This window comes from Ralstonia mojiangensis, assembly GCF_023955645.1.
Classification (GTDB): domain Bacteria; phylum Pseudomonadota; class Gammaproteobacteria; order Burkholderiales; family Burkholderiaceae; genus Ralstonia; species Ralstonia mojiangensis.
On record NZ_JAMXHU010000001.1, the window covers coordinates 1,299,545 to 1,384,065 of the forward strand.

The 84,521-nt window shown below is 64.1% G+C and carries 73 protein-coding genes (1 of these 73 cut by a window edge); 43 read left to right on the forward strand and 30 right to left on the reverse strand.

The genetic code is table 11. The features are described from left to right. From NG898_RS06320 to NG898_RS06335, 4 genes are all read left to right on the forward strand, one after another. A protein-coding gene (locus tag NG898_RS06320) for a winged helix DNA-binding protein (protein WP_004626997.1) crosses the window boundary here: on the forward strand, positions 1–205 show its end. The gene continues 365 nt to the left of window position 1, outside the view; 205 of the gene's 570 nt are visible here — the last part of the coding sequence; its start codon lies beyond the left edge, outside the window; its stop codon occupies positions 203–205. A 148-nt stretch (positions 206–353) separates the two neighbouring features. After that, positions 354–4,454: a phosphoribosylformylglycinamidine synthase gene (gene purL, locus NG898_RS06325; RefSeq protein ID WP_252691534.1), complete on the forward strand. Its 4,101-nt coding sequence runs from the start codon at positions 354–356 to the stop codon at positions 4,452–4,454. A 300-nt stretch (positions 4,455–4,754) separates the two neighbouring features. Beyond that, on the forward strand, positions 4,755–8,852 hold the full coding sequence (locus NG898_RS06330; protein ID WP_252691535.1) for an autotransporter domain-containing protein: 4,098 nt from the start codon (positions 4,755–4,757) through the stop codon (positions 8,850–8,852). 200 nt (positions 8,853–9,052) lie between these two features. Further along, positions 9,053–9,946, forward strand: coding sequence for a transporter substrate-binding domain-containing protein (locus tag NG898_RS06335; RefSeq protein WP_252691536.1), 894 nt, complete (start codon positions 9,053–9,055; stop codon positions 9,944–9,946). Between the two features lie 9 nt (positions 9,947–9,955). Here NG898_RS06335 and NG898_RS06340 read toward each other — a convergent pair whose 3' ends face one another. Both NG898_RS06340 and NG898_RS06345 read right to left on the reverse strand, forming a co-directional pair. Further along, positions 9,956–11,194 (reverse strand): serine hydrolase domain-containing protein, encoded by a 1,239-nt coding sequence (locus NG898_RS06340; RefSeq protein WP_252691537.1) that lies wholly within the window; start codon positions 11,192–11,194, stop codon positions 9,956–9,958. A gap of 69 nt (positions 11,195–11,263) precedes the next feature. Further along, positions 11,264–12,190: a LysR family transcriptional regulator gene (locus NG898_RS06345; RefSeq protein ID WP_252691538.1), complete on the reverse strand. Its 927-nt coding sequence runs from the start codon at positions 12,188–12,190 to the stop codon at positions 11,264–11,266. A 131-nt stretch (positions 12,191–12,321) separates the two neighbouring features. Here NG898_RS06345 and NG898_RS06350 point away from each other — a divergent pair, with 131 nt between their 5' ends. Continuing rightward, positions 12,322–13,086 carry an SDR family NAD(P)-dependent oxidoreductase gene (locus tag NG898_RS06350; RefSeq protein WP_252691539.1) on the forward strand — a complete coding sequence of 255 codons (765 nt, stop codon included), beginning with the start codon at positions 12,322–12,324 and terminating at the stop codon, positions 13,084–13,086. A gap of 950 nt (positions 13,087–14,036) precedes the next feature. Here NG898_RS06350 and NG898_RS06355 read toward each other — a convergent pair. The 6 genes from NG898_RS06355 to NG898_RS06380 form a co-directional block, all read right to left on the reverse strand. After that, positions 14,037–14,873 carry an ABC transporter permease gene (locus NG898_RS06355; RefSeq protein WP_252691540.1) on the reverse strand — a complete coding sequence of 279 codons (837 nt, stop codon included), beginning with the start codon at positions 14,871–14,873 and terminating at the stop codon, positions 14,037–14,039. A 15-nt stretch (positions 14,874–14,888) separates the two neighbouring features. Further along, the gene (locus NG898_RS06360; RefSeq protein WP_252691541.1) at positions 14,889–16,157 is read right to left on the reverse strand and encodes an ABC transporter permease; all 1,269 of its coding nucleotides are present in this window, start codon (positions 16,155–16,157) and stop codon (positions 14,889–14,891) included. A gap of 103 nt (positions 16,158–16,260) precedes the next feature. Next, positions 16,261–17,301, reverse strand: a complete 1,041-nt coding sequence (locus NG898_RS06365) for an ABC transporter substrate-binding protein (protein ID WP_045206297.1) — start codon at positions 17,299–17,301, stop codon at positions 16,261–16,263. A gap of 71 nt (positions 17,302–17,372) precedes the next feature. Continuing rightward, positions 17,373–18,461, reverse strand: a complete 1,089-nt coding sequence (locus NG898_RS06370; RefSeq protein WP_252691542.1) for an ABC transporter ATP-binding protein — start codon at positions 18,459–18,461, stop codon at positions 17,373–17,375. 521 nt (positions 18,462–18,982) lie between these two features. Next, entirely contained in the window at positions 18,983–20,401 is a 1,419-nt protein-coding gene (locus NG898_RS06375; RefSeq protein ID WP_252691543.1) for a sensor histidine kinase, read from the reverse strand. After that, a complete protein-coding gene (locus tag NG898_RS06380; RefSeq protein ID WP_252691544.1) occupies positions 20,398–21,090 on the reverse strand; it encodes a response regulator in 693 nt (230 codons plus the stop codon). The genes NG898_RS06375 and NG898_RS06380 overlap by 4 nt, the downstream gene beginning before the upstream one ends. A 207-nt stretch (positions 21,091–21,297) precedes the next feature. Here NG898_RS06380 and NG898_RS06385 point away from each other — a divergent pair, with 207 nt between their 5' ends. Further along, positions 21,298–22,371, forward strand: coding sequence for a porin (locus NG898_RS06385; RefSeq protein ID WP_252691545.1), 1,074 nt, complete (start codon positions 21,298–21,300; stop codon positions 22,369–22,371). A gap of 84 nt (positions 22,372–22,455) precedes the next feature. On the opposite strand, the gene NG898_RS06390 is transcribed toward NG898_RS06385, so the two are convergent. From NG898_RS06390 to NG898_RS06430, 9 genes are all read right to left on the reverse strand, one after another. Continuing rightward, positions 22,456–23,556 carry a J domain-containing protein gene (locus NG898_RS06390; protein WP_252691546.1) on the reverse strand — a complete coding sequence of 367 codons (1,101 nt, stop codon included), beginning with the start codon at positions 23,554–23,556 and terminating at the stop codon, positions 22,456–22,458. A 97-nt stretch (positions 23,557–23,653) separates the two neighbouring features. Then, positions 23,654–24,448: an ABC transporter ATP-binding protein gene (locus tag NG898_RS06395; RefSeq protein ID WP_252691547.1), complete on the reverse strand. Its 795-nt coding sequence runs from the start codon at positions 24,446–24,448 to the stop codon at positions 23,654–23,656. A gap of 1 nt (position 24,449) precedes the next feature. Then, positions 24,450–25,358, reverse strand: a complete 909-nt coding sequence (locus tag NG898_RS06400) for an ABC transporter permease (protein WP_252691548.1) — start codon at positions 25,356–25,358, stop codon at positions 24,450–24,452. 176 nt (positions 25,359–25,534) lie between these two features. After that, complete coding sequence (locus NG898_RS06405) at positions 25,535–26,515, reverse strand: ABC transporter substrate-binding protein (RefSeq protein ID WP_252691549.1); 981 nt, start codon at positions 26,513–26,515, stop codon at positions 25,535–25,537. Between the two features lie 290 nt (positions 26,516–26,805). After that, positions 26,806–27,603: a peptidylprolyl isomerase gene (locus NG898_RS06410; RefSeq protein WP_092970296.1), complete on the reverse strand. Its 798-nt coding sequence runs from the start codon at positions 27,601–27,603 to the stop codon at positions 26,806–26,808. A gap of 42 nt (positions 27,604–27,645) precedes the next feature. Beyond that, positions 27,646–27,918, reverse strand: a complete 273-nt coding sequence (locus NG898_RS06415; RefSeq protein ID WP_065855099.1) for a BolA family protein — start codon at positions 27,916–27,918, stop codon at positions 27,646–27,648. Then, positions 27,918–28,490, reverse strand: a complete 573-nt coding sequence (locus NG898_RS06420; RefSeq protein ID WP_092970298.1) for a septation protein A — start codon at positions 28,488–28,490, stop codon at positions 27,918–27,920. Before NG898_RS06420 ends, NG898_RS06415 begins: the two co-directional genes overlap by 1 nt. Positions 28,491–28,524: 34 nt before the next feature. Continuing rightward, positions 28,525–28,911: a peptide-methionine (R)-S-oxide reductase MsrB gene (gene msrB, locus NG898_RS06425; RefSeq protein WP_092970300.1), complete on the reverse strand. Its 387-nt coding sequence runs from the start codon at positions 28,909–28,911 to the stop codon at positions 28,525–28,527. A gap of 159 nt (positions 28,912–29,070) precedes the next feature. Further along, positions 29,071–30,660, reverse strand: coding sequence for a protein adenylyltransferase SelO (locus NG898_RS06430; RefSeq protein ID WP_252691550.1), 1,590 nt, complete (start codon positions 30,658–30,660; stop codon positions 29,071–29,073). A gap of 344 nt (positions 30,661–31,004) precedes the next feature. On the opposite strand from NG898_RS06430, the gene NG898_RS06435 reads away from it, so the two are divergent. The 6 genes from NG898_RS06435 to NG898_RS06460 all read left to right on the forward strand — a co-directional run bounded on the left by NG898_RS06435 (position 31,005) and on the right by NG898_RS06460 (position 38,021). Next, on the forward strand, positions 31,005–32,633 hold the full coding sequence (locus NG898_RS06435) for a 3-(methylthio)propionyl-CoA ligase (protein ID WP_092970302.1): 1,629 nt from the start codon (positions 31,005–31,007) through the stop codon (positions 32,631–32,633). Positions 32,634–32,851: 218 nt separating this feature from the next. Beyond that, positions 32,852–34,108 carry a branched-chain amino acid ABC transporter substrate-binding protein gene (locus tag NG898_RS06440; protein ID WP_252691551.1) on the forward strand — a complete coding sequence of 419 codons (1,257 nt, stop codon included), beginning with the start codon at positions 32,852–32,854 and terminating at the stop codon, positions 34,106–34,108. Between the two features lie 126 nt (positions 34,109–34,234). Then, positions 34,235–35,182, forward strand: coding sequence for a branched-chain amino acid ABC transporter permease (locus tag NG898_RS06445; protein ID WP_252691552.1), 948 nt, complete (start codon positions 34,235–34,237; stop codon positions 35,180–35,182). Beyond that, positions 35,183–36,517, forward strand: a complete 1,335-nt coding sequence (locus NG898_RS06450; protein ID WP_252691553.1) for a branched-chain amino acid ABC transporter permease — start codon at positions 35,183–35,185, stop codon at positions 36,515–36,517. Continuing rightward, positions 36,514–37,302, forward strand: coding sequence for an ABC transporter ATP-binding protein (locus tag NG898_RS06455; RefSeq protein WP_027681415.1), 789 nt, complete (start codon positions 36,514–36,516; stop codon positions 37,300–37,302). Before NG898_RS06450 ends, NG898_RS06455 begins: the two co-directional genes overlap by 4 nt. Then, positions 37,302–38,021 carry an ABC transporter ATP-binding protein gene (locus NG898_RS06460; RefSeq protein WP_012435575.1) on the forward strand — a complete coding sequence of 240 codons (720 nt, stop codon included), beginning with the start codon at positions 37,302–37,304 and terminating at the stop codon, positions 38,019–38,021. Before NG898_RS06455 ends, NG898_RS06460 begins: the two co-directional genes overlap by 1 nt. Positions 38,022–38,089: 68 nt before the next feature. On the opposite strand, the gene NG898_RS06465 is transcribed toward NG898_RS06460, so the two are convergent. Both NG898_RS06465 and NG898_RS06470 read right to left on the reverse strand, forming a co-directional pair. Next, complete coding sequence (locus NG898_RS06465) at positions 38,090–39,616, reverse strand: amino acid permease (RefSeq protein WP_252691554.1); 1,527 nt, start codon at positions 39,614–39,616, stop codon at positions 38,090–38,092. A 78-nt stretch (positions 39,617–39,694) separates the two neighbouring features. Continuing rightward, positions 39,695–41,230, reverse strand: coding sequence for an amino acid permease (locus NG898_RS06470; RefSeq protein ID WP_252691555.1), 1,536 nt, complete (start codon positions 41,228–41,230; stop codon positions 39,695–39,697). A 360-nt stretch (positions 41,231–41,590) separates the two neighbouring features. Between NG898_RS06470 and NG898_RS06475 the strand changes: the two genes are divergently transcribed. The 12 genes from NG898_RS06475 (at position 41,591) to NG898_RS06530 (ending at position 55,453) form a co-directional block, all read left to right on the forward strand. Continuing rightward, positions 41,591–43,672, forward strand: a complete 2,082-nt coding sequence (locus tag NG898_RS06475) for a 3-hydroxyacyl-CoA dehydrogenase NAD-binding domain-containing protein (RefSeq protein ID WP_252691556.1) — start codon at positions 41,591–41,593, stop codon at positions 43,670–43,672. 44 nt (positions 43,673–43,716) lie between these two features. Further along, complete coding sequence (pncA, locus tag NG898_RS06480; RefSeq protein ID WP_092970311.1) at positions 43,717–44,349, forward strand: bifunctional nicotinamidase/pyrazinamidase; 633 nt, start codon at positions 43,717–43,719, stop codon at positions 44,347–44,349. A 60-nt stretch (positions 44,350–44,409) separates the two neighbouring features. Next, positions 44,410–45,588 (forward strand): acetyl-CoA C-acyltransferase, encoded by a 1,179-nt coding sequence (locus NG898_RS06485; RefSeq protein ID WP_252691557.1) that lies wholly within the window; start codon positions 44,410–44,412, stop codon positions 45,586–45,588. Positions 45,589–45,903: 315 nt separating this feature from the next. Then, positions 45,904–47,772, forward strand: a complete 1,869-nt coding sequence (locus tag NG898_RS06490) for an acyl-CoA dehydrogenase (RefSeq protein WP_252691558.1) — start codon at positions 45,904–45,906, stop codon at positions 47,770–47,772. A gap of 38 nt (positions 47,773–47,810) precedes the next feature. Further along, positions 47,811–48,593 carry an SDR family oxidoreductase gene (locus NG898_RS06495; protein WP_252691559.1) on the forward strand — a complete coding sequence of 261 codons (783 nt, stop codon included), beginning with the start codon at positions 47,811–47,813 and terminating at the stop codon, positions 48,591–48,593. A 32-nt stretch (positions 48,594–48,625) separates the two neighbouring features. After that, positions 48,626–49,060 (forward strand): PaaI family thioesterase, encoded by a 435-nt coding sequence (locus tag NG898_RS06500; protein WP_027681422.1) that lies wholly within the window; start codon positions 48,626–48,628, stop codon positions 49,058–49,060. An 82-nt stretch (positions 49,061–49,142) separates the two neighbouring features. Next, positions 49,143–50,546, forward strand: a complete 1,404-nt coding sequence (locus NG898_RS06505) for a serine hydrolase domain-containing protein (protein WP_252691560.1) — start codon at positions 49,143–49,145, stop codon at positions 50,544–50,546. Positions 50,547–50,590: 44 nt separating this feature from the next. Continuing rightward, a complete protein-coding gene (locus NG898_RS06510; RefSeq protein WP_252691561.1) occupies positions 50,591–51,601 on the forward strand; it encodes an NADP-dependent oxidoreductase in 1,011 nt (336 codons plus the stop codon). A gap of 97 nt (positions 51,602–51,698) precedes the next feature. Then, positions 51,699–52,547, forward strand: coding sequence for a class II aldolase/adducin family protein (locus NG898_RS06515; protein ID WP_252691562.1), 849 nt, complete (start codon positions 51,699–51,701; stop codon positions 52,545–52,547). 27 nt (positions 52,548–52,574) lie between these two features. Further along, positions 52,575–53,531 (forward strand): glutathione S-transferase family protein, encoded by a 957-nt coding sequence (locus NG898_RS06520; protein WP_092970323.1) that lies wholly within the window; start codon positions 52,575–52,577, stop codon positions 53,529–53,531. A gap of 56 nt (positions 53,532–53,587) precedes the next feature. Next, a complete protein-coding gene (locus NG898_RS06525) occupies positions 53,588–54,490 on the forward strand; it encodes an SDR family oxidoreductase (protein ID WP_252691563.1) in 903 nt (300 codons plus the stop codon). 36 nt (positions 54,491–54,526) lie between these two features. Next, positions 54,527–55,453 (forward strand): alpha/beta fold hydrolase, encoded by a 927-nt coding sequence (locus tag NG898_RS06530; protein WP_252691564.1) that lies wholly within the window; start codon positions 54,527–54,529, stop codon positions 55,451–55,453. Positions 55,454–55,466: 13 nt separating this feature from the next. Here the strand turns inward: NG898_RS06530 and NG898_RS06535 are convergent, their stop codons facing one another. Next, positions 55,467–56,615, reverse strand: coding sequence for an iron-containing alcohol dehydrogenase (locus NG898_RS06535; RefSeq protein ID WP_252691565.1), 1,149 nt, complete (start codon positions 56,613–56,615; stop codon positions 55,467–55,469). Positions 56,616–56,724: 109 nt separating this feature from the next. On the opposite strand from NG898_RS06535, the gene NG898_RS06540 reads away from it, so the two are divergent. Genes NG898_RS06540 through NG898_RS06550 form a run of 3 tightly spaced genes read left to right on the forward strand, consistent with a single transcriptional unit; the run spans position 56,725 to position 58,627 of the window. Further along, a complete protein-coding gene (locus tag NG898_RS06540) occupies positions 56,725–57,705 on the forward strand; it encodes an alpha/beta hydrolase (protein ID WP_252691566.1) in 981 nt (326 codons plus the stop codon). 22 nt (positions 57,706–57,727) lie between these two features. After that, positions 57,728–58,165, forward strand: coding sequence for an acyl-CoA thioesterase (locus NG898_RS06545; protein WP_252691567.1), 438 nt, complete (start codon positions 57,728–57,730; stop codon positions 58,163–58,165). Between the two features lie 9 nt (positions 58,166–58,174). Further along, the gene (locus tag NG898_RS06550) at positions 58,175–58,627 is read left to right on the forward strand and encodes a GNAT family N-acetyltransferase (protein WP_252691568.1); all 453 of its coding nucleotides are present in this window, start codon (positions 58,175–58,177) and stop codon (positions 58,625–58,627) included. On the opposite strand, the gene NG898_RS06555 is transcribed toward NG898_RS06550, so the two are convergent. Beyond that, complete coding sequence (locus NG898_RS06555; protein WP_252691569.1) at positions 58,617–59,522, reverse strand: LysR family transcriptional regulator; 906 nt, start codon at positions 59,520–59,522, stop codon at positions 58,617–58,619. The two genes, NG898_RS06550 and NG898_RS06555, sit on opposite strands and share 11 nt — an antisense overlap. Before the next feature lie 100 nt (positions 59,523–59,622). Between NG898_RS06555 and NG898_RS06560 the strand changes: the two genes are divergently transcribed. Further along, entirely contained in the window at positions 59,623–60,531 is a 909-nt protein-coding gene (locus tag NG898_RS06560; RefSeq protein ID WP_252691570.1) for a sterol desaturase family protein, read from the forward strand. 12 nt (positions 60,532–60,543) lie between these two features. On the opposite strand, the gene NG898_RS06565 is transcribed toward NG898_RS06560, so the two are convergent. From NG898_RS06565 to ygfZ, 3 genes are all read right to left on the reverse strand, one after another. Then, positions 60,544–61,359 carry an NRDE family protein gene (locus tag NG898_RS06565; protein ID WP_092970337.1) on the reverse strand — a complete coding sequence of 272 codons (816 nt, stop codon included), beginning with the start codon at positions 61,357–61,359 and terminating at the stop codon, positions 60,544–60,546. A 128-nt stretch (positions 61,360–61,487) separates the two neighbouring features. Continuing rightward, positions 61,488–61,778 carry a DUF4936 family protein gene (locus tag NG898_RS06570; RefSeq protein WP_045206335.1) on the reverse strand — a complete coding sequence of 97 codons (291 nt, stop codon included), beginning with the start codon at positions 61,776–61,778 and terminating at the stop codon, positions 61,488–61,490. 14 nt (positions 61,779–61,792) lie between these two features. After that, entirely contained in the window at positions 61,793–62,833 is a 1,041-nt protein-coding gene (ygfZ, locus tag NG898_RS06575) for a CAF17-like 4Fe-4S cluster assembly/insertion protein YgfZ (RefSeq protein WP_252691571.1), read from the reverse strand. Positions 62,834–62,966: 133 nt separating this feature from the next. Between ygfZ and mltG the strand changes: the two genes are divergently transcribed. The 6 genes from mltG to NG898_RS06605 all read left to right on the forward strand — a co-directional run bounded on the left by mltG (position 62,967) and on the right by NG898_RS06605 (position 67,827). Further along, complete coding sequence (gene mltG / locus NG898_RS06580) at positions 62,967–63,965, forward strand: endolytic transglycosylase MltG (RefSeq protein WP_252691572.1); 999 nt, start codon at positions 62,967–62,969, stop codon at positions 63,963–63,965. Continuing rightward, a complete protein-coding gene (gene tmk, locus NG898_RS06585) occupies positions 63,962–64,579 on the forward strand; it encodes a dTMP kinase (RefSeq protein ID WP_252691573.1) in 618 nt (205 codons plus the stop codon). The genes mltG and tmk overlap by 4 nt, the downstream gene beginning before the upstream one ends. Before the next feature lie 81 nt (positions 64,580–64,660). After that, a complete protein-coding gene (locus NG898_RS06590; protein WP_252691574.1) occupies positions 64,661–65,671 on the forward strand; it encodes a DNA polymerase III subunit delta' in 1,011 nt (336 codons plus the stop codon). Between the two features lie 42 nt (positions 65,672–65,713). Next, positions 65,714–66,133, forward strand: a complete 420-nt coding sequence (locus NG898_RS06595) for a PilZ domain-containing protein (protein WP_024975666.1) — start codon at positions 65,714–65,716, stop codon at positions 66,131–66,133. A gap of 52 nt (positions 66,134–66,185) precedes the next feature. Continuing rightward, the gene (locus tag NG898_RS06600; RefSeq protein ID WP_252691575.1) at positions 66,186–66,989 is read left to right on the forward strand and encodes a TatD family hydrolase; all 804 of its coding nucleotides are present in this window, start codon (positions 66,186–66,188) and stop codon (positions 66,987–66,989) included. Beyond that, a complete protein-coding gene (locus NG898_RS06605) occupies positions 66,973–67,827 on the forward strand; it encodes an ankyrin repeat domain-containing protein (protein WP_252691576.1) in 855 nt (284 codons plus the stop codon). The genes NG898_RS06600 and NG898_RS06605 overlap by 17 nt, the downstream gene beginning before the upstream one ends. 52 nt (positions 67,828–67,879) lie before the next feature. Here NG898_RS06605 and egtB read toward each other — a convergent pair whose 3' ends face one another. Next, complete coding sequence (egtB, locus tag NG898_RS06610; RefSeq protein WP_252691577.1) at positions 67,880–69,178, reverse strand: ergothioneine biosynthesis protein EgtB; 1,299 nt, start codon at positions 69,176–69,178, stop codon at positions 67,880–67,882. A 240-nt stretch (positions 69,179–69,418) separates the two neighbouring features. On the opposite strand from egtB, the gene NG898_RS06615 reads away from it, so the two are divergent. The 6 genes from NG898_RS06615 to NG898_RS06640 are packed head-to-tail and all read left to right on the forward strand — an operon-like array spanning position 69,419 to position 75,077. Further along, positions 69,419–70,489, forward strand: coding sequence for a LacI family DNA-binding transcriptional regulator (locus NG898_RS06615; RefSeq protein ID WP_252691578.1), 1,071 nt, complete (start codon positions 69,419–69,421; stop codon positions 70,487–70,489). Further along, positions 70,486–71,517 carry an ABC transporter substrate-binding protein gene (locus NG898_RS06620; protein ID WP_252691579.1) on the forward strand — a complete coding sequence of 344 codons (1,032 nt, stop codon included), beginning with the start codon at positions 70,486–70,488 and terminating at the stop codon, positions 71,515–71,517. The genes NG898_RS06615 and NG898_RS06620 overlap by 4 nt, the downstream gene beginning before the upstream one ends. A 2-nt stretch (positions 71,518–71,519) precedes the next feature. Next, positions 71,520–72,371, forward strand: a complete 852-nt coding sequence (locus NG898_RS06625) for an ABC transporter permease (RefSeq protein WP_252691580.1) — start codon at positions 71,520–71,522, stop codon at positions 72,369–72,371. Beyond that, the gene (locus NG898_RS06630; protein ID WP_252691581.1) at positions 72,368–73,162 is read left to right on the forward strand and encodes an ABC transporter permease; all 795 of its coding nucleotides are present in this window, start codon (positions 72,368–72,370) and stop codon (positions 73,160–73,162) included. The genes NG898_RS06625 and NG898_RS06630 overlap by 4 nt, the downstream gene beginning before the upstream one ends. After that, on the forward strand, positions 73,162–74,223 hold the full coding sequence (locus NG898_RS06635; RefSeq protein WP_252691582.1) for an ABC transporter ATP-binding protein: 1,062 nt from the start codon (positions 73,162–73,164) through the stop codon (positions 74,221–74,223). The genes NG898_RS06630 and NG898_RS06635 overlap by 1 nt, the downstream gene beginning before the upstream one ends. Before the next feature lie 5 nt (positions 74,224–74,228). Next, the gene (locus NG898_RS06640; RefSeq protein WP_252691626.1) at positions 74,229–75,077 is read left to right on the forward strand and encodes a phosphodiesterase; all 849 of its coding nucleotides are present in this window, start codon (positions 74,229–74,231) and stop codon (positions 75,075–75,077) included. Here NG898_RS06640 and NG898_RS06645 read toward each other — a convergent pair. After that, positions 75,074–75,757 carry an FMN-dependent NADH-azoreductase gene (locus NG898_RS06645; RefSeq protein WP_252691583.1) on the reverse strand — a complete coding sequence of 228 codons (684 nt, stop codon included), beginning with the start codon at positions 75,755–75,757 and terminating at the stop codon, positions 75,074–75,076. The genes NG898_RS06640 and NG898_RS06645 overlap by 4 nt on opposite strands. A gap of 142 nt (positions 75,758–75,899) precedes the next feature. On the opposite strand from NG898_RS06645, the gene NG898_RS06650 reads away from it, so the two are divergent. After that, positions 75,900–76,829: a LysR substrate-binding domain-containing protein gene (locus NG898_RS06650; protein ID WP_252691584.1), complete on the forward strand. Its 930-nt coding sequence runs from the start codon at positions 75,900–75,902 to the stop codon at positions 76,827–76,829. Here the strand turns inward: NG898_RS06650 and NG898_RS06655 are convergent. From NG898_RS06655 to NG898_RS06665, 3 genes are read right to left on the reverse strand one after another with little or no spacing between them, the layout of a single operon-like run. Then, the gene (locus NG898_RS06655; protein WP_252691585.1) at positions 76,818–78,302 is read right to left on the reverse strand and encodes an amidase; all 1,485 of its coding nucleotides are present in this window, start codon (positions 78,300–78,302) and stop codon (positions 76,818–76,820) included. The genes NG898_RS06650 and NG898_RS06655 overlap by 12 nt on opposite strands. Positions 78,303–78,322: 20 nt before the next feature. Beyond that, positions 78,323–79,534 (reverse strand): M20 aminoacylase family protein, encoded by a 1,212-nt coding sequence (locus NG898_RS06660; RefSeq protein ID WP_252691586.1) that lies wholly within the window; start codon positions 79,532–79,534, stop codon positions 78,323–78,325. 35 nt (positions 79,535–79,569) lie between these two features. After that, positions 79,570–80,871 carry an MFS transporter gene (locus NG898_RS06665; RefSeq protein ID WP_252691587.1) on the reverse strand — a complete coding sequence of 434 codons (1,302 nt, stop codon included), beginning with the start codon at positions 80,869–80,871 and terminating at the stop codon, positions 79,570–79,572. A 233-nt stretch (positions 80,872–81,104) separates the two neighbouring features. Here NG898_RS06665 and NG898_RS06670 point away from each other — a divergent pair, with 233 nt between their 5' ends. Next, positions 81,105–82,022: a LysR family transcriptional regulator gene (locus NG898_RS06670; RefSeq protein WP_252691627.1), complete on the forward strand. Its 918-nt coding sequence runs from the start codon at positions 81,105–81,107 to the stop codon at positions 82,020–82,022. Positions 82,023–82,025: 3 nt separating this feature from the next. On the opposite strand, the gene NG898_RS06675 is transcribed toward NG898_RS06670, so the two are convergent. Beyond that, positions 82,026–83,045: an AraC family transcriptional regulator gene (locus tag NG898_RS06675; RefSeq protein ID WP_252691588.1), complete on the reverse strand. Its 1,020-nt coding sequence runs from the start codon at positions 83,043–83,045 to the stop codon at positions 82,026–82,028. Between the two features lie 73 nt (positions 83,046–83,118). On the opposite strand from NG898_RS06675, the gene NG898_RS06680 reads away from it, so the two are divergent. Continuing rightward, positions 83,119–84,330 (forward strand): MFS transporter, encoded by a 1,212-nt coding sequence (locus tag NG898_RS06680; protein ID WP_252691589.1) that lies wholly within the window; start codon positions 83,119–83,121, stop codon positions 84,328–84,330. The last annotated feature ends 191 nt before the right edge of the window (positions 84,331–84,521 follow it).

An 84,521-nucleotide genomic window follows, 5' to 3' on the forward strand; every position in this document is an offset into this window, starting at 1 on the left:
GCGCAACGGCAAGGAAGTTACCTACACCACCACCGAAGCCGGCGAAAAGGCCTGCGCCCGCTACCGCGAGATCCGCGAGCAGTGCCTGACCAGCAATATTTCGCCCAGCGGCGAGGAAAATGCCGAGATTGGCGAGTTGGCGCGCCTGCTGCGAGTGCTGACGGGCCTGTACGAGCAGGCAGCACGGTCCGCCACGTCGCTGTAAAACGGGCGTTTGCAGTCGGTTGCAGCCGAGGCAGCGCCATTTTCGGCCGATTTGAGGGTCGGTAACATCGGCAGGGCAAGGTACAATAGCGGTTTTCCCGCGCACGCCGGGAAACCCCTCCTTCCAGCTACTGCCTGCCTTGCCCACCATGGCGCATTTCTCGTGCTTTCCCGGCGCTCTCGCGCTGTCCGCCTTCCGCCAGCAACGCCTGCTTTCCACCCTCAAGCGCATCGATCCGGACATCGATGCCGTCAGTGCCCAATACCTGCATTTCGTGGCCGCCGACACGCCGCTGTCGGCCGATGAATCGGCCCGTGTGCAAGCGCTGCTGACCTACGGTTCACCCGCTCCGGCCGATGTCGAGGGCGACCGCTTTGTGGTCATCCCGCGCTTCGGCACGATTTCGCCGTGGGCCAGCAAGGCGACCGAAATCGCCCGCCACTGCGCGCTGCCGCAAATCCATCGCATCGAGCGCGGCGTGGAATTCACCGTCACGTGCAAGAAGGGCCTCATCCGCAGCCTGACCGGTGCTGCCAAGCACCTGGACGACGCCACCCGCGCCGCCGTCGCTGAGCACCTGCACGACCGCATGACCGAAACCGTCATCGACTCGCGCGAAGCCGGCTACGGTCTGTTCGACGTGTTGCCCGCCAAGGCGTTGCGCTTTGTCGATATCGCCGGTGGCCAGGATGCTGGTCGTCGTGCCTTGGAAGCCGCCAACGTCGAGATGGGCCTGGCCCTGTCCGACGATGAAATCGACTACCTGGTCGACGCCTACCGCAAGCTCGAACGCAACCCGACCGACGTCGAGCTGATGATGTTCGCGCAGGCCAATAGCGAACACTGCCGCCACAAGATCTTCAACGCCGACTGGACCATCGACGGCGAGACGCAAGACAAGTCGCTCTTCGCGATGATCCGCAACACGCACCAGCTCGCGCCGCAGGGCACGATCGTCGCGTATTCGGACAACGCTGCCGTGATGGAAGGCGGCATGGCCGAGCGCTGGTTCGCGCATGCGGGCACCGAGGGCGACACAGGCGTGCCGCAATATGGCCGCCGCGAAGCCCTCACGCACACGCTGATGAAGGTGGAGACGCACAATCACCCGACGGCCATTTCGCCGTTCCCGGGGGCGTCCACTGGCGCGGGCGGTGAAATCCGCGACGAGGGCGCGACGGGCCGCGGCGCCAAGCCCAAGGCTGGCCTGACAGGTTTTACCGTGTCGAACCTGCTGCTGCCGGAAGCCGTGCAATCGTGGGAAAACGCGCGCGATACCGCGCAGCCCGTGGCGCACCGCAATCCGAATGAAGCTGCACCCGGCCCCGTCGGCAAACCGGACCGCATCGCCTCGCCGCTGCAGATCATGATCGAAGGCCCGATCGGCGGCGCCGCCTTCAACAACGAATTCGGCCGGCCCAACCTCGGCGGCTACTTCCGCGTCTACGAGCAGAACGTCGGCGGCACCGTGCGCGGCTATCACAAGCCGATCATGATTGCCGGCGGCATCGGCAATATCGACGCCGGCCACACGCACAAGCACGGCCTGCCGGCCGGTACGCTGCTGATCCAGCTCGGCGGCCCCGGCATGCGCATCGGCATGGGCGGCGGCGCTGCCAGCTCGATGGCCACCGGCACCAATACCGCTGATCTGGACTTCGATTCCGTCCAGCGCGGCAATCCCGAAATGCAGCGTCGCGCGCAGGAAGTCATCAACGCGTGCTGGGCGCTGGGCGAAGACAACCCGATCCTGTCGATCCACGACGTGGGCGCGGGCGGCATTTCCAACGCCTTCCCTGAAATCGTCGACGGCGCCGAAAAGGGCGCGCGCTTCGACCTGCGCCAGGTGCATCTGGAGGAATCCGGTCTCAGCCCGGCGGAAATCTGGTGCAACGAGTCGCAAGAGCGCTACACGCTGGCGATTGCCCCCGGCGATTTCCCGCGCTTCCAGGCCATGTGCGAGCGCGAGCGCGCGCCGTTTTCGGTGGTCGGGTTCGCCACGGATGAACAGCAACTGCAAGTCGTCGACGGCGACACTGCACCCGACGTCGCCGAGCACTTCCCCGTCAACATGCCGATGGACGTGCTGCTCGGCAAGCCGCCGCGCATGCACCGTGACGTGCACCGCGTCGCGCAGGAGTTCCCGGAAGTCGATGTCACCGGCCTGGATCTGGAAGTCGTTGCGCGCGACGTGTTGCGCCACCCGACCGTTGCCAGCAAGTCGTTCCTCATCACCATTGGCGACCGCACCGTTGGCGGCCTGAACACGCGCGACCAGATGGTCGGCCCGTGGCAGGTGCCAGTGGCCGACGTGGCCGTCACCACGCTGGACTACAAAGGCTACGCCGGCGAGGCGATGACCATGGGCGAGCGCACGCCGCTGGCCGTCATCAACGCACCCGCGTCGGGTCGCATGGCCATCGGCGAATCCATCACGAACATCGCCGCCGCGCCGATCGACTCGCTCACGCAACTGAAGCTGTCGGCCAACTGGATGGCCGCCTGCGGCGTGAACGGTGAAGACGCCCGCTTGTACGACACCGTCAAGGCCGTCGGCATGGAGCTGTGCCCGTCGCTGGGCATCAGCATTCCGGTGGGCAAGGACTCGTTGTCGATGCGCACCAAGTGGGAAGACGAAGGCGCAGCAAAGGAAGTCGTCGCGCCGGTCTCGCTCATCGTCTCGGCCTTTGCGCCGGTGACGGACGTGCGCAAGACGCTCACGCCGCAGCTCAAGCAAGTTGAATCGACCAACGCGCCGGCAGACACCACGCTGATCCTGATCGACCTGGGCCGCGGCAAGAACCGCATGGGCGGCAGCATTCTGGCGCAGGTCACGGAGCAGGTCGGCAACAGCGTGCCCGACGTGGACGACGCCGAAGACCTCAAGCGCTTCTTTGCGGCCATCCAGCAACTGAATGCCGGCGGCTCGCTGCTCGCCTATCACGACCGCTCGGACGGCGGCCTGTGGGCGACCGTCTGCGAAATGGCGTTTGCGGGCCACTGCGGTGTGTCGATCAACGTCGACATGCTCACGCTGGACGACGCAGCCGACCATGGCGACGCCAAGAACTGGGCGCAGCAAGTCTCCGGCCGCCGTGCCGACCTGACGCTGCGTGCGCTGTTTGCCGAAGAACTCGGTGCCGTCATCCAGGTGCCGCTGGCGCAGCGCGACGCTGTGTTCGCGGTGCTGCGCGAGCACGGCCTGGCCGGCTGCAGCCACGTGATCGGCGCGCCCAACGCCAATGACCACATCGAAATCTGGCGCGATGCCAAGAAGGTGTTCAGCGCGTCGCGCATCGAACTGCAGCGCACCTGGACGGACGTCTCCTGGCGTATCGCCAGCCTGCGCGACAACCCCGAGTGCACGCAGAGCGAATACGACCGCATCCTCGACGCTGAAGACCCGGGCATCTCGCCCAAGCTCACGTTTGATATTGCGGAAGACGTGGCCGCGCCGTTCATCGCCACGGGCGCTCGCCCGCGCATGGCCATCCTGCGCGAGCAGGGCGTGAACTCGCAGATCGAAATGGCCTACGCGATGGACAAGGCCGGCTTCGACACTTACGACGTCCACATGAGCGATCTGCTGGCAGGCCGCACCACGCTCGCCGGCTTCAAGGGGTTCGTTGCCTGCGGCGGCTTCAGCTACGGCGACGTGCTGGGCGCGGGTGAAGGCTGGGCGAAGACGATCCTCTTCAACAGCATGCTGGCCGAGCAGTTTGCGGCGTTCTTCAACCGCGCCGATTCGATCGCGCTGGGCGTGTGCAACGGTTGCCAGATGATGGCGAACCTTGCACCGATCATCCCGGGCGCCGGCGCATGGCCCAAGTTCACGCGCAACCAGTCGGAGCAATACGAAGGCCGTCTGGTGACCGTGCAGGTCGAAGCGTCTCCGTCGATTTTCTACGCGGGCATGGAAGGCAGCCGCATTCCCATCGTCGTTGCGCACGGCGAAGGCTATGCCGACTTCTCGCAGCAGGGCGACATCGGCAAGGTGGCCGTTGGCCTGCGCTACGTCGACAACCGCGGCGAAGTCACGCAGACGTATCCGCTCAACCCGAACGGCTCGCCGCAGGGCATTGCTTCGGTGACGACGCATGATGGCCGTTTCACCGCCCTGATGCCGCATCCGGAACGCGTGTTCCGCGCCGTGCAAATGAGCTGGCATCCGAAGGAGTGGGAAGCCGCTGGCGACGGCAGCAGCCCGTGGATGCGGATGTTCCGCAACGCTCGGAAGTGGATGGCGTAAGCAGTCCGCTGCGCAGCAAAAAGAAACGCGCCGGGGCGACTCGGTGCGTTTTTTTTTCGCTTTCCCTCGGCGTGACAGGCCTGCACAGCCACCAAGCAACCCTGACCGATAGCCCGGGCAATATTTCCCAGGCAAGTGTTATATTTCGCGCGCATGCGCCCCGGCCCATGAGCCGAAAACGCAGTACCCACCGCCGGCGCGCCAGAGAACGACAACACAAAAAACGGGTCACCCGCGCCACGGTCTTGCCTCTCAAAGGCCAGCGCTCGACCCATGGATCTATGCAACGAGGGGATCGACATGAACCGGGTCTATCGGCTGGTCTGGAGCCGCTGCCTGCGCGCTCCGCAAGTGGTGTCCGAATGTACAAAGGCGTCGCACGGGGGCGTTGACGCCGGCAACGACACGACACATGCGCGTCGGCGAGCATCCATCATTTCAATCAGCGTATCGCTTGGGCTGGCCGGTGCGGCGCTCCCAGGCTGGGCCGCGACCTGCTCGCCCAGCACGATCGCAAACTGCAGCGCGGCCGGCGGCGCCGGCATCCCGAACCGCAGCGGCAATGGGGGCAGCGGCAACGGCGGTGGCGGCGGTTCGTCCGGGCTGGGCAACGGTGGCGCAACCGTGCAGATTCCTGGCGGTGCAACGTCAGGTGGGACTGGCGGCACCGGGGCCCTGAACGACAGCAACCAAAACGGCCCCGGCGGAGCGCCGGCAGTGGTGCTCGCTGGCGATGCGGTGGTCAATACGAACGTACAGGGCGGGTCGGGCCAAGCGTTCGACGGATTCAATTTCGCTGGCGGTGCCGGTGGCGGCGGCGCCGGCGTGTACTCCACGGGCACCAGCCTCACGGTCAACAACGGGATGACCGTGCAGGGCGGCGCCGGCGGAAATGGCGGTGCCGGCACATCGGGGCCGGCCTCTAACGGCGGCGGTGGCGGCGGTGGCGGCGCTGCCTTGGCGATGGTGACGCCGGCTGCCGACGTGAACAACCAAGGCACGCTGGTCGGGGGTAATGGCGGTAACGGAGGGGGCGGCGGAAACCCGGGCGGCGGCGGTGGCGGCGGCGATGGGCTGCTGACCTTGGGTTCCGGCACTCAGGTGACCAACATCGGGACGATCGTGGGCGGTGTAGGCGGCGCCGCCGGTGGCGGCGGCAGCACGGCCGGTACCAGTGGCGCGGGCGTCAATCTGGCTGCCGGGTTCAACGTCCTCACCAACGTCGGCACGATTACCGGAGGTGCGGGCAACGGCGGTGCCGCGGGCTTGGGTGTCATTGCCAATGGCGCGGTCATCGTCAATGGCGGCACCATCAGCGGCGGGTTGTTCAGCGACGGCGTAACGCGGGCGGCTGCCATCCAGTTCAACGGGACGAACAACACGCTGCAACTCGTTACGGGTTCCAACATCGTCGGCAACCTCGATGTGGCAGCGGGGGCGGCGGCCAAGATCACGGCTGGCAGTGCAGGCCTCTCGCTGTCGAACAACGTCACGCTGGGCGACGCCACGTCGCGTGTCACGCTCGATTCGACCACGACGAACCTCGTGGTGTCAGGCGTGATATCGGGCGCGGGCAGCGTGGACGTCACCGGCAGTCGAACGATCACGCTGACGGGCGACAACACGTACACGGGCGCGACCACCATCACCACCGGCACGCTGCAGATCGGCAACGGCGGCACCACGGGCTCGGTGGCGGGCAATATCGTCAACAACGGCACACTGGCCTTCAACCGCGGCGATGCGATGACGTACGCCGGCACCATCAGCGGCACGGGCAATCTGGTGCAGTCAGGGTCTGGCACGCTGACCATCTCCGGCACGGCGGGCTATGCCGGCAGTACCACCATCAACGCGGGCACGCTCGCGTTGTCGGGCGCCGGCAACATTGCCGCTTCGAGCGGCGTGGTGAACAACGGCACCTTCGATATCTCTGGGACGACCTCGGGCGCCACCATCAACGCATTGACGGGCACGGGCGCTGTCGCCCTGGGTGGCCAGACCCTTACGCTGGCCAACGCAGCCGGCACGTTCAGCGGCGTCATCGGCGGCGCAGGCGGGCTCACTGTGGCGGGTGGCACGCAAACGCTGTCGAGCACAAACGTCTTTACCGGTGCAACGACCATCAACGCGGGCACGCTGGCGCTATCGGGTGCAGGCAGCATTGCAACCTCCGGTGGGGTGGTCAACAACGGCACGTTTGATATTTCTGGGACGACCTCCGGCGCCACCATCAGCACCCTGACAGGCACGGGCGCCGTCGCCCTGGGTGGCCAGACGCTGACATTGGCGAATGCGGCCGGGACGTTCAGCGGTGCAATCGGCGGTACGGGCGGCCTCACTGTCAGCGGTGGCACGCAAACGCTGTCGGGCGCGAACGGCTTTACCGGCGCAACCACCATCAACGCCGGCACGCTCGCGTTGTCGGGCGCCGGCAGCATTTCGGCGTCCTCGGGCGTGCTCAACAACGGCACGTTCGATATCTCCGGGACGACCTCCGGCGCCACCATCAACGCACTGGCAGGCTCGGGCGTGGTGGCTCTGGGCAGCCGGACGCTCAACTTGGCGAATGCCTCCGGCACGTTCAGCGGCGCCATCGGTGGTACGGGCGGCCTCACGCTGGATGGCGGCACGCAAACGCTGTCCGGCGTGAACACCTATAGCGGGGCAACGACCATCAACGCTGGCACGCTGGCGTTGACGGGCGCCGGCCGCCTGGCTTCGGCTACGAGCGTCACGCTCACGGGAGCCAGTTCGACACTCGATCTGTCCGCAGGGGCCAACCAGACGGTCACGCATCTCTCCGGCGTCGCTGGTAGTCGCGTGGTGCTGAACGGCAGCGCGCTGACGCTGGCTGACGACTCGTCCCAAACCTTCACGGGCAGCCTGAGCGGCAATGGGTCGTTGATCAAGCAGGGCACGGGCACGCTCACGCTCAACGGCGTCAGCAGCGGCTTCTCGGGGTCGACCACGGTAGCGGGCGGCACCCTGGCGGTTGGCGATGCGGCAAACGCCAGTGCGGTGCTGGGCGGCAATGTCTTGGTGAACGCGCTGGGCACGCTGCGCGGCCACGGCACGGTTTCGGGCGACGTGAGCAGCAGCGGTGTGGTCGCGCCGGGCGGCTCCATCGGCACGCTCTCGGTGGGCGGCAACTACACGCAAGGTTCGAGCGGGACGCTCGCCATCGAGGTTAGCCCGACGGAGGCTTCGCAACTGCGCGTGGGCGGTGCCGCGGCGCTCGGCGGGTCGCTGGCCATCGTGTTCGATCCTGGCACCTATACCGCCCGCCGCTACACCGTGCTGAGCGCCGGCAGCGGCGTGACGGGCCGCTTTGCAAACGTCAGCACGGCAACGGCAGGCGCCAACCTCGGTACGTTGCAGACCTCGGTGGACTACGGAACGAATGCGGTCGATCTGCTCCTCGCAGAAGCGACGACACCCGGCACCCCAGGGAGCCCGACCGTGGTGGCGCCGACCAAGACCTCCATCTACACGGCGCTTGGCACGACGGCGCTACTGCAGGCGCAAGGCGCTAACGCCGCGCTGCTCGGCCGGGTGTCCGGGCCGCAAGACGCGCTTGGCGGCTCCAACAACGTATGGGCTACGGCCAGCGGTTCCAGCACGAAGGTGGGCGGCACAGCCAGCGCGCCGGGCTTCCTCACGCATGCCTACGGGTTCCTCGCAGGAGCGGAGGGCCGCCTTGGGGCAGCCACCCTCGGCGCGGCGGGCGGCTACACGCACACTACGCTCGGCGAAGACACCACCGGCGCGTCGGGCGGTATCGACACGCTGCGTGTGGCGCTTTACGGGGCGCAACCGATGGGTGCCGTCAACCTGTCGGCCACGGTGGGCTACGGGCTTGATTTCTTCTCGCAGAAGCGGCCGTTCGGCAGCGTGGGTACGGCCGAAGGCAATCATCTGGCGCATGAATTCACTGCCGCCACGCAAGTCAGCCTGCCGATGGAAGCGGGCGGCATCCGGCTCTCTCCACATGTGGGCCTCCGATATGCGTACGTACGCGGCAGCGGTTTCGGCGAGGACGGTGCCAACGGCCAGAACCTGCAAGTCGGCCCGGACAGCGCACGCAGTCTCCAGCCGTATATGGGCGTCACGCTCGACAAGGCCTTCGGCGATGTGCGGCCGGTCAACGTGCAGCTTCGCGTGGGCTACGCTCACGAGCTGATGAACGCCGGCCGCGTGGTCCAGGTCCAGAGCCAGGACGGCACCGTGTTCGCGGCCCCCGGCACCGACCTGCCGCGTTCGTTCCTGACAACCGGGGCGAGCATCACGCTCCAGGCAGCCAAGGCAACCACGGTGTCCCTGGGCGTGGATGCCACCATCAACACGAGCCACGTGTCTGCGCAGTCTGCGTACGTGCGGGTCAATCACAAGTTCTGACGGAGCAGGGCGTGCCGATGCGCACGCTGCGCTGATCGACGAATAACGCGCCGGGGCAACTCGGCGCGTTTTTTTTCTTTTGCGTGCTGAGCCAGGCGTGTTGGGCATGTTGACTTGCATCAATGGCAAGAATGGCATGGCGTCTAGATTCCGTAGAGAGGGGCTGTAGCAGAGCGCGGGACGCATCCACGGAGACGCACATGAACACGATACGCACACTCGCTTCCACGCTCGTCGTGGCGGGCCTGACGGTAACTGCGCAGGGCATCCAGGCGCAGACGCTGGAAAAGATCGCTGCGGCAGACAAGATCACGGTGGGTTATCGCGAAGCGGCGGTTCCGTTCAGCTACTTGCTGGCCCCGAACAAGGCGGTCGGGTTTTCCGTCGACCTGACGCAAGCCATCGTCGACGATGTGCGTGCCCGGCTGAAGAAGCCGTCTCTGCAGGTCGACGCGATTCCCGTTACCGGCACGAATCGGATTCCGTTGCTCGTCAACGGCACCTACGACCTCGAATGCGGATCGACGACCAACACCAGCGCGCGCGGCAAGGAGGTGGCCTTCTCCGTCAACTTCTTCTACGCAGGAACGCGCCTGTTGACCAAGCGCGATTCGGGCATCAAGAACTACACGGACTTGGCGAACAAGACCGTCGCCAGCACAGCCGGCAGCACGAACGAAAAGGTGCTCAAGAAATTTGCCGTCGACCACAACATCGACGTCCAGATCATCGCCGGCAAGGACTATGCAGACGGGCTGAAGCTGGTCGAAACTGGCCGTGCATCGGCATTGGCGCTCGATGACGTGCTGCTGTATGGCCTGCGCGCCAACTCCGCGAATCCGGCGGCGCTCGAAGTCGTGGCGGAAACCCTGCAGGTCGAGCCGTATGCCTGCATGGTCCGCAAGGACGACCCCGCCTTCAAGCGGCTCGTCGATGCCACCATCAAACGCCTCATGAAATCCGGCGAGTTCACCGCGCTATACAAGAAATGGTTCGAGTCGCCCATCCCGCCGGCCGGTGCAAACCTCGACATGCCGATGAGCGATGCGCTGCGCGCCAATCTGAAAAAGCGCAGCGATAAGCCGGCGCTATGAGCGCACTCGCTATCGACCAAACTGTTCGATGACACCACGCCACAGCGCCTCGCGCTCTGCGCCCAGGTGCGCGCCGCTCGCATCGCCGGCCGCGTCCTGGCCCACTGCAAGATGGACCATGGTGAGCCTGGATTGCGGGTCCACGTAGATTGCCTGTCCGTGGATGCCGAGCAGCACGAACCGCCGCGCTTGTCCTGGCAGAAGCCAGACCTGGAAGCCGTAACCGTAGTAGCGGCTGCCGTGATACGTCATCTGCCCCGGGCGAAACGCGTCGGGCTGGTGCGATGCGTCGGTCATGTCGAGCAGGAACGCGCGCGGCACGACTTGCTGGCCTTGCACCACGCCATCGTTGGCCAGCATGGACCCGAGGCGCGCGTAGTCCCGCGCCGTCGCATTGAAGCCGCCTTGTGCAAACGCCGATCCGTCGGATTGGCGCACGAGGTAGGTCGCCTTGCCCTCGGCGCCCATCGGCTTCCATAGCTTGTTGTCAACGAAGTCGCACAGGCTGCGGTGCGTCGCCGCCCGCAGCACGAGCGCCAACACTTCGGTTTGCGCGCCTGCATAGTTGAAGCGCGTGCCCGGTGCGTCGGTGCGCTCGTTGACTTGGGCCGCTGCCGCGAGCACGCCTTGTTTGGCTGCCGTCTTGAGGAAGCGTGCCCGGTCGTCGGTCGGGGTGTAGTCCTCGACGTACTTCGCACCGGAGGCCATGCGCAGCAGATCGACGATGCGCGTTCCACCGTACAGCGTGCCTGCGAGCTCGGGCACGTATTGGTCCACACGGTCATCCAGCGAGCGCAGGCTTCCGTCCTCCAGCGCCTTGCCGATTGCCAGTGCAACCAGCGTCTTGGCCATCGAGTTGGACAGCATGCGCATGTCTTGCGTGCGGTCGTAGCCGTAATGCTCAGCCAGGATGATGCCGTCCTGAACGATCAGCACAGCGGTCGCGCGCTGATGCTCCATGTAGTCGGCCAGCGTGTAGTCATGGTTGCGGAAGCGATACCGGACATCCGCCTCTTTTTCTGCGATCTTGAGCTGCACCGGTTTGTCGGCCGGCGCCAGTTCGCAAGACGGCGAGATGCGGTCCATGCCGCTGAAGGCCCCCACGATGTACGGCGCCTCGTGGATGCGCGCCGCGCTTGGCGCAAGCGGATAGCCTTGCGCCTTGCCGAGTCGATCTTCATCGGGAGAGGCGACGGCGACGCTGCAAGCGAGCAGCGCGAACGTTGCGCAATGTCTGAGAGCTTTCATGACCGGGGCAGGGGTGAAGTTGCTGGCGGCGGCAAGCCGTGAGACTACACCGGCCGCATGGCGCAGCGCCTACGAATTCGATGCCAGTGGTTCCAGATACGGCCCCAGCAACTCGCTCATCCAGTTCATAAAGACCTGTACCCGAACCGGCAGGTTTCGCCGGTTCGGATACACCAGCGACACCGGCATCGGCGGTGGCCGAAAATCGGGCATCACCTCGACGAGCGTGCCGTCCGCAATCGCGGACGACAGCCCCGCGTACACCGGTGCCTGGATCATCCCCAGCCCCGCGCGGCACGCAGCGTCGTAGCTCTCGGCCGAGCTGACCGTCACCGCGCCTTTCATCGGCCGGAACGCGGAGCGGCCATCCACGGTGTATTCCCACCCGGGCGACTTCGTTCCAAGCGTCTGCACGTAATGCACGATGCGATGGTGGTCGAGGTCGTCGAGCGTTTTCGGCATGCCATAGCGCGCGATGTAACTGGGGCTGGCGCAGTTGACCTGATGCAACTGGCCGAGCGGGCGTGCGATGAGGCTGCTGTCGGTCAGGGTGCCGATGCGCAGAACGCAGTCGAAACCTTCGCGCACTGGGTCGACGCGGCGGTCGGTGCTGGAGAGTTCGATTTCCAGCTCGGGGTGCGCATCGAGCAGCGCGGGCAGGGCGGGGATGACGATGCGGCGCGCGACCCCGACGGGCATGTCGACGCGCAACCGGCCGCGCAGCGCCTGCGGGCTCTGGCGGAACATCGTCTGCAGCTCGTCCATGTCGGCCAGCAGGTCCTGGCAGCGCTCGTAAAAGGTCTGGCCGTCTTGCGTGAGCTGTACCTTGCGGGTGGTCCGGTGCAGCAGCCGCGTGCCGAGCATCGTTTCCAACTGCTGCACCGCCACCGAGGCGGCCGGCTTGGGAATGCTCAGCGCTTCTGCCGCACGCGTGAAGCTGGCAAGTTCAGCCACGCGCACAAAAATCTGCATGGCTTCGAGTCGGTTGGTGGACATAGCGGGCGGATGGATTGTTATTTGTGGGCAAACACAGCGATAGGATAAGCGAGATTTATTCTTTATTTATCGCCCAATACCATGCTCTCACGGTGTTCGACACCCATCCCAAACCCAACCGGAGAGCAAACATGATGCAGACCCACACCCCCATCGCGATCGTCACCGGCGGCAGCCGCGGCCTTGGCAAGAACATGGTGCAGAAGCTGGCCCAGCGCGGCACCGACGTCATCTTTACGTACCGCAGCAACCGTGCTGAAGCCGATGCCCTCGTCGCGGAACTGACTGCCCAGGGCCGCCGCGTCGCCGCCTTGCAGCTCGACGCCGGCAAGATCGCCACGTTCCCCGCCTTTGCTGATGCCGTGCGCGGTGTGCTGGCGCAGTGGAAGGCCGAGCGCTTCGACTTCCTGGTCAACAACGCTGGCGTTGGCGTGCATGCCGCAGTGGCTGAAACCACCGAAGCCCAGTTCGACGAACTGATGAACGTGCACTTCAAAGGCGTGTTCTTCCTCACGCAGATCCTGCTGCCGCTCATGGCGGACGGTGGACGCATCGTGAATATCTCGTCGGGGCTGGCGCGCTTTGCGCTGCCGGGCTACGGCACGTATGCGGCGATGAAGGGCGCGGTGGAGGTGCTGACGCGCTATCTGGCGAAGGAACTCGGGCCGCGCGGCATTGCCGTGAACGTGGTGGCGCCGGGCGCAATCGAGACGGACTTTGGCGGCGGTGCAGTGCGCGACAACGCCAATCTGAATGCGATGGTGGCTTCCAATACGGCGCTGGGGCGCGCTGGTGTGCCGGACGACATCGGCGGCGTGGTGGCCTCGCTGCTGTCGCCGGATAACCGCTGGATCAACGCCCAGCGCATTGAGGCATCGGGCGGGATGTTCCTGTAAGCGGCGCGCCTCCCCGCGCATGGGGTTCAGAACGCCAACTGTGGAGTTCTGAACCCCATTCGTCGAGCTCCGAGCTCCATGCGTCGAGCTCTGAGCTCCATTCGCCGAGCTCCGAGCTCCATTCGCCGAGCTCCGAGCTCCATTCGCCGAGCTCCGAGCTCCATTCGCCGAGCTCCGAGCTTCATTCGCCGAGCTCCGAGCTTCATTCGCCGAGCTCCGAGCTCCATTCGTCGAGCTCTGAGCTCCGTCCGTCGAGCTCTGAGCTCCATCCGTCGAGCTCTGAGCTCGGGGCGCCGCGCAAAAAGCTCCGCGTGTTGAGTTCGGAATTGGGAGCTTGGGGGCTTGATGCTTGACGCGGCGGTTCATCGCCTGTTTCACCCCCTGCCGGGGGCGACTCACTTTCTTTGTCTTGCCAAAGAAAGTAAGCAAAGAAAGGCGCGCCCGAGATGGCGACTTCCCCTTGGATTTTTGTAACCGGGCGGAGACGGGGAAAACTCGCTGCGCTCAGACAGTTCCCCGTCTTTTTTCCGTCCGCTTACAAAAATCCAAGGCGCCATCAAGGGCAGGAAAGTCAAAGGCCACACCGACGGTGTGCCGGCCTAGGTGGCACTTATTTTTGCTGTTGTTGCTCGCTTTGCTTCGCGTTGTGTTGCTGGTTTCTGCTGCGCTGGTGCTTGATGGTTTGGCCTTTCCCTGCCCTATGCGGCGCCTTGAATTTCTGTTGCAAGGAGGAAAAAGGAAGGGAAACTGTTTGAGCGCAGCGAGTTTTTCCCTTCCCCTCCTTGCGACATAAATTCAAGGAATCTTTCGCCGCATCGGGCGCGCCTTTCTTTGCTTACTTTCTTTGGCAAGACAAAGAAAGTGAGTCAGCCCCGGCAGGGGATGAAACAAGGGATGGACCGCAAGAAACAACCCAACCCAAAAGCCCAAACAACCAAACCCAAAAACCTTTACGCCACCGCCTTAGCCGCAGCCCGCCCCCGCAACCACTCAAACGTCAGCAGCAGACACGTCGAGAACACAATCAAGATCGTCGCCAGCGCCGCAATCGTCGGCGAGATGTTCTCGCGAATACCCGTGAACATCTGACGCGGCAGCGTGACCTGATCCGCCCCCGCCAGGAAGAGCGTCACCACCACCTCATCAAACGACGTAGCAAAGGCAAACAGCGCCCCCGAAATCACGCCCGGTGCAATGACGGGCAGGGTGATGCGGAAGAACGTCATGACCGGGTTGGCACCCAGCGACAGGCTCGCCCGCACGAGGTTGTGATTGAAGCCCTGCAGCGTCGCCAGCACCGTCGTCACCACAAACGGCACCCCCAGCGCCGCATGCGCGAGGATCAGCCCGATATACGTGTTGGCCAGGCCCAGCGGCGCGAAGAACAGGTACATGCCCACGCCTACGACCACCACGGGCACGATCATCGGGGACACCAGCACGGCCATGAGCAGGCCCTTGCCGCGGAAGTCCGCCTTGTTCAGCCCGATGGCGGCCAGCGTGCCCAGCACCGTTGCCACGATCGTGGCTGCAGGCGCAACGATGAAGCTGTTCTTGGCGGCCATACGCCATTCATCCGACGTGACGAGGTTCTGATACCAGCGCAGCGAGTAGCTCGGAATTGGGTACGAGAGGAACGTGCTCGACGAGAACGACAGCGGCACGATCACCAGCACCGGCAGCACGAGGTACAGCAGCGTCAGCACGGCCAGGCCGCGCAGCGAGAAGTACCAGATGCGTTCAATGAGCGAGGTGTGCGGGGCAAACATCGGTTTGGCGAGTTTCATGGTCGATGTTCTCCGTTAGCCGACACGAACCTTGGGCCGCGTAAAGCGGCCGTACACCGCGTACAGCACGAGTGTGGCCAGCAGGAGCAAGGCGCCCAGCGCGCAGGCCATGCCCCAGTTGATGGTGACGTTGGTGAAGTAGGCCACGTAGTAGCTGACCATCTGATCGTTCGGGCCGCCCAGCAGCGCGGGGGTGATGTAGTAACCGAGTGCAAGGATGAACACCAGCAGCGCACCGGCGCCGATGCCCGGATACGTCTGCGGCACATACACGCGCCAGAACGCGGCAAACGGATGGCTGCCCAGCGACACCGCCGCGCGCTGGTACGTGGGCGGGATCGACTTCATCACGCTGTACAGCGGCAGGATCATGAACGGCAGCAGGATGTGCGTCATCGAGATGTACACACCCACGCGGTTGAACAGCAGCGCAAGCGGCTCCTTGATGATGCCGAGGTCCATCAGGCCGTGGTTGATGAGGCCTTCGGTCTGCAGCAGCACGATCCACGCCGCCACGCGCACGAGGATGGACGTCCAGAACGGGATCAGCACCATCACCATGACCAGATTGGCACGGCGCTCCGGCAGCGAGGCGATCCAGTACGACAGCGGATAGCCGAGCAGCAGTGCGAACAAGGTGACCATCGCGCTGATGACGAACGTGCGGATGAACACCGTCACGTAGATCTGCTCGTCGGGGTCGGTTGCTTCGATATGGCCGAAGGCATCTTGCCGGTGGTCCAGCGCGGCCAGCAGGTAGAACGGCGACGTGCGGCTGCTGTTCTTGGCGATGGCCTGCCAGTACGTGACATCGCCCCAGCGCTCGTCGACCTCGAGGAGCTTGGCACGGGTCTGGCCGGGCGTCAGCGCGAATGGCTTGCCGTTGTCATCGGCCAGCGGCATGGCGCGCGCCGTCTTGGCGACCAGCGAGCGGAAGCCTGGAATTTCAGTGTTGAGGCGGCGGGCCAGTGCGCCCATCGCTTCACCTTCGCTCACGATCGTGAGGTCTGCGGCAAGCGCGGCATAGGCGGCGTCGGCCGGCGGGCTCTTGCGGTCCCAGTCTTTCAGGGCGATGCCCGTCTTGGGCAGCGCATCGGCCACCTCGGGGTTCTGCACGGCGCGCGTGAGCAGGGCGCCGATCGGCACGACAAAGATGAGCAGCAGGAAGATGGCGAGCGGCGCCACCAGCGCCAGCGCCATGGCACGCCTGCGCGCCTCAGCGCTCTTCAATTCGCGTTTGAGTTTGGCCGTCGAATCAGGAACCGATTCAGCCGCGATCGTCATGGTGTTCAATGCTGCCTCGCCATCGCTACGGGAATTCGTCCGGCGGATGCCTTGCCATAGGGCGACGGCATCCGCGCGGGCACTGCGTTACACCGCTATGCGGTTACTTCGACGCCCACGAGGCGAAGCGCTGTTCCAGCTCGTCACCGTGGTCGGTCCAGAACTGCAGGTTCTGCAGCACGGCGTTCTTGGCGTTCTCCGGCGAGTTCGGCATGTTGGCCTGAGTCTTCGCGTCCAGCGCCTTGATGGCCGCTACGTTGGCCGGGCCATACGCGATGTGCTTGGCGTACTCCTGCTGCGGCTTCTGCGACAGCGTGTAGGCGATGTACTGCTCGGCCAGCGCCTTGTTGGGCGTGCCCTTGGGGATGGCCCAGTAGTCCAGGTCGTAGATGCTGCCGTTCCAGACCACCTTCAGGTTCTTGCCTTCGCGCTGGGCGGCGTCGATGCGGCCATTGAACGCGGTGGACATCACCACGTCACCCGCCACCAGGAACTGCGGCGGCTGCGCGCCAGCTTCCCACCACTGGATGTTCGCCTTGAGCTGGTCGAGCTTCTTGAACGCGCGGTTCTGGCCGTCCTTGGTGGCCAGCACCTTGTAGACGTCCTTGACGGGCACGCCGTCGGCCATCAATGCGAATTCCAGATTGCCGCGGGCACCCTTGCGCATGCCGCGCTTGCCAGGGAATTTCTTCACGTCCCAGAAATCGGCCCAGCCGGTGGGGGCGGTCTTGAGCTTGTCGGCGTTGTACGCCATCGCGGTCGACCACACGAAGAAGCCCACGCCGCAGGTGCTCGGCGATTCGGGGATCAGATCGGTCTTCTTGGCGATCTTGCTCCAGTCGAGCTTCTCGAACAGGCCTTCATCGCAGCCGCGGCCGATGTCGCCCGATTCGACTTCCACCACGTCCCAGTTGACGTGCTTGGCTTCGACCATGGCCTTGATCTTGGCCTGCTCGCCGTTGTACTCGACCACGGTGACCTTGTTGCCGGTCTGTGCCTCGAACGGCTTGTTGAAGGCGGCCTTCTGCGCGTCACCGTTGGCGCCGCCGAAGTTGACGACGGTGATTTCCGCAGCGTGCGCGCCGAATGCAATGGCGAACGCGCCGGCAAGCATGCTCAAACGCGTCTTTGCGATGTGTTTCATTCCTGGCTCCTCTTATTGGCGTGTGGGTACAACGTGTGGTCGTGGCATGCGGGCAGGGCTGCCCGCGTGCGTCATGCAAAAACGCGCAGGTGTTCCGGTGCGAACTCAAGCTGGATCGGTGCGCCCGGCGCGAAGCCTTCGAGCGCGCGCGTGCCCAGCGGCACCTTCACGAAACATTCGGGCTGATCGGGCAGGGCGCAGCGCATGCGCACGTGGTCGCCAAAGTAGACGAGGCCGCGTGTCTGGCCCTGCAACGCATTGCCGGCAGCGGAGGCGCCCTCGGCCAGGCGCATGCGCTCGGGCCGGATGCAGCCGGTGGCGGTGGCCCCCACATTGGCGCCGGCGATATTGCGGCCCATGATGCGGGCGCCGTCGTTGAGCTGCAGTTCGCAGTAGTCGCCTTCGACGCGGGTGACGGTGCCGCGCAGCGTGTTGCTGTCGCCAATGAAGTTGGCGACGAACTCGTTGCAGGGGCGTTCGTAGAGGCTGTCCACCGTGTCGAGCTGCTGCACGATGCCCTTGTCGAACACGGCCACGCGGTCGGACATGGTGAGTGCCTCGCCCTGGTCGTGCGTCACGTAGACAAACGTCACACCGAGCTTTTCGTGCAGGGATTTCAGCTCGTACTGCATGTGCTCACGCAGTTGCTTGTCGAGTGCGCCCAGCGGTTCGTCCATCAGCACGAGCTTGGGCTCGAACACCAGCGCGCGCGCCAGTGCAATGCGCTGCTGCTGGCCGCCCGAGAGCTGCGCCGGGTAGCGCTTGGCAAAGCCTTCCATGCGGACCATCTGCAGGGCCTTGTGCACGCGGTCTGCACGCTCGCTGGCGGAGATCTTGCGCACCGTCAGCGGGTATTCCACGTTCTGCGCCACCGTCAGGTGCGGAAACAGCGCGTAGTTCTGGAACACCATGCCGATGTTGCGCTTGTGCGGCGGCACGTTGTTGAGCAGGGCGCCTTCGAGGCGGATCTCACCGCCGGTCGGGAATTCGAACCCGGCCAGCATCATCAGGCACGTGGTCTTGCCCGAGCCGGAGGGGCCGAGCAGGGTCAGGAACTCACCCTGGTAGATGTCCAGGTCCAGATGCTTGACCACGAGGGTCTCGCCGTCATACGTCTTACGTACACCGCGAAAGCTGACGATCACGTCGTCGGTCTTCATTGCTGCTTCCTCCATACCATGTCGGTCATCGGGCCTGAGCGCTGTCGGCTGCAGGTGGCATTCGCTGGCTTACGCTGGTGCCGCCCGTCCTGCCGTTCTCCGATCCGTTCGGGTCGGTCAACATGCCGTGTTGTGACGAATTGTTGATGGACTATAGCGGCTCATTGTTCTGCAAAGTGGACCCAATCCTGGTTATTTGATGGAGCCATTTTTGACAGCCCCGCAGGCACGAGCCCTGGGCGTGCAGGCCTGTGGCACCACAATAGGGAAAACCCCGGATGCCTTGCCCGAGCAAGCTCGGCGGTCAATCGTGCGGTGATGGCGACGTGTTTGAGTTTAGGTCGTATGCCAGCCCATATGCGGCGGGCATAACAGAGCGCGGATGGAACCAATTTCGGCGAAACCGCGAGCCGGTCACGGTGCGTGGAAATGGTGCGCCGCGGCGTCACGCAAACGGTGCACGGCGTTGGGGGAAGTGAGCGAGCCGTGCGAAGACAATGTTGTCGTGCAGCAACCTGCGTTCAGGCGGCCGGCTCTTCAGCCAATGCCAACGCCAGGTAGACGCTTACGGTCAGCCCTCCACCGGGCGTTTCCGACAGCGCGACCGTGCCGCCATGCAGGCGAGCGATCTCGCGAACGATCGCCAGACCCAGACCGCTGCCCTCGTGGCCCTCCGACGCCGCACCGCGATAGAAGCGGCCGAAGACTGCATCACGCTCCGGCACGGCAATGCCGGGGCCATCGTCTTCCACTTGCAGCACGGCTTGCTCACCGAACATCGCCATCGCCTGACGCTTGACCCGCAGCGTGACGCGCGCGCCGTTTCCGGCGTAGAGGATGGCGTTGTCGAGCAGGTTGCTGATCAGCTCTTGCAGCCATTGCGGCTCGCTCGCCACCGTGACGGGTTCGCCTTCAAAGCCGAGATCGACGCCGGATTTGCGCGCGACGGGCGCCAGTTCCAGCGCGACATCGCTGGCCAGTGTGTCGAGGCGTAGCGGCTGGAGTTGCGGGGCATAGCCGCTGTCGGTCTCCAGGCGGGAGAGCGACAGCAGTTGCTGCACGCCTCGCGCGGCCTGGCGCACGGTGCCGTGCAAGGGCTCAAGATGGCGGCGGATGCGTTCTCCATCTGGCTCGCGCAGGGCGAGTTCGGATTGCGCCTGGATCACGGCCAGCGGGGTCTTCAATTGATGTGCGGCATCGGCAAAGAAGCGCTTGCGGGCTTGCACCATGCGCAGCAGGCGCGCCACATACTGATTGATGGCCTCGACCAGCGGAGCGACTTCTGCCGGCAAGCCCTGCTGCGGAAGCGGGGCAAGCTCATCGGTGCCGCGGCCGGCAACGGTTTCGCTCAGTTGGCGCAGCGGTCGCAAGCCGCGCCGCACACCTAGCCAGACGATGCCCACCGCCAGCACCACCAGCAGCACCTCCTGCTGCAATGAGCCGGCCAGAATCTCGTGCGCCAGCGCTTCGCGCGGCTCCAGCGTTTCACCCACCAGCAGCCAGATGATCTGCGTCTCGGCCGACTGTGCGTCGCGCACCGGCAGCGGCTGCGCGGCCATGCGCACTTGCATGCCGCGAAACAGCGTGTCGTAGAAGACAGTGCGATACGGCGCGGGGCGCCGTCCGCCAGGCATGGGCAAATCGTCGTAGCCGGTGAGCGTGCTGCCGCCGGTATCGACAATCCGGTAGAAGATGCTGCTGCCCGTTTCCGATTCGAGAATGTCCAGTGCGAGATAGGGCAGATCAATGGCGAACTGCTTGTTGCGCAGGCGTACGCCCTCGCGCATGGCTTTGAGCGACGCTTCGAGCGTACGGTCGAACGCGGCGTTTGCAGCCGTCATGGCCCGCGCATACGTGAGCCAGGCGTCGAGCGCAAGCAGCCCCATCAGCGGTAGCAGCAGCCAGAACGAAAGCTGCCGGCGCAGGGTAAGCGGGCTCATCGGCCTGTGTTCTCCGGCGTGCCGGGCGTGGCTTCCAGCAGATACCCGAGCCCGCGCAGCATGACGATGGCCACGCCGCTGCCGTCGAGTTTCTTGCGCAGGCGATGCACGTAGATCTCGATGGCATCGGCATTGACGGATTCGTTGATGCTGAAGATTTTTTCCGAGATGGCGGCTTTGTTGACGGCGCGGCCATCGCGCAGCATCAGCACTTCCAGCACGGCGCGCTCGCGGCCGGTGAGGGCGAGCAGTTCGCCATGAAGCGTGAAGGCGCCGCTGATGCCGTCGTAGAGCAGCGGGCCGCATTGCAGCTGCGTGCTCTCGTGGCCGTGGCTGCGCCGGATAAGCGCTCGGGCGCGGGCTTCGACTTCGGTCAGGTCGAACGGTTTCGCAAGGTAATCGTCAGCCCCCAGGTTCAGGCCGCGCACGCGCTCTTCCACGGCGCCATGTGCAGTCAGGATCATCACCGGCAGCGGGTTCTTGCGGGCGCGCAGGCGGCGCAGCACTTCCAGTCCGTCCAGGCGCGGCAGGCCAATGTCGAGAATGGCGAGCGCGTAGTCCTGCGTGGTGAGCAGCAAGTCGGCTGCGTGGCCGTCATGCACGCAATCGACGGTGAAGCCGGCCTGGCCCAGGGCTTCTTCCAGCGTGCTGGCCAGCTTCAGGTTGTCTTCCACCAACAGGATGCGCATATCGGACGTCTCTCAATCAGCCGCAGAGGGATACAGACATCGCCGCATGTTTTGAAGCTAGGGAAACCCCCGAGAACGTCGCGACACACTGCGCCAATTTCCCGTCAATCGAAAGTGAACTGAAAGTGCGCCCCTCATACGATCCGTCCCGCCCAAAGCCCCTGTGACTGGGGCTCTTGCGCAAGGACAACGAATAAGGGAGACCTGATGAACAAGACTTCGATGGCGCTGGCAGTGGTTGCGCTTGCCACCGCCACCACGGCCGGTACTGCCGCCGCTCAATCCTCCAACGTGACCCTGTACGGGATCATGGATTCGGGTATCGAGTATGTGAACCACGCCGGCCCGAACGGCGGCAGCGCCACGCGCCTCGTCTCGGGCGGCAAGAACACGTCGCGCTGGGGCATGCGCGGCACCGAAGACCTGGGCGGCGGCCTGAAGGCCGTGTTCAACCTGGAAAGCGGCATCGCCATCGACACCGGCAAGCTCGACACCGACAACACGCTGTTCGACCGCCGCGCCGTGGTCGGCCTGGCAGGCGGGTTCGGGCAAGTGGTGGCAGGCCGCACGTTCACCACCACGTACGACTTCATGCTGCCGTACGACCCGATGGGCTACGCGCCGAACTACTCGTGGGCGACGTCGTCCACGGCCACGGGCGACCGCAAGGATGGCCTGTTCTCGCGCGCTTCCAACGCCGTGCGCTATGACGGCACCTTTGGTGGCCTGAAGCTGGGTGCCACCGTGGGCTTTGGCGAGGCAGCCGGCAACTTCAAGAGCAGCTCCAAGTACGACCTGGGCGTCGGCTACAGCGTGGGCGGCTTCTCGGCAGCCGTCACGTGGGATCGCCAGAACGGCGCAGGCACGAGCACCACGCCGGCAGATACGACCGATTACATCCAGGGCATTCACGCCGGTGCCAGCTACGACTTCGGCGCACTGAAGCTGTTTGCGGGCTATCGCAACTACAAGCGCGCGTTCACCACGGCCACCGCCAGCCTGCGCAGCGATATGTATTGGGCGGGCGCAAGCTACGACGTGACGCCGGCCTTCACGCTGTACGGCGCGGTGTACAAGCAGAACATCAAGGATGGTACGGATGCCGATCCGATCCTGTTCTCTGTGCGCGGCCAGTACGCACTGTCCAAGCGCACCACGGCGTACCTGTCTGCCGGTTATGCCAAGGCCAAGAACGGCCAGAACGTAAGCCTGTCGCGCGACGTGATCGGCTACGCCAGCAACCAGGTTGGCGTGACGATGGGCTTGCAACACCGCTTCTGATCGGCCGGTCGACCGATCGCTGTAAAGAACACGGGCATCTTCGGGTGCCCGTTTTGTTGGATCGGCGCGCTGTTCAGCAGGCCATCAGTCGAGTGCCGGGCGGGATTTCAGCATCCGCCGCACGTCTTTGAAATCGTCGAAGGCGGCAAGGTCCTGCTCGATGTTGCGGACATGGTGGCGGAGCGCAGCGATGTCGATATCGAGCTTTTGCAAGACGGCGTCCGGCGGCAGTGCCCCGAACTGCTGATACCCGTACGTGTACCGAAACGTCGTCTCGACACGATGGATTTGCCGGTCGAGCTCGCGCACCTGGTCTTTCAGGATCTGGTTGTAATGCGTCAGCCGCGCTTCGCTGATGTGGTTGATTGAGCGTTGATCGATGTGTTCAAGCTCAAGCTGCAACTCCAGCAGTTGCAGCAGGTTGTTCTTGTCGTACGCCTCGTTGACTCGCTGCATGAGGCGTGTCTTCCGCTCTCGCTCCTGCGGATCGCTCTCTCGGTCAGGGTGCAGGGCGCTGGCGAGCTTGCGATAGACCTCGCGGATGGACAGGCTGATCTTCGCCTGTTCGTCTTCTTCCCGTGCTTCTGCGGCAAGTTGCTTGGGAGATTTCTGCCGGGCGGCCCGGCGCGCTTCACGCTTGCTCGCGGCGGCAGCCTTTTTCTCGGCCCGTTGCTCGATGTGCGCGCGGGCGCGTTGCAGCAGCGCTTCCTCTGAATGGTCATCCGTGTCGTCGCCCAGGTCGACCCCGAGCGCTGCTTCCAGCCGCGACTTCATCTCTGCGGCTTGCAGTGCGACTTCGCGGTCGAAGTCTGTGCCGCTGTATTTGTTGTAGAGCGCCTTGAGGCTGGCGTCTTCATCAATCAGATCGCGCGCCAGATCGACGATGAGCGCGGATATCTTGCGGCGCTCGGCTTTGGTAAAGCCGTCGTGCTCATAGACCTGGTCGAGGCTGCGCACAAGGCGGATCTGCAGCTCGGCGCGGGTTCGTTCCAGCGGCAGGAACTCGCTGGCATATCGGCGCTGGAACTGAACGGTGGCCGCCTCCCAGTCGGCCAGCCGCTTACGCCGATTCTCAATTTGCTTGATCAGCGCGTTGAATGCTTTCTGGCCCTTCGACAGCGTTGGCGAGTCATCCGCGTGCTGATTGGGCGTAATGCTGATGGCTGGGCGGTGTGCCTTGGTCATGGAGCGGAAATGTCGCGGGCTCCGCTAAGGGAGCCCGGTCTGTGTGATGTGGCGGCGGTGACGGCCCTGAGCGTCGGGGTGACGCCCAGGAACGGGATCAACCTAGCAACAGCGCGTCGTCGTCCACCTTGGCGCCGCGCGTTTCCTCGAACTTCTGCAGCAAGTGCGGCACGTCCAGGCCGCGGCGTTCCTCGCCTTGCACATCGAGGATCACGTTGCCCTGATGCAGCATCACCGTGCGATCGCCGTAGTCGAGCGCCTGGCGCATGGAGTGCGTCACCATCATCGTCGTCAGCTTGCTCTCCGAGACGATCTTGGCGGTCAGCTCCAGCACGAAGGCGGCCGTTTTCGGGTCCAGCGCGGCAGTGTGCTCATCCAGCAGCAGGATGCGCGACGGCTGCAGCGATGCCATCAGCAGACTCACGGCCTGGCGCTGGCCGCCGGAGAGCAGGCCGATGCGATCGGTCAGGCGGTTTTCCAGGCCGAGATCCAGCCGGCGCAGTTGCTCGCGGAAGATCTCGCGCCACTTGCGATTGGTCGCAAACTTGAAACCACGACGGTGCCCGCGGCACATGGCCAGCGACATGTTCTCTTCGATGGTCAGGTTTTCGCAGGTCCCGGCCATCGGGTCCTGGAACACGCGGGCGACCTTGTCGGCGCGTTGCCACGCGGTCTTGCGTGTGACGTCTTCACCGTCGATGGTGATGCGGCCGGAATCGACCAGTTGGTCGCCGCTGATGGAGTTCAGGAACATCGACTTGCCGGCCCCGTTGGAGCCGATCACAGCCACGAACTGGCCCGCCGGAATGTCCAGCGACAGGCCGCGCAGCGCGCGCGTCTCGATGGGCGTGCCGGGGTTGAAGGTGAGGGTGAGTCCTTGTGCGCTCAGCATGTCAGTTCCCCTTGGTAGCGGTCTTGGCGAACTTGCCGAACACCTTGCGGCGCACACCGGGCAGCACGAGGGCGATCACCACCAGCGCGGCGGTCACCATGTTCAGATCCTGCGCCTGCAGGCCGATGAAATCGCTGTTGAGTGCCAGGGCGATGAAGAAGCGATACAGGATCGCGCCAACCACCACGGCCAGCGTGGTCAGCACCAGGCGGCGTGCCGGCAGCACGGTCTCGCCGATGATGACGGCGGCCAGGCCGATGACGATGGTGCCGATACCCATCGACACATCGGCGCCGCCCTGCGTTTGCGCGTACAGCGCGCCAGCGAGGGCCACCAGTGCATTGGACAGCGCCATGCCGGCCAGCGTGGCAGCGCCCGTGGCAACCCCCTGGGAGCGTGCCATGCGCGGGTTGGCACCCGTGGCGCGCAGCGACAAGCCGATCTGCGTCGAGAAGAACCAGTCCACCAGCAGCTTGACGATCACCACGACCACGCCCAGCAGCACGGGGCGGAACACGTAGTCGGGCATCCATTCGGGCTGCAGCAGCGAGAAGATCGTCGGTTCGGAGATCAGCGGCACGTTCGGCTTGCCCATGATGCGCAGGTTGACCGAGTACAGCGCGATCATCATCAGGATACTGGCGAGCAGATCCATGATTTTCAGGCGCACGTTGAGCCAGCCTGTGATGAAGCCGGCAGCGGCGCCGGCCAGCGTGCCACCCAGCGTCGACATGAACGGATCGTGCCCGCTGGCGATGAGCGTGGCCGCCACGGCGCCGCCCATCGGGAAGCTGCCGTCAACAGTGAGGTCAGGGAAGTTAAGGATGCGGAAGGAGATCAGCACCCCGAGCGCCACGAGACTGAAGATCAGACCGATCTCCAGGGCGCCGAGCAATGAAAACAGTGACATGACAGAGTAGGGCGCGGTGGTTGGGCACCGGCCTGTATGCAATGAACGGGGGACGCTTGTGGGTAGCAGCGTAAGCGCCCGGCCATTATGCGGCGGATAGCCGCTGTGGGGCTCGGGCAGCCAGACCCGCGCCAGGACGGCTCCGCCAGGCGGAGGCCGATCCGGCGCCTTACGAGTTACTTGATGACTTCCTTGGCGTCTTTCAGCAGATCCGCCGACAGGGTCGCGCCTTGCTTCTTGGCCGCGCCTTCGTTCACGAACAGCTCCAGGTCGGTGCTGCCGGCCGAAGCAATCGCGCCCGGCTTCTCACCCTTCAGGATGCGGGCGACGACCTTGCCGGTCTGCTGGCCCAGCTTGTAGTAATTGATGCCCAGCGCAGCGATGGCGCCACGCTTCACGCTGTCAGTGTCGCCAGCCACCAGCGGGATCTTCGCTTCGTTGGCCACCTTCACCAGCGATTCGTACGCCGACACCACGTTGTTGTCGGTGTTCGTGTAAATCACGTCGACCTTGCCGATCAGGTTCTTGGCAGCCGGGGCGATGTCCACGGTACGCGGTGCGGCCGATTCGACCAGCGTCATGCCTTGCGCCGACAGCAGTTTCTTCAGCTCAGTGACGACCACGACCGAGTTGGCTTCGCCCGGGTTGTAGACCATGCCGACACGCTTGGCATTCGGCACCACACGCTTGATCAGGGCGATCTGCTTGTCCAGCGGGAGCTTGTCGGACACGCCGGTCACGTTGGTGCCGGTCGGTTCCCAGCTCTTGACCAGTTGTGCGGCCACCGGATCGGTCACGCCCGAATACACGACGGGGATCGACTTGGTGGCAGCCACAACCGCCTGCGCCGACGGCGTGGCGATGGCGATGATGGCGTCCGGCTTGTCACCAATGAACTTGCGGGCGATCTGTGCGGCGGTGGCCGTGCTGCCTTGTGCGCTCTGGTATTCCCACTTCAGGTTCTTGCCTGCGTCAAAGCCTTCGGCCTTGAGCTGTTCCTTGGCGCCGTCGCGGATGGCGTCGAGCGCCGGGTGCTCAACGATGGCGAGCACTTCAACCGACTTCGTGGCCTGGGCCAGCGCCGGTGCGGCTTGCAGCAGAGCCATCGGAATGGCAGCAAGCGCGGCAAGGCGGAAGGCGTGCTTGAACATGGACATAAGGATCTCCTGTTTCCTTTTGGGTGGTTTCGCTCTGGCAGCGAGCGGGATGTGCCCGCGCCGGCGTGGTTGGTTTTTCAGACTCTCTTGATTCTTGGGCGCACCGAAGCAGTGCAATGCCGGCGCACGTGGGCGCACATTATGGGACAAATCGCAATGCTTTTCAGCAAACACTTCAAAAGAACTTGAGGGGTGCAGGAGGGGCATTCCGGTTGCGTGCGATGCAACGCGGCCATCAAATCAAAAAGGGGCACGCGGCCCCTTTTTTCACTGCCCCAACGGGCTGCTGCTTACTGGATCTTCGCTTTTTCGCGCAGGTCTTTCAGCATCGCCTGGAACTTGCTGCGTTGCCAGTTCTGGTCGCCCATCATCATTTCGAGCAGTTGCGGCTTGACGTCTTCGTACGACGGGATCTTCGCGTCGCGCGTGTCGTCCAGGCGAATCACGTGCCAGCCGAATTGCGTCTTGACCGGCGTCTGGGTGATCTGGCCCTTCTTCAGGCCGGTAAGAGCTGCCGAGAATTCCGGAACGTAGGTGCCCGGGTTCGCCCAGTCCAGATCGCCGCCGTTGGCGCCCGATCCCTTGTCCTTCGATTGCGCCTTGGCGATGTCTTCAAACTTGGCGCCAGCCTTCAGCTTGGCAATGATGGCCTTCGCGTCGGCTTCCTTGTCCACCAGGATGTGGTGAGCGTGATACTCCTTGCCGTTGCCGAACTGGGCCTTGATCTTGTCGTACTGCTTGTGCAGTTCGTCTTCGGTGGCGGGGCTGTTCTTGACGTAGTCTTCGAACTCGGCGGCCACGAGCACGTTCAGGCGCGCAGAAGCCAACTGTTCCTGAACGTCGTCGCGCTCCAGCAGACCGCGCTTGGCGGCGTCCTGCTCGATCAGTTCACGATCGACCAGCATGTCGCGGGCCTTGGCACGCAGCTCGGGCGATTCGGGCTGGCCCGACTTCTTGATCAGCGCGTCCACCTTGGCGCTCGGGATGGCTTTGCCGTTAACCACCGCGGCGTTTTGCGCCATGGCGGGAGCAACGGTCGCAGCAATGGCAACAGCCAGCAGGCTGGCAGTGAGGCTGGAAATCTTCATGGGATTGCGTTCGAGGGAAGGACGAGTGAGCGTGGAATGCGCTTACGTGTTTTCTTCGGGAGTGACCGCGCGGATCGCCAGGGCATGAATTGCCGCCGGCCACAGCGTGTGCAGCGCATCATACACCATGCGATGGCGCGCCAAACGGTTCTTGCCGGCAAAGGCCGCGCTGACGATTTCGACGTTGTAATGGCCGCCGCCGGAGGCCGCGCCGGCGTGTCCGGCATGCTTGGCACTGTCGTCTTCCACGACGAGGTGGGCGGGCTGGAACGCCTCGCGCAGGAGGCGTTCGATTTCTCGCGGATCGGCGGCCATCAGCGGTCGTCTCCGATGTTGGCGTCGTTGGCCGCGTTGGCGGGGCGCTCCTGCATGTGGCGCGCCAGCCAGACACTTTGCGCAAGGATGAACACCACCATCAGGCCCATCGAGCCGAACAGCTTGAAGTTGACCCACACGTCGGTGTCGAAGTTGTAGGCCACGTAAAGGTTCAGGCAGCCCATGACGAGGAAGAACAGCGCCCACACCAGGTTCAGTCGGCCCCACATCGGCTCGGGCAGCGATACCTGCTGCTCCATCATGGCGCGGATGAGGTTCTTGCGAACGAACACCACGCTGCCCAGCAGCACCACGCCAAACAGCCAGTACAGGACCGTCGGCTTCCACTTGATGAACGTCTCGTTGTGGAAGATGAGCGTGGCGCCCCCAAACACGCCGATGATGAGCAGCGACAGCCACTGCATGGCGTCGACCTTGCGGTGCTTGAACCACACCCAGGCGATCTGCAGCACGGTGGCGACCATTGCGACGGTGGTCGCCACATAAATACCGGCCACCTTGAAGGCAGCAAAGAACAGGATGACCGGGAACAGATCGAACAGGAATTTCATGCGGGAACGCGCTTAGGTGGGCAGGGGCGGAAGATCAATCGCCGAATTTTAGCGCAGCCGAGTTGATGCAATACCGCAGGCCGGTGGGCGCAGGGCCATCTTCGAACACGTGGCCGAGGTGCGCGCCGCAGTTCTTGCATTGCACTTCGATGCGCAGCATGCCGTGCGAGCGGTCGGTTTTCTCAGCGATCACCTCGCCGTTGATGGGCTGGAAATAGCTCGGCCAGCCGCAGCCCGCATCAAACTTGGTCGACGATTCAAACAGCGGCGTGCCGCAGCAGACGCAGTTGTAGACGCCACGGTCCCAGTGGTCCCAGTACTTGCCTGTGAAGGGGCGCTCGGTGGCGGCTTCGCGGGTGACGCGGTATTCGATGTCGGAGAGTTGGTCGCGCCATTCGGCGTCGGATTTCATGACGGTCATGGTGATGAGACTCCTTGTTGGATTCGGCAGCCGCAGGATGGAACCGATCGGGCGGCTGACTTTGTTTTGTCGTGCTAGTGCGGCAATCCTGACAGGCGCGGATTAGAGCACGGTGTCAGTTCCGGCGCATCACGCCTGCCTGCATGTCGGCATGCCGAATCACGACGAGCAGCTCACTTCCAGTGATGACGCCCAATCAGGCGCCGGCTGCGCGTAGTGCTCAAAGCCGGGGTGATCGTCAAATGGGCGAGCCAGCACGGCGCGCAGGTTTTCGACTTCGGAGAAATCCTTTTCCTTGGCGCGGCGGATGGCGATTTCAGCCAGGTGGTTGCGCAGCACGTATTTCGGGTTGACGCGATGCATGGCGGCAGCGCGCTCGTCGTCGGATTGCGGTTCGGCCAGCAAGCGCTGGCGATAGGCGGCAAGCCACGCGTCTGCGGCTGCGCGATCGAAGAAGAAATCGCGCACGGTGCGCGCTTCTGCCGCGGCGGGCGTGTCGTCGCGGCGCACCTCGGCGAGGTGGCGGAAGAACAGCGTGTAGTCGGTGCGTTGGTTGTGCAGCAGCTTGAATAGGTCGCCGAAGAGCGCCTCGTCCGCGTCCTGCGCGGTGGAGAGCCCGAGCTTGGCGCGATAACGTGCGTAGAAGGCTGCGCCGTAGACGTCGCGGTAGGTCAGCAGCACGTTTTGCGCGGCGTCGATGGCGGGTTGAGCCTGAGCTTCGTCGCTCAAGTTGACGAAAACGTCGGGATCTTCGCCAAACAGCGGCAGCAACGCCTGCGCGAGGCAGAACAGGTTCCAGTAGCCGATTTGCGGCTGCTGTGCGTAGGCGTAACGGCCGCCGGTGTCGGAGTGGTTGCAGATGTGGTTGGCGTCAAAGCCATCCAGGAAGCCGAAGGGGCCGTAGTCGAGCGTGAGGCCGAGGATCGACATGTTGTCGGTGTTCATCACGCCATGGCAAAAGCCAACGGCTTGCCAGTCGGCCATCAGCTCAGCGGTGCGGCGGGCCAGTTCGCGCAGCAGGGCGAGATAAGGCTGCGGCTCGCTGCGAGAGGCGGGGTAGAAGCGGTCGATGACGTAATCGGCAAGTGCGCGCAGTTGGGGCAGTTGTTCACTGGCCGCAAAGTGCTCGAAGTGGCCAAAGCGCACGAACGACGGCGCGAGGCGCGTGACAACGGCGGCGGTTTCGATCTCTTCGCGGCGGACGGGGGCGTCAGCGCCGGTCACGCACAAGGCGCGGGTGGTTGGAATCCCAAGTCCTGCCATGGCTTCCGAGCACAAAAATTCGCGGATGGACGAGCGCAGCACAGCTCGCCCGTCGCCCATGCGCGAATACGGCGTACGGCCGGCGCCCTTGAGCTGGACTTCGCAGGGGCCATCGGCGGTCTGCAGCTCGGCTAGCAACAGCGCGCGGCCATCGCCCAACTGCCCGGCCCACACGCCGAACTGATGGCCCGAATACACGGTGGCGAGCGGATCGCTCCAGGGGGCGACGGCGTTCCCGGTAAAGACGGCCAGCCCGGCAGGGGTGTCAAGTTCTGCTCGTGAAAGGCCGAGTGACGCTGCGGCGTCCGGCGAGAAGCCCACCAGATAGGGCTGGCCAATCGGTCCGGAAGGCATGGGCATCGGCGGCAGGCGCGTCAGAAAGCGTTCGCCCAGCGCTGAGAAGCCAGGGGCGGCGGCGGGGCGGCCTGCCCAGTCGAAATGGTTTGCAAGGGAATCGTCAGGCAAGGCGGCGGGGGAAGCAGTCATGGGATGGGGCGGCAGGGCATGCGGCGGGTAGCACAGGAAACGGCGTAAAAACAGTGCCGAACCTTCAAATGTTGTGCGCTTTGCAGCGCAGCAAAATACCCTTCACGTAGGGGAAAACGCCATGTTGAGACGCAGCAACGCTATCGCGTATTGTACTTGCGAGTAAAGAAAGCTGCAGCCTGCGAACCCTTGCACCACAACGATTCGCAGGGTTTTACAGATGGCCGGGTAAACATGGGGGCCGATGTGGCAGCGCACAACAATATCCCGTTGACGTGCTTGGCGATCACGGGAACAATCGGCCAAAAAATAGAACGGTTGTTCAGTTTTTTCTAGGAGACACCATGGCCCTGATGGGACAAATGATGAGCGCGCCTTTGCTCATCTCGACCATCATCGAACATGCAGCGCGCAATTCCGGTTCGACTGAAGTCGTGTCGCGCCGTGTCGAGGGCGATATCCATCGCACCACGTACCGGCAAGTGCGAGACCGCTCCAAGCAACTGGCAAATGCGCTGGCCGCACTCGGTGTGCAGCCCGGCGAGCGTGTCGGTACGCTTGCCTGGAACGGCTATCGCCATCTCGAAATCTATTACGGCGTCTCCGGTTCGGGCTCGGTGTGCCACACCATCAACCCGCGGCTGTTTCCCGACCAGATCGCCTACATCGTCAATCACGCTGAAGATCAGTATGTCTTCTTCGACCTGACGTTCGTGCCGCTCATCGAGGGCATCGCGCCGCATTGCCCGAACGTGAAGGGCTGGGTGGCGATGACCGATCGTGCGCACATGCCCACCTCCAGCGTGCCGATGCTCTGTTACGAAGAGCTTCTCGACGCGCAGAGCGCCGACTACACGTGGCCGCAGTTCGACGAGAACACCGCGTCCAGCCTGTGCTACACGTCGGGCACCACGGGCAACCCCAAGGGCGCGCTGTATTCCCATCGATCCACGGTGCTGCACTCGTATGCGTCGGCCATGCCGGATGCGCTTGGGTGCTCGGCGCAGGACGTGATCCTGCCGGTGGTGCCGATGTTCCACGTCAACGCGTGGGGGCTACCGTATTCGGTGCCGCTGGTGGGCGCCAAGCTGGTCTTTCCCGGGCCGAAACTGGACGGTGCGTCGCTGTTCGAATTGTTCGAGCAGGAGAAGGTGACATTCTCGGCCGGCGTGCCGACGGTATGGCTCGGCCTGCTGCAACACGTGCAGGCCAACAAGCTGAAGTTTTCGACGTTCCGTCGCACGGTCATCGGTGGTTCCGCAGCCCCCCCGGCCATGATCCGTACGCTCAACGAGCTGGACGTGGAAGTCATCCACGCGTGGGGCATGACGGAGATGTCACCGCTGGGCACGACGTGCAAGCTGATGGGCAAGCACGCCGACCTGCCGGACGAGGCCAAGCAGCATGTGCTGGAGCGCCAGGGCCGCGCCATCTACGGTGTCGAGATGAAGATCGTCGACGCCGAGGGCCACGAACTGCCGTGGGACGGCAAGGCCTTCGGCGATCTCTACGTGCGCGGGCCCTGGACCATCCAGAGCTATTACCGCAACGAGGTATCGCCGCTGGTAGATGGCTGGTTCCCGACGGGCGACGTGGCCAACATCGATGCCGATGGCTACATGCAGATCACCGATCGCAGCAAGGACGTGATCAAGTCCGGCGGCGAGTGGATTTCGTCCATCGATGTGGAAAACGTGGCCGCAGCGCACCCCGGCGTGCACATGGCCGCATGCATCTCGTGCCATCACCCGAAATGGGACGAACGCCCGCTGCTGGTGGTGATGAAAAAGCCCGGTGTGGAACTCACACGCGAGGAGATGCTCAAGTTCTTCGAAGGCAAGGTCGCGAAGTGGTGGATTCCGGATGACGTAGTGTTCGTCACCGAAATTCCGCTGACGGCCACCGGCAAGATGCAGAAGCTCAAGTTGCGCGAGCAGTTCAAGGATTATCAGTTCCCCGCTGTACAGGCTTAGCTAGATATAGAAACCGCCGCCCGTGCAGGGGAGCCACCCCGGCACGAGGACGGCGGACGTAAGACAACCGGATCAGGGCCGGCCGCTATGTATCGATGACTGATGCAGCGGGATGAAGCCCGGGCGCGTTGCAACCTGGAGACGCAAGCAGCCGCAGGCCCACCAGAGGCACGCGGAGAGTGACTCGCCGGCGGCTCCACCACATGAAGGAGACACGCATGACGAAGTTCCGTCCGTTGGTTGTGGCTGTTGCATGTGTTGCGGCAATCGGTGGGGCAGTCCTGCCCACTGCATCGTCCGCCGCCGAAACCGTGAAGATCGCCTGGATCGATCCGTTGTCCGGCCTGATGGGCGCGCTGGGCCAGAACCAGTTGCGCAGCTGGCAGTACATCGCCGATCTCGCTACACAGAAGAACTGGGCCGGCGACGGTACCAAGTTCGAAGTGGTGGGCTTTGACAACAAGCTCTCGCCACAGGAAAGCCTGACGGCGCTCAAGCAGGTAGCAGATCAGGGCATCCACTACATCGTGCAGGGCAACGGATCGAGCGTCGGCATGGCGCTGGAAGACGCCGTGGCCAAGTACAACGAGCGTAATCCGGGTAAGGAAATCGTCTACCTGAACTACGCTGCGGTAGACCCGGACATGACGAACAGCAAGTGCAATTACTGGCACTTCCGCCTGGACGCCAACTCCGACATGAAGATGGAAGCGCTGACCAGCTTCCTGGCGAAAGATCCGAAGGTCAAGAAGGTCTACCTGATCAACCAGAACTATTCGTTCGGTCATCAGGTAGCGCGTGCGGCCAAGGAGTATCTCAAGCGCAAGCGTCCGGACATCGAGATCGTGGGTGAAGACCTGCACCCGCTGGCGCAGGTGAAGGACTTTTCGCCGTACGTGTCGAAAATAAAGTCGTCAGGTGCCGATACCGTCATCACCGGCAACTGGGGCAGCGACCTGGCGCTGCTGATCAAGGCCGGCAAGGACGCGGGCCTGAACGCGAACTTCTATACCTACTACGCCTCGACCACGGGCGTGCCGACAGCGATGGGCTCGGCAGGCGCTGACCATGTGAAATACGTGGCCTACTGGAACGTCAACAACGACGGCTTCAAGGGTGCCGATATCGTCGAGGGCTACAAGAAAAAGTACAACGACGATTTCTACCTCATGGCCTCGTATACCGGTATTGCCATGCTGGCCAAGGCCATCAAGCAGACCAAGTCTGTCGAGCCGGCAAAGGTTGCCAAGGCCTTCGAGGGCATGAAGGTCGACAGCCTGAACGGCACCTTCGAGATGCGCGCGTCTGACCACCAGGGCCAGCAGCCGCTTTACATCGCCACCTGGGAAAAAATCAACGGCAAGAACGTTAAGTTCGACCAGGAAAACACCGGCTACGGCTGGAAGACCGACGCGGTGCTCGACCAGTACGTCGCGTCGCAGCCAACCTCCTGCCAGATGAAGCGTCCGCAGTAAGGCCGCGGGTGGTGCGCCGAAGGGTCGCCCGATGCTATCGTGCGGCGATGTTTTAAACGGAGTCCATGGGCCACGCATTGATGCGTGCGTCCCATGCTCCGCCGAATCTGCTGGAAGGGCTGCAGCGTGGAATTTCTAGTTATCAATCTCTTGAATGGCATCAGCTACGGGCTGTTGCTGTTCATGTTGTCTTCGGGCCTGACGCTGATCTTCAGCATGATGGGCGTTCTCAATTTTGCGCATGCCAGCTTCTACATGCTGGGCGCATATTTCGCCTATGTCGTCAGCGGACATCTGGGCTTCTGGGCCGCGCTGATCGTGGCGCCGCTGCTCGTGGGTGCGCTGGGCGCCATGGTCGAGCGCTACGGGCTGCGCACGGTGCACCGCTATGGCCACGTCGCCGAATTGCTGTTTACCTTCGGTCTGGCCTACCTGATTGAAGAAGGCGTGAAGCTGGTGTGGGGCCTGCCCGCCGTGGCGTACCGCGTGCCGGACGCACTGGACGGCCCGCTGTTCACGCTGTTCACGTCGTCGTTCCCCAAGTACCGCGCCTTCATGATGCTGGTGTCGCTGCTGATGCTGGTGGGCATCTTCCTGCTGCTCACACGCACGCGTATCGGGCTTGTCATTCAAGCCGCACTCACGCATCCGGACATGGTGGAAGCCCTGGGCCACAACGTGCCGCGCGTGTTCATGCTGGTGTTCGGCGGCGGCTGTGCGCTGGCTGGGCTGGCGGGCGTGATTGGCGGCAATGCCTTCGTGACCGAGCCATCGATGGCGGCAGCGGTCGGCTCCATCGTCTTCGTGGTGGCGGTCGTGGGCGGCATGGGATCTCTGGTGGGCGCGTTCATCGCGTCGCTGCTGATCGGCTGCATCCAGACCTTTGCCGTCACGCTTGATATCTCAGTGACCAGCGTGCTGGAGAAGATCGGTGTCACGCTCAATCCGGACGTGCCGCTCATCTCTGTCTGGAACCTGACGATTGCGCAAGTCGCACCGGTGCTGCCGTATCTGCTGCTGGTGCTGATGCTGATCTTCCGCCCGCGTGGGCTGATGGGTACGCGGGAGAGCTAAATGGAACGCACCATGCACCAACAAGCGCAACAACAAGCCGCGCTGCCGGCCAACGATCGAGCGCGGACGATGAAATTCAAGCCGGTCAATCTTGCCCGCTGGCTACTCTGGAGTGTCACCGCACTGGTGATGATCGTGCTGCCGCTGATCTGGCCGCAGGGTTTTGCCATCACGCTGCTCTCGCAGATGGGCATCATGATCATCTTCGCGCTCTCGTACAACATGCTGCTCGGCCAGTCCGGCATGCTGTCGTTCGGGCACGCGGTGTACGCCGGTCTGGGCGCCTTCATGGCTGTTCACGCGCTCAACAAGATCGGCGCCATGCAAACGCTGGGCATTGCCGGACCACTCGCCGTTGCGCTCTTGCCCATTGCGGGCGGTCTGGGCGGCGCGCTGTTCGGCGTGATCTTCGGCTACGTCACCACCAAAAAGTCCGGGACGACGTTCGCCATGATCACGCTGGGTATCGGCGAGATGGTATTTGCCAGTGCGCTGATGTTCCCGGACTTCTTCGGCGGCGAAGGCGGTGTCTCCACCAACCGCAGCATCGGCGACGCGCTGCTTGGCGTGACGTTCGGGCCGGGGCGCCAGGTGTATTACCTGATTGCCGCGTGGTGCCTGATTTCGATGGCGCTGATGTATGCGTGGACGCAGACGCCGCTGGGCCGCATCGCCAACGCCGTGCGTGACAACCCCGAGCGGGTGGAGTTCATCGGCTACAACACGCAGCGTGTGCGCTTTCTGGTGGTGATTCTGTCTGCGTTCTTCGCGGGCATTGCCGGCGCGCTGTCGTGCATCAACTTTGAGATCGTGACGGCGGAGAACGTGTCGGCAGTGCGTTCGGGCTCGGTGCTGCTGGCGGCGTTCATTGGCGGCATGGGGAGCTTTTTCGGGCCGATCATCGGCGCGGTGCTCACGGTGTTCTTTACCGTAGCGCTGTCGGGCATCACCAAGGCGTGGCTGCTGTACCTCGGTTTGTTCTTTGTGCTGATGGTCATGTACGCGCCGGGCGGCATCGCCAGTCTTCTGGTCATGCATCTGCCGATCATGCGGCGCGGCAAGCTCAAGACGCTGCTGCCGGCTTACGGGGTGGCGATCGTGCCGACCATCATCCTGCTGGTCGCGTTGATTTCCACCGTGGAAATGATCTACGCCGTGCAGGACGACGCCTCGGGTGGCGTGGCCACGCTGTTTGGCCTGTCTGTCGAACCGAATACCTTCAAGCCGTGGATCGTTACCGCCGTGCTGTGGCTGGTGGGCGCCTTCGGCCTGCGTGCCGCGGCTGGCAAGCTGCGCACCGCTTGGGATAACGCATTGCAGGAGCCGCAACCATGAGCCAACCGACATCTGGGCCGACCGCTGCGCTCGAGTTGCGCGATGTTCGCAAGCGCTTTGGCGCAACGGAAATCATTCGAGGGGTCAACCTCACCATTGGCAAGGGCGAGCGCCATGCGCTCATCGGCCCGAACGGTGCCGGCAAGTCGACCACGTTCAACCTGATCTCGGGCCGCTTTCCGGCGAGCTCGGGCAGCGTGCGCCTGAACGGTGAAGAGATCAGCGGATTGGCGCCGTTTGAGATCAACCGCAAGGGCCTGTCGCGCAGCTTCCAGATCACCAACATCTTTCATCGGCTGTCGGTGTTCGAGAACCTGCGTTGCGCCGTACTCTGGTCGCTCGGCTACAAGTATTCGTTCTGGCACAAGCTGGCCGAGCTGCGTGACGCACGCGAGCGCGCTGAAGAAGTGCTCGAGCAGATCGGCATGACACATCGGCGAGACGCCGCCGCGGGCCTGCTGACCTACGCCGAGCAACGGGCGCTGGAAATCGGCATCACCATTGCGGGCGGTGCCGACGTGATCCTGCTGGATGAGCCAACCGCCGGCATGAGCCGCTCTGAATCCGACCACGCAGTGGACCTCATCCGCAAAGTCACGGTCGGCAAGACGCTGGTGATGGTCGAGCATGACATGAGCGTGGTGTTTGGTCTGGCCGACCGCATCTCGGTGCTCGTCTACGGCGAAGTGATTGCCACCGACACGCCTGAAGCCATTCGCAATAACCGTCGCGTGAAAGAGGCCTACCTCGGCACCACGCTGGACGAACCTGCAGGAGCGCATTGATGGCAACGAATACTCCGATGTTGGAGGTGCGCGACCTGCACGCGTACTACGGCAAGAGCCACATCCTGCACGGCGTCGACATGCACGTAGGCGAGGGCGAGATCGTTGCGCTACTCGGCCGCAATGGGGTGGGGCGTTCGACCCTGGCCAAGTCCATCATGGGTATGGTCCGGCATGAGGGTGAAATCCTGCTGCGCGGCAAGAACGTGAGCGGCCTGCGAACCTTCGAAGTCGCGCACAAGGGCATCGGCTATGTGCCCGAGAACCGGGATATTTTCCCCACGCTGACGGTGCGGCAGAACCTGTTGCTTGGCGAGAAACGCAATCCCAGTCAGCCCAAGCCGCGCTGGCAGGTCGAAGACATGTACCAGATGTTCCCGCGCCTGAAGGAGCGCGAGAACACGGCGGCCGGTGTGCTGTCGGGTGGCGAGCAGCAGATGCTGACGCTGTGCCGCACGCTGATGGGCGATCCCGATTTCATCATCATCGACGAGCCGACCGAGGGCCTTGCGCCGCTGGTCGTTACGCTCGTGGGCGAGTATCTGAAGACGCTCAAGGAGCGGGGGATCTCCGTGCTGCTGGTGGAGCAGAAGTTGGCCATTGCCCTGGACATTTCACAACGCGTGTATGTGATGGGGCACGGGCAGATTGTTTTTGAAGGAACGCCCCAGCAGTTGAAGGCGGACGCGAAAGTCCGGCAGGAGTGGCTGGAGGTTTAGACGCCGCAAGTTGGACCGCGATGCAAAGATGGCCCGCATGGACAACCGTGCGGGCTTTTTTCTTGCTGTCAGTTAGCGACAGTGCGCGCCGCAGTGGCTTTCGTGGTTGCCTCGGCTTGTTGCAGATGCTCGGCGCTGAACTGCATCTCCGAATACTTCACAAAGCGCGTCTTGAACTTCCAGCGGTAAACCATCCAGATCGCCACGAACAGGATCACGCCGCAATACGTTGCGACGAAGGCGCCGAAGTTGTCCACGGGTGCAAACAGCGCCTTGGTGTTCTGCCCAAGGATGATCACCACGCACAGGATCGCCACCATGATCGGTCCGAACGGGAAGAACGGCGACCGATACGCCAGTTGCTCCACGGAATGCCCCTGGCTCGTGAACCCCTTGCGGAACCGGTAGTGCGCCAGCGCAATGCCGAACCACGCGATGAAGCACGTCACCGCAGATGTATTCAGCAGCCACAGGTAGACCACCTGGTCGCCAAACAACGAGCTGAAGAAGCACAGCGCGCCAACAGCGGACGTGGCTAGTAGCGCGCGATGCGGCACGCCGTTGGCCGACACCTTGGCAAACCAGCGCGGCGCCTGGCCTTCGAGCGCCAGGTCGTACAGAATCCGCGTCGACACATACAGGCTCGACGTGCCAGACGACAGCAGCGCGGTCAGCACCACCGCATTCATCATCCCGGCCGCAAACGCGAGGCCCGCATGCTGGAACACCAGCGCAAACGGGCTGACGCCGACGTCCGTCGCTTCATTGCGCAGCAGGTTCGGGTCGGTGTACGGCAGCAGCACGCCGATGATCAGGATCGCCAGCACGTAGAACAGCAGAATGCGCCAGAACGTCTGGCGGATGGCGCGGGGGATCGTGCGCGAGGGGTTCTCCGCTTCGCCGGCGGCAACGCCAATGGTCTCGACGCCCTGGAACGAGAACCCGGCAATCATCGCCACGCCGACCATGGCCGGCACGCCGCCCACGAACGGCGCATCGCCCACGGTGAAGTTCTGCCAACCCGACTGCGGCCCGCCGTGCATGATGCCGAAGATCATCGCCAGGCCGATCAGCAGGAACACGATGATCGTCACTACCTTGATCATCGAGAACCAGTATTCCGCTTCGCCAAAGCCGCGCACGGAGAAGGCGTTGAGGCCAAACATGAGCAGCAGGAACGCGGCGCTCCACATCATGCCCGACACGCCCGGAAACCAGTACTTCATCACCAGCTGCGCGGCGGCCAACTCCACAGCCACGGACACGGCCAGCGCAAACCAGTAGTTCCATCCCAGCGCAAAGCCGAAGCCTTCTTCCACATACAAGCGGCTGTAAGTTACGAACGAGCCCGAGACGGGTAGATGTACCGCCAGCTCGCCAAGACTCGTCATCAGGCAATAGACCATCACGCCGATGAGCGTGTAGGTCAGCAGTGCGCCGCCGGGGCCGGCCTGCGCAATGGATGCGCCGGACGCGACGAACAGCCCCGTGCCGATGGCGCCGCCCAGGGCGATCATCATCAGGTGGCGCGAACGCAGGCGTCGGCGCAGTTCGGATTGGGCTTCAAGGCCGGTGGGGGTAATGGATGTGTGCATAGCCGGTGGCGCCGGAGCGGGCGCCCCAATGAAAACGCCCGCCGCATGCAGTGCAAACGGCAGGCGGAGCGGGTGTGATTACTGCGTACGGTTCGCGACGGTTGGCAATTCAGGGCCGGGGTCTTGGCCGGCCAGCGAATCGCGCAGCACTGGCGGGCGCGGGAAGTGCATGTCCTGGTAACGGACAATGCCGCCGCCACGCACCAGCCGGTAGCCGATCCAGATCAGGAAGAAGACCGGGATGCCGATGTACGTGGCGATGACCGCCGGCCAATCGACGGTGCCGCTGGTGAACGCCTGGTAGTTCTGGCCAAACGTGATGACCAGGCACAGCCCAAACGCAAACAACGGGCCATATGGGAAGAACTTGGAGCGGTACGGCAACTGCGCCGGATCATGCCCCTGCGCCACAAGCCCCTTGCGGAAGCGATAGTGGCTCACGGCAATGCCGAGCCATGCCACAAAGCCGGTCATGCCTGATGTGTTCAGCAGCCACAGGTAGACCGTCTTGTCTCCATACAACGAACTCAGGAAGCACAGCGCGCCGACAGCGGTCGTGGCCAGCAGCGCATTGCGCGGCACACCGTTCTGGGTGAGTTGCGCAAAGATGCGGGGGGCACGGCCCTCGGTGGCCAGGTTGTAGAGCATCCGCGTGGAAGCGTACATGCCCGAGTTGCCCGCCGACAGCACGGCCGTCAGGATCACCGCATTCATCAGGCCCGCGGCAAATGCCAGGCCGGCATGCTTGAACACCAGCGTAAACGGGCTCACGCCAATGTTGGTGACTTCCGTCGACAGCAGATTCGGATCGGTGTACGGCACCAGCACGCCGATGATGAAGATCGCCAGCACGTAGAACAGCAGGATCCGCCAAAACACCTGCTTGACAGCACGCGGAATGGTGCGGGCAGGGTCGGCCGATTCGCCGGCCGCCACGCCAATCAGCTCCGTCCCCTGAAACGAGAACCCCGCGATCATCGCCACGCCGATCATCGCCGGCAGCCCGCCCACGAACGGCGCATCACCCATCGTCAGGTTCTGCAGGCCCGGTTGCGGACCACCCTTCAGGATCCCGAAGATCATCGCTAAGCCAATGCCGATGAAAAGGATGACGGTGACGACCTTGATGAGTGCGAACCAGTATTCTGCCTCGCCAAAGCCGCGCACCGAGATGGCGTTGAGCAGGAACATGACGGCGAGAAACACAGCGCTCCACAGCACGCCGGGCACATCGGGGAACCAGTAATGCATGACGAGCTGCGCGGCCGCCAGCTCAACGGCAATCGTCACGGCCCAGTTGTACCAATAGTTCCAGCCGAGCGCGAAGCCGAAGCCTTCGTCTACGTACAGCGCGCCGTAGGTGGCAAACGACCCGGAAACCGGCATATAGGCGGCAAGCTCGCCCAGACTTGTCATCAGGAAATAGACCATCGCCCCGATCAGGATGTAGGCGGCAAGGGCGCCTCCGGGGCCTGCCTGCGAGACCGACGCGCCCGAGGCCACGAAAAGCCCGGTGCCGATCGACCCGCCGATGGCGATCATGGTGAGATGGCGCGCGCGCAAGGTGCGGCGCAAGCCCGGCGTCTCTGAGGACGGGGTAGCGTGTTCTGACATGGATACAGAGTGGTCGATTTTGCTCGGATCGCGAATCAAATCGACGAAATGTGACGAGACGTCCCCGCGCCTGGTGGGCGTCCGGCGAACGAAATGCGCGACTCTATCAAAACCGTCACGTAGCGGGCAAAAAATCCATGCTGCAGCACACGCGTTTGAACCCTGCCGGGCCGTGCCGCATCGCCCGCCAGACGGCGCCGTGCAGCGCAAAAATAAAAATTGAACGACCGTGCTATTTTGTGTATTCTGTGTCGAGTCGCGGCCTTACCGCGCGTTAAAAAAACGATAGTTGAGAGACAGTTCAACCGCGAGGCACGGTGCGCCTGATCTGCCGGCCCTCGCATCACCAAAGGAACCAGCATGACTGCGGAGTACAAGGTCCAGGACGGCGTTGCCGTCATCACGCTCAGCAACCCGCCCGTCAACGGCCTTGGCCACTCCACGCGCCTGGGTATTGTCGAAGGCATGGTCAAAGCTGGCGACGACGCCAACGTCAAGGCCATCGTGATCACCGGTGCGGGCAAAGCCTTCTCGGGCGGCGCCGATATCCGCGAATTCAATACGCCCAAGGCGACGCAAGAGCCGACGCTGCACGCCGTCATCAAAGCCGTTGAGTCGAGCAACAAGCCGGTCGTGGCGGCCATCCATTCGGTGGCAATGGGCGGCGGGCTGGAACTGGCGATGGGCTGTCACTACCGTGTGGCAGCACCGGGCGCGCAGATCGCGCTGCCGGAAGTGAAGCTGGGCATCCTGCCGGGCGCAGGCGGCACGCAGCGTCTGCCGCGCGCCATCGGCCTGGAACCGGCCTTGAACATGATTGTTTCCGGCAACGCCATCCCGTCGGAAAAGCTGGCCAAGAGCGGCCTGTTCGATCAGATGATCGAAGGCGACCTGATGGCCGGCGCCATCGATTTCGCACTGAAGGCCGCTGCCGAAGGCAAGCTCCCCAAGCTGCGCGATCGCAAGGTCGAGCACGACAACCCGCAAGGTTTCCTGCAATTCGCGCGCAACACCGTCGCGGCCGTCGCCAAGAACTTCCCGGCGCCGGGCAAGTGCGTCGACGCCGTGCAGGCCGCAGTGGAAAAGCGCTTTGACGACGGCATCAAGTTTGAGCGCGACCTGTTCATCGAACTGGTGAATACGTCGGAATCGCGCGCACTGCGCCACGCTTTCTTTGGCGAACGCGCCGCCAGCAAGATTCCCGACGTGCCGGAAGACACGCCGGTGCGCAAGGTGGAAAAGGTCGCCGTGATCGGCGCCGGCACGATGGGCGGCGGCATCTCGATGAACTTCCTGAACGCCGGCATTCCGGTGACGATGCTGGAAACCAAGCAGGAAGCGTTGGACCGCGGCGTCGCCACCATCCGCAAGAACTACGAAAACAGCGCCAAGAAGGGCAAGCTCACGCAAGAGAAGGTCGAGCAGCGCATGGCCCTGCTGACCCCGACGCTGTCCTACGACGACATCAAGGACGCCGACCTCGTCATCGAGGCCGTCTTTGAAGAAATGGGCGTCAAGGAAGTCGTGTTCAAGAAGCTGGACGAAGTCGTCAAGCAGGGCGCGATCCTGGCGTCGAACACCTCCACGCTGGATGTCGACAAGATCGCCAGCTTCACCAAGCGCCCGCAAGACGTGGTCGGCATGCACTTCTTCAGCCCGGCCAACGTGATGAAGCTGCTGGAAGTCGTTCGCGGCAAGGAGACTGCCAAGGACGTGCTGGCCACTGTCATGAAGCTGGCCAAGGCCATCAAGAAGACGGCGGTCGTGTCCGGCGTGTGTGACGGCTTCATCGGTAACCGCATGATCGAGCAATACAGCCGCCAGGCCGGCTACCTGCTGGACGAAGGCGCGCTGCCCGAGCAGGTCGACAAGGCGATCGAAAAGTTCGGTTTTGCGATGGGCCCGTTCCGCATGGGCGACCTGGCCGGCAACGACATCGGCTGGGCCATCCGCAAGCGTCGCGCCGTAGACAAACCGGACATCGTCTATTCGAAGACCGCCGATCTGCTGTGCGAGATGGGCCGTTTCGGCCAGAAGACGGGCGGTGGCTGGTACGACTACAAGGCGGGCGACCGCAAGCCCTATCCGAACCAGCAGGTCAACGACATGATCGTCCAGCACTCGAAGGATCTGGGCATCACGCGCCGCAAGATTTCGGACGAGGAAATTGTCGAGCGCCTGGTGTTCGCACTGGTCAACGAAGGCGCCAAGATCCTGGAAGAGGGCATTGCCTCCAAGGCTTCGGATATCGACATGGTGTACCTGACCGGCTACGGCTTCCCGCTGTTCCGCGGCGGCCCGATGCTCTACGCAGATACCGTCGGCCTGTACAACGTTGCGCAAGCCATGCACCGCTACAGCAAGGGCTACCACGGTGAAGCGTGGAAGCCGGCGCCGCTGCTGCAGAAGCTGGCCGACGAAGGCAAGGGCTTTAACGGCTGATGCGCGGCTAACCGACCAAGCAACTAAGCGACTAAGCAACCGCCATGCAACTTACGCCCACCGATTGCCTGCTGATCATCGACGTGCAGAACGATTTTCTGCCCGGCGGTGCGCTGGCTGTGCCGGACGGCGACCAGGTTATCCCGGTCGTAAACCAGCTCGCCAAGGCATTCGGACGCGTGGTGCTGACGCAGGATTGGCACCCACGCGAGCACGTGTCGTTCGCGGCCAACCACCCCGGCACTGAACCATTCGGCATGATCGATTTGCCGTATGGCGCCCAGGTGCTGTGGCCGGTGCACTGCGTTCAGCACAGCAGCGGCGCAGCGCTTGCCGATGGGCTGGACGTGCCGCACGCGCAGTTGATCGTCCGCAAGGGCTATCACCCGCACATCGACAGCTACTCCGCATTCTTTGAAGCGGATCGCAAGACGCCGACCGGCCTGCTGGGCTATCTGCGCGAGCTTGGAATCAAGCGCGTGTTCTGCGTCGGGCTGGCCACCGATTTTTGCGTGGCGTGGTCGGCGTTGGATGCACGGGCGGCGGGGCTGGAAGTGGCTGTCATTGAAGATGCCTGTCGCGCCATCGATCTGAATGGGTCGCTTGCGCAGGCCTGGCAGCACATGACGGATGCGGGCATCGCACGGTTGCAGTCGCCGGACGTTTTGAACGGATAACAGAGATACCGGGCGCCTGCCGATGCTGTGCGCCCGCCACCAGATACGAGGAGCAACACTATGACCGAAGCAGTCATCGTTTCCACCGCACGTACCGGCCTGGCCAAGAGCTGGAAGGGCGCCTTCAACATGACGCACGGCGCTACGCTGGGCGGCCACGCTGTTCAGCACGCCATTGAGCGCGCCAAGATTGAACCGGGCGAAGTGGAAGACATCCTGATGGGCTGTGCGAACCCGGAAGGTGCAACGGGCGCCAACATCGCTCGCCAGATTGCTCTGCGTGCCGGCTGCCCCGTGACGGTGCCGGGCGCGACCGTCAACCGCTTCTGCTCGTCGGGCCTGCAGACCATCGCCATGGCCGCACAGCGCGTGATTGCCGATGAAGGCGACATCTTCGTGGCCGGCGGCGTGGAATCCATCTCGTGCGTGCAGCAGGAGATGAACCGCCACATGATGACCGAAGGCTGGCTCACCAAGCACAAGCCGGAAATCTACTGGAACATGCTCCAGACTGCCGAGAACGTCGCCAAGCGCTACAACATCGCCAAGGAGCGCATGGACGAGTACGGCGTGCAAAGCCAGCAGCGCGCCGCCGCCGCTGCTGCTGCCGGCAAGTTCAACGACGAAATCGTCCCGATGACGACGGTGATGGGCGTGGCCGATGCCAAGACCGGCCAGCTCATGACGCGCGAAGTCACGATCGCCGCCGACGAAGGGATTCGCCCCGACACGACGCTTGAAGGCGTGGCAAAAATTCGCTCCGCCGTGCCGGGCGGCGTGGTCACTGCTGGCAATGCCAGCCAGTTCTCCGACGGCGCATCCGCCGCTGTGGTGATGAATGGCAAGGTGGCAGCCGCCAAGGGCCTGCAGCCGCTGGGCGTGTTCCGCGGCTTTGCCGTGGCAGGTTGCGAGCCGGACGAAATGGGCATCGGCCCCGTCTTTGCCGTGCCCAAGCTGCTGAAGAAGGCAGGTCTGAAGGTTGAAGACATCGGCCTGTGGGAACTGAACGAAGCGTTTGCCGTGCAGGTGCTGTACTGCGCCGACAAGCTGGGCATTCCGATGGACCGCCTGAACGTCAACGGCGGCGCCATCGCCGTGGGCCACCCGTATGGCGTGTCGGGCGCACGCCTGGTCGGCCACGCGCTGATCGAAGGTAAGCGCCGCGGCGTCAAGTACGTGGTCGTGACCATGTGCATCGGCGGCGGCCAAGGCGCAGCCGGCCTGTTCGAGGTGCTCTAAACAGACAGGCTCCCGCATGAAAACGGGAGCCTGTTTTGTTTGTGCCAGAGCTGGCTTGATCGCCAGCCCATGCACCCAGACGGTTTGGCCGTTGCTGTTCTTGCCCTTGATGGCGCCTTGAATTTCTGTAAGCGGGCGGAAAAAAGAAGGACCGCTGTCTGAGCGCAGCGAGTTTCGGTCCTTCTCCGCCCGGTTACAGAAATTCAAGGAATCTTTCGCCATCTCGGGCGCGCCTTTCTTTGCTTACTTTCTTTGGCAAGACAAAGAAAGTGAGTCGGCCCCGGCAGGGGACGAAACACAGGATGCACCAACATCATGTCCTCGAAACTGCTATCCCGCCGCGACCTCAGCTTCCTGCTCTACGAATGGCTCAACGTCGAATCGCTCACGCGCATTCCGCGTTACGCAGACCACTCCCGCGAAACCTTCGACGCCGCACTCGACACGTGCGAGCGCATCGCAACGGATCTGTTTGCTCCGCATAACAAGAAAAACGACCAAGAAGAACCGCACTTCGACGGCACCAAGGTCCACATCATTCCCGAGGTCAAGGCAGCGCTGGACGCCTTCAACAAAGCGGGCCTGATGGCTGCCGGGCAGGACTTTGAACGCGGCGGCATGCAACTGCCCACCGTAGTCGAGAAAGCCGGCTTCGGCTTCTTCAAGGCCGCCAACGTCGGCACCAGCTCATACCCGTTCCTCACCATCGGCAACGCGAATCTGCTGCTCGCGCACGGCACGCCCGCGCAAATCGAGACGTTCGTGCAGCCCGAGATGGAAGGCCGCTTCTACGGCACGATGTGCCTGTCGGAGCCGCAGGCGGGCTCCTCGCTGTCGGACGTCGTCACACGGGCCGAATACGAAGGCGAGTCGCCGCTTGGCGCGCAATATCGCCTGACCGGCAACAAGATGTGGATTTCCGCCGGTGAACACGAGCTGTCCGAAAACATCGTCCACCTTGTGCTGGCGAAGATTCCCGGCCCGGACGGCAAGCTGATTCCCGGTGTGAAGGGCATTTCGCTCTTCATCGTTCCAAAGTTTCTCGTCAATGCCGATGGCTCGCTCGGCGAGCGCAATGACGTGGTGCTGGCCGGCCTGAACCACAAGATGGGCTATCGCGGCACGACCAACTGCCTGCTGAACTTTGGCGAGGGTACGCAGTTCCGCCCGAAGGGTGCAGACGGGCAGCCGCGCGCCGGTGCCATCGGTTACCTCGTCGGCGAGCCGCACAAGGGCCTCGCGTGCATGTTCCACATGATGAACGAGGCGCGCATCGGCGTTGGCATGGGCGCAACGATGCTTGGCTACACGGGTTACCTGCATGCGGTGGACTACGCCCGCAATCGCCCGCAGGGCCGTCCCGTCGGGCCGTCGGGCAAGGATCCAGCGTCTGCGCAAATCCGCATCGTCGATCACGCCGACGTGCGTCGCATGCTGCTCGCACAAAAGGCCTACGTGGAAGGCGCCCTCGGTCTGAACCTGTATTGCGCCAAGCTCGTCGATGAAGAACGCGGAGAAACCGACGCGGCCAAACGCGCCAAGCTCGGCCTGCTGCTCGACATCCTCACGCCGATTGCAAAGAGCTGGCCATCGCAGTGGTGCCTGGAGGCCAACAGCCTGGCGATCCAGGTGCACGGCGGTTACGGCTACACGCGCGAATACAACGTCGAACAGTTCTACCGCGACAACCGGCTGAACCCGATCCACGAGGGCACGCACGGCATCCAGGGCCTGGACCTGCTGGGCCGCAAGGTCGTCATGCAAGATGGCGCCGCCTTCGCCGCGCTGGGTGAGCGCGTTCAGACCACCGTCGGCCGCGCGCTGGAAACCGACGATGAAACGCTGGTCGGCTATGGCCGCGCGCTCGGCATGGCCACACAGAAATTGGCCAAGGTCACGCAAACGCTGTGGGCCGCTGGCGACCCGCGCGTGACGCTGGCGAATGCCTCCGTCTATCTGGAAGCGTTCGGCCATGTTGTTGTCGCGTGGATCTGGCTGGAACAGGCCCTGTCTGCCGCAAAGGCGCTGCCGAACGCGCAGGGCGAAGACGCCGATTTCTACCGCGGCAAGCTGCAGGCCGCACGCTACTTCTTCCAGTGGGAACTGCCGAAGATCGACCCGCAGATCGTGCTGCTGGGCTCGCTCGACACGACCACGCTCGACATGCAGGACGCCTGGTTCTGACGGCAATCTCACAACGACAACGAGACACAGGAGACACCATGGGTACGCTCAAGCATCTGTTTGATCTTTCTGGTAAGACGGCGCTCATCACGGGCGGCTCACGCGGGCTCGGCCTGCAGATTGCAGAAGCACTGGGCGAGCAGGGCGGGCGCATCGTTCTATCTGCCCGCAAGGCCGATGAACTGAAGGAAGCGCAGGCACATCTGAAGTCGCTCGGCATCGAAGCGGACTGGATTGCCGCTGACGGCGCCATCGAAGCCGACATCCAGCGCCTGGCCGACGAGGCGCTGGCCAAGCTCGGCCATGTCGACATCCTCGTCAACAACGCGGGCGCAACGTGGGGCTCGCCGGCGGAAGATCACCCGGTCGAAGCCTGGGACAAGGTGATGAACCTGAACATCCGCGGCCTGTTCCTGCTCACGCAGCAGATCGGCAAGCGCTCGATGATCCCGCGCAAGTACGGAAAGATCGTCAACGTGGCATCGATTGCGGGCCTGAAGGGCAATCCGCCGGGCTCGCTGGACACGATTGCCTATAACACCAGCAAGGGCGCGGTGGTCAACTTCACGCGCGCGCTTGCCGGCGAGTGGGGCGAGCACAACATCACCGTCAACGCGATTGCGCCGGGCTTCTTCCCATCGAAGATGACGCGCGGCTCGCTGGAAAAGCTCGGTGTGGACAAGCTGACCGAGAAATCCCCGCTGCACCGCATTGGCGACGACGAAGACCTCAAGGGCGTGGCCGCGCTGTTCGCGTCGGATGCCTCCAAGCACATCACTGGCCAGATCCTCGCCGTCGACGGCGGCGTGAGCGTGGTCTAATTTCGGCTGCTTCTCACTCTTTCTGACGCAGCATGAACGCAGACAACAACGGTTTTCCGATCGACATCCCTTTCCTGAAGCTTCTCGGCATGCGCTGCCTGAAGGTGGCCGACGGCGAGGGCGTGGTCGAACTCGCCCTCGAAGCGCAGCACATGAACAGCTGGGAAATGGCCCACGGCGGTGTGACCATGACGATGCTCGACGTCGCCATGGCCATGGCCGGGCGCTCGGCCGACGTGCATGGCCGCGGCGTGGTGACAATCGAGATGAAGACGGCGTTCATGCAGCCCGGGCGCGGTACGCTCAAGGCGAGCGCGCGTTGCGTGCATCAGTCCACCACCATGGCGTTTTGCGAAGGCGAGGTGCGCGACGCAGATGACAAGCTGGTCGCGCGCAGTTCAGGCACCTTCAAGTTCGTCAAGCGTATGCCGCCGCCGCGCACCCCCGAACCCGGCGCGGACGGCTGACCAGGCAACACCGCAGTTGCAGTACCCAGTTGCACACCGGACAGCGTCCGACACACAAGAAGAGCAACCACGGAGACAACCCATGCAACAACCTGCGCGGCGGACGGCGTCTGCCCTTGCCATCACTCTGCTTTGCTGCACTGGACTAACCATGACCCTGGAAGGATGCGCCTCCAACTCCGCGCCGGTTGACGCACCAGCCGCCAGTGCATCGACCGCCGTGCAGCCGCCACCGGCGCCCAATCCGCCGATGCAGAAGCCGCTCACGGCGGACGAATCTGATCCGAACAAGATGGGCTGGATGCAAGGCTTCCCGCCGCCGCCCGATCGCATCGTCCGCTTTGATCTGGCGGGCAACATGTTCCCGCGCACGCGCTATGGCTACAGCCACGTGCGCGAGTTTGTGCCGACGCGCGTGGTCTGGCACGGGGACGGTCCGGTCAGCAAGCTGCCGCGTGCCGAGCGCGACATCAGCGGCGTGCTGTTTACGGATCCGAACGGCACGCGCCGTACGTTTGCCGAGGCGCTCAAGCTGACCTACACCGACGGCATCCTCGTCATGCACAAGGGCAAGGTGATCTACGAGCGCTACTTTGGCGCGCTCGATGCGCATACGCAGCACATCGCTATGTCGGTCACGAAATCGTTTGTCGGCACGCTGGCCGCCATGCTTGTGGCCGATGGCAAGCTGGATCCGGCCGCGCCCGTGACGCAATACGTGCCCGAGCTGAAAGACACCGCCTACGGCGACGCCACCGTGCGCCAGGTCATGGACATGACCGTGGGCGTGCGTTACTCCGAAAACTATGCCGACCCGAACGCCGATGTCTGGGCCTACGCCCGTGCCGGCGGCATGCTGCCGCGTCCGGCCGGCTACAAGGGCCCGGACAATTTCTACGACTACCTGACGACGCTGCGCAAGGAAGGCGAGCACGACGCGGAGTTTTCGTACAAGACCGTCAACGCTGAAACACTGGCGTGGATCGTGCGCCGAGCATCGAACAAATCGCTGGCGGCGCTGCTGTCCGAGCGCATCTGGCAACCGATGGGGGCACAGGATGACGCGTACTTTTCGGTCGACAGCATCGGTACGGAATCGGGCGGCGGCGGGCTGAACACCACGCTGCGCGATCTGGCCCGTTTTGGCGAGATGATCCGCAACGACGGCCGCTTCAACGGCAAGCAGATCCTGCCCAAGAGCGTAATCGACGACATCCGCCGCGGCGGCGATCCGGCCAAGTTTGCCAAGGCAGGCTACGCGACGCTGCCCGGCTATTCGTATCGCAACATGTGGTGGGTTTCGAGCAATGACCACCACACGTTCGAAGCGCGCGGCATCCACGGCCAGCGCATCTATATTGATCCGGTGGCCCAGATGACGATCGTGCGCTATGCCTCGCACCCGGTCGCCGCCAATGCTGCCAATGATCCGGTCACGCATCGCGCATATGCGGCGCTGGCCGAGTACTTCATGCAACACAAGTAACACCTCGAACCAACACCGATATCCGATATTCAGGAGCGTTTTTCATGTCGAAGACCTATCAGCGCATCGTTTTGGCTTCCCGCCCGCAAGGGGCGGTGACGCCCGACAACTTCCGCCTGGAGACGGTGGACGTGCCGGAACTGCAGGACGGCCAAGTGCTGGTGCGCAACCATTTCCTTTCGCTCGATCCGTACATGCGCGGCCGCATGAATGACAGCAAGTCGTATGCGGAGCCGCAGCCGCTTGATGAAGTGATGATCGGCGGCACCGTTGGCGTGGTGGAAGCGTCCGAGAACCCGTCGTTTGCCGTGGGCGATGCCGTGGTTGGCATGTTTGGCTGGCAGGAAGTGGGCGTGTCTGACGGCCGCGGCATTCAGAAGGTCGATACACGGCACATTCCGCTGTCGGCCTATCTGGGTTCGGTCGGTATGCCCGGGGTGACGGCGTGGTACGGCCTGAACAAGATCATGCATCCGAAGCCCGGTCAGACCGTGGCGGTGAGCGCCGCTTCGGGCGCCGTGGGCAGCGTGGTCGGCCAGCTTGCCAAACTCAAGGGCTGCCGCGTGGTGGGCTTTGCCGGCGGCAAGGACAAGTGCGATTACGTGGTCAACGAACTCGGCTTTGATGCCTGCATCGACTACAAGGCCGCCAAGGACCCGAAAGAGCTTTACAAGATGCTCAAGGAAGCGACGCCCGACGGCATCGATTCGTACTTCGAGAACGTCGGTGGCGCGATCCTGGATGCGGTGCTTTCGCGCATGAACGCGTTCGGTCGCATCGCCATGTGCGGCATGATCGCGGGCTACGACGGCCAGCCGCTGCCGCTGCAGAACCCGCAATTGATCCTGGTGTCGCGCCTGACCATTGAGGGCTTCATCGTCTCCGAACACATGGACGTGTGGCCGGAAGCACTGCGCGAGCTGGGCGGTTTCGTGGCGCAGGGCGAGCTGAAGTTCCGCGAGAGCGTGGCACAGGGCCTGGCGAGCGCACCGGAAGCGTTCATGGGCCTGCTCAAGGGCAAGAATTTCGGCAAGCAACTCGTCAAGCTGGTTTGAGCTGAGCCGCACGCGGATTGTCAATCGCTTGACAGTCCGCTGGGCGAGGGCCGCCACAGAATGGCCCCACCCACAACAAACGCGTGAAGGAGACACCATGAACGCACCTGAAACCACGCAAGCCAAGCGGCCCGACAGCATGGCCGCCAGCCTCAGCCCCGAGGCCGCTGCCCGCTATCGCAACCTGCCGCGTCCGCCGCAATTTGCCACCGTGGCCGAAGAGCGCCTGCACCGCAAACAGCGCCTGGCTGCAGCGTTTCGCTTGTTCTCCAAATTCGGTTTCGACGAAGGCGTGGCCGGCCACATCACGGCGCGCGATCCGGAACACCAGGACAGCTTCTGGGTGAACCCATTCGGCGTGCATTTCAGCCAGGTGACGGTGTCGAACCTCATCCGCTGCGATCATCACGGCAACGTGGTTGAAGGCGATTACCCGGTCAATGCCGCCGCGTTTGCGATTCACTCGCGCGTGCATCAGGCACGACCGGATGCAGTTGCCGCGGCGCACTCGCACAGCACATACGGGCGCGCGTGGTCGACGCTCGGTCGCAAGCTCGATCCGCTCACGCAGGACGTATGCGCCTTCTATGGCGACCACGCGTTGTACGACGATTTCGGCGGTGTGGTGGTCGAGCTGGACGAAGGCCAGCGCATTGCTGAGGCGCTGGGCGACAACAAGGCTGCCATCCTGCAGAACCACGGTCTGCTGACCGTTGGCAAGACGGTCGACGAAGCCGCATGGTGGTTCATCACGATGGAGCGTTCCTGCCAGGTGCAGTTGCTGGCCGAAGCCGCAGCTGCCCGCACTGGCGACGCACCGCGCACGATTTCCGATGCCGCTGCCCGTCAGGCGTATTCGATCGTCGGGTCGGCGCAGGCGGGGTGGTTCCAGTTCCAGCCGCTGTATGCGCGCATCGTCAAAGAACAACCCGATCTGCTCGACTGATCGGCATTGCAAATTTCTGGAGCACGCATGACGGACTTGATCCTGCATCACTACGCCACCTCGCCGTTTTCTGAGAAGGTGCGTTTGATCCTTGGCTACAAGGACCAGCCGTGGAAGTCCGTCACGGTGCCCGTGATCCTGCCCAAGCCGGACGTGATGCCGCTCACCGGCGGCTATCGGCGCACGCCGTTTCTGCAGATCGGCGCGGATATCTATTGCGATACCGCGCTGATCGCGCAGGTGCTGGAATCGATTCACCCCGCGCCGACGCTGTATCCCGCAGACCATGCCGCAGCGGTGTTTTCGATGGCGCAGTGGGCCGATACGACGCTGTTCTGGGCTACCGCAACTTTCGTGACGCAGCCGGCCGGCTTCCAGAGCCTGTTCGGTGATGCGCCGGAAGCCTTCGTCAAAGCCTTCGTGGAAGACCGCAAGGCGATGCGCGTGGGCGGCACCGGCTTGCGCACGCCGCTGCCGGAAGCCACTTCCACGCTGCAGGTGTTCCTCGCCCAGCTGGAGCGGCAGTTTGCGACAGGCGAACGCATCTTCCTGTTTGGCGAGCAGCCGACCGTGGCCGACTTTTCTGTCTACCACTGCCTGTGGTTCATTCGCCGTGCAACGGCGGTGGCCGGCATTCTTGATGCGCACCCGGAAGTCGTCGCATGGATGCATCGCGTTGCGGCATTCGGTCACTCGCAAGCGCAACCGATGACGCCTGCCGAAGCATTGGACATTGCCAAGGCCGCCACACCGCGTGCGTTGACTGAAACGAACGCCACCTTCGACGACAGCCACGGCTTGCCCAAGGGCACGCGCGTGACGGTGGCCGCGGTTGACTACGGCGTGGATCCCGTCGAAGGGGACCTCGTGGTCTCCACACGCGACAGCGTCGGCGTGCTGCGCGAAGACCCGCGCGTCGGCCAGGTGGTGGTGCATTTTCCGCGCGTCGGTTATGCCGTGCGCAAGGTTGAGGCGGCAGGCTGACACGGCTTTGCCATCTCGATCGCCTTTCCTACTACAACGACATCAGTGAGACACGTATGAAGCAATTCGCAGGCGGTGTGGCCGTCATCACGGGCGGTGCGTCGGGTTTCGGCAAGGAGTTCGCCAAGATCGGTGCCGGGTTGGGCATGAAGCTGGTGCTGGCCGATATCCAGCAGGATGCGCTGGATGCCGCCGTGGCCGAATTCTCGGCCCAGGGCGTGGAAGTGATTGGCCTGCGCGTCGACGTGTCGAAGGTAGAAGAGATGCAGGCGCTGGCCGATGCCGCCATCAAGGCGTTCGGCAAGGTCAATCTGCTGTTCAACAACGCCGGCGTGGGCGCCGGTGGTCTCATCTGGGAGAACACCGAGCGCGACTGGGATTGGGTGCTCGGCGTGAACCTGCACGGCGTCATCCACGGTGTGCGCATCTTCACGCCGCTGATGCTCGAAGCCGCGAAGAAGGATCCGTCGTACGAGGGCCATATCGTCAATACGGCGTCGATGGCGGGACTGCTGAATGCGCCGGCCATGGGCATCTACAACGTGTCCAAGCACGCGGTGGTGGCGCTGTCCGAATCGCTGTACCAGGACTTGAGCCTGGTCACCGAACAGATCCATTGCTCGGTGCTGTGTCCGTACTTTGTGCCGACCGGCATTACGCAGTCTGACCGCAACCGGCCTCAGGATCTGGCCAACATGGCGCCGCCCACCAAGTCGCAGTTGGTTTCACGAGCCATGTCGGAAAAGGCTGTCAGTTCCGGCAAGGTCACTGCCGAGCAAGTCGGCCAGATGACTTTCGACGCGATCCGCAACGCGGGCTTCTATATCTACTCGCACCCGCATGCGCTCGCGCCTGTGCAACATCGCTTTGAAGACATCATTTCGCAGCGCAATCCGTCTGATCCGTTTGAAGGCAAGCCGGACGTGCGTGCGCGTCTGGTCGATGCGCTGCGCGGGTAACTCCACCTCCACGACTGCCACAACGCCGAGATCACCATGAACACTGCAACGGCTGCTGCCATCACGGAATCGCAATTCGCCGATCTGCCCAACGGCACGCGGCTGCATTACGCCAGCGCCGGCAAGCGTGGCGCGCCGCTGATGCTGTTCGTTCACGGCTTTCCGGAGTTCTGGTACGAGTGGGAAGCGCAGCTTGCTGCGTTTGGCGACACGCACTTTGCCGTTGCGCCCGACATGCGCGGCTACAACCTGTCGAGCAAGCCAGCGGCGGTGGATGCGTATCGCCCGAAGTTCCTGGTGCAGGATCTGACGCAGTTCATCACGGCGTTGGGCTACGAGCGTGCCATCGTGGTGGCGCACGATTGGGGCGGGGCGATCTGCTGGAACCTTGCCATCCAGCATCCGGAGGTGGTCGAGCGGCTGGTGATCGTCAATTCGCCGCATCCGTGGGTGTTTGCGAATGCGCTGCTCAGCGATCCGGCGCAGCAGGCCTCATCGGCGTATATGAACTGGCTGCGCCAGCCGGGTTCGGAAGACGCTCTGGCCGCCAACGACTTTGAAAAGCTCGAAGGTTTCTTTCACGGTATGGGGCAGCCGGTGGCGGATTGGTTCACGCCAGAGGTGCGAGCGCGCTATCACGCTGCCTGGAGCCAGCCGGGTGAGGGCGGCTCCCACGGCCTGACCGGTGGCGTGAACTACTACCGTGCCTCTCCGTTGCATCCGCCCACCGAGGGCGTTGCGCCGTTGCGCATTGACCAGATGCCGCCCGAGGCGTTTGTCGTGAAAGTGCCTACGCTCGTGATCTGGGGCGAGATGGACATGGCGCTGCCGAAAAGCCTGCTCAATGGGCTGGAGCGTTTCATTCCCGACATGCGCCTCGAGCGCATTCCCGACGGCACGCACTGGGTCGTGCACGAACAACCGGAGCGCATTACCGCGCTGATCCGGTCGTTCGTTTCCTGAGCGCCTGCGTTAGTTACATCGACTCTGCCAGCATGTGGCGGTAGTCATCCGCCGTGGCAATGCGCGGGTTGGTCTTGTGGCAATGGTCGAGCAGGGCGCCTTCCACCACGTGTTCCAACGCATCTTCCGGCACGCCCATCTGGCGCAGGCCCGTTGGCAGGCCGAGGCGTGCCGTCAGGTCGTGCACGGCCTGGGCGAGGTCAGCGCCCGCCGGCAGGTTCATCACGCGGCGCATGCGGGCGTAGCGGTTGTCGCGCACCACCGTCTCGGCCGTTTCGTTGAAGCGCAGCACGGCCGGCAACACCACCGCATTCAGCGTGCCGTGATGCAGCCCCGTTTTGCCATCGACTTTGACGCCGCCGAGCGGGTGCGACAACGAATGCACGCACCCCAGCCCCTTCTGAAACGCCATCGCGCCCTGCATCGATGCGCTCATCATGTTCAGCCGCGCATCGCGGTCAGCGCCATCGCGCGTGGCGCGCTCGATGTTGGCCCACGCACGCTCGAGGCCATCCAGCGCAATGCCGTCCGCAGGCGGGTTGAACGCCGGCGCGAGGAAGGTCTCGATGCAATGCGCGACCGCGTCCATGCCGGTGGCGGCCGTCAACGCAGGCGGCAGACCCAGCGTCAGTTCCGCGTCGCAGATGGCTGACTTGGGCAGCAGGTGCCACGAGTGGAAACCGAGCTTGCGGCCGTCTTCCAGAATGATGATCGCGCCACGTGCCACCTCGCTGCCCGTGCCGGCCGTGGTGGGGATCGCAATCAACGGCGCCGCCGCTTCGGTGATCTTCGTGCTGCCGCCCTCGATGGTCGCGAAGGTGGTCAGCGGCTCCGGGTGCGTTGCCGCAATCGCAATCCCCTTGGCCAAATCGATCGACGAACCACCGCCGATGGCGATCAGCCCGTCGCAACCGGCGTCTTTGTATTGCGCGGTGGCCTTGAGCACCATCGCCTCGGTCGGGTTGGAAGGCGTCTCGTCGAACACGGTGAGGGGCAGGCCGCCCGTGGCGTCAATCGCCCGCTGTGCAAGACCGGCGGCAGCCACGCCCTTGTCGGTCACGATCATCGGCCGGCGGATGCCGACGCGTGCGCATTCGCTTTTCAGTTCGTTGACGGTGCCAAAACCAAGGTGGACGTGGGTGAGGTAGAAGATGAGGGCCATGTTGTCTCCGGATGGTGATTGTCGGCGTCGCCCGTCTTGCCGTGCGGGCGTGGTTCAATGGATACTCCGATGATAGCCAAATTAGAACGATCGTTCAGTTCTCGCCCTCATGCAGCACCCGTCTCTCGACTCGCACGTTGCCCAGTTACTCGATCTGGTTGCGCGTGCCAAGCGTCCGCCGTTGAATGCACTTGATCCAGCCGACGCCAAGATCGCCTACGAAAAGAGCAGTCCCATTGTCGACATCCCGGCCATCCCGCTGGAAGCCGTGCACGACCTGACGGTAACGGCGCGCGATGGCTATGTCATTCCCATTCGCACATACGCGGCGCGCGAAGCCAGCTGGGCAGATCCATTGCCATTACTGGTGTATTTCCACGGCGGCGGTTTTACCGTGGGCAGCATCAAGACGCACGACCAGCTTTGCCGGTCGCTGGCGGCCAAATCGGGCGCGATGGTGTTGTCGGTGGATTACCGGCTTGGGCCGGACTGGAAGTTTCCGACCGCAGCGAACGACGCATTCGACGTGCTGCAATGGGTGTTCGATGAAGCCGCCACCATCGGCGCCGACCCGGCACGCATCGCTTTCGGCGGCGACAGCGCGGGCGGTACGCTGGCTGCTGTGAGTGCCATTGAGGCACGCAATCGCGGCCTGGCGCCGGTGCTGCAACTGCTGATCTACCCCGGCACCACCGCGCGTGAATCCACACCGTCGCACCGCGAGTTTGCGGAGGGCTATTTGCTCACGCAGGAGATGATTCACTGGTTCTTCTCGCAATACCTGCGCAGCGACGCTGATCGCGACGACTGGCGTTTCGCCCCGCTCGATGCCGGTGGCCACGGCGCGGACGTCACTGGCGTGTGCCCCGCGTGGATTGCCGTGGCGGGCTTCGACCCGATCCGCGATGCGGGCATCGGCTACGCCAACAAGCTGCGCGCAGCGGAGGTGCCGGTCGAGCTGAAACTGTACGAAGGCATGATTCACGACTTCTTCAAGATCGGGCGCTTCGTGCCGGCCGTCGAAGACGCGCACCGCGACGCCGCCAACGCGCTACGCCGCGCCTTCGGCACCGAGACCGAATCCCCCTGACGAAAGCACAAAAGGAGACCGCATGGCGATCGAGGATTTCCGCCACAGCACGCCCCTGCGCGTGCGCTGGGCCGAAGTCGATGCGCAGAGCATCGTCTTCAACGGCCACTACCTGCTGTACGCCGATGTCTGCATCACCGAATACTGGCGCAGCATCGGCGTGCGGTATCCGGTGGATGTGGTCGACACCTTTGGCGTGGATTTCTACGTGGTCAAATCCACGCTCGAATATCATGCCTCCGCGCGCTTTGACAATGAGCTGGACCTGCGCTGCCGTGTGGCGCGTCTGGGCCGCTCCAGCATGCGCTTTATCATCGAGATGTATCGCGCAGACGAGCATCTCGTCACCGGCGAAGTCATCTACGTGTGTGCAGACCCTGCCACGCAGACCTCCGCGCCGATTCCCGATACGCTGCGCGAACGCATCCTTAACTTTGAAGTTCTGAAGCCTGAAGTGTGAGAACCGAGCATGACTGCCCCTGAATCTGTCCACCCGCTTGCTGGTGTTGAAGTCGACCGCTGGGACGCCGTGCGCGAAGAAGCCCGCGCCATCCGCTACGACGTGTTCGTCACCGAACAAGGTGTGCCTGTTGAACTGGAATGGGACGAGTGGGATGACCGCTGCTGGCATGCGCTTGCACACGACACGGCTGGGCGTGCCGTCGCCACCGGCCGCCTGCTGCCCGATGGCCATATCGGCCGGATGGCGGTGCGCAAGGAGGCGCGCGGCACGGGCGTTGGCGCGCGTGTGCTGGAAGCCTTGATCGACAAGGCGCAGTCGCTGGGCTACCCCGAGCTGATCCTGAACGCGCAAACGCACGCCATGCCGTTCTACGTGCGCGCGGGCTTTACGGCCGAGGGGGAGGAGTTTGAGGAGGCCGGCATTCCGCACCGGACCATGCGCCGCGTGCTTACACGTTGATATCCTGGGCGGCCCTCGCAATGGCTGCGATGGCCACCTGCGCTGCCGGCGACGCGGTTCTGCCGTGCAGCCGCACAATCCCCGTCGTGGATGGCGGCGATAACCAACCCTTCACCGCCAGCCGCATCAGCGCGCCGGTTTCCAATTCCTCCCGCACGGCTGCATCCGTGGCACCGAGCACGGTGTCCGTCGTGAGCGCCACCGTCTTCAATACGCCGTAGTTGTCGCACTCCAGCGCGATGCTGGCCTCCTGACCTGCCGGCAGGCCAAGCAGCATCGCCAGCTCCACCTTTGACGGGCTCAGGAGTTTCGGCACGGCAATACCGTATTCCCAGACTTCACGCAGCGTGTGCGTGCGCGCTGCAAGGGGGTGGCCGGCCCGTACGTAAAGGTGAGGGGGCTGGCCGCCGATCGGTTGGATATCGAGCGCGGCGTCTTTCGGCATGTCGCGCACATCGGCGGCGAAGAACTCGATGTTCTCGCTGCGCAGGCTCTCCAGCAGTTGCACCCAATTGCCGACCTCCATGCGCAGTGCGACTTGGGGATGCTGCTGCCGCAATTCCTGCAGTGCCTGGGGCATGAGCGTCGCCGTCAGCAGCGGGCCGACACCGAAGGCCGTGTCGCCAAGTTGGCTGTCGCGATACAGATCAACGTCGCGTTGCAGGCAGCGCGCCTCGAACAGCAGGCGCCGCGCGCGTTCGATGACGAATTCGCCGGCCGGTGTGGGACGCACGTCGCCGGTTTCGCGATCGAACAGGCGGATGCCGAGATCGTCTTCAACCGCGCGGATGCTCCGGCTGAATGCAGGCTGGCTCAGATGCACCGCTTGCGCGGCACGCGCGAAGTGCAGCGTATCGGCAAGGGCGACGACGTGACTCAGACGGCGCAAATCCATGGCGTTGCGTTCTATGCATTAAACGGATGTTCATTATGCATTGGACGCATTGGTGGTGCACTCCTAGGCTTGTCTGCACAACAAAAGCGAGGAGACACCAATGAGTTCGCACATGGAGCACGCGCTGATCGTCGCTTGCATCCTGGGATTTGGCACCATGGAGTTCGTGACGCGGCGCTACCACGCCAACGTGCGCGGCCGCGCAACCGCCAACGATGCCTGGCTCGAGGTGCTGATGTTCATCAGCCTCGTCGCCGTCACCCAGCCGATCGCGCTTTTGGGAAGCAACGCCCTGTGCAAGTGGCTCATTCCGGCGCAGCACAACGCGTGGGCGGATCTGCCTTGGTGGGCGATGACTGGGCTGCTGCTCATCGGCGACGACCTCACGCAATACCTCTGGCACCGTGCTTCGCACACGCCGCTGCTTTGGCCGTTGCACCGCGCGCATCACAGCGCGTCGTACATGAGCGTGCGCATTACGTACCGCAACAACTTTTTCTACTACCTGATGATGCCGGGACTGTGGATCGGCGGTGTGGCCGTGTATCTGGGCTTTGGGCCCGTCTATGCGGCGTATCTGGTCGTCAAGCTGGCCGTCATTGTTGGCGCGCATTGCGCCTGGCCGTGGGATGCACCGCTGTATCGCATCCGCGCGCTGCGCCCGTTGATGTGGGTGGTCGAGCGGACGATTTCCACGCCCGCCACGCACTGGGCGCATCACGCGCTCACCAACGCCGATGGCATCGGTCACTACAAGGGCAATTTCGGCAACCTGCTGTTTTTCTGGGATGTGCTGTTTGGCACGGCGCATATCACGCGCAAATATCCCGCAAAGATTGGCTTGCAGGATGACGTGCTGTTCGGCGCCGAACCCTGGACGGCGCAGATGTTCTACCCGCTGGTGCGGTCCAAGCGCGAACATTCGGCATTGCGCCCGGGCGGCGCCGCCGTCACCGAAATGGAAATAGCAAAGGATCAGGCCGCGAGCGCCAAGCAGGAAGCAGCCTGAGCAGCGCGCCGCCTACGTATCGGCGTGCGTGACGGTATCGAGCACGCCGAGGTAGCGCGTCTCACCAATCTGGCCTTCCGCGTCGAAGCGGCGCTCGGTCACGTCAAAGCAGCCGTCGTGACGGATACGCACGATCGTGCTGGCGCGCGTGCCATAGCGCGGCGAGCGGATGAAAGCGGCAGAAAGCAGCTTCTCCCACTCCGGCGCCACGCCCGTGGCGGGTAGGGAGGCGGTCGGCGCTTCACGCGTTTCCGACAGCAGATCGAGATAGCGCGCCACATCCAGCGCATTGCCGTGCCGGCCCGTGTCTGCGGCCAGGGCCTCGGCAAAGGCGGCCATGCGATGCCGCACCTTGAACCACGGCGTATCGAGCAATGCGTTGGACAGTCCGTACAGGCCGGGCGCGAGCTTGCGCGGCGCTTCGGCGCGGTTGCTCGTCCACCAGAGTTCGTCGCGTGTGGCGGTCAGCAGGTTGTAGCCGTTGTATGCACGGTCGCGAGCGGTGAGGCTATCGAGATAGGCGGGCACCGACATATCGTCCGCCGTCAGGAAATTCGAGACGAGTTCCCCGCGCGAGCGCGCATCGGGCCGGCGCTCGGACGGCGCGCGGTAATTCGTCAGCGCGGCAAAACGGCCGTCGCGCGTCATGCCCATCCACGTACCCGCGTGACCGACCACCTGGGCCATGTCACGCCCGGCCAGCACATTGGGCGCGTCGCTCCACCACGCAAGCGGCGCGGCAGGGCGGTCATAGAATTCGTCCCGGTTGGCGGCCACCACCAGTGCGTAGTCGGGGTGGGCGTGCCAGGCCGTGAGAATCAAACACATGAGCACTTCCTTTGAACATGCCGCGCAACGAACGGCCAATGGCCAATGTGACGACCTGTGTTGCGCGGGCTTCGGCCAAGCATAGCAGCCTGCCGAATTTTTGCGATGCCGATTGCGGCAGGGCGCCGTCAGCTGTTTTCTAGATCGACAAACAGCTCTGCGTGGCGTTCACCCGCGACGAATTCACGCGGGCCGCCGGTTTCCCACAGGGCCGCCAGCGTGGCAGCAAATGCGGGCGGGACATCGTTGTAGGACTCCATCCACGTGGCCTGGCCGTCGCGTGTTTCCGGACGGCGCATCAACGCGCCCGCCACGCCCGTCGCTTCTTCCACGGTATCGAGCCAACGTTGCCACCGCGGTAGCGCAGCGGCGGCGTCATGCTCGGCGATGCGGAAGTAGACGAACAGGTGGTCGGCCATGATGGAGTCCGGTGTCAGGCGTTTTCTGAAACGGGAATGACGTACGGCAGGTTTTGCAACGTCAGCACCGGCCCGTCCGGCGTGGCCAGGTGGATGACGGTGTCGAGCGCGTCCAGCTTCAGCTCGACCAGCAAATCGGTGCCGCCATCCGGCGCCATGGCTGCGTTGACCACCATGCCACAAGGTTGGTTCGGATCGGTTGCGCTGTAGACCTCGGCTCCGGCCGACGTGGGGGCATTCACGTGCGCACGCTGCATGCGCCGCTTGAGCGTGCCGCGATACTGGCTGCGCGCCACGATTTCCTGCCCCGGGTAGCAGCCCTTGCGGAAATCGACGCCGCCCAGCAGCTCCAGGTTGACCATCTGCGGGACGAACTGTTCTTGCGTGGACAGGGTGATGTGCGGAACACCTGCTTGCAGGCTCAGCCAATCCCACACTTCGGTGCCCACCAGCGACAGGCGCGACGACAGCGTCTTCCAGGCGTCCTGGAAGTGCTCGGCATGGACCATCCACTGATAGCGGGGGCGTCCGTCAGCATCCGGCAGGCGGACAACCGCGCCGAACTGCTGGCCCACCGTGGCGGGCTGCTGCGCCACCGCGTTGACGGCGTCCGGTTCAGGCAGCACGGCACCGGCCTCGCGCAGCGCTTCCGCCGCATCCGGCCCGGCGACGCCGATGGCGATGAACTCATCCATCGGGCGCAGCTTGGCCTTGGCGCGCAGCACGAACATCGACAGGCGCTTGGTCAACGCCGGAGCGATCGCCTTGTCTGTCTGCAGCACGATCGTATCGGCCTGACGCCACACCAGCAGCGTGGCAAGCAGCCGTCCCTTGGGCGAGCAATAGCCGGCCAGGCGCGCTTGGTTCAAACCAAGGCCTGTAACGGCGTTGGTGAGCTGGTTATGCAGGAACTCGGCCGCATCGGCGCCTTCGACGGCGATGCGCGCAAGATCGGTCGGTGCGCAGAGCACGCTGCCGCGCGTGGCGGCGTCAAATTGCACGTCGAGCGGGGGAAAGCTCAGCGTATCGACAAAATCGTGGAAGACATCGTTCATGGTGTGCGGGGCCGCCTTAGATTGACCGGTATTATATTGGGCTGTCTAACGGGCAGCTTGTGCCCTATCTATCCATTTCAAGAGTGCGGAAATCGCCGGGGTCAGCCGGCTCCGCACGCAGATTCACAACAGAATGTTCTCTTTTCTCAAACGCTTGATCCTGCTGGCGATCCTGATTGTGCTGGCAGCAGCAGGCGGTGTGGTGTGGTGGGCCCAGCAACCGGTGAGCCTGTCGGCCTCGCCGCTGGAGGTGGTGATCAAACCGAACTCGAGCGTGATCTCGGTCGGCAAGCAGCTAGCCAATGCTGGCGTCGGCGTGCAGCCGCAGTTGTTTTCGGTGCTGGCGCGCGCCACGGGCAACGCCAAGAGCCTCAAAGCCGGGGGTTATGCGCTGGAAACCGGCGCGACGCCTATGTCCATTCTCGACAAGATGGCGCGTGGCGAGGTGACGCATTACGTCGTCACCGTCATCGAGGGCTGGTCGATGCGGCAGATGCGGGCGGTGGTTGATGCAGAGCCTGCGCTCAAGCACGACACGGCCGGCGTGTCCGACGCAGACCTGATGCGCAAGATTGGCGCGCCCGAAACCAATCCGGAAGGCCTGTTCTTTCCCGATACCTACCTTTTTGCGCGCGGCAGCAGCGATGTGGAGCTATACCGCCACGCCTACCAGGCGATGCAGAAGCGCCTGAATGACGCCTGGGCGAAACGCTCGCTGGACCTGCCCTACAAGACGCCGTACGAAGCGCTGACCATGGCTTCCATCATCGAGAAGGAGACCGGCCAGAAGCTGGAGCGCTCGATGATTGCCGCCGTGTTCGTCAACCGGCTGCGAAAGAACATGCTGCTGCAGACCGATCCGACAGTCATCTATGGCCTTGGTGCCAGCTTTGACGGCAATTTGCGCAAGCGCGACTTGCAGACCGACACGCCGTACAACACCTACACGCGGACCGGCCTGCCGCCCACGCCGATCGCGCTGCCGGGCATGGCGTCGCTGCAGGCGGCGCTGAACCCGGCACCGTCGGATGCGCTGTATTTCGTGGCGCGCGGCGACGGCAGCAGCCAGTTTTCGACCAACCTGACGGACCACAACCGGGCCGTCAACAAATATCAGCGCGGCCAACCATGACCGGCAAGTTCATTACATTCGAAGGGATCGACGGCGCGGGCAAGAGCACGCACCTCGCGTGGTTTGCCCAGCAGCTGCGGGCGAAGCTCGCTCCCCAGGGCAAAAAGTTGGTTGTCACCCGTGAGCCGGGCGGCACGCCGCTGGGTGAGCGACTGCGCGAAGTGCTGCTGCACGAGCGCATGCACCTGGAAACTGAAGCATTGCTGATGTTTGCCGGCCGCCGCGAGCACATCGCCGAGGTGATTCAGCCCGCGCTTGACGCTGGCGACTGGGTCGTTTCCGACCGTTTCACCGATGCCACGTTCGCTTATCAGGGCGGGGGCAGGGGCTTGGCGATCGACCGGCTGGAGGCGTTGGAGCGCTGGGTGCAGCAGGGCCTGCAGCCGACCAAGACCATCCTGTTCGATCTTGCCCCCGAGATTGCCGCCGCGCGCTTGGCCGATGCCCGGACGCCAGACAAGTTCGAAGCCGAGTCCGCGCAGTTCTTCCTGCGCACGCGTGCCGAATACCTGCGCCGCGCGGCAGCCGAGCCGGATCGATTTGTCGTGCTCAATGCCAACCGGGAGCGAACCGATATCCAGAAAGACTTAGAGAATCTGCTTGCAACGCTCTGATTTTGCAGGCAATTTCGGATACGGAAATAATGGTTTCACGACTAGTTTTTGCATCAATAATCTGACGCAACCCATTGATTCATGATGCTTTATCCCTGGCAATCCGCTGACTGGACCCGCCTGCAAGCCATGCGGGCCAAGTTGCCGCACGCGATCCTGCTCAACGGCCAGGCCGGCACCGGCAAACGCGATTTCGCCATGCATTTCGCGCAAGGCCTGTTGTGCGATACGCCCATCGCAGACGGCCAACCCTGCGGTACGTGCGCGGCCTGCAACTGGTTTGCGCAGGGCAATCATCCGGATTTCCACCTCGTGCGCCCTGAAGCGATGGAAGACGCGCCCGAGACGGAGAAAGACGCCGACGGCAAGAAAAAGGCGCCGAGCAAAATCATCCGCATGGAGCAGGTCCGTAACCTGATCGAAGGCGTGGGGGTCGGTACGCACCGGGCCGGGTTGCGGGTGGTCGTGCTGTATCCGCTCGACGCGTTGCAGACTGAGGGCGCCAACGCGCTGCTCAAGACGCTGGAGGAGCCGCCGCAGAACACCGTGTTCCTGCTGGTGACGGATCGAATCGACCGTATCCTGCCGACCATCCTGTCGCGCTGCAGACAGTTTCCGCTGCAGCCGCCGCAGCCCGAGGCTGCGCGCCAGTGGCTGGAGCAACAAGGCGTGCCCCATGCGCAAAGCCTGCTGGCGGAGTTCGGCAATGCGCCGCTGGCCGCGCTGGCGGCCGCCGAGTCCGAGGACCGCCCGCTACTGCAATTTTTGCTCGAACAGCTTGCCCAGGGCGCGAAGCTGGACGCGCTGGCCACGGCTGATCATTTACAAAAATTGTCGGTCCCGGCCGTTCTCAGTACCATGCACCGGTGGGTCTTTGACCTGATGGCGGCGCGGCTGGCGGGGCGTCCGCGCTACTTTCCGGCGCAGCGCGATGCGTTGCAACGTTGCGCAAACACCATCCCGCTGGATCGCCTGGAACGTTTCGCGCGTGCCTTGCCACAACGGCGCCGCACCGAGCAGCATCCGCTGGCGGCAAGGCTCGTCATCGAGAGCCTTTTGCTGGATTACCGGCAGCTCTTTCCGACTGCCTGAACCCGAACCCGCACCTGAACGTTTGCACTCTCTGGACACCCTGTGAGCACTGCACCTCTTCGTACGCCCGGCACTCCTGTCACCCCTGGCACGCCCACTGCGGCCGGCACGGCTCCGGGCGCGCCGACCCGCCCGGGCATCGTCTCGCTAGCCATCAAGGATGAAGCCGGCCTGCATGCCGCATATATGCCGTTCCTGAAGAACGGCGGTATCTTCGTGCCCACGCAGCGTCCTTATCGGATTGGCGAGGAGGTTTTCCTCGTGCTGTCGCTGCTGGATCGCCCGCAGAAGTATCAGGTGGCTGGCAAGGTGGCCTGGATCACCCCGGTGGGCACCCCCGCCAAGACCCCGGGCATTGGCGTGCATCTTGGCGAAGACGAGCAGTGCCGTGTGCTGCGTCGCGTGATCGAGGAGCTGCTCGGCAAGCAGATCAACTCGCAGCGCCCGACACAAACCCTCTGATTTCTTCCTGATACGGCGCATCAAGTTTGCGCCGTAACTCTCTGATTATTCGATGTTTGTCGATTCCCACTGCCACATCAATTTCCCCGACTTGCGCGCGCGCCTGCCCGAGCTGCTGACACGCATGCGGGAAAACCGTGTCACCCACGCGCTGTGCATTTCCGTCACGCTGGAAGATTTCCCGAGCGTGCTCGAGATCGCCGAGCAGGAGCCGAACGTGTACGCCACCGTGGGCGTGCACCCCGATGCCGAAGCGGACGTTGAAGAAGGCAGATCCATTGAAGAGCCCACGCTTGAGCGTCTGCTGACGCTCGCTGATCACCCGCGCGTGGTCGGCATCGGCGAGACCGGGCTCGACTATTACCGCCTGGGCGACCGTACCGTGGCCGACATGGAATGGCAGCGCGATCGCTTTCGCACGCATATTCGCGCGTCGAAGCAGACCGGGAAGCCGCTGGTGATCCACACTCGCTCCTCGGCTGAGGACACTCTGGCCATCATGCGCGAAGAGGGCGCCGAGGCCGCAGGCGGCGTCATGCATTGCTTTACTGAGACCTGGGACGTGGCCAAGGCCGCGCTGGACCTGGGTTTCTATATCTCCTTCTCGGGCATCGTGACGTTCAAGAACGCGGTGGACTTGCAGGAAACTGCCAAGAAGGTGCCGCTGGACCGCATGCTGATCGAAACCGACTCGCCGTACTTGGCGCCGGTGCCGTTCCGCGGCAAGACGAACGAGCCGGCGTATGTGCGCCACGTGGGCGAATTCCTGGCGACGCTGCGTGGCGAACCGCTGGAGCGAATCGCTGGCGTTACCACCGATAACTTCTTCAATCTATTCAATGCGATACCGCGATAACTTGAAGCAAACAATGAACAAAGTCGCATTGGCTGGCGCGTTGACGATGGCGTTGTCGGGTGCTGCACTCGCCACGCCGCAGGACGATCTTCGCAACGCCGTCGAGTACAACCGCCCGGCGCTGGTGCAAAAGTACATTGCGCAGGGCATCGACCCAAACCTGAAGACGCGCGATGGCACGCCGCTGCTGGTGGATGCGCTGAAGGACAAGAACCTCGAGGTGGCCGAGGCGCTCATTCGCGCCAAGAACATCGATTTCGAGCGCACCAACGCCGCCGGCGAAAACGCGCTGATGATGGCCGCCTACCAGGGCCTGCTGCCCATGGTGAAGCTGATGGTGGAAACGTACGACGTGGAGGTCAACAAGACCGGCTGGACCGCGCTGCATTACGCCGCCACCAACGGATACGACGACATCGTCAAATATCTGCTGGATCACGCGGCCTATATCGATGCAGAAAGCCCCAACGCGACCACGCCGCTGATGATGGCAGCCATGGGCGGGCACATCACGACCGTCAAGCTGCTGCTGGATGAAGGCGCCGACATGAACCTGCGCAACCAGCAGAAGATGGACGTGATCGACTTCGCCAAGCGGTATCACCAGGATGAAATTGCAGCGGGGCTGGAGTCACGCCGGCGCAAGCTGGCGGAACAGGCGGGCAAGCCTGCTCCGGTGGCGGCACCCCCGGCGGCTGTCCCTCAGCCCGCCAAGGCAAGCGCGCCGGATGCGCCTACGCCGATGCCGGCAGCCAAACGGGATGCAACGGCCCCCAGCCCGGCTGGCCAGGATACGATCGGCACCCCAACCAATTTGCTGTTTGACAGCAACCGCTAGACGCGGCCCGAACGGCGCGCCAATGGTGCCGCAGTGCCGGATGTGATGCTCATCACGCCCGCCGCGCCAGCCGCACCCCGGTGAACTGCCACCGCTGGTGCGGATAGAAGAAGTTGCGATACGTCGCCCGCAGATGCCCCTCGGGCGACACACATGATCCGCCGCGCAGCACCATCTGGCTGCACATGAACTTGCCGTTGTATTCGCCCACGGCCCCTTCGGCCGGCTTAAAGCCCGGGTAGGGGCCATAAGGGCTGGCGGTCCATTCCCACACATCACCGAACAGTTGACGCAGGCTGCCGGCCTCGGCGATGCCGTGGTCGGGCAACGGACGTAGCGCGCCCCGTCCGGCGAAGTTGCCTTGCACGGGCAGGCCTTCTGCGGCGTGCTCCCATTCGGCTTCAGTCGGGAGGCGGGCGCCTGCCCAGCGGGCGTAGGCGTCGACCTCATAAAAGCTGACGTGCGTGACGGGCGCATCCAGATCCACCGGCTGCAGGCCGTGCAGCGACATCTGCTGCCAACCTTCTGCCTCGTCCGTGCCGGTGCGCCAGTAGAGCGGGGTGTCAATGCCTTCGCGCTGCACCCATGCCCAGCCGTCGGACAGCCACAGGGTGGGCTGCCGATAACCGCCGTCCTGCATGAAGGCGAGCCACTCGCGGTTGGTCACAGGATGCGTGGCCAATGCATAGGGCTCCAGCCAGACCGTGTGGCGCGGACCTTCGCAATCGAACATGAACTCGGTATCGGACTCAGTTCTGCCGATCTGCACGGCGCCGCCTTGGAAGCCGACCCAACCCGGTTGCGCTGGGGCCGCATGCACGCGTGGTGCGGGCGCTTCGGCATAGGCCGGGCATAGCGGGTTCTGCGCAAACAGGTGGAGCAGATCGGTCAGCAGCAACTCCTGATGCTGCTGCTCGTGGTGCAGGCCGAGTGTCACCAGGCGGGCGAGGTCATCGGATACGCCGTCGGCCAGCAAACGCTGCATGGCCATATCGACATGGGCGCGATAGGCGCGCACCTCGTCGAGCGTCGGGCGGGTGAGCATGCCTCGGCGCGGGCGCGGGTGCCGCGCGCCCACGGTCTCGTAGTACGAATTGAACAGGTAGCGGTAGCGCGCATCCGGCGAACGATAGCCCGGTACGTTCGGGCCCAGGATGAACTCTTCGAAAAACCACGTCGTATGGGCCAGATGCCATTTGGCGGGGCTGGCGTCGTCCATGGATTGGACCGTGGCGTCGGCGTCGGACAGCGGCGCGGCCAAGGCCAGGGATTGGGCACGGACTACGCCGTAATGCTGCGTCAGCGCGGGCAGGGCGGTGGTCGGCACATCAAAAACGGGCGATACGCGCATGGGGTCTCCAGGGCAGGCAGCGAGAACAGCACAGCAGCAACTGGGCCATGCCGTTGCGGGCGCATTGGCGCACGTCGGTTGCGCATTTTCGTAAGAAGCATATGCGAGCTTTGTAACTTTGCCATGCACAACACTGGCGATGCTGCATTGCGGCGACGCCTGCACTGCAGCATCGATTGTCATGAAATAGTCACTGCGCACACCTAGGATGTAAACGTTTACAAATTCCAGGGGCCAGCAGTGGGCAGCAGCATCAAAGACGTGGCGACGCATGCCGGCATTTCGATTGCCACGGTGTCGCGAGCGGTCAATACGCCGGAGCGGGTGAGTGCCTCGACGCTGGCCCGGGTGCAGGCCGCCATGGATGCGCTGCACTATCGCCCGAACGCGCTGGGCCGCCAACTGCGCGCCGAGCGCACGGGCTTGCTGGGCGTGGTGCTGCCATCGCTGGCCAACCCCGTGTTTGCCGAATGCATGCAGGGCATCGAGGAAGCCGCGTCCATTACAGGGCAGCGCGTGATGCTCATGACCACCGCCTACGACCGCGAGCGTGAAGCCCGCGCCATCGAGACCATGCTCGAGCAGCGCGTCGACGGCCTGATCCTGACCGTGGGCGATGCCGCTGCCAATCCGCATCTCGATCGCCTTGACGCCGAGCACGTGCCTTACGTGCTGGTCTACAACGACACGGTCGGCCAGGCGCGCATTCCTGCCCGCTGCTGCATCACCGTCGACAACCGAGCCGCGGCGCGCGACGCCATTCGCGCTTTGCTCGCGCAGGGGCACTGTCAGATCCGCATGCTCACTGGCACGCTGGCAGCGTCGGACCGTGCGGCGCTGCGCCACGACGGCTACCGCGAAGCGCTGGAAGCGGCCGACATTGCGCCGCAGCTGCCCGTCGAAATTGATTTCAATGCCGATGCCATGCTGCCCGCCGAGCTGGCCCACCTGCTGGCGCCGCCACGGCCGACCGCCATTTTCTGCAGCAACGACCGCCTTGCGCTGCTCACCATCCGCTCGCTGCGCGAGATGGGCCTGCGCGTGCCCGAAGACGTGAGTGTGGTCGGCTTTGATGGCCTGGCGATGGGGCAGTGGCTTTCGCCCACGCTGGCCACCGTGGCGCAGCCGCACCGCCGGATCGGCGCCGACGCGGCCACGGCGCTGGCCCGCCGCATCGCCGGCGAGGTGGTGCCCTCGATTACGTTGCCGCACCGCTTGCTGGCGGGCGGCACGCTGGCCCGTGCGCCGGCGGAAGCGTCTCTCTCCGTTGTTTCTTCCCTCACGTCTGATACGCAAGGAGCGTCTCGATGAAACGTCTCGTTCAATGGCTGCGCGCGTGCGGCCTCGTGGCTGCCGGCGCGTTCGCCGTGGCTGCGCCGGTGCAGGCACAACCGGCCGGCCAGCAAGTCGCCATCTGCTACAACTGCCCGCCCGAATGGGCCGACTGGGCCAGCCAGATCAAGGCCATCAAGGACAAGACCGGCATTACCGTGCCGTTCGACAACAAGAACTCCGGCCAGGCCATCGCGCAGATGCTGGCCGAGAAGTCGCACCCCGTGGCTGACGTGGCCTACCTGGGCATCACGTCCGCCTACCAAGCCAAGGAAAAGGGCCTGGTCGCCAGCTACAAGCCCAAGCATTGGGAAGACATTCCGGCCGGCATGAAGGACCCGGACGGCGCATTCTTCTCGATCCACTCCGGCACGCTGGGCTTCTTCGTCAACAAGGACGCGCTGGAAGGCAAGCCCGTGCCGCGCTCGTGGAAAGACCTGCTCAAGCCCGAATACAAGGGCATGGTCGGCTACCTGGACCCGAGCAGCGCCTTCGTCGGCTACGTGGGCGCCGTGGCGGTCAACCAGGCCCTGGGCGGCACACTCGACAACTTCAGCCCGGCCATCGAGTGGTTCAAGCAGTTGAAGAAGAACGCGCCGATCGTGCCGAAGCAAACCGCCTACGCGCGCGTCGTAGCCGGTGAAATCCCCATCCTGCTCGACTACGACTTCAACGCCTACCGCGCCAAGTACAAGGACCACGCGAACGTGGAATTCGTGATCCCGCAGGAAGGCACGATTGCCGTGCCGTACGTGATGAGCCTGACCGCTGGCGCGCCGCATGCCGAGAACGCCAAGAAGGTGCTGGATTTCGTGCTGTCGGACGAAGGCCAGACGCTGTGGGCCAACGCCTACCTGCGCCCCGTGCGCACCAACGCCATGAGCAAGGAGGCCGCTTCGCGCTTCCTGCCGGCCAGCGAATATGCCCGCGCCAAGACGGTCGACTTCAACAAGATGGCAGCCGGCCAGCAGGCATTTGGCACGCGCTACCTGAACGAGGTCCGCTGAGCATGAGCACCGTCACCCGATCCACCTTGCCCGACGATGCGGTGTTGCCCGCTCGGTGGCGGGTGGCGTTGCTGGCGCCCGCCGTCGCGCTGTTCTGCGCGTTCTGGCTGCTGCCGATGGCGGCGCTGCTGCGTGTGAGCGGCAGCGATGGCCTGATCGCCACATACACGGCCGCGCTGACCACGTCGCGCTATCTGGGCAGCTTGTTCTCGACGGTGGTGCTGTCGGCGGCGGTCACGCTGGCGACGCTCGTCCTCTCGACCATCGCCGGGCTGTTCCTGGTGCGTCACAACGTTCCGGGCAAACGGATGATTACCGCCATGCTGACGTTTCCGCTGGCGTTTCCAGGCGTGGTGGTCGGCTTCATGGTGATTCTGCTGGCGGGCCGCCAAGGCCTGCTGGGCGACGTCACGCACAAGCTCATCGGCGAGAAATGGGTCTTCGCCTATTCCATCGGTGGGTTGTTTCTCGGCTACCTGTATTTCTCGATTCCGCGCGTGGTGCTGACGGTCATGGCAGCGGCGGAAAAACTCGATCGCTCACTAGAAGAAGCGGCGCGCTCGCTGGGCGCATCGTCGTGGCAGGTCACGCGCGATGTGCTCGTGCCGGGGCTGGCGCCCGCGCTTATCGCCTCGGGGGCGATCTGTTTTGCCACGTCGATGGGCGCGTTTGGCACCGCCTTCACGCTCGCCACCGATATCGACGTCTTGCCGATGACGATCTATACCGAGTTCACGCTCAACGCCGGGATTGCCATGGCGGCAGCGCTGTCTGTTGTGCTGGGCGTGGTGACGTGGCTGGTGCTGGCGATTGCGCGTACGGCGGCTGGCGGACAAGCAGGGGCGGCGGCATGAAACGAGCCTTGTCTGCTGCGCAGTGGATCATCACGCTGCTGCTCTGCCTCTTTCTGATCGTCCCGGTCGTGCTGTCGATGGCCGTGGGCCTGACACGCAACTACATCCGCGGGTTCAAGAGTGGCTGGACGCTGGATTGGGTCGCCCAGGTGTGGGACATGTATCAGACGTCGATCTGGATGTCGCTGCTGGTGGCGCTGTGCACGCTGGTGATCGTGCTCGCGGCGGGCGTGCCGGCGGGCTATGTGCTGGCGCGCCGCCAGAGCCGCACGAGCCGCCTGATCGAAGAGTTCCTGACACTGCCCGTGGCGCTGCCGGGCCTGGCGACTGCGCTCGGGCTGATCGTGGCGTACGGCGGCTTTGGTGGCTTTCGCGAGAGCTTGTGGTTCATCGTCGTCGGCCATGTGGTGTTCACGCTGCCGTTCATGGTGCGCTCGGTCGCAGCCGTGGCTGCGGGTCAGAACCTGAAGACGCTGGAAGAGGGTGCTGCCAGCCTGGGCGCGTCGTTCTGGCAGCGCTTTCGCACGATTGTGCTGCCAAACGTGCAGCCCGGCATTCTGGCCGGCGCGTTGATGGTGGTGACGCTCTCGGTAGGCGAATTCAACCTGACCTGGATGCTGCACACGCCCGAAACCAAGACCCTGCCGGTCGGCCTGGCCGATACCTATGCGTCGATGCGCCTGGAGATTGCCAGCGCCTACACGCTGATTTTCTTCGTCATGATCGTGCCGCTGCTGGTGCTGATGCAGCGCTTTGGCGGCCTGCGAGTGAACAACGGAAAGGCTTCCTGATGAGTACCGAACCTCTACATCTCGCGCCCGTGCCGATCCGGCTGCGTGGCTGCGGCAAACACTTCGGCGGCCAACGCGTGCTGGAGTCGATGGACCTCGACATCGCCGCCGGCGAGACCGTCGTGCTGCTCGGCCCCTCGGGCTGCGGCAAGACCACCACGCTGCGCATCGTCGCGGGGCTGGAGGCGCCGGATGCCGGCGGCACCGTGCACTTTGGCGACGAAGACGTCACCGCGCGCCCGATTGAGCGCCGCCGCGTCGGCATGGTGTTCCAGAGCTACGCGCTGTTCCCCAACCTCAGCGTGCGCGGCAATGTGGAATACGGCCTGCGCATCCAGCGCCGGCACAACGGCTTGTCTGACACGCAGATCAGCGCGCGGGCGAACACGCTGCTGGAGATGATGCACCTCACGCCGTATGCAGACCGCGGTGTGGATCAACTCTCCGGCGGGCAGCGCCAACGTGTGGCACTGGCGCGCGCGCTGGCGCCCGAGCCGCGGGTGCTGCTGCTTGATGAACCGCTCACGGCGCTCGATGCCAAGCTGCGCGAATCCGTGCGCGCAGAGATGGACCGCCTGCTGCGCAGCCTTGGCATCACGACCATCTACGTGACGCACGATCAGGAAGAGGCGATGGCGCTGGCGGATCGCATTGTCGTCATGGAAGCCGGTCGCATTGCGCAGATCGGCACGCCGCGCGAAATCTACTTCCAGCCGGCAAACCGGCACGTGGCGGATTTCATCGGGATCATGAACCGGCTTGACGGCACGCGGCAGGATGGCGCATTCGTCTGCGCGGGCGGCCGCGTGCGCGTGCCGGCCGGCGACGGCAATGCGATCTTCTTCCGCCCGGAAGATGCTGTGTTGGCCGACCCGGCCCAGGCGGCGCTGAAGGGCACGGTCGAATCGGCGGTATTTCTCGGTTTCCGCACCCGCGTGCGCGTGGCGGGCGTGTCAGCCACGCCGCTGTTCATCGACGTGCCCGGCCGCCAGCACTTTGCGCCGGGCCATGCGGTCGGCTTCGATATCCCGGCAGACCGTCTCCTGACCTTGCAAGCCTGATGCCGATGCATTTCCTTCAACTCACCGATCTTCATATCAAGCGCCCGGGGCGACTGGCGTATCGGCGCGTGGATTCGGCGGCCTATTTGGCACGCTGCGTGGCGCATATCCTGGCGCAGCCGGAGAAACCGGATGCCATCGTCCTGACCGGCGATCTGGTCGACGCCGGCGCGGCCGAGGAATATGCGCACCTGCGCGCGGTGCTGGCGCCGCTCGATGCAGCTGGCATCCGCATGCTGCCGGTGCTCGGCAACCACGATGGCCGTGACGCGGCGCGCGAAGCCTTTGCCGATTGGCTCGCGCCCATTCCAGCTAGCGCGCAGGACACGAACGCCTTCCAGTACTGGACCGACATTGGCGACGTTCGCCTGATCGTGATCGACACGCTGGACGCCGGCCATCCGGGCGGCCGCCTGGGCCTGCAGCGCCTGGATTGGCTGGCCGAGGCGCTGGCGCATGAAACGCAACGCCCGACCGTCATCGCGATGCATCACCCGCCGTTCGCCACGGGCATCGGCCACATGGACGTGCAATCGCTCGCGTCCGAAGACATCCCGGCTTTCGCGCAGATCGTGCGTGCCGCCGGCAACGTCGAGCGCATCATCTGCGGGCATCTGCATCGCTCCATTGACGTGCGCTTTGCGGGCACTGTCGCATCGACATGCCCATCGCCCGCGCACCAGGTGGCGCTGGACCTCGACCCGGACGCGGCGCCCGGCTTTGTCATGGAGCCGCCCGCGTACAAGGTGCACGCATGGGTGCCGGGGCAAGGCTTGGTGAGCCACCTCGCCTACGTGGGGCAATTCGATGGCCCGCATCCGTTTTTTGAGCCGGACGGCCGGCTGATCGACTAGACCGCTTCCACGGCGGCGGCCATACGCGCGACCAGTGCATCAACTTCGCTTTCAGCCGATGCGATGGACGCGCGTAACCGCTCGTCGGCAAATTCGTCGTATTCGATCGCGACGGATGCCACATCGGTGACGCCGATGTAGCCGAATGCCGTGGCGACGCTGGCCTCGACGTGGTTCAGGTGCGCAATGCGCTGGCCGGGGCCGTAGCCGAAATCGCCGCGCGCGCTGAGGATGACGAGGCGCTTGTTCATGCCGGCCAGCAGCGGCCAATAGGGCTCGTCTGGGCGGCTGCGGTTGAAGCCGAACGTGCGGCCCACGCGCACGACATTGTCGATATACGCCTTGAACTGCGCGGGCATGCCGAAGTTGTACATCGGCACGCCGGCCACGATCACGTCGGCGGCAAGCAACTCGTCGATCAGCGCATCGCTTTGCGCAAGGCGGTCGTGCATCCACGGTTCGCGCTGCGCGGGCGGCGTGAACGCGGCGTGCACCCAGCCGCCGTCCACGGGCGACGGCGGTTCGGCGCCGATGTCGCAATAGACGACCTGCGTATCGGGCGCATGCTCAAGCCAGCGCTGCACGAAGCGCGCAGAGAGCCGGCGCGTGTGCGAGCCATGGCGTGAAGTCTCGGAGCTGCCCGGCCGGGCGCTTGAATCGAGATGCAGAAGGCGGGTCATGTTGAATCGTTGATGAGTGGAGGTGTGCCCACTCTACGAACCGCGCAGCACCGCGACAAACGACATGTTTTGCGCGCGATGGCTGACATGGATTCATTCATGCCGCCCACGCGGGAAAAGCGCCCGTGACACAATCCCGCGCATGCGAAAACTGCCACCCCTGAGCGCGCTGCGCGCCTTTGAAGCCACCGCGCGTCACCTCAGCATGAAGCGCGCTGCCGACGAGCTGTCGGTCACGCCCACGGCTGTCAGCCATCAGATCCGCCGCCTGGAAGATGCGCTGGGCGTGGTGCTGTTCGAACGCCACGTGCGTGCGCTGCGCCTGTCAGCTGCCGGCGAGCAGCTGTACCCGGTGCTCAATACCGGCTTTGACGCGTTTGCCCAGGCCATCGATTCCATTCGCGGCACGCAGGCACAACCGGGGCGTCAGCGCGTGACGCTCACGGCACCGATGGGGCTTGCTGCCCGCTGGCTGGTGCCGCGACTTGGGGAATTTGCGACGCAGCATCCGGAGGTGGATCTGCGCATTCATGCGTCCGACACCGTGGTCGATTTGCATGGCGGCAGCGCAGACCTTGCCGTGCGCTATGGCGAGACGCCGGCCACGGGGATTGGGCTCGTCACCGAACGGCTCTTTGACGACGCCTATGCGCCCGTCTGCCACCCGGGCCTGAAAGTGCAGTCGCACGACGATCTGACGCGCGTGCCGCTCATCCACTCCGAATGGCAACGCACGCTGCCGCAGGCCATCGGCTGGCCGATGTGGGCGCGCGCGGCGGGTATCGAGCACACGCTGAAGACGGACGCAGGCATCGTGCTGTCCGACGACGGGCATGCCATGTCGGCGGCAATGGCCGGGCAGGGCGTGATCCTGGCGAACCTGCCGCTGTTGCGCGATGCGCTGGAGGCGGGCACGCTCGTCCAGCCTTTTGCAGCGCCCGTCATTCAGCGCTATGCCTTCTGGGCCGTGGCGCCATCTGCGCGGCTTGAAGACGCTGCCGTGCGCGCGGTGTGGGATTGGCTATGCGCGTGTCGGGAAACCACGGCGCGTGTGCTTCGCTCAGCCCAATAGCGGCAATAGCGGCGAGGCCTCACGCGCCGGCGCAAAGGCTTCGTGCCACGCGGCTGCAAGCTGCAGCAAGGCAAATTCCGACCGGGGTGGCGCAATCACCTGCAGGCCCAGCGGCAAGCCATCGGCGGTCAAGCCGGACGGCAGGCTCGCGGCCGGCACGCCCGCCAGCGTGGCGCCAATCACGACTTCCATCCAGCGGTGATACGTGTCCATCGCGCGGCCCGCGACGGTCTTGGGCCAGTGTTCTTCGGCAGCGAAGGGCGCAACCTGCGTGCAAGGCAGGACGAGGAAATCGTAGTGCGCAAACTGCCGCAGCAGCGCCTGGTACCAGCTCGCCCGCGTGGCAATGGCGCGGTTGATGTCGATGGCGGTGCGGCTGCGTCCGTGCTCGATTTCCCAGATCGCTTCGGGCTTGAGCAAATCGCGCGTGGCGGCGTTGGCGTACAGCAGGCCGAGGTTGCCGGACACACCTAGCGCGCGCAGCGTGCACCAGCATTCCCATAGCGCATCCATGGCGAAGAAAGGCCGTACGGTGTCGACATGGCAACCCAGCGTGTCGAACGTGTCCAGCGCATGCTCGTTGACGGCCAGCACTTCGGGGGCGACGGCAAGGTAGCCCCCGAAATCGCCCAGCCAGCCAATGCGCGCTTGCCGGAAATCACGATGAAGCGGCTGCATGAAGCACGCTGGATCGTCACTTAGCGACAGCGGCGCTCGCGGGTCGTAGCCGGCCTGCGTGGCGAGCAACCACGCGAGGTCGTGCGGATTGCGCGCCATCGGACCTTCAGTGCCCAGTTGCTGGAAGAACACGTCGCCGGTCGGTCCGTAAGGCACGCGACCAAGGCTGGGACGCAGGCCGTAGATGTTGTTCCAGGCGGCGGGGTTGCGCAGCGAGCCCATCATGTCGCTGCCGTCGGCCACGGGCAGCATGTTCAGCGCCAGCGCGGCGGCGGTGCCACCGCTGCTGCCGCCGGCCGAGCGCTCGGGGTTCCAGGCGTTGCACGTGGTGCCGTACACGCGGTTGTAGGTATGTGAACCGAGCCCGAACTCCGGCGTATTGGTCTTGCCGATCAGCACGGTGCCCTGCCGGCGAATGCGCTCGACAACGATGCTGTCATGCGTCGGCACATTGCGCGCCATGGCGAGGCTGCCCATCGCCGTCACCATGCCTGCGGTGGCTGCAAGGTCCTTGGGCGCCTGCGGAAAGCCATGCATCCAGCCGCCGGACAAGCCCTGCGAGAGCAGCACATCGCGCTCGCGTGCCTGGTCGATGGCCGATTCGGCATCGATGCGGGCCACGACCGCGTTCACCGTCGGGTTATGACGATCGATCTGCGCAAGGAACGCTTCCATGACTTCCACGCACGACACATCGCGCGCGTGGATGCGCCGGGACAGTTCGATCGCGCTCCATTGCACGATCTCTTCGTTGGCGGCCGCAGGTATTGCAGCGTGGCTCGGATTCACTTGCATTGCTTGACTCGAAGTTCACTTCACGCGGTCAGGTAGGTCTGCGCGAGACGCACCCAGGCGGCGGCGCCCAACGGCAACACCTGGTCGTTGAAGTCGTAGCCGGGGTTGTGCACCATGCAGCCGCCGAATTCGCCTTCGCCATTGCCGAGAATCAGGTAGCAGCCGGGCACTTCATTGAGCATCCATGCAAAGTCTTCGCTGCCGTTGAGCCCCTTGGGCGCCTGGGTGACGACGTTGGCCGCACCCACCAGTTCGGTGCAGACCTGCTGCGCCAGTTGCGTCTCGGCCTCGGTATTGACCATGGGCGGCGTCAATTGACGATAGTCGATCTGCGCCTCGACGCCATGGGCCTGTGCGGTCAGGCTGACGATCTCGCGGATGCGCATTTCCACCAGCTCACGCGTCTCGGGCCGCGCCGCGCGCACATTCAGGCCGATCGTCACCGATTCGGGAATCACGTTGTGTGTAGCACCGCCACGGATGAAGCCGACCGACACCACCGCCGTGTCGTCCGGGGCCACGTTGCGCGCGACCACCGTCTGCAACGCGGTAATGATGGCAGCCGATGCGGCAATCGGGTCACGCGCGCGATGCGGCATCGCGCCGTGTCCGCCCATGCCCTTGATGGTGACGTCGGCCACATCGGAAGACAGGCTCACCGGCCCCGGCAGCACGCGGAAGCTGCCGGCCGGCACGCCCGGCATGTTGTGCAGGGCATAGACGGCATCGCAGGGGAAGCGCTCGAAGAGGCCGTCTTCGATCATGGCGCGCGCACCGCACAGGTTTTCTTCATCGGGCTGGAAGATGAGGTTGAGCGTGCCGTCAAAGCTGCGGCTCTCGGCCAGCGCCTTGGCCGCTGCGAGCAGGATGGCGGTGTGCCCGTCGTGGCCGCACGCGTGCATCTTGCCGTGGTTGCGGCTGGCGTAGGGCAGGCCGGTCGCTTCAACGATGGGCAGGGCGTCCATGTCCGCGCGAATGCCAAGGCGGCGCGTGCCGTTGCCGAGCTTCAGTTGGCCAACGACGCCGCTCTTGCCGATGCCGGCATGTACTTCGTAGCCCCAGCTCTTGAGCAGATCGGCCACCAACGTGCTGGTGGCGCCCACCTCGAAACCAAGTTCAGGCTGCGCGTGGATCTGGCGGCGGATGTTGACGAACGTTTCTGCATCGATATGGACGGGCGGCAGGAGATGCGGCAACAGTTGGAACGGCGTGAGCGTGGGGGCTTTCGTCATGTCGGGGCTCCGGGGTTGGAGGTTGGAATCCGGGGTCAATGGGTCTCGCGCGATTCGCGCAGGCTCAGCACGGTCAGCAGCGTGATGGCGCTGCACGCCATCATGTAAAAGGCAGGGGAGAGCGGATTGCCGGTGCGGGCCAGCAGCCACGTCACGACAAACTGGCACGAACCGCCAAACACCGTGACGCCGATCGCGTAGATGACCGACAGGCCGCTCGCGCGCACCTTGATGGGCAGCAGCTCCATCATCATCAGCAGCATCGGCGTGGTGCCCAGGTACAGCGTGCCGGTCAGCAGTGCGGACAGCACCAGCACCAGCGGCACGCTCGGGTAATGCGTCATCAGCCAGAAGGCCGGATAGAGCGCCACCACGGTGACCAGCGTTGCGCCCACCACCAGCGGCTTGCGGCGCGGCAGGCGATCAGCCAGCCAACCGGAAAGGAGCGACGCGCCAAAGCTAGTCAGCCCCGTCACGCAGCCGGCCAGCAGCGACAGCGAAGGCGGCAGATGCAGCTCGCGGATCATGTAGGTCGGCATGAAATAGATCACCAGGTACGTGCCGACCGTCCCGCCGATGATCGTGAGCACGCCCTTGATGACCAGCCCGCCGTGGTCGCGGAACAGGGTGCTGAGCGGGCTCGGTGCATGCGCTTCGGCGGTGTGCGTTTCATCCAGGTGCGAGCGGATATACAGGCCCACCGGCGCGATCAGCAAGCCGAGGAAGAACGGTACGCGCCAGCCCCAGCTCTGCAGCGCTTCCGGCGACAGGCTGCCGTACAGAATGGCCGCAGTGAGCGCGCCGCACAGCGCCGCAATGCCCTGGCTGCCGAGTTGCCAGCTCACGCGAAAGCCGCGCCCGCGAATGCCGCCGGATTCCATCAGCATCGCGGTCGACGCACCGATTTCTCCACCCAGCGAAAAGCCCTGCAGCAACCGGCCGGCCAGAATGACCAGCGGGCCGAACAGCCCTGCGGTGGCGTACGTGGGCGCTACCGCTAAGCACAGCGTGCCGACGACCATCAGCCCGATCGTCAGCGTCATCGCGGCCTTGCGTCCGTGGCGGTCTGCATAGTTGCCGATCACGAAGCCGCCCAGCGGGCGCATCACAAAGCCGATGCCGAACGTCGCCACTGCCAGCAGTAGCGAGCCATACGCGCTATCGGACGGAAAGAACAGCTTGCCGATCATCAGTGCGAAGAAGCTGTAGACCGTGAAGTCGTACATCTCCAGCGCATTGCCGATCGAGCATGCTGCGATCAAGCGTGCCTGGCCGACAGGCTTGTGCGCGGCAGCGACCGAGGCTGGCAACGGTGGCTGCAGGGTGGCGTTATTCATTGAGGATCTCCGTCCGGGGTATTGGCGAGAGGGCTTCTGCGAACCCTTGGGCGCTTGCAGTATTCCGCCAAGCCGCCGTCCAGAGAAAATCGTAAATATTCATCCCGATAACCAAATAGAATCGCCGTCATAACCGGCCTGCATCCGCTATCGGGGAAAGCCCGCGAATCCTGGGGGCGAGGCCGCGTGACACGCTGAGTGCCGGCATGGCGCCCAACAATGGGGAGAGCGACGTGAAGCTGCACCAATTGCGCATCCTGCTGGCCGTGGCACAGCACGGCAGCATCCACGAAGCGTCTCGCGGGCTGCACATCTCGCAGCCAGCACTATCCAAGGCGATTGCGGAACTGGAGCGGGAGCTTGGCGTCACGCTGCTGTCGCGTTCGGTGCGCGGCGTGAGCCTCACCGCATATGGCATGGCGCTGGTCAAGCGCGCGAGTGTCGTCGAACAGGAACTGCGTCACGCGCTGGAAGACATCGAAGCCATTCGCGGCCATGCGGAGGCGGAACTCAACATCGGCTTCACGGCCGTGGCGTCGAGCGGGCCGTTGCCGGATGCCATGGCGGCGCTGCGCAAGCGGTTTCCCAACGTCGCGCTACGCGGTTTCGAACAGCGTCCGCAGCAGATTCTGGAAGGGCTGAGGGAGGGGCGGCTCGATATCGGTTTGATCTCCAGCAACAGCGGCCCGGGCACGGGGAGTTTTCAGTGGGAACCGCTGTTTTCGGTGCCGATGCGCCTGGCGGTGCGCCCGGGCCATCCGCTGCGCCGCGTGCGCCGGCTACGCCCGCTGCTGGATGCCGACTGGCTCGTGCTCGACCCGCTGGAGGATCCGGGCAGCCCGATGGCCAGCCTGATGCGGCTGCATCGTCTCGAAATACCTCGGCGGATCGTGCAAAGCGCGTCGAATCTGCTGGGGCTGCAATTGGCCACGAAGACAGACGTCGTCAGCATGTGGTCGGAATTTGTCTTCAGCGGCACCGGCGGGCCGCTGCGCATGGTGCCAGGTTCGCTCGAAACCTTGCCGATGGAAGATGAGCTGCCGGATTTCAACGTCTACATGGTCTACCGTTCGGCCGACCTGATGACGCATGTGTGCGCAGAATTCAGCAAGGAGATCCGGCACGCGGCCCAGCACTATCGCCAGCGCTGAACATCACGCGTCAAGTTCGGCGCCTTCCGCTCGCATGGCCCCGGGCGGCAGCCCGACTACCCGCTTGAATGCACGGCTGAACGCAGCGAGCGACCCGTAGCCGAGCCGGTATGCGACGGCTTCGATCGCTTCGCGGTCACGCGTGATCCATTGCGCGGCGAGCCGCATCCGCAGCTCGGTCAGATAGCGCACGGGCGTCATTCCGGTCGCCGCCAGGAAGCGCTCGGCAAACACCGAACGCGATACGCCGGCTTGCGCTGCCAGCTCCGCGACGCTCCAGTTGCGGCCCGGGTCACGATGCAGGGCGACGATCGCGCGGCCCAGTTTTGGCTCGCGCAGGGCCTGCACCCAGCCCGTGGCGTCGCCGCAGCCGCATTCCACCCAGCCGCGCACGATGAACGCTGCCACCACGTCAGCCAGCCGCGCGAGGATGCCCGCAAAACCTGCGCGCTCCGAGCACGATTCACGCTCCATCGCGTCGAGCATGGGGCGGATTTCCGGATAGCGCGCGAGCAGGGTGCCGACGTGCATGAACTCGGGCATGGTGCCGACAAGGGGCTGCATGCCACCCAGATCCAGCTCCATGCAGGCGCTGAAAATGAGCGCATCTCCCGGCGCTGATTCCGTACCGGCGCCCACCGACGCCACCGTGTCGCAGATCTTCGCGGCTTCAAAGCCGGCGATCTCACGGCACGGTGCATCCGGATCGGACAGCAATGCGTGCGGGGTGCCCTGAGGCAGCAACACCGCATCGCCAGCCTCAAGTTGCATCGTTGCGCCCGACGCATCGCGCAGCAGCACGGGCCCGCGCCCCACAAAGTGGAACTGCGCACGCCCAGGCGCCTCGCCAAAACTCAATCCGAACGGCCGCGCTACGTGGATACGGCGGTACTGGACACCGCTCAGCCGCATGCCCAGCAGCAGCTCGCTGACAAGGTCGTGCGCGTCGGGCAGGGCAGATGGCGGAGGTGAGGGCATCTCAAAATCCGGACGATTGATCAACAAGACCGGATTGTATGCCATAGACCGTCCGGCGTTCGGGCCCTACTATGCGGCCTTATTGGTACTTTCCCTGATTTTTTCTACGGACCGACGCATGAATCCCGGAATCTCCACGGCCGCCTCAATCGCGGCTCCCCGTGAACCCGCCTGGGGCGCTGTCTTTGCGATGGCGCTGGGTGTGTTCGGGCTTGTCACGGCCGAATTTCTACCCGCAAGCTTGCTGACACCCATGGCGGAAAGCCTTGGTGTGACCGAAGGCGTGGCAGGACAGGCCGTCACGGCCACCGCAACGGTTGCGCTCGTCACCAGCTTGCTGACTGCCGCCGTCACGCGCTCCATCGACCGGCGGCGCGTACTGCTCGCATTTTCGGTGCTGCTCGTGGCATCCAACCTTGCTGTGGCGTTTGCGACGAATCTGACGACGATTCTGATCGGCCGCGTGGTGCTTGGCATTGCGCTGGGCGGCTTCTGGACCATGGCCACCGCCACCGCAATGCGGCTCGTGCCCGCCACGATGGTGCCGCGGGCGCTGTCGATCATCTTCAGCGGCGTGGCCGTCGCAACGATTGCCGCTGCGCCGCTGGGCAGCTACTTCGGGCATCTGATCGGCTGGCGCAACGTGTTCCTGGCCGCAGCCGCGCTAGGGGTGATTGCATTCGTGTCGCAGGTCGCGACATTGCCTTCGATGGCGCCAAGCGGCACGACGCGCCTGCGCACGCTGATCGACGTGCTGCGCCGCCCATCCGTCGGCATCGGGATGTTCGCCACGATCCTCGTGTTCACCGGTCACTTTGCGTTCTTCACGTATCTGCGACCGTTCCTCGAACAGGTTGCGGGCGTTGGCGTGAACGGGCTGTCGGCGATCCTGTTGGGCTATGGCATTGCCAACTTCGTCGGCACATCGCTCGCCGGCCGTGTGCTGGAACACCGGCTGCGCCCAATGCTGATCGCAATGCCCGCGCTGATGGTGGTGCTGGGCATCGCACTCGTGGCGCTGGGCCGTGCGCCGGTCATCGATGCCGTGCTCATCGCACTGTGGGGTATGGCGTTTGGCGGCGTGCCGGTGGCGTGGTCGACATGGGTTACGCGGACCGTGCCCGACGAGGCCGAAAGCGCGGGCGGCCTGATCGTCGCCGCCGTGCAGCTCGCGATTGCAACCGGTGCGGCAGCCGGCGGCGTGGTGTTTGACGCAAACGGCGCGGCCGGTGTGTTCATTGGCGCGGCCGTGGTGCTGGCGATTGCTGTTGCGACGATCGTGACGGGCGTGCCGAAACGCGTGGAGGTGGTCCCGGCAATGGTTGAGTGACGGAGCGAAATGCGCGCCGCTGTGTCGGCCGGCTATGGCCTGAGTCGGTCCAGTGCGCGCCATCTTTTGTCCAGCCGGTTTTTAGTTGTCGTGCTCGCAACCAAATTCAAATGTCGGCACGGGCGTGCACTTTGTGCTCGGTTCGATTCTTCCTGGGGGCGGCTCGTAGGGCGGTGGTGCGGGTGGCTGGC

Coding starts and splice junctions, on each gene's coding strand:
- NG898_RS06625 (WP_252691580.1), top strand. CDS start 71,520: ATGAGCACCGTCACCCGATCCACCTTGCCCGACGATGCGGTGTTGCCC.
- NG898_RS06550 (WP_252691568.1), top strand. CDS start 58,175: ATGACTGCCCCTGAATCTGTCCACCCGCTTGCTGGTGTTGAAGTCGAC.
- NG898_RS06375 (WP_252691543.1), bottom strand. CDS start 20,401: ATGAGCCCGCTTACCCTGCGCCGGCAGCTTTCGTTCTGGCTGCTGCTA.
- NG898_RS06415 (WP_065855099.1), bottom strand. CDS start 27,918: ATGGCCGCCGATCCGCGAGAAATCGAACGCCTCCTGCGCGAGGCGTTC.
- NG898_RS06570 (WP_045206335.1), bottom strand. CDS start 61,778: ATGGCCGACCACCTGTTCGTCTACTTCCGCATCGCCGAGCATGACGCC.
- NG898_RS06400 (WP_252691548.1), bottom strand. CDS start 25,358: ATGTCACTGTTTTCATTGCTCGGCGCCCTGGAGATCGGTCTGATCTTC.
- NG898_RS06490 (WP_252691558.1), top strand. CDS start 45,904: ATGTCCTCGAAACTGCTATCCCGCCGCGACCTCAGCTTCCTGCTCTAC.
- NG898_RS06650 (WP_252691584.1), top strand. CDS start 75,900: ATGCGAAAACTGCCACCCCTGAGCGCGCTGCGCGCCTTTGAAGCCACC.
- NG898_RS06495 (WP_252691559.1), top strand. CDS start 47,811: ATGGGTACGCTCAAGCATCTGTTTGATCTTTCTGGTAAGACGGCGCTC.
- NG898_RS06380 (WP_252691544.1), bottom strand. CDS start 21,090: ATGCGCATCCTGTTGGTGGAAGACAACCTGAAGCTGGCCAGCACGCTG.
- pncA (WP_092970311.1), top strand. CDS start 43,717: ATGCAACTTACGCCCACCGATTGCCTGCTGATCATCGACGTGCAGAAC.
- NG898_RS06500 (WP_027681422.1), top strand. CDS start 48,626: ATGAACGCAGACAACAACGGTTTTCCGATCGACATCCCTTTCCTGAAG.
- NG898_RS06335 (WP_252691536.1), top strand. CDS start 9,053: ATGAACACGATACGCACACTCGCTTCCACGCTCGTCGTGGCGGGCCTG.
- NG898_RS06330 (WP_252691535.1), top strand. CDS start 4,755: ATGAACCGGGTCTATCGGCTGGTCTGGAGCCGCTGCCTGCGCGCTCCG.
- NG898_RS06600 (WP_252691575.1), top strand. CDS start 66,186: ATGTTTGTCGATTCCCACTGCCACATCAATTTCCCCGACTTGCGCGCG.
- NG898_RS06665 (WP_252691587.1), bottom strand. CDS start 80,871: ATGAATAACGCCACCCTGCAGCCACCGTTGCCAGCCTCGGTCGCTGCC.
- NG898_RS06420 (WP_092970298.1), bottom strand. CDS start 28,490: ATGAAATTCCTGTTCGATCTGTTCCCGGTCATCCTGTTCTTTGCTGCC.
- NG898_RS06535 (WP_252691565.1), bottom strand. CDS start 56,615: ATGGCCCTCATCTTCTACCTCACCCACGTCCACCTTGGTTTTGGCACC.
- NG898_RS06620 (WP_252691579.1), top strand. CDS start 70,486: ATGAAACGTCTCGTTCAATGGCTGCGCGCGTGCGGCCTCGTGGCTGCC.
- NG898_RS06365 (WP_045206297.1), bottom strand. CDS start 17,301: ATGAAACACATCGCAAAGACGCGTTTGAGCATGCTTGCCGGCGCGTTC.
- NG898_RS06560 (WP_252691570.1), top strand. CDS start 59,623: ATGAGTTCGCACATGGAGCACGCGCTGATCGTCGCTTGCATCCTGGGA.
- NG898_RS06675 (WP_252691588.1), bottom strand. CDS start 83,045: ATGGCATACAATCCGGTCTTGTTGATCAATCGTCCGGATTTTGAGATG.
- NG898_RS06355 (WP_252691540.1), bottom strand. CDS start 14,873: ATGAAACTCGCCAAACCGATGTTTGCCCCGCACACCTCGCTCATTGAA.
- NG898_RS06660 (WP_252691586.1), bottom strand. CDS start 79,534: ATGACGAAAGCCCCCACGCTCACGCCGTTCCAACTGTTGCCGCATCTC.
- msrB (WP_092970300.1), bottom strand. CDS start 28,911: ATGACCGTCATGAAATCCGACGCCGAATGGCGCGACCAACTCTCCGAC.
- NG898_RS06460 (WP_012435575.1), top strand. CDS start 37,302: ATGGCAACGAATACTCCGATGTTGGAGGTGCGCGACCTGCACGCGTAC.
- mltG (WP_252691572.1), top strand. CDS start 62,967: ATGTTCTCTTTTCTCAAACGCTTGATCCTGCTGGCGATCCTGATTGTG.
- NG898_RS06405 (WP_252691549.1), bottom strand. CDS start 26,515: ATGTCCATGTTCAAGCACGCCTTCCGCCTTGCCGCGCTTGCTGCCATT.
- NG898_RS06485 (WP_252691557.1), top strand. CDS start 44,410: ATGACCGAAGCAGTCATCGTTTCCACCGCACGTACCGGCCTGGCCAAG.
- NG898_RS06525 (WP_252691563.1), top strand. CDS start 53,588: ATGAAGCAATTCGCAGGCGGTGTGGCCGTCATCACGGGCGGTGCGTCG.
- NG898_RS06655 (WP_252691585.1), bottom strand. CDS start 78,302: ATGCAAGTGAATCCGAGCCACGCTGCAATACCTGCGGCCGCCAACGAA.
- purL (WP_252691534.1), top strand. CDS start 354: ATGGCGCATTTCTCGTGCTTTCCCGGCGCTCTCGCGCTGTCCGCCTTC.
- NG898_RS06465 (WP_252691554.1), bottom strand. CDS start 39,616: ATGCACACATCCATTACCCCCACCGGCCTTGAAGCCCAATCCGAACTG.
- NG898_RS06545 (WP_252691567.1), top strand. CDS start 57,728: ATGGCGATCGAGGATTTCCGCCACAGCACGCCCCTGCGCGTGCGCTGG.
- NG898_RS06340 (WP_252691537.1), bottom strand. CDS start 11,194: ATGAAAGCTCTCAGACATTGCGCAACGTTCGCGCTGCTCGCTTGCAGC.
- NG898_RS06350 (WP_252691539.1), top strand. CDS start 12,322: ATGATGCAGACCCACACCCCCATCGCGATCGTCACCGGCGGCAGCCGC.
- NG898_RS06370 (WP_252691542.1), bottom strand. CDS start 18,461: ATGAAGACCGACGACGTGATCGTCAGCTTTCGCGGTGTACGTAAGACG.
- NG898_RS06530 (WP_252691564.1), top strand. CDS start 54,527: ATGAACACTGCAACGGCTGCTGCCATCACGGAATCGCAATTCGCCGAT.
- NG898_RS06630 (WP_252691581.1), top strand. CDS start 72,368: ATGAAACGAGCCTTGTCTGCTGCGCAGTGGATCATCACGCTGCTGCTC.
- NG898_RS06345 (WP_252691538.1), bottom strand. CDS start 12,190: ATGTCCACCAACCGACTCGAAGCCATGCAGATTTTTGTGCGCGTGGCT.
- NG898_RS06440 (WP_252691551.1), top strand. CDS start 32,852: ATGACGAAGTTCCGTCCGTTGGTTGTGGCTGTTGCATGTGTTGCGGCA.
- NG898_RS06505 (WP_252691560.1), top strand. CDS start 49,143: ATGCAACAACCTGCGCGGCGGACGGCGTCTGCCCTTGCCATCACTCTG.
- NG898_RS06390 (WP_252691546.1), bottom strand. CDS start 23,556: ATGACCAAGGCACACCGCCCAGCCATCAGCATTACGCCCAATCAGCAC.
- NG898_RS06430 (WP_252691550.1), bottom strand. CDS start 30,660: ATGACTGCTTCCCCCGCCGCCTTGCCTGACGATTCCCTTGCAAACCAT.
- NG898_RS06410 (WP_092970296.1), bottom strand. CDS start 27,603: ATGAAGATTTCCAGCCTCACTGCCAGCCTGCTGGCTGTTGCCATTGCT.
- ygfZ (WP_252691571.1), bottom strand. CDS start 62,833: ATGAACGATGTCTTCCACGATTTTGTCGATACGCTGAGCTTTCCCCCG.
- egtB (WP_252691577.1), bottom strand. CDS start 69,178: ATGCGCGTATCGCCCGTTTTTGATGTGCCGACCACCGCCCTGCCCGCG.
- NG898_RS06510 (WP_252691561.1), top strand. CDS start 50,591: ATGTCGAAGACCTATCAGCGCATCGTTTTGGCTTCCCGCCCGCAAGGG.
- NG898_RS06475 (WP_252691556.1), top strand. CDS start 41,591: ATGACTGCGGAGTACAAGGTCCAGGACGGCGTTGCCGTCATCACGCTC.
- NG898_RS06680 (WP_252691589.1), top strand. CDS start 83,119: ATGAATCCCGGAATCTCCACGGCCGCCTCAATCGCGGCTCCCCGTGAA.
- NG898_RS06555 (WP_252691569.1), bottom strand. CDS start 59,522: ATGGATTTGCGCCGTCTGAGTCACGTCGTCGCCCTTGCCGATACGCTG.
- NG898_RS06605 (WP_252691576.1), top strand. CDS start 66,973: ATGCGATACCGCGATAACTTGAAGCAAACAATGAACAAAGTCGCATTG.
- NG898_RS06520 (WP_092970323.1), top strand. CDS start 52,575: ATGACGGACTTGATCCTGCATCACTACGCCACCTCGCCGTTTTCTGAG.
- NG898_RS06385 (WP_252691545.1), top strand. CDS start 21,298: ATGAACAAGACTTCGATGGCGCTGGCAGTGGTTGCGCTTGCCACCGCC.
- NG898_RS06450 (WP_252691553.1), top strand. CDS start 35,183: ATGGAACGCACCATGCACCAACAAGCGCAACAACAAGCCGCGCTGCCG.
- NG898_RS06635 (WP_252691582.1), top strand. CDS start 73,162: ATGAGTACCGAACCTCTACATCTCGCGCCCGTGCCGATCCGGCTGCGT.
- NG898_RS06645 (WP_252691583.1), bottom strand. CDS start 75,757: ATGACCCGCCTTCTGCATCTCGATTCAAGCGCCCGGCCGGGCAGCTCC.
- NG898_RS06640 (WP_252691626.1), top strand. CDS start 74,229: ATGCATTTCCTTCAACTCACCGATCTTCATATCAAGCGCCCGGGGCGA.
- NG898_RS06395 (WP_252691547.1), bottom strand. CDS start 24,448: ATGCTGAGCGCACAAGGACTCACCCTCACCTTCAACCCCGGCACGCCC.
- NG898_RS06565 (WP_092970337.1), bottom strand. CDS start 61,359: ATGTGTTTGATTCTCACGGCCTGGCACGCCCACCCCGACTACGCACTG.
- NG898_RS06515 (WP_252691562.1), top strand. CDS start 51,699: ATGAACGCACCTGAAACCACGCAAGCCAAGCGGCCCGACAGCATGGCC.
- NG898_RS06590 (WP_252691574.1), top strand. CDS start 64,661: ATGATGCTTTATCCCTGGCAATCCGCTGACTGGACCCGCCTGCAAGCC.
- NG898_RS06540 (WP_252691566.1), top strand. CDS start 56,725: ATGCAGCACCCGTCTCTCGACTCGCACGTTGCCCAGTTACTCGATCTG.
- NG898_RS06470 (WP_252691555.1), bottom strand. CDS start 41,230: ATGTCAGAACACGCTACCCCGTCCTCAGAGACGCCGGGCTTGCGCCGC.
- NG898_RS06435 (WP_092970302.1), top strand. CDS start 31,005: ATGGCCCTGATGGGACAAATGATGAGCGCGCCTTTGCTCATCTCGACC.
- tmk (WP_252691573.1), top strand. CDS start 63,962: ATGACCGGCAAGTTCATTACATTCGAAGGGATCGACGGCGCGGGCAAG.
- NG898_RS06360 (WP_252691541.1), bottom strand. CDS start 16,157: ATGACGATCGCGGCTGAATCGGTTCCTGATTCGACGGCCAAACTCAAA.
- NG898_RS06455 (WP_027681415.1), top strand. CDS start 36,514: ATGAGCCAACCGACATCTGGGCCGACCGCTGCGCTCGAGTTGCGCGAT.